A 114,602-nucleotide genomic window follows, 5' to 3' on the forward strand; every position below is an offset into this window, starting at 1 on the left:
GTCGGCTTTGTCGAGTATGATCTCGACCGCGATGCGGACCAGTCGCACATATTCGACCACGCATATTATGTCGTGCATGCCGCTTTCGATCATCTTGCCGGACGGTACCGTGGCGGCGAGGGGGACGACCCGTTAGGCTTCAATCGCCGCAACTTCGAGAATTCAGTTCGTTTGTTCGAGGGCGCCCGCCGCGCCGGCGTTCGGCGTTGCGTGTTTTTCTCCAGCCGGGCGGTGTATGACGGAATCGACAGCGGATCGCCGCTTGCGGAGAGCGTCCGCCTTTCTCCCGCAAGCCTCTACGGTCAGGTGAAACTATCGGCGGAGCGGGCCCTTGCGGAACTGGCTGCTCCAGGGTTCGTGGGAGCGAGCCTTCGTGTCACGGGGGTCTACGGGCACATGAGGCCCAACAAATGGGACGGGATCATTGATCGTTACCTGGCGGGTGAAACCGTCTCCTCGCGTGCAGGCTCAGAGGTGCACGGACAGGACGTTGCACTTGCCGTTCGGCTCATGCTTGAGAGCGATGCCGGAAAGGTGTCGCGACAAAGCTTCAACGTCTCCGATATCGTTACCGATACGCATGAGATCCTTTCTGTCGTCAGTCAAGTTGTCGGTTGTCCGCACCCGCTGCCAGCGCCGTCGGATCTCTCGCTCGTTGCCGAGATGGAAACGGTCAGATTGCGGTCCCTGGGTTGGCGCCCTGGGGGGCGCGCCTTGCTGGAGAAAACCGTCAGGACCCTGGTCGGGTAAGGTCCAAACGCGTCAGCGCATAAGCCAGTCTTCGTTCCAACCGAGGTCAAAGATCTCCGCCGCCCTTGCCGCGGCATCGTCGCCGACGATGAATTCATCGAGCTGTGGCGGCCTGATCGTCGTTCCCGCCATCATGGCATGCACCTGTCCGCGATGGTGGGTCTGGTGCTGGAACAAATGGCTCAGGATGTCGTCGCACCGGTCAAGCTGGATACGTGTGCCGCGGTGCACCTCGACCGGTGCTGCGAGCGAGCCGTCCGTCAGACCCTCACAAAGGGCGATCAACCGCTCGTCCACTAATCTCTGCGCGTCCTTGAGTTGACCGATCTCCTCGAAAGGCTCTTGGTTTTCCCAGGCCTTCGGCCCCAGCGTGCCGCCCTCCAAGGCATCGACATAGAACCAGTCGACGATCAGGATATGATTTAAGGTGGCGCGTATCGACGGGAAGAAGCTGGTCCGTTTGGCTTCCCATTCCCCCTGAAAGAGGTCACCGACGGCATTGTGCAGTCGAAGGTTGGCGAGCCGGTTGTTGTAAGCGAGCTTGCGAAAGACGCGGGTCGGGTCCGTCATTCGTCGAGGTCTCCATCGTGCCATACGATGTGGCGTGGACTTCCAGGCAGGTCTTCAATTTCGTCGGCAATGAAGTAAGGCGGGATGTCGAGTGCTTTCAGGGCTGCTTTCTCTGCCAGCGCCCATTTGAACTCCAGTTCGCTTTTTCCGTCGACGACGCGATGCACGATATTGTTGCGATGAAACGGGAAACTCTCCGGAATATCCATTTGATAGTAGAAACCGAGTTCGTGCCAGTCACGTCCTTCGTAGTGGAAGAAGTTCTCGACGATCCACAGAAGAGGTCCCACCTTCGCCTCGACGTCGAGTTCCTCTCGCATTTCCCGGACCAGGGTTTCCTGTGACGTTTCGCCAATTTCCGCTCTACCGCCGGGAAACGTCCAGAATGTCTCGTGCGTGGCGCGATGAACGAGAACGTGGCCGTTACGAAAGGCAAGCCCGGCAATGCGCATCTGGAAAAGGCGATCTTGCTTTTCCTTGATCCTGATCCGGGTGCGTTTCGTCATCGGTTCATTCGTCCTCGAGCGTCAGCCGGAACTGGGCGGCTTCCAGGTCCTTCGGCGGCTGCATGCCGAGGTGTTTCCATGCTGTACCGGTCAGGACGCGGCCGCGCGGCGTGCGCTGGATGAAACCCTGCTGGATCATGTAGGGCTCGATGATGTCCTCGATCGCATCGCGCGGTTCGGAAAGACCGGCGGCGATCGTCTCGATGCCGACCGGGCCACCGCCGAAGTTCATCGCGATCATCGAGAGGTAGCGGTTGTCCAGCTGGTCAAGGCCCATATTGTCGACGTTAAGCCGTGTCAGCGCCTCGTCGGCAATTTCCCGCGTCACCGCTTCTGCCCGGGCGACCTCGGCGAAGTCGCGAACGCGGCGCAGCAGGCGTCCGGCGATGCGGGGCGTGCCGCGAGCACGGCGGGCGATTTCCCGCGATCCTTCTTCCGTCATCGGCAGGCCCATCAGCCGTGCGCCGCGGCGGACGATCGATTCCAGTTCCTCGACCGTGTAGAAATTCAGGCGCACCGGGATGCCGAAACGGTCGCGCAGGGGCGTGGTCAGAAGGCCGAGGCGCGTGGTGGCCGCCACAAGGGTGAACTTCGACAGGTCTATTTTCACCGACCGGGCGGCAGGGCCTTCGCCGATGATCAGGTCGAGCTGAAAGTCTTCCATCGCGGGATAGAGAATTTCCTCCACTGCCGGATTAAGGCGATGGATTTCATCGATGAACAGAACATCGCGCTCTTCCAGGTTCGTCAACAACGCGGCAAGGTCGCCCGCCTTGGCGATGACAGGGCCGGAGGTCGAGCGGAAATTCACCCCGAGCTCCTTCGCCATGATCTGGGCAAGTGTGGTCTTGCCCAGCCCCGGCGGGCCGACGAACAGCACGTGATCCAGCGCCTCGCCGCGGTTCTTGGCCGCCTCGATGAAGATCTTGAGGTTCGCTCGCGCTTCCGCCTGGCCTGTAAATTCGTCGAGCGACTGCGGACGCAGCGCGGCGTCGAGGTCTTCGCCCTTCTTTTCCGGCGAGAGGATCGGATTGGTGGTATTCATACGAGAAGTTCCATACCCGGCACCCGGGAGGCGGCGCGTTTATCGAAGGTGAACGTCGTGAGGCAGCCTGCTCGCCGTGCCATATGGGCGACCAGGCAATCCGATAGATTGTTCACCGAAGCCTGCTCATCCTCAAAGAGACTGTCGAGAAAATCCTCATCCTCGAAAAGAAACTGTTCCGCCGGAAGGAGCCGCCGCAAGGCCGTAGCAATTGAGGTATTGGTGAAGCCGTAACGGCGCTTCAATACCCATGACGTTTCCGCGACAACGAATAGCGAGACAAAGGCAGGATCTTCAAGAGAACGAGCGGACACAAAATTCTTCACAGCTTCGAATTGCTGCGCATCGTCGGCGAGCAGGAATCTAAGAAGAACGTTGGTGTCGATCCCAATCATCGGCGATCCTCCGATCTTCGTCCGCGACCTGTTCGGCTATGGCTTGATCCATATCCTCGACCGTCAGCGGTTTGCGATTTGGATCGTGCAAGAACCCCGCCAACTCCAAAGCGTCCCGGTTCTTCACTCTCAAATAGACTCGATCACCCTGGAAAACGTATCGAATCTTGTCGCCCGGCTTGAGCTTCAGGCGGTCGCGAACTTCAACAGGTATTGTCGTCTGCCCTTTTGACGTCAGCGTGCTATCGAAATTGCCCATCGCGTCGCTCCTTACTTTTTGCATATTAGTAAGGAACCGGTCGCTCTTCAAGGACGTCATCGAGCCAATTCCTTCAGACCCAGCCGTATCAGTTTCGCACTGTCCGCACTGTCACCCGCGTTCTTTAAGGCCGCCGCAACCGCGTTGGCCGCCTGGTCGCGAGAGTAGCCGAGATTTGTCAGCGCCGAGACCGCATCGGCGACCGGGGCGGAGGCGACGCCTTCGCCAAGTTCCTGTTTCAAGCCGATATTGGCGCTAGCTTCCCCGGCGAAAGCGGGGGCCTTGTTCTTGAGTTCGGTGACGATGCGTACCGCGACCTTCGGGCCGACCCCAGGGGCACGGGAGACGGACGTCTTGTCCTGCAGCGCGATCGCATTTGCGAGCTCGGAAGGGGTGAGGGTGGACAGGACCGCAAGCGCGACCTTGGCGCCGACGCCTTGCACGCTCTGCAGCAGGTTGAACCACTCCCGTTCCAGGGCGGTGAGGAAGCCGAACAGCTTCAACTGGTCCTCCCGCACATAGGTCTCGATGAACAGTACGACCGCCTCTCCTGGGGAGCCAAGTTTTCCGAGAGTTCGGGACGAGCAGAAGGCCTCGTAACAGACACCATGCACGTCAACGAGAACATAGTCGTCGCCGATTTCCTCGATGGTGCCCTTCAGTTTTCCGATCATAGGATGTCCGAGCCTAAAGCGTTAGAGGGGATGAGTTTCGGGAGAGATAATCGAGAGAAGTGGGAAATAGGCGCGATACCTTGCGCTATCACGGGTCATCAGCCTGTGGCCTCTGACCATTGCGTGTGCCCCAATGTAGAAATCGGGTAGCGGAGACCGCTTGTCCCCGCCAGCGCGGCGATATTGCAAGAAAGCGTGACCTGCCGCGAATGCAGCCTCCCAGGGAAGAAATTCCCGTCGGAACAGGGTAGGCGCAAGAGCAGCCTCCAATTCATTGCTCGTCGCGTAACCTGCCGCCATTTCCGCATAGATCAACGGATTGATGACCAGAACGCCCTCCGTCCGCGCCTCGGCGAGCCGTGTTACGGACCAGTCGGTAAAGTCGTTAGGAGTGTGAAAGACATCAATGAGGACGTTCGTATCGACAAGGGTCGTCATTTTGTCAGTCTCTCAGCAAGCGATAGAATTCATCGCCGCTCATATCTCCGAGGGACATTGAGCCCTGATGACGCCGCAGGTGATCCACAAGAACCTGGACTTCCCGTTCGGCTTCGCCGCGCACAGGTTTGATAACGCGCAGTACCGCTTCTCCCTCGCGCAATACAAATTCCACATCAGTCCCGACCTCAATGCCCAGATTGACACGGACATTCTTCGGAATCGTAACCTGGCCTTTTTCGGTGATGCGCATAAGTAATACCTCCAGAGTATTACTTATCGCCTGTTCCGGAACAAGTCAAGAACAAATCAGGCGCTGGCGAGCACCTTGCGCATCCTGTCACCGCCCCGGTTGTGGGCATGACAGATGGCGATGGCAAGCGCGTCGGCCGCGTCATTTCCCTTGAATTCGGCCTTGGGCATCAGGATTTTCAGCATCATGTGGATCTGCTGTTTCTCGCCATGACCAACGCCGATGACCGACTTCTTAACCGCGTTAGGCGCGTATTCCGATACAGGCAGACCAGCGCGGGCAGGGACCAGCATGGCGATGCCGCGCGCCTGTCCGAGCTTCAGGGTGGCGACCGCGTCCTTGTTGACGAAAGTCTGCTCGACCGCCGCTTCATCGGGTTTGTAGGTGTGGATCACGTCAGCCAATCCGTCATGCAACTGGCAGAGACGGGATGCGAGATCCATGTCGCCGTCAGAGGTTACGGTGCCGGACGCAACGAAGCGCAGGGAATTGCCGAGCGTTTCGATGACGCCCCAGCCGCAACGGCGAAGGCCAGGGTCTATCCCGATGATGCGAATCGTCTGATGCATGCGCCAATCCTAGTCTGTCGGAGGCGGACCCTGCCAGCGGAATGTGAACAAAACAAAAACATTCTGAATCTATGCGGGACAGCAGTCCCTGTTTGCATCCGATCGACCGGCTTCCCATATATGTTGTACGATAGAACAATCTGAGCGCAGGCATTAGTCATGATTCCATTTTCGATACTCGACCTGTCCCCTATCTGCGAAGGCGAGACGGTATCCGACGCTCTGGACGCCAGCCGGCGGATGGCGATCCAGGCGGAGCGTTTTGGATATAACCGCTTTTGGCTGGCGGAGCATCATGGCATGCCCGGCATTGCGAGCGCGGCAACGGCGGTGGTGATCGGCCACGTCGGTGCTGCGACGAAGAAAATACGGATCGGATCTGGCGGTGTCATGCTTCCCAATCACTCACCGCTCGTCATTGCGGAGCAGTTTGGAACGCTGGAGGCGCTTTTCCCCGGCCGTGTCGATCTCGGCCTCGGTCGCGCGCCGGGAACCGACATGCGAACGGCCCGCGCGTTACGGCGGAACCTCGAGGCGGGGGCGGAAAGCTTTCCTCATGATATCCTGGAGCTGCAGCGCCTGCTGGGGGCTTCCGCCGGAGACGAAGCGATCCTTGCCTATCCCGGAACGGGCAGTGACGTGCCCATCTGGTTGTTGGGATCGAGCCTCTACAGTGCGCATCTCGCCGCCGCTCTCGGACTTCCCTACGCCTTCGCGTCGCATTTTGCGCCTGATCAGCTTCTCGAAGCCATCGCAATCTATCGCGAACGGTTCCAGCCCTCGAGCCACCTCAAGGCGCCCTACGTCATGGTCGGCGTGATGGGCGCCGTGGCCGATACCGACGCGGAAGCGCAAAAGCTGTTTACTTCGGCGCAGCAGCAGTTCATCAACCTCCGTCGCAATGTCCGCCGTCCGTTCCCGAAACCTGTCGATAGCATGGATGACATGTGGTCCGACATGGAGCGGATGGGCGTCGAGCATACATTGCGCTACGCCGTCGTCGGATCGCCTTCGACCGCAAGTGCTCAGCTTCGGGATTTCCTGTCGGAAACAGCCGCGGACGAGTTGATCGTCTCCATGCCGATCTACGATATCGGGGCCCGGCTGCATTCGGTGGAGCTCTTCGCGGGTCTCGGCGAGATGAGAGCGGCGGCATGAAGTATTTGATGCTGGGTCCCGGCAACAGGACATATCGTCTTTGTGCAATTTATAGTAAACATTCGTAGTTAATCGCACCTTAACCTTTTCGCTTCATTATCCATCGCAGATCATTGGATGGAGCCCGTCTGGGCCGCTGGAGATCAGCGTGGATATTGGAGTTCGAGCGATGAAGATGAGCCTTCTTGGTGCAGCAGCCGTATTGATGGCCAGCACCGCCGCATATGCTGCAGATGTGTACCAGCCCCAGCCCGAGCCGATTTACAGCGCTCCGGAAGTTCAGGTTTCGGAAGCCTCAGGCTGGTACCTGCGCGGTGACGTAGGTTACGCGATCAACAAGATGCGCGGCGCCGAATACTTTCAGGGCGACAACTCCAACATGGTGGATTTCGAAACCGCCAAGCTGAAGAACAGCTTCACGCTCGGCGTCGGTGTCGGCTACCAGGTCAATAACTACCTGCGCGGCGATCTGACCTTCGACCACATGTTCAAGAGCGATTTCAAGGGATCGACCGTCGGTTCCTGCGGCTTCCCGCTTGAGCCTTGCACTTCGTCGGATGTGTCGTCGATGCGAGCCTATACGCTCATGGCAAACGCCTATGTCGACATCGGCACCTACGGGATGATCACCCCCTACGTGGGCGGCGGTATCGGCGGCTCCTACGTCAAGTGGGATAAGCTGCGGAACACGGCCTGCCAGGACGACGGCGGCGGTTGCGATGACGAGTTCTCACACGGCGGTGCGGGCAAGTGGCGCTTCGCATATCAGTTGATGGCTGGCGCGACCATCAATGTCACCTGCAACTGGAAGGCTGACGTCGGCTACCGCTTCCGCCATACCCTTGCCGGCGATATGTTCGGCTATGCCGCAAGCGGCGGCCCCGGTTATGACAAGGGCTTCTACACGCATGAAGTCCGCGCCGGCGCCCGCTATGTCTTCGACGACTGCAGCCAGCCGATCGCTTACGATCCGCCGCCGGAGCCGATCGTCTACAAGTGATCTTTCATACCGGAACGCAGAAAGGCCGTCCTCAGGGGCGGCCTTTCTGCGTTCCGGGGACGGGAAGCCTGGGAGTTAGAGGCATCGTTCCGGAGCGCCAAAAATCTTTCTCCAAGCGACAAAGGCGTCTTGACCGGGGGGCGCAACAGGCATAATGACGACGGCGGGACACCTCTCCCCAACGAGAGGCTAATTACCTGGAAGGGTATACATATGGCTGATATCGTCGCCCCCGCCGCGCGTCCGGCGAACACGCATTTTTCTTCTGGCCCCTGCTCGAAGCGTCCCGGTTGGTCGCTTGAAGCTCTCTCCGATGCCCCGCTCGGTCGTTCGCACCGCGCCAGGGTCGGCAAGGAGAAACTGAAGCTGGCCATCGACCTCACCCGCGAAATTCTCAACGTTCCCGCTGACTACCGCATCGGCATCGTTCCGGCCTCCGACACGGGCGCCGTCGAAATGGCCATGTGGTCGCTGCTCGGCGAGCGCGGCGTGGACATGCTCTCCTGGGAAAGCTTCGGCGCCGGCTGGGTCACTGATGTGGTGAAGCAGCTGAAGCTCGCCGATGTCCGCAAGTTCAATGCCGACTACGGCCTTCTTCCGGACTTGGCGCAGGTCGATTTCGACCGCGACGTCGTCTTCACCTGGAACGGCACCACCTCGGGCGTCCGCGTTCCGAATGCCGATTTCATTCCGGCCGATCGCAAGGGTCTGACCATCTGCGACGCAACGTCTGCCGCCTTCGCGCAGGACCTCGACTTCTCCAAGCTCGATGTCACCACCTTCTCCTGGCAGAAGGTTCTGGGCGGCGAGGGCGGTCACGGCGTGATCATTCTTTCCCCGCGTGCCGTCGAGCGCCTGACCACCTATGTGCCGGCCTGGCCGCTGCCGAAGATCTTCCGCATGACCTCCGGCGGCAAGCTGATTGAGGGCATCTTCGTCGGTGAAACCATCAACACGCCGTCGATGCTCTGCGTCGAGGACTATGTCGATGCGCTGAAGTGGGCAAAGTCGATCGGTGGCCTCGAAGCCCTGATTGCGCGTGCCGATGCCAATGCCAAGGTGATCTTCGACTTTATCGAGAAGAACGACTGGATCGCCAATCTGGCGGTTGACGACGCGACGCGTTCGAACACCTCGGTCTGCGTCAAGATTGTCGATCCTGAAGTGACCGCACTCGATGCTGATGCCCAGGCGGCCTTCGCCAAGGGCATTGCCAGCCTTCTCGAAAAGCAGGGTGTCGCCTATGACATCGGCGCTTACCGCGATGCGCCGGCCGGTCTCCGCATCTGGGCTGGCGCCACGATCGAGACTGCCGACATGGAAGCGCTGATGCCGTGGCTCTCGTTTGCCTATGAGACGCAGAAGGCGTCTCTCGCCAAGGCTGCTGCCTGATCCTAGCCGATTTCGGCTCCGCCTGACCGGCGGAGCCACGCAATTCTCATCATCTCATTCAAACGAACTCTCTCAAGGAGGCCTCGTCATGGCACCTCGCGTTCTCGTATCCGACGAACTTTCGGAAACCGCCGTCCAGATCTTCCGTGATCGCGGCGTTGAAGTGGACTTCCAGCCGAAGCTCGGCAAGGACAAGGAAAAGCTCGCCGAGATCATCGGCAACTATGATGGGCTGGCCATCCGCTCGGCCACCAAGGCGACGGAAAAGCTGATCGCCGCTGCGACCAACCTCAAGGTCATCGGCCGCGCCGGCATCGGCGTCGACAATGTCGATATCCCGGCCGCTTCCAAGCGCGGCATCATCGTGATGAACACGCCCTTCGGCAATTCGATCACGACGGCCGAGCACGCCATTGCCCTGATGTTTGCCGTTGCCCGCCAGCTGCCGCAGGCCGATGCCTCGACCCAGGCCGGCAAGTGGGAGAAGTCGAAGTTCATGGGCGTCGAAATCACCGGCAAGACGCTCGGCGTCATCGGTGCCGGGAATATCGGTGGTATCGTCTGCAAGAAGGCGATCGGCCTCGGCATGTCTGTCATCGCCTATGACCCCTTCCTCTCGGCCGAACGGGCCCAGGAAATGGGCGTCGAGAAGGTCGAGCTGGACGAACTTTTGCCGCGCGCCGACTTTATAACCCTGCATGTGCCGATGACCGACAAGACCCGCGGCATTCTCGGCAAGGAAAACATCGCCAAGACCAAGCCGGGCGTCCGCATCATCAACTGCGCTCGTGGCGGCCTGGTCGACGAGGCAGCGCTTGCTGAAGCCATCAAGTCCGGCCATGTCGCCGGTGCCGGCTTCGACGTCTTCGAAGTCGAGCCCGCAACCGAAAGCCCGCTCTTCGGCCTGCCGAACGTGGTCTGCACGCCGCATCTCGGCGCGTCGACCACGGAAGCCCAGGAGAATGTCGCCCTGCAGGTCGCCGAGCAGATGTCGGACTACCTCATCAAGGGTGCCGTTTCCAACGCGATCAACATGCCTTCGATCACGGCCGAGGAAGCGCCGATCCTGAAGCCGTTCATCCGCCTCGCCGACGTGCTTGGTTCGTTTGCCGGTCAGATGACCGAGAACCCGATCAAGGAAATCGAGATCCTTTATGACGGCGTGACCGCCGGCATGAATACCAAGGCACTGACCTCGGCACTGCTCGCCGGTCTCATTCGCCCGCTGGTCGCCGATGTCAACATGGTGTCGGCTCCGATCATGGTCAAGGAAAAGGGCATCATCGTTTCGGAAGTGAAGCGCGACAAGACCGGCGTCTATGACGGTTACATCAAGCTCACCGTCGTCACGGAAAAGCAGACCCGTTCGGTCGCCGGCACCGTCTTCTCCGACGGCAAGCCGCGCTTCATCCAGATCAAGGGCATCAACATGGATGCCGATGTCGGTCCGAACATGATCTACATTTCGAACACCGACGTTCCCGGCATGATCGGCTTCATGGGCTCTACGCTCGGCAATGCAAAGGTCAATATCGCGAACTTCCAGCTCGGTCGCGACAAGGAAGGTGGCGACGCCATCGCGCTGCTCTACGTCGACGGTCCGGTCGATCAGGCCGTGCTCGACCAGTTGACTGCCAACCCGGCCATCAAGCAGGCCAAGCCGCTGGTCTTCAACGTCGATTGATCGACGGCCAGACATGAAATTTTGAACGGCGCGGGACCCAACCCGCGTCGTTTTGGTTTAAAGCCATAACTCGATTGGACTGCTTTTATATATAGAAAGTAATATGCGTTGAACTGACGCATGGCGGGTTGTCGCATTGCTTCCGGCCTGAGACACTATAGGTGATGCTTGTCACCTCGGGAGGAAGAAAGGGCTTCGAACGATGTTCGAGAATTTCGACGCAGAGCTGCTGGCGCGCATCCAGTTTGCGTTCACGGTTTCCTTCCACATCATATTTCCGGCGTTCTCGATCGGTCTTGCCAGCTATCTTTTCGTCCTCGAGGGCCTGTGGTTGTGGAAGAAGGATCGGGTCTACCTGGAACTCTTCGATTTCTGGAAGACGATTTTCGCCGTGGCGTTCGGCATGGGCGTCGTGTCGGGGATCGTAATGTCCTACCAGTTCGGCACGAACTGGAGCGTCTTCTCCGATAAGGCCGGGCCGGTCATCGGGCCGTTGATGGGCTATGAGGTGCTGACGGCTTTTTTCCTCGAAGCTGGCTTCCTGGGCGTCATGCTGTTCGGGCGGGAGAGGGTAGGGCCGGCGCTGCACTATCTGGCGACGTCGATGGTCGCCCTTGGCACGCTCATTTCGGCCACCTGGATCCTGGCGGTAAACTCGTGGATGCAAACACCGGCCGGCTTTGCGATGAATGATGTGGGGCAGTTCGTGCCGACGGACTGGTGGGCTGTCGTCTTCACTCCGTCCTTTCCTTACCGCCTCGTTCACATGGTTCTCGCTGCCTATCTGACGACGGCCTTCGTCGTCGGCGCCGTCGGAGCCTACCATCTCCTGAAGGGCACCGCGCACCGGCGCGCGGGCACGATGTTTTCCATGGCGATGTGGATGGCGGCCATTGTTACGCCACTCCAGATCGCCGCCGGTGACTTCCACGGTCTCAACACGCTGGAGCATCAGCCGGCAAAAGTGATGGCGATGGAGGGGCATTTCGACAGCCATCCCGAGGGCGCGCCGCTGATCCTGTTCGGCATTCCGGATCACGACGAGAAGCGGGTCCACTACGCTGTCGAGGTTCCCAAGCTTTCGAGCCTGATCCTTAAGCACGACCTGAATGCCCCGATGGACGGACTGGACACGATTCCGGACGAACTGGAGCCGCCGGTGGAGATCGTTTTCTGGTCGTTCCGGATCATGGTTGGCTTAGGCTTCCTGATGCTGGGGATTGGCCTCTGGAGCCTCTGGTGTCGATTCAGCGGGACGCTGCTGACATCGGACTGGCTGCATCGTGCTGCTCTGACAATGGGACCTGCGGGCTTCATTGCCGTGCTCGCCGGCTGGATTACAACCGAGGTCGGTCGCCAGCCGTATACGGTCTACGGTCATCTGCTGACGGCCGATTCGCTGTCGCCGATTTCCGCCGAGGCTGTCGGTAGTTCGCTGGTCGCATTTGTCCTCGTCTACTTCCTCGTCTTCGGCGCGGGCACTTTCTATATCCTGCGGCTTATGGCCCGCCTGCCGCGCGATCCCGAACCGGATCTCGGGCTGGGTCCGATACGTGCGTCCGGCACGACGCCCGCCGCGCAGACCGAGCATGGAGGCAAACATGGCCATTGACCTTGCATTTATCTGGGCGGGCCTCATCGCCTTCGCGGTGCTTGCCTACGTCATTCTCGACGGCTTCGATCTCGGCGTCGGTATCCTGTTTCCGTTGTTCCCGGAGAAGCCCGAGCGGGATCAGATGATGAACTCCGTTGCGCCTGTATGGGACGGCAACGAGACATGGCTGGTGCTCGGCGGCGGCGGCTTGCTGGCCGTCTTCCCGCTCGCCTATGCGACGATCCTGCCGGCCCTCTACGCGCCCCTGATCGCCATGTTGCTCGGCCTTATCTTTCGTGGTGTTGCCTTCGAATACCGCTGGCGGACGCGGCGGGCCGAGTTTCTCTGGGACTGGGCCTTCGCCGGCGGATCGATCGTTGCAACGTTTGCCCAGGGTGTGGCGCTTGGCGCTCTGGTGCAGGGCATACCTGTCGAGAACCGGGCCTATGCCGGCGGCTGGTGGGACTGGCTGACGCCGTTCAGCCTTGCCACAGGTGTGGCACTTGTGATCGGCTATGGGCTGCTCGGGGCAACATGGCTGGTGATGAAGACGGAGGGGGAGCTCGCCGGAACGGCGCGGCGCTACGCGCGTTTGCTGGCCTTCGCAACAGTGGGAGCTATGGCTGTTTTCAGCCTCTGGACCCCCTGGCTCAAGCCGCTCTACCTTGAGCGCTGGTTCAGCTTTCCGACGGTCATCTTTTCCTTCGTCGTTCCCGCGCTTGTGCTTTTCAGCCTGTCGCTCATCATCAAGGGGCTCAAGGATGGGCACGATTCACGACCCTTCGTCGCTTCGCTCGGTCTTTTCGTGCTGGGCTATGCGGGTATCGGGATCAGCTTTTATCCGTATATCGTTCCCACATCAGTGACGATCTGGGATGCCGCCGCGCCTCCCGAGAGCCTGGCTTTCCTTCTCATCGGGGCCGTGGTGTTGCTACCCATGATCCTCGGTTACACCGCTTATGCCTACTGGGTGTTTCGCGGCAAGATCAGACCGGGCGAGGGCTACCACTGATGGCGGCTGGTTCGACACTCACGCGGATTGCCTGGTTCATTGGCCTGTGGCTTGCCGGGGTCCTGACGGTTGGCGCGGTCGCGATGGTCATCAAGGTCTGGCTTGGCGCGTGACGGATGGCGCGATTGTGATCCGGTGACGCGTTTTCTCACTTCAATTCTGCGCGAGCCATCGCCATATGAGGCTTATCGCAACGTGCGGTAATAGTGGAGGAACAGGACTTTCGATGAGACGCTACGGAAAACTCTTTGCGGTCATGGCCATCGGATTCGCGACCATGCTGGTCGCTGTGGACTTTGCCGAAGCACGGCGGGCCGGTGGCTTCAGCGGCTTCGGTAGCCGTGGTACGCGTACCTATTCCGCACCGCCGACGACGCGGACGGCTCCGACAACGGCCGCTCCGATCGAGCGCAGCATGACGCCGCAGACCCAGGCCACGCGCCCGGCGGCAACGCAGAACCAAACCCAGGCCGGCCGCAACACTGGCGGCATGTTCGGGGGGCTGGCCGGCGGCTTGATGGGTGGGCTTCTGCTCGGCGGTCTCTTCGGCATGCTGATGGGCACCGGCTTCGGCGGCGGTTTCGGCTTCCTGGGCCTACTGCTTCAGGGCCTGCTGATCTTCTTCCTTATCCGCTGGGCGATGCGCGCGTTCGGCACTCGGCAACCGGCCTATGCCGGTCCGGGCGCTGGCATAGCGCGATCTTCGATGGCCGGTGGTGAAGGCAAACCCAGCTTCGAGATCCCGCGTCTCGGTGGCGGGCTCGGTCGGCCCCGCGCACCGGAAAACGCCGACGAGATCGGGGTGGGACAAGCCGATCTGGACAAGTTCGAGGGACTGCTGAAGCAGATGCAGACGGCCTATGCCGCTGAAGACTATGCGGCGCTGCGTCGGATTTCGACTCCGGAAGCCATGTCCTATCTCGCGGAGGAACTGGGTGACAATGCCACGCGCGGGCTGAAGAATGTGGTCCGAGACGTCCACCTCGTGCAGGGCGACATCGCCGAGGCCTGGGCCGAAGGCGCGGTCGAGTACGCGACGGTGGCGATGCGATACGAGAGCATCGACTATATGGTCGACCGTACCAGTGGCCATGTCGTCAGCGGCGATCCGGACGATGTCGGCGAGTCGGTGGAAATCTGGACCTTCGTTAGACGGCACGGGACCGACTGGCAGATCGCTGCGATACAGTCTGCCGACGACCAAGGATGACAAACAAAAAAGGCCACCTCCGGGTGGCCTTTTCACGCGCTTTTGCTTGCGGTTACGGACAATCCCGCAACTGTCTTGCATAGGTGTAGGTGATGTCGGTGAAGCGTTTTGCGCCCCTCAACGCTTCCGGTCGGCCGCGATAGGCGCCACGTGAATAGCCGACATGTCCCGAATGATAGGCCAGATAAAGATTGTACGGGTCGTTGTAGGCGATGCCGTTCTTGATGTGGCTCTGCTGGTGGTACCAGCCGATGAACTGCACCGCGTCCGCAAAATTGGTTCGCCGCGCTCCCCAGCGACCCGTCTGCTTCTGATAGGAATCCCAGGTGCCGTCGAGCGCTTGGGAGTAGCCGTAGGCGGTGGAGGCGCGCTTCCAGGGGATGAAGCCCAGCAGCTTCTTGCGCGGCGGCTTGGCGTTGTGGCGGAAACCTGATTCCGTATAGATCGTCGCCATGAGGATCGGCACCGGCACGCCGTATTCCCGTTCCGTCTTTTCAGCCGCTCGCCGCCAGTTGTTGAACAGCCCGTCACGCTGCTCGAAGATCGCGCACGCATTGCGGGTCTGTTTTGGCGGGGAGGCGCAACCTGCAACGCTGAGCAGGAGGGCTACGACAATTACGCTACGCATCGCAAAACCTTTCGTTAACGAGAAGTTTATTGCTTAAACTTTAACGGAAGGTTTTGAGACTTGGTTAACCAGGCGGCCTGCTAAGGTTAACGTGATGCTGCTCCAGGCGGTGCGTGGCTTCAGGGTTCGCGAAGAAGAAGAGGGGCCGGGGTCTCCCGTCCCCTCCGATCTTCAGATGTTCCGATATCGGATGCGTATCAGATAAACCAGTCGGTGCTGCCGGTCAGATTGACACCATCTACAAGGATTTTCTCGCCGACATGTGCGGCTATGCTGCCGTTGTACGTCAGCAGGGTGGCGCCCCCGAGGTTGGTGACCGTCCAGTCGCTGATCGTCCCGACAAGATCCAGCTTGTCCTCCGCGATATCGAAGCCCGTGATGGAATCGGTCACGAAAGACTTGGCCATGTCGCCGAGCTTGAAGACGAAGGTGTCGGCGCCGCTGCTTGCGAACATGGTATCGATGCCCTTGCCGCCGGTAACGACTGAGGACTTCAGATTAACCGCACTCAGATCGATCGTGTCGTTGCCGAGGCCGGCGTCGATCACGACGGTCGTCATGCTGCCGTCGACGATGCCGTTGCCACCGTTGACAGCGCCGGCGGCGACCACGCCCCCAATTGTGCTCAGCGCATTGCCCTGAAGCAGGGTGATCGTGTCATTGCCAGCGCCGGTGCTGATGTTGAACTTGTTGACCCAGCCGCTGTCATTCGACACGAGCGAAAGATTGACCGTGTCGTTGCCATCGCCGGTCTCGATGTTGCCACGCTTGGCGTTCAGTACGTTGACGGTCGAATTGCCGGTGCCGCCGAGATACACGTCGACATGGACGAAATCCTTGAAGACGACGTTATCCGAGCTTTCCGACACCGCGAGCACGTTTTTTACTGAATTCCAGGCAGTTGCCACATCGAAGTTGAATTCGTTGGCGCCGGAGTCGTAGACGATTTCAACGGTGCCGCCCGCTCCGGAACCGGACGTGCCGGCGGATGCAACGCTGACACTCTGCGAAGTCAGGAGGCCGCCGTCACTGGAGACGTTCTTTTCCTGCGTCGTGTCGCTATTGAGCAGCTTATAGGCTGCTTGATCCACAGTGTCCTGTAGATCGAGTACGGTCGATGCACCGCCGTTTCCGAACGTGACTGTCAAAGACATGAATGCCCCCTTGGGTTGCGTTAAAATCGCCCGCCGCGTTTCCCATGCGTACTGCGGAGGGCTATCAACGCTCAGCTTATATTTTTGAGTCTATGTTTAAGCAATGTTGAAACGAAATTTTTACTGACCAAAATTGGGATGAAACATTTATAGATTGTAAATGAAATGAACATCTATAATGCGATGTGCATGAAATACAGACATCAGTCTGTCATAAAGCGTTTATACAGGACGGGAACTCACCGTTCTTTCTCGCGGCTTGATAAAAACTTCGGCATCATTGCCTGGATAAGGTGCAATTGATGAAGTTTTCTGCAATGTTTCGTATTGAGGATAGATCTGCAACGCCTGGTAGTTTTTTCATTCGTCCATCGGTTTGACGATCGGGAGCGAGCGGACAATTGGCGTTGGGATGTCTCACGCATCGGCTGCCATCGGGTCGTACCGCACCAGTCTGTCGCCTGCCGTACCGGAACAAACCCCGGCAGGTCGCGTTTTTCCGGCACCTTCAACACGGAAAGAGGAGATAGAGATGTTGCACCATGAACCCGGCAAGAATCAGGATCCTTATGCCAAGGACACGGCGACCCTGATTGCCAGCGACAAGGTGGAAGGCACCGCGGTGTACGGCATCGATGGCAACCGGATCGGCTCTATCCAGCGCGTACTTTTGGAAAAGCGCGGCGGCCGTGTTGCCTTCGCGGTTTTGAGCTTCGGCGGCTTTCTCGGCATCGGCGATGATTATTATCCGCTGCCTTGGGCTAAGCTCAACTATGATGAGGAGCTAGACGGCTACCGGATCGACATGACCAAGGAAGAAATCGAGAAGGCGCCGCGCTACGCGGATGCCGACGACGAGAGCTGGTATCGCTCCGGCGAAGGTCGCGTCGAGCAATACTACGGCATCCCGCCCTACGTTATGTAAGTTGTATACCTGATTAGCGATCGGGGCCCCGCACGGCGGGGCCCCGTCTTTTATGCGCAGGTTCGCAGGCTTCGATCCATCACAGGATAAAGTCCGTTTTTGAGAGCGTAAGCAGCAGGTCTTTCAGAACCACTGCGAGGTCGGCCCGACCGTCGCCGTTCACATCCGCGAGAATGTGTGTGTCGCCGGAGATTTTCTGGAAGCGCAGTTCACCCGCTTTGCCGTGAAACCCATGGCTGCCGATGAACGTGAACGACTGATTTCCGCCCTTCGTCGTATTCGCATCGATGGCGGACAGATCGATTTTGTCGTGCTGCGCGCGGCTGAAATCGAGAATGGTATCGCGGCCGGCTGATGCGAACGTCGTTTCGGCCACTGATTTAAAGACGAACCTGTCCTGTCCGGTGCCGCCGCTGAGCCGATCCGCGCCATGTCCGCCCTGAATGACGTCATTGCCACTGCCGCCCCAGATTTTGTCGGCGCCGCCGCCGCCGAACAGCGTGTCGTTGCCCGTTCCTCCCTTGAGAGTGTCGTTACCATTGCGACCGGAAATCCGGTCATTGCCACCGAGGCCATCAATGGTGTCGGCCAAGTTGGAGCCGCGCAGGGTGTTGGCGCCGGAGGTCGGACGGATATAGGCCGGGTCGCCGTCATAAGTCCCGACCAGTTGGTCAAGCGCGCGATCCGGCGCGGCGAACGGAATGAAGCCGTCCTCGATCGCCAGCTTGTAGAATTTCTCAAGCCGCGAGCCGCCGTTGATGTAGTCGACGACGAAGACGGGGATGCCCTTGTCAAGGAAATCGCGTTTTAAAACCGCGATCGTCTCCTCGTCCGGATTAAGCGGGTTGTTTTCGTTGGCATCGCCGCGGAAATACAGATCCTCGACCGCGATGCCGCCGATGGCGTCGAGATAGGCGCGCTTGCGTGCCGTATCGCTTCCGAGGTCGTTGAGGATCCAGGCGCCGTTTTGCGGGATGACGAAGAAGTCCGGATTGGTCTCGCGGGCATGGTCGGTGAGCGCGACGATGAAGTCGACCATGCGCTGGGCAGCCTGCTTGACATTGGCGGGGTCGCCCGTCTCTTTCAGCTTGTCGGCGATCTCCTCGCCCCAGAAATAGTAGCCGTCGACGATGTCGAGATAGGCAGCGTCGAAGCCGGCCCGGACGATCGCATCGATCTCGCCGGTCTTGCTGTCGTTAAAGATGATGTCCTGCCAGTCCTTGTCCCAGTAGCGAACCTTGCGGCTCTCCGGCCAGTCCGGATTGACCGGGCCCAGCCAGTCTGGCGCTCGCGCGGTGAGTTTCCCGTCCGCCTCGCCTGTCGTCGTCCAGTTCTTGTGCCAGTAATCCCGAAACTCCGACGCTTCCCCGATCGAGACATAGGAGACGACGACCGAGCGCCCGCCCATGCCGTCCTTCATGCGGGCGATGTCGCCGGCGCTGAAGCGGTTGGCATTGGTGCCGTCGCGTGACTGGTCGATGACGAGAAGGTCATGGGTCGCGGAAGCCAGCAGCCCGACATTCACCGGGTTGCCATTGGAGCCCTGCAGTTCGTAGCCCCAATTGTCGACGGTCACCGTTCCGGACGACGTCTTGAACTTGACCATTTCGCTATTTCCTTGTCATCCGTCCGTGGCCGTCCTGATGATCTCAAAGGTCGCGGCCGTCTTCGACGTGCACGCTAGTGGGTAAGAATGTCGCGATGATTAAAACGCGAGCTAGAATTCAAATCGTTTGTGTCGTTCCGTCATGCTTGACGGTCAAGAAGCACGGTTCGGAGGGTCAAGGAAATCCGCCGCGTCCGGGCGAGCGGCGCACCGCCGATCGTGTCGCTGCGACGGGCGGGTATCTCGTGAGTCCAGTCGTAGCGCGCCTCGCCGCTCATGACGAGCGCCGAACGTGGCTCCAGAAGGATTGATCGCCGGTCACCATCCGCCTTTTTCCTGAAGATCATGACGCATGGCGAGAGCAGGCTTACCGACACGATGATCTCACCGAAACAGGGCACGCAGTCGACGTGGGCGCTGATCCCTTGTCCGGGACGGTACTCGTTAGCAATGACCTGGTCCGGCATCGCGGCCAGACATCCGGCTGCCCGCAGCCTCTCACCCAGGACGAGCAGCCAGTCGGGAAGGTCTCCGAGCCGTACGTCTGGCGTGACCATGCGGGCGCGATAATCGTAGCGATAGCCGAAGTGTTGGACGCGGCGTTTGAGCTCCTCGCTCCATGGCAGAGCGTCAAGGTTGGTGACGAGAGCAGCTTCGTCTTGCGACGAGAGGAAACCGGGCAGGTAGGCGGCGCCGAGGGGGAGGGTGTCGGGAGTAATCATATCGGACGGTCCTGCGCGAAAGATCAGTCTCTCACAGAGTGACGCCGAAAGCGGCAAAATTCCAGAACCGCCACTGCTTTGATCGGATGCTTGATTTTACGCGGCGTCAATGCGCCGCCCAAGTCCAGCAGCAGCCGCCAGACGTGTCAAGTTTGGTACTGAATTTGTTGAGGAGTTTTGGTAGCGGAGGAGGGATTCGAACCCCCGACACAAGGATTATGATTCCTCTGCTCTAACCTACTGAGCTACTCCGCCGGGTTCGGCGACCGGGATTTGATAGTGCTTTGAAAGCGTCCAGCCGTCAGGTTGAGCGGCTTATAGGTCGGGGCGGGGCGGACTGTCAAGCGCGGTCTCGCAAAAAGAAAAGCGCAGTGCGAAACCGGATTTTTGCCTTGCCGACGCAAGGCTTAGGGCGCCGCCGCGGTCAGGCGGCGACGGGACTTGCGAGCAGGGTCTTCAGCGCGGCTTCCGCGTCCGCAGCGCGCTCCGAGCGTTCGATGAAGCCGCCGCCATAGACGCGCGCGTCGGCGCCCGGGGCGGAATAGATGACGCAGGCCTGACCGGCGGCGACACCGGCTTCACCGATGGCGAGATCGACGTAGATACCCTTTTCGTCGGCATTCAGCGTCGCGGGGGTCGGCGGGCGGGTGGAACGTACCTTGGCGTAGCAGGCAAAGCCGTCGGCGGCTTCTTCGGCCACCGTCAGATCACCCAGCCAGTTGACGTCGCGCAGATAGATACGATGTGTTTCTAACGCTTCTTTGGGGCCGACGATGACGCGCTTGGAGCGGGCGTCGAGATAGACGACGTAGAGCGGTTCGCCCGTGGCGACGCCCAAGCCCTTCCGTTGGCCGATCGTGTAATGGAGGATGCCCTCGTGGTGGCCGAGCACGCGTCCGTCGAGATGCACGATATCGCCGCCGAGCGCTGATTCCGGCTTCAGCTTCGTGATGATGTCGGCATACTTGCCCTGCGGCACGAAACAGATGTCCTGGCTGTCGGCCTTCTGGGCGACGACGAGGCCCATCTCTTCGGCAAGGGCGCGCACCTCCGCCTTCGACATGCCGCCGAGCGGAAAGCGCAGATAGTCGATCTGTTCCTGCGTGGTGGCGAACAGGAAGTAGCTCTGGTCCCGCTCGCTGTCGATCGGGCGGAACAGGGCGCGGTGGCCGGGATCGTTGGCGAGCGGCACGGATTTCGAGCGGATGTAGTGGCCTGTCGCCAGCGCGTCGGCGCCGAGTTCCTTCGCCGTCGCCAGCAGATCGGCGAACTTGACCGTCTGGTTGCAGGCCACGCACGGGATCGGCGTTTCGCCGGCGATATAGCTTTCCATGAACGGGTTGATCACCGTGTCGCGGAAACGCTGTTCGTAGTCGAGCACGTAATGCGGGATGCCGAGCGTTTCGCAGACCCGGCGGGCGTCGTCGATATCCTGTCCGGCGCAGCAGGAGCCTGCGCGGTGAACGGCGGCGCCGTGGTCGTAGAGCTGTAGCGTGATGCCGAGAACGTCATAGCCTTCGCGCTTCAGCAACCCGGCCACGACGGATGAATCGACGCCGCCGGACATGGCGACGACAACGCGGGTATCCTCGGGTCTCTTGTCGAAATCCAGCGTGTTCACGGGCATCGTCTCTTCTGGGCGCGTTGCGGCCGTTCGGTCATCGACGGGAAGGCGGTCAAGCGCTGGGGCACTGTTCCGCCCCTTTGAATGTTGACGGATATAGAAAGGATTGGGCTTGCACGCAAGGGGAGGGGTGTTTGGAAGGGCCCGCAGCCAGTTGCGATGGTTGGCTTGAGGGCTGTTTCACCAAGCCGCTTCCTTCAACATCCGCCGCATGCGAGTTTGCGGATGATTCATGAGGAGAGCCGTCGATGTTCCTAATTCTATTCCGCGATCAAGAGGTTCCGCGATGACGCCGCTCGCGCTTACAGTCGCCGAGGAGCGCTTTCCCGTTGCCGGCGCTTTCACGATCTCCAGAGGCTCGCGTACAGAGATCAGGGTGGTGACGGTGACACTGTCTGACGGGGTGCTCAGTGGGCGCGGCGAGTGCGTGCCCTATGCGCGGTACGGTGAGACCGTGGAGGGTGTGGTGGAAACGATCGTCGGCCTCAAGGACGATCTCGCGCGGGGATTGGACCGGGCCGGATTGCAGTCACGCCTGCCGCCGGGGGCGGCGCGCAATGCTCTTGATTGCGCCTTTTGGGATCTCGAGGCGAAGAGGGCTAGCAAGCCGGTCTGGCAGATCGCTGGGCTTACGGAGCCGACGACGCTGGAAACCACCTACACACTTTCGCTCGGGACGCCGGAGACGATGCACGCGGCGGCGAAGGCGAATGCGCATCGGCCTTTGTTGAAAGTGAAACTCGGGCATGACGGCGATCTCGAGCGCATCGAGGCGGTGAGGGCCGGCGCCCCCGCATCGAAGATCATTGTCGATGCCAACGAGGGATGGAGCGTCGAGCAATACCAGGCGCTGGCGCCGGCCTTCCTGCGGCTCGGGGTGGCCTTGGTGGAACAACCGCTGCCGGCGGGTGAAGATGAGGCGCTGGCGACGATCGCGCGGCCCTTGCCGGTCTGCGCCGACGAGAGCTGCCACGACAAGGCGTCGCTCGCAAAGCTCAAGGGCCGCTACGACGCGGTCAACATCAAGCTCGACAAGACGGGTGGACTGACGGAGGCGCTGGAGCTCGTGAGCGCCGCGCGGGCCGAGGGCTTTTCGATCATGGTGGGCTGCATGCTCGGTACGTCGCTCGCCATGGCACCGGCTTTCTATGCCGCGCAGGGGGCGGATTACGTCGATCTCGACGGGCCGCTGCTGCTTGCCGCGGACCGGGACGACGCGATCCGCTATGATGGCGCGATCATGTATCCGCCATCTCCGCGTCTTTGGGGCTGATCAGAGTGCCGTCAGCTCGGCGCGGTGTTTCTGCATCAGCACGAACCGGGCGAAATCGATGTCATAGTGCCGACGCCGTTCCGGATCGGCCGGGCGCGTGCGGCCGCCCGCGATCATGGCGCTTCCGGCCGAGGCGAGATCCGGGTGCAGCCGTGCGGCGGTCGCGGCGTTGATCGCGGTTCCGACCAGTACGGCGTCGTCGGTTTCCGGAATCAGCAGGTCACAGCCCGTGACATCGCCATAGAGTTCGACGAGCAGCGGGTTTTTCACGTGCCCGCCCGTGACGAGCAATTGCTGAGGGTGGAAGTCTCTGTTGTGCATGTAGTCGAGGATCTGGCGCAGGCCGAGCGCGATCGCCACGCAGGCCCGCCAGTAGATGCTGCAAAGCCCGTCGAAGGAACTGTCGAGGGTGAGGCCGGAGATCACACCTGTCAGTGTTGGATCGGCGAAGGGCGAGCGGTTGCCGTGGAAATCCGGCAGGATGTTGATCTGCCCGGCAAAACCGTCTCCTTCGGTGGCGCGCAGTTCCTGGATGCGGGCGATCACCTGCTGGTGGCGCTCCGTGGTCGGCTCTCCGCCGGCGGAATGCACGCGGATCAGGTGGTTGAGAAGTCCGCCGGTCGCCGACTGTCCGGCTTCGACGAGCCACTGTCCGGCGAAGACCGTATCGCGGAACGGTCCCCACAGGCTGCGACCGAAATTCGGGACCGGTGAGAAGCAAATCAGGCAGCTCGATGTGCCGCCGATCAGCGCCGCCTGTCCGCGCAGCGTCTCCCGGCTGCGGGCGGAGGCGCCGAGCACGCCGAGCGCGCCGGCATAGGCGTCGATCATGCCGGGAGCCACCGCGATGCCGGCATCGAGGCCGAGCGCGGCGGCGGCGGTTTCGGACAGCTGGCCGAGCGGCTCCCCGACTAAGACACCCTCGGCCGGGAGGGAACCACGTGACGTCAGGTCTTCCAGGCCGATGCTTCTGAGGAAGCTTTTGCTCCAGCCTTCCTGTTCATGGGCGGCGAAGTTCCATTTCGAGGTCAGCGTGCAGAGCGAACGGGCCGTGCTGCCGGTGGACTTCCACGTCAGGAAGTCAGACAGGTCGAAGAAGTGGCCGGATTTTTTCCACAGATCGGGCCGGTTGCGCTTCAGCCACAACAGCTTCGGCATCTGCATCTCGGGCGACAGCATCTCTCCGGAATGGGCGAGCAGCGCATGGCCCGTGCCGTTGATGTCGTCCGCTTCCGCGACAGCGCGATGGTCGAGCCAGGCAATGGTATCGAAAACGAGGCCGTCATCCTCGTTCAGCTGAAGAGGGCTACCATCGGCAGAGCGAAGCACCAGCGAGCATGTTGCATCAAAGGCGATCGCCGCGATGCGGTCAGCCGTCAATTGCGCGGCCGACAGTGCGTCGCGAACCGCAAGCGCAGTGGCACTCCAAATCTGCTCGGAGGAGTATTCCGCCACGTGATCGCCATCGTGGCGCATGTGTATTGGATGTTCGCGCCGACTCAGCAGTCGTCCGCTCGCGCTGACGACGCCCGCGCGCGCACTGCCCGTTCCGACATCGACGGCAATCACGTGATCGCGCATTACGGCTTATTTCCATCCCTGCTCATATTTTTGGAGACAAGGTGGAGCAAATCACCCATGGCGTCAAACACGGCGTCGGCATGAAGCGCTTTGATCGCGTCGCCGAAGGCCGGATCTCTCGCGTGAGAGCCGCCGAGGAAGGCGAAAACCTTCATTCCCGCGGCCTTTGCCGCAGCGATTCCGGCCGGACTATCCTCGATCACGATGCAATCGGCCGGGTTGCGGTCCATCGACCGTGCGGCAAAAAGAAACAGGTCGGGTGCGGGTTTGCCATGATCGACCATGCTGGCAGAGAAAATCCGTGGGGCAAAGCGCGGCAGGATGCCCGTGACGGTCAGTGAAAGCTCGATCCGCTCCGGCTGCGAGGACGAGGCGACGCACCAGTCGATTCCGGCGGTGGTGAGCGCGCCCAGCGTATCGGCGATCCCCTCAATCGCCTGCAGTTCTTCCTGAAAGCGGTCGTAGAGTTTCAGGCGCATCGCACTCAGGAAAGCGTCGTCGATCGAAAGGCCATATTCGTCACGCGCCGTGGCGATCATCGAAGCGAGGCTTCGACCCAGAAAGAGCTCGCGGGCGCGCGTTTCGTCCATCGGCGCGCCGGCTTCGGCCAGGGCCTCGACGAGCACGGCGAGCGAAATCGGTTCGCTGTCAACGAGCACGCCGTCACAATCGAAGATGATCAGGGGGGTCTTCGATGTCGCTATCGTCATGCCGTCTCGTTCAGTCGAGTTTGCCTTCCAGATATCGGGTCAGGGTCTCGGCTGTTCCCACGTTGCGGAGCGAGGCGAGCGCCCCGGTGAAGCGGCGCTGGAATAGCGGATTCGTGCCGACGCTGCCGAAGATGTCGGAAAGTGCCAGGAATGCAAGCGGATCCTTGCGCGAGGCCACAGCGGTGGTGTGCAGCCGTTCGGCATTCGGGTCGTTGAAGACGATTTCCTTGCCGCTGTCCGACTTGCCTTCGAAATAGCGGCACCAGAGTGCAGAGACCAAAGCAAGCCCGACCACGTCCATTCCTTTTGCGAGGCGGTCTGCAGTGGAGGGGAGGATGAATTTCGGCTGGCGATTGGAGCCGTCCTGAGCAAGGCGGGGGATGGTGTCGCCGATCTTCGGGTTGGAGAAGCGACGTTCGATCAGGTCGAAGTAGTCGTCGAGGCTGGTGTTCGGGACCGGCGGAACGATCGGGATGATTTCTTCCTTCTCCAGCTTGGCGAGGAAGGCGCGGATCAGGTCGTTCTCCATCGCTTCATGGACAAAGTGAATGTCCATCAGCGCCGCCGGATAGGCGATCGCGGCATGGCCGCCGTTCAGAATGCGCAGCTTCATCAGTTCATAAGGTGCGACATCCGGAACGAATGTGACGCCGACCTTCTCCAGCGCAGGGCGGCCAAGCGGGAACTTGTCTTCCAGAACCCACTGCTTGAACTCCTCGCAGAATACCGGCCACGAATCCTCTATGCCGTAGGTCTCGCGCGTGATGTTGATTTCGCGCTCGCCGGTGGCGGGCGTGATGCGGTCGACCATGGCATTCGGAAAGGCGACGTTCTCGTGGATCCAATGTGCGAAGTCAGGATCGGAGAGTTTCGCGAGACCCGTGACCGTTGCCTCCGTTACCTCACCATTGCCGGGAATGTTGTCGCAGCACATGACGGTGAAGGGCGGCGCGCCAGCCGCGCGCCGGGTCTTGAGGCCGGCGATGATCAGGCCGAAGACGGACTTCGGACTTTCCGGATCGGCCGCATCGGCCACCATCGCGGGGTGCTTCGGGTCGAACTTTCCCGTGGCCGGATCAATGAAGTAGCCACCTTCGGTGATCGTCAGGGACACGATGCGGATTGCCGGATCGGCCAGCCTGGCGATGATTGCCTTGTAATCCGGGGCGGTGAGGATATCGACCATCGGGCCGGTGACCGTCGCGGACGAGCGGTTGTTGTCCTGCTCGACCACCGTGGTCAGAAAATCCTGCGCGGCGAGCTTGTCCTTCATGCGCTGATCGCTCGGCATCACCCCTGCGCCGATGATTGCCCAATCGTGGTCCAGCCCTTTTTCGAAGAGTTCGTGCAGGTAGATCGCCTGATGCGCGCGATGAAAATTGCCGACGCCGAAATGCAGGATGCCTGCCTTCAGCTGGTCGTGCCGGTAGGAGGGAACGGCGGCCAGCTTGGCGGCTTCTTTGAGGGTGGCGAGCGAAAGCTTGCAGGTCATGTCAGTGTCCTCGATCGGTAAGCTGGCTCCGAGGCTCAGCTCATCCAGTTGCCGCCGTCGACATTGTAGGTCTGGGCGACGATGTAGTCGGCCTCGCTGGAGGCCAGGAAAATTGCCATGCCCGTCAGATCCTCGGCACGGCCCATGCGGCCGAAGGGCACGGCTTCGCCGACGAGCTTCTTCTTCTCGCCCCGCGGTCGGTTCTCGTATTTCGCAAACAGCGCGTCGACGCCGTCCCAGTGCTCGCCATCGACGACCCCCGGTGCGATAGCGTTGACGTTGATACGATGCTTGATGAGGTCGAGCCCTGCAGACTGGGTGAGGGAGATGATGGCGGCCTTGGTGGCGCAATACACTGCCACCAAGGCCTCGCCCCGCCGCCCCGCCTGACTCGCCATGTTGATGATCTTTCCGCCCTTGCCGCGAGCGATCATCGACTTCGCCGCCGCCTGTAGCATAAAGAGCGAGCCGGCAACGTTGATAGAGAACAGCCGGTCATAGCTTTCGTGCGTGATGTCGACGATCGGTGCGAGGTCGAACAGCGCGGCATTGTTTATGAGTATGTCCAGACCGCCAGTTCTCTCCTCGACCGCCTTCACAGCGGCGTCGATCGAGGACTGATCGGTTACATCGAGGTGTATGGCATAGGCAGACGGGCCGATTCCGCTAGCCGTTTGTCCGGCGCGATCAATATCGATGTCGGCGATCGCGACGGTGGCGCCTTCGCGAACATAGGCTTCCGCAAAGGCACGGCCGATGCCTCGGGCCGAGCCCGTGATCAGCGCCGATTTGCCGGAAAGCCTGCCAGTCATTGCGCCATGCCCTTGTCGTCGAAGCGGTGGATGCGGGCATCATCCGGCGTGACGTAGACGGTATCGCCATGGCGGACCGGCATGTCGCCGCTGCAGCGCGCGGTGATCGTGCCGACGCCCTCCGTCTCGATGTGCAGGAAGGTATCGGAGCCGAGATGCTCGGCGATGATGACCCGGCCCTTCCATGCGCCCTCGGTGGTGGAGAGCGTCACATGCTCGGGGCGAATGCCGATCGTATGCGCGTTCTTCGCGGCCGCCGGGGCGCCGGTGATGAAGTTCATCTTCGGCGAGCCGATGAACCCCGCGACGAAGAGGTTGCGCGGGCTCTTATAGAGGTCGAGCGGCGAGCCGACCTGGTCGATACGGCCCTTGTTCAGGACGACAATCTTGTCGGCCATGGTCATCGCTTCGACCTGATCGTGGGTGACGTAGATCGAGGTCGCCTTGAGCTTCTGGTGAAGCTCGGAGATTTCGAGCCGCATGTTGACGCGCAGCGCGGCGTCGAGGTTCGACAGCGGTTCATCGAACAGGAAACATTCCGGCGAGCGGACGATAGCGCGGCCGATGGCGACACGCTGGCGCTGGCCACCGGAGAGGTTGCGGGGCTTGCGGTCGAGATAGTCGGTGAGATTGAGGATCTTGGCGGCCTCCTCGACCTTGCGGTCGATCTCGGCCTTGTCGACCTTGGCCATCTTCAGCGGGAAGCCAATGTTCGAACGCACACTCATATGCGGGTAGAGTGCGTAGGACTGGAACACCATCGCAAGGCCGCGCTGCGACGGCGCCTTGTCGGTGGCGTCCTTGCCGTCGATCAGGATTCGGCCCCCGGACACGTCTTCAAGGCCGGCGATCAATCGAAGCAGCGTGGACTTGCCGCAGCCGGACGGGCCGACGAAGACCGCGAACTCGCCATTGTTGATCTCAAGATCAATCGAGGGGATGACCGAGACCTCGCCAAAGGTCTTTGAGACGTTTTGAAGCGTGATGCTACCCATCTTCCTGTTCCTTACTTCACGGCGCCGAAGGTGAGGCCGCGGACGAGTTGTTTCTGGCTGAACCAGCCGAGGATGACGATCGGGGCTATGGCGAGCGTCGAGGCCGCCGAAAGCTTCGCCCAGAACAGGCCCTGCGGACTGGAGAAGGACGCAATGAACGCTGTCAGCGGCGCCGCGTTGGTCGTTGTCAGCCGGATGGTCCAGAAGGCCTCGTTCCACGCGAGAATGATGTTGAGCAGCATGGTGGAGGCGATGCCGGGAACCGCCATAGGTGTGAGCACATAGATGATCTCGTTCCACAACGAGGCGCCATCCATGCGCGCGGCTTCTAGGATTTCGCCGGGAATCTCGCGGAAATAGGTGTAGAGCATCCATACGACGATCGGCAGGTTGATGAGCATCAGCATAATCGTCAGGCCGATGCGGGTGTCGAGCAGGCCGAAATCCCGGAACATCAAGTAGATCGGCACGAGAACGGCGACCGCTGGCATCATCTTGGTCGAGAGCATCCACATCAGGATGTCCTTCGTGCGCTTGGTCGGAGAGAACGCCATGGCCCAGGCGGACGGGATCGCCACCAGCAGCGCGAGAATGGTCGAGCCGACGGAAATGATGACCGAGTTCATGAAGGGCTTGAAGTAGTCGCGCTGCGTCTGGACCGTCACATAGTTCTCGAGCGTGAAGGATGGGATCAGCCTGAAGCCCTGAATCGCCTCAGTCTCCGTCTTCAGCGAGGTGATGATCGTGTAGAGGATCGGGAAGAAGATCACGAGGGCCACGATCCATGCGAAGACGGTAAAGGCGATCTTTCTGCGGGTGCTGACGGCGCGTGCCATGATCGTTCTCCTTACCGGTCCAGGTTCTTGCCAACGGCGCGCATCAGGAAGAAGGCGACAATGTTGGCGAGGATGATGGCGATGATGCCGCCGGCCGATGCGCCGCCGACGTCGTAGCCGAGAAGCGCGGTGCGGTAGATCAGGAACACCAGGTTGGTGGAGGCGTAGCCGGGGCCGCCATTGGTGGTGACGAGGATTTCCGCGTAGACGCCGAGCAGGAAGATCGTCTGAATCAGAACGACGACCGTGATGGCGCGGGCGAGGTGCGGCAGCGTCAGGTAGATGAACTGATTGATGAAGCCGGCGCCATCCATTTCGGCCGCTTCCTTCTGTTCGCCGTCGAGCGACTGAAGCGCGGTGAGCAGAATGAGTGTCGCGAACGGCAACCATTGCCAAGCGACGATGACGATGATCGAGAAGAGCGGATATTGGGCGAACCAGTCCACCGGCTGCAAACCCACCCAGCGGTTGATATCGGCGAGCACGCCGTAACCCGGGTGCATGATCATGTTCTTCCACACCAGCGCCGCAACGGGTGGCATGACGAAGAACGGCGAGATGATCATGATGCGCACGATGCCCTGGCCGAACATCGGCTGATCAAGCAGCAGGGCGATGGCGATGCCGCCGACAACCGTGATCATGAGAACGCCGCCGACCAGAATGAGGGTGTTCCAGATGGACTGGAAGAAGGCGGGATCGGTGTAGAAAAACCGGTAATTGAACAGGCCGGCGAAGCTGACGTTTGCCGGATTGAGCAGATTGTAGTTCTGGAACGAGAACCACAGCGTCATCGACAGCGGCACGATCATCCAGATCAGCAGAAGGGCGACGGAAGGCGCCATCATAAGACGGGCAAGCGTCCGGGTGTTTTGCGTAGCCATGGGTAAAATCTCTTCCTAGAGGCCGGCGTCTTCCGTAATCGGGCGCTGCGGCTCGTCTTTCCAGGCGGGACTATATCCGGAATTGATCCGCGCGGGCCACCGATCCGCTTTATCTTGGGGCGCCGCCCGGGCCTAGGCCCGGACGGCTCTTTCGGGAGGAGAGCCTTACTTGATGTAACCGGCGCGGGTCATTTCGCGAACCGAGACCTGCTGGGCCTGGGCGAGCGCGTCATCAACCGACATCTGACCTGCAAGGGCTGCCGAGAAAAGCTGGCCGACCGTCGTGCCGAGACCCTGGAATTCCGGGATCGCCACGAACTGGACGCCGACATAGGGCACCGGCTTGACCGTCGGGTTCTTCGGGTCTGCGGCGTTGATCGAGTCGAGCGTCATCTTCGCGAAAGGTGCAGCCTTCTGGTATTCCGGGTTCTCGTAGAGCGAGGTGCGGGTGCCCGGAGGAACGTTCGCCCAACCTTCCTTGGAAGCGACCAGTTCGGCGTACTGTTTGCTGGTTGCCCAGGCGATGAACTTCTCGGCTGCTTCGACCTTCTGCGAGCCGGCCGGGATGGCGAGGTTCCAGGCCCAGAGCCAGTTGCCACGCTTGCCAAGACCGGTATCGGGAGCCAGAGCGAAGCCGACCTTGTCAGCAACGGTGGAGTCCTTCGGGTTCGTCACGAAGGAAGCCGCCACAGTGGCGTCGATCCACATGCCGCACTTGCCCTGCTGGAACAGCGCCAGGTTTTCATTGAAGCCGTTCGACGATGCACCCTGCGGGCCGGCGTCGTTCATCAGCTTGACGTAGAAGTCGAGCGTGTTCTTCCATTCCGGCTGGTCGAACTGGGGGTTCCAGTTTTCGTCGAACCAGCGGGCGCCGAAGGCGTTGGACGTGGCCGTCAGGAAGGCCATGTTCTCGCCCCAGCCGGCCTTGCCGCGAAGGCAGATGCCGTTGATGTCGTTGGCGCGGTCGGTCATCTTGCGGGCAGCGTCGGCCACGAATTCCCAGGTCGGGGCATCGGGCATGGTCAGGCCGGCCTTCTCCATCAGGTCCTTGCGGTACATGATGAACGAGGATTCGCCGTAGAACGGAGCGGCATAGAGCTTGCCGTCATCGCCGGTCAGACCCGAACGAATGGCCGGCAGCAGATCGTCGACATCATAGTCGGCGCCGAGGTTGTCGAGAGCGACAAGCCAGCCCTGCTTTGCCCAGATCGGAACTTCATAGGTACCGATGGTCATGATGTCGTACTGGCCACCCTTGGTGGCGATATCCGTCGTGACGCGTTCGCGCAGGACGTTTTCTTCCAGTGTGACCCATTCAACCTGGATGTCGGGGTTGGCCGACGTGAATTCCGACGTCAGACCCTGCATGCGGATCATGTCGCCGTTGTTCACGGTCGCGATGGTGAGAGTTTCGGCAGAGGCCATTCCAGCCAGTGCCAGTGCCGAGCAGGCGCCCAGCAGAATCGTCTTGAAAGTCATAACTTCCTCCCAGAAGAGAAATGAGCATTCGCTTTGCTCATGGGCAATTACTCACTTTTGCTGACGCGAAAGTCAATGCGGAATCAATGCTGCGCTGCCGAAATGGACAGTCAACCGATTGATTAACAAACGATAAATGTGTGTGGAACGGGGGTCAGTCCTGCAGCAGAAAGCGTGCCGCGTCCTCATCGGTGATGAGCGAGTTGATGTGCCGGCCCCTGAGAGCCGCCCTGATGGCGACATGCTTCCGGCGGCCTCGTGCCAGGCCGATGACACAGGAGGTCTCGATTGACGGCAGCGGCAAACTGGCGATCCGTTCGTTGACGGGATTGTCGACGAGCGCACCGTTTTCGTCGAACATCCAGCCGCAGATTTCGCCGATGACACCGGCGGCCATCAGGCTTTTCACCTCGTCCGGATTGAGAAATCCGTCGAGCAAGAGCGGTGCCTGCGGATCGACTTCGCCGACACCGACGAACGTTACGTCGGCCTTCGCGCCGAGTGCCAGCGTCGGTTTGACGAGCGCCTGCTGATGGAGCAGGTCACGTTCGGCCTTGGACGAGACAATAACCGGCAGCGGCATCGGAAAATGCCGCGCCTTGATGGCGTCAGCCATCGAGAAAATGACGTTGTAATAGGCAGCGGAGCCGTCCGGGCTGATGTTGCCGGTCAATGAGACGATCCGGTGCTGCGGACACTCCATCGGCGACAACTGGTCGACGGCGGCGCGCAGCGTTCGACCGGTACCGATGGCGATGATCAGTGGGTCGGTCTGTTTCAGCCAGCGCTCAAGTTCCGCAGCACCAGCTTCCGCGATACCGGCATGGCCGCCGTCAGAGCCCGGTGCGCTGGGCGTGACCTCGACTTGGCGCAGATCATATTTGTCCCTGAGGGCCTGGGCGAGCTCAATGCATTCGGCGATGGGATGGTCGAGGCGGACCTTGATCAGTTTCTCCGCGATGGCGAGCGAGACCAGTCGCTGGGCGCTCTGGCGGGATATGCTCATCGCGGCCGCGATCTCGTCCTGCGTCTTGCCGGCAACATAATAGAGCCAGCCCGCGCGTGCGGCGTCGTCAAGTCTTCCGGTGCTGCCTATGCGTCTTGCCATGATCTCCCCTCGGTGGAATTTGGTAGCGGCGGCGCCAAGGGGTGTCAATCAGAACCGGCGGTTTGCCCGTGTGACAATCAGCGTACCGAAATTCGGCTGGCCGGGGCTTGTCAAGTGGCAGGTCGGGTTGCATGACAACTTACTGAACCGCACGAATAAGGACACGGACAATGTCGGCACCCGTCAACCAGTTCAAACGCGACATCCAGGAGGGCAAGAGGCTTTTCGGCCTCTGGACGGCGCTGGCAAGTCCGCACGCGGCAGAGATCTGCGCAGGCTCGGGATTCGACTGGATCCTGATCGACGGAGAACACGGGCCGAACGATATTCCGCTTCTGGCTCAACAGCTTGCCGCCGCCGCGCGTCATCCCGCCCATGCGGTCGTTCGCCTGCCGGTGGGGGAGACCTGGATGATCAAGCAGGCGCTCGACATCGGCGCTCAGAGTATTTTGATTCCGATGGTCGACACGCCGGAACAGGCACTGGAGATGGCGCGCGCCTGCCGGTATCCGCCCGATGGCGTGCGCGGTCTTGGCGCGTCGCTCGGACGCGCGTCGAACTTCGGACGGCTGCCGGATTATGTCGAAACCGCAAACGAACAGATCGCTTGTCTTGTGCAGATCGAGAGCCGGCTGGCGATTTCCAACCTTGATGCAATCACCAAGACCGACGGCGTAGACGGCGTGTTCATTGGACCAGCGGATCTGTCCGCTGATATGGGGTTTGCCGGCAGTCCGCGTGCGCCGGACGTCGTGGGGACGGTTGTCCAGGCTATCCGCCGCATCCGTGAACTTGGTAAGCCGGCGGGGATCATGACGACGGATCAAAACCTGATCGACAAGGCAATCGAGGCTGGCGCCAATTTTGTGGCTATCGGTAGCGATGTCGGTTTGCTGGTCAAGGCTGCGGCCGATCTGGTGGCTCCGTACAAATCCACGGCGGCAACGCCTTCAAAACCCTCGCTCTACTGACGGTTATTTTTCATTTAGGAGAAACGCATGGCAAAGATGATCCATTCGATGATCCGTGTTCTGGAAGAGGCGCGCTCCGTTGAATTCTACCGGACGGCATTTGCACTAGACATCGCCGAGCGGCTCGACTTCGAAACCTTCACGCTGATCTATCTCAGCAATCCCGAGACGGAGTTCGAGCTCGAACTGACGGTCAACAAGGGGCGGGACGAGGCCTACGACCTGGGCACCGGCTATGGCCATCTCGCCGTCAGCGTCACCGATCTGGACGCGGAGCACCGGCGCATGGACGACGCGGGTTTCGCGCCCGGCAAGATCGTGGAGTTCAACCGGGACGGTTCGCTGTTTGCCCGCTTCTTCTTTGTCACCGACCCGGATGGCTACAAGATCGAGGTGCTGCAGCGTCACGGGCGCTTCAAGTAAACCATGTTCAGCGTTAGTGCCTAAAGGCGGCTATCGCCCGCGCCTTTTCCCGGGTTTTGTCCATGGCACGGCGTATGCGCGCTCTTGCAGGGCTGACCTCAACGGGATGCGCGACGCTCATGGCATTGCCGCGCCATTCGAAACCGTTGCCGAACCAAGCCGCGAACCAGAGTGCCGGCAAAGCGATGTCGCGGGCGAGCAGCGCCAATGGTGTCCAACGGTCGAGCGGCCAGCGATAGGCGCGGATCAGCGCCAGCTCTATACTGTACCAGGCAATAGCGTATGCGGCGGCTGTTACCGGCGACCATAGTCCCAGCGCTGCGGCCGTGCCGGCGGCGAGGATCGGCAGCAAGCCTCCGGCCAGCAATTCCGGCACGAAGAACAGCACGAAGGAATCGCGTCGCAGTCGGGCCCAGCGCAACTGCCGACGCCAGATGCCGCGCCAGTCGCGGTGACCGATCGGCTGCGGGAAGGGCTTCTCCACCAAGCGAACATTGAGACCTTCGCCCCTGACGATCTTTGTCGAAGCAGCATCCTCCGCCACTTCGGCGGCCAGACGTTCGATGCCGCCATGGCTGTCCAGCAGGCCGCGATGGAGCATCATGGTCTTGCCCTGCGCGAAACCCAGACCGATTTCGTCGGCGACCAGTTGCCACCGGGCCTGGTAGCTGTTGAGCCAAGCGCATTCGACCTCGGCCCAGAAGCCCTCCGGATCCGAGCCCACAGGCGGGGAGCAGACCATGCCGGTGCCGGGCAGCCAGCGCGCGAAAAGGCGTGCAAGGTAGTCGCGCGGCATCAGCACGTTGCTGTCGGCCATCACGATCCAGGGATAGCGGGCCGCCTTCCAGCCCTTGACGAGATTATTGAGCTTCGGGTTGACGCTGACCCGGTCGTCGCCGGTCAAAATCCGTGCGGGTATATGCGGGTTCCTCTCGATCACACGGCGCGCAACGGAGATCGCCGGGTCCGTTTCGGATGCTACGCAGAAGACGATCTCGTAGGGAGAAGGCCAATCCAGCGCGAATGCCGATTCGAGCGTGCGCTCCAGGTTGTTTTCGAGGCCGCAGATGGGGCGGAGGATACTGACCGGAGGCTGCCCCTGGATCGAGGGGCCAGCCTCGTGGCTCGTCGCCCACGCTCGTCGTATCGCCAATGCCGAACTCGTCAGTTGCACCGCGCCGGTCGCCAGGCAGAAGAGCGTCAGTCCATCCATGGTCATGTTCCCGATTCCGCGCCGTTTCGGGCGCGATAGAACGCATATTCGAAGACAGTTTTATGACAGACCGAACGCCTTTGTCGGGACTGTGTTCCCGCGTGCTCGCTTTCTGAAGGCTCTGCCGTTCGGGACTGTCCTGTCAGAGGATGCCAGGTGGAAAAGCCTCGCTTCGGGTTGACACTGTCGACGGGGCGCCTTCAATCGACAGCCCATTCATGAAACGGTGATCCGCATGACTGCCGACGTCAAACTGGAAGAAAGCTGGAAACGGGAACTCGGCGGCGAGTTCGCCAATCCGTACATGCAGCAGCTCAGGGCGTTCCTCGTCGAGGAGAAGGCGCATGGAAAGACGATTTTTCCCAAGGGTTCCGAGTATTTCAGGGCTCTCGATCTTACTCCCCTGGAAGAGGTCAAGGTGGTGATTCTCGGGCAGGATCCCTATCATGGTGCGGGCCAGGCCCATGGACTTTGCTTCAGCGTCCGTCCCGGCATCAGGATTCCGCCGTCACTCGTCAATATCTACAAGGAGTTGCAGTCCGATCTCGGCATCCCACCGGCCCGGCACGGGTACCTAGAGCACTGGGCGCGGCAAGGCGTGCTGCTGCTCAACAGTGTTCTGACGGTGGAGGAAGGTCGCGCCGCAGCGCATCAGGGCAGGGGATGGGAGCGCTTCACCGACGCGGTGATCCGGCTGGTCAACGAGCGTTGCGACAACGTGGTCTTCATGCTTTGGGGGTCCTACGCCCAGAAGAAGGCCTCCTTCGTGGATCGCTCACGCCATCTCGTCCTGAAGGCTCCGCACCCGTCACCGCTGTCCGCGCATAACGGCTTCTTCGGCTCTGCCCACTTTTCCAAGGCAAACGCGTATCTCGAACAGCACGGCAGGGCACCTGTAGATTGGCGTCTGCCGGAGACGCCAGAGATGTCCGAGGCCAAGTGAGGTCGCCTTCGCCTCTCACAGCTTTAGATATGCGCCTCGTCGAAAGCGGTGCTTTCTCCGACGTCCTGCCAGACGGGACGCTTGTGCCGCCTTTTGGCGAGCCAGTCCTCATAGGCGAGGAACATGTCCAGCCTGCGTTCGCCGAAACCCGGTAGAGAGCTCAACGAGAACGGAAGTGGAGAAAATGGATTGCCGCGATGATAGGCGTGCAGTTCCGCGCGGACTGTATGTTTCGGGCTCGTTGCTCTCGAATGAAACGCATAGGTGTCGGCTACTACAATGGTGTTTGCGGGTACGGTAACTTTCTGCGGCGTGAAATCACCCAGCGCTTGCAGTTCCTCCGGCGAGATACGGAACGACCCGGAAGCATGGTGCTGACGATCGTCGTGATGCGCAGCCAGACTTTGGCGGTGTTCCCACTCCAGACGCTCCGGGGTTAGACGGTGGGAACCGGGAACGAAGACGAAAGGTCCGTCATCCGGACCAACGTCCTGGAGGAAAAGCCACGCCTTTGCTGTCGAGTGAAATGTGTCAGCGTGAAGGCTTGTCTGTGGGTCAGCCTTTTTCAAGGCCGGCTCAGCGATCACTGTCTGGATGAAGTAAACGGGTTCACCGGGAAGGCCGGCGACGTAGCGGATCAGCGGTGCGAAGGTCTGCGGAGCGGTAAAAGCCTTTAGATCCGGTATTGTCGACAGAACGTTTGGTCCGAGCGGGATCATTCTGGTCACCGCCTGCCCCTGTCGCATTTCCCGTGCCGGAAGGGGGGTGGAGTGGAGGGTTTCGACCAGCCGTTCGAAAACTTCCCGCGGCAGCGCGTTTTCCCGGATGACATAACCGTCGCGATCGAATGCCTGACGCTCATCGTCACGGACGGAGGGCGCGAGCCATTTGCGTCTTCTTGCTGCCATGTCGGCTGCCAGTTTGACCCGTGCGCGGTGAAGGCCGCGTTCGTTGAGGCCCGGACTGCCTATCACCGGGTTGGTTCTGAACGATTTGCTGCTTCCCAAAACAGCCATGGTCCAAAGCGGATAACGCCACCACTGGCTCGCAATAGACGTTTTCGACATTTCCCCTCCAATGGTGATGTGCAAGGCAACTTACAACGCCTGCTGTGACAGCATAGTTGCACTATTGCGAAAGAAAAGGGCAGGGTTGCGCACCATGAGAGAGGCTTTGCAAAAGCGATGACGGTTGCAGTCGAGAGCTTGAAATTCCCGACGCCGCCAGCCAATCTGTTTTTCCCGATGATAAAAGCCGGATTTTTCAGTGAAAAGCGTTTTCAACCCGCCATCCGTCCGAAAGCCGTTCGGTCACTACAATCACGGCGTTATGGTTCCCCCAGGTGCGAGCCTTCTTGTGACATCCGGGCAGCTGGGCATCCGGCCAGACGACAGCATTCCGGCGGATGTCAGCGGCCAGGCTGAACTTTGCTTCGAGGCGATCAAGGCTATTCTGGATGAGGCGGGAATGTCGTTTGCCGACGTCATCCGTATCTCGGCGTTCGTCACCAAACGCGAGGATTTTGGTCCGTACATGGCCGTGCGCGACCGTTACACTATGGATCCAAAGCCAGTTTCCACACTGATTGTCGTCGGCGGGTTCACCCGGCCCGAGTTTCTGGTCGAGGTGGAGGTCACGGCGGCTAAAGTTTTCTGACGGCTAGCGCGCAACGCTAGTCGTTTACCCAGACATGGTGTGTTCCACCCCTGTCGTTCGCGACCTCTCCGGATTTGATGACGGAACAAAAAAGAGGCGCCGCTGTTTTCCTGCCATCCAAACGAGGAGAAAAGGAAACAGCCATGAAGACCAGGATAATCGCGCTCGCTGCACTTGCAGCCAGTTCGCTTGCAGGGGTGGCCCTTGCGCAGGATTCTACAGTGACTGGTGCGGCCGGTGGTGCAGTAACGGGTGCCATCGTCGGTGGTCCGATCGGAGCGGCCGTGGGTGGTATCGTTGGTGCCGCTGCCGGCACGGCAATCGATCCGCCGCCGGAACGGGTGGTCACCTACGTGCAGCAGGCACCGATGCCGGCCGAAACCGTTGTGATCCAGGAGCGCGTGGCTGTGGGACAGCCTCTTCCTCAGACCGTCGTGCTGACTCCCGTTCCGGAAAATCCGGTCTACGCCTACGCTGTGGTCAACAACCAGCGCGTCATCGTTGATCCCCAGACCCATGTGGTCGTGGGAGTCTACTGAGACAAACAAGCGGCAGGTGCACAGCGCCTGCCGCTTTGGTTCCGAGATATCGCCATGCGCACAATCATCTTTCCTATCATCGTCGCGCTCTCAGTCGTGACAATCAGTTTGCAGACTTCGGCCGTCGCACAGCAGAAGGCGTCGGTGCAGTCCGAGACTCAGGTTGCTGCAAACGTTCAGGCTGTTCAGGACTTTCTGCCTGCAACTCCGGTAGAAATCGGTGTGACCCCTGTTCCTATTCCGGAAAATCGAATGAATGTGCGACGTGTCGGTCCGCGCTTCTATCCCGATCCTGGTGGTGCTTTGGATCTGCGCCGGGACTTATAGTCCCGGACGATGATGATCAAAAAGCCTCCATTTCCTTGCGAACCTTCGCCATGAAGGCGGACCGTGTCTCCTCCGTGCAGTTGTTCATATCGTAATGGGCAAGAAAGCGGACAGGAGCACCGAGCTTCACTTGAGCTCGAATTACACGTGTAATGATCTTTTTCGGCGGATTGCCGACGAGAAAGGCTCTCATCCGCGTGCCGCCGTAGGTCATCACCGAAGCAACTTTCTGGATGTGCCGGAGGGTTGGGGTCAGCTTGCCATCCGTGAGGTCGAAGGAAACACCCATGGTCCACACCCGATCGAAATAGCCCTTCAGCATGGCGGGAAAGCCAAAGTTCCAGACCGGAGTGACAAAGACCAACGCCTCGGCAGCCAGCAGACGGTCGACATGAGGCTGCACCAACTGCGTGTTTTCCGGATAGTCATGATAGACCCGCCGGTCATGGGCAGACATGACGGGATCGAACCCTTCCGCGTAAAGGTCACAGGCATCCACCTCATGGCCCGCTCTGGCAAGGCTGTCGCAGACCAGCCGGAACAGGGCTTTGTTAAAACTTTCCTCGACCGGATGGGAATGAATAACGAGTACGCGCATTTCGAAAAGCTCCAGTTTCCGCCGGAGGCAATCGCTTCCGGCTTCGATTGAAATTTTTCCGCGCCGTTTGTCCCAATGAGGGTGGCCCGCCCGCCTATGCCGGGCCGGCCCTCACCATGATACCATGCGCCGGGTAATGCCGGCCGGGAGTACCTTCGGAAGTTCTGTAGTCGTGTGGGCGGTCTCAAGCCTCCTGGAATGCCTGGAGGCCGGGGAAGAGGTAGTTCTTGCCAGCGGCGAAATCGAAGTCCGGATTGTCCCAGGCAATCATCTTGCCGGGGTTTAGAAGTCCCTTGGGATCGGTCTCCTTCTTGAAGGCGAGCTGGACGGTATCCGTCTGCTTCATGCCGCCTTCCTCGAGCGTATAGCGGTGTGGGTTGAAGATCGGGCAGCCGTGTTCCTCGTGGATACGGATGATCTCTTCGAGCCGTTCCTCGGTGGTATAGCGCACCAGCGGCAGACCGGAGCACTGTATCTGGCCGTCGAACTTGATGAATTCGAGGTGGCCGTAGACCTCGTCCGGGAATAATTCGACCATTTTCGCGACCTTCGCCACATGGTCAGGGCCGGGGTATTGGACCTGCAGATAGGTGAAACCCGTGTCGAGCTTCAGCGCACGCAGCGTCGTGTGGTTCCAGGCGAGTTCGTAGGCATGCGGGATGCCCTTCATGCTCTCGACCGTGTCGGAACGGAAGCGGATATCGCCCTTCATCTTTTCGGCGTAGGCGACGAAGGGTTCCATGGAGTGTGGCGCGACCATCAGCACGACGACCGACTGGCCTTCCTTGAGCCACGGCTTGTGGCGGGTGAAATAGTCGTAGGGGATCGGGGCGGCAATCGGCGCGACTTCCTTGAGCAGGATGCCGTTGCGGTGGGTGAGGGCATCGGCGAACTTCACCGCATCCATGAAATCGTCATAGCCAACGATGACATCGACCCAGTCATAGGCGGGAGCGAGCGGCATCTCGACTTCTGTGATAATGCCGTTGGTGCCGTAGGCATGGCTGACCTTCTGAAGGTCCCAGGCGGAGAGCTCCAGCACGCGCGGCTCTGCTTCCATGGTGACAACGCGCAGGCGCAGGATGTTGCCGAGATCGCGCAGGCCGCCCCAGGTGATCGAGCCGACGCCGCCGGACCCTCCGGCGATGAAACCGGCGATCGTCGCGGTCTGGGCGGTCGAGGGATGGAAACGCAGTTCCTGGCCGGAGTGAGCCTTTGTCTGCTTGTCCAGTTCGGAGATGATCACCCCGGGCTCACAGATGACACGACCGGGGTGGATTTCCTTCACTGCGTTCATGTTCATCAGGTTCAGCACGATGCCGCCGGAGAGCGGCATGGCCTGGCCGTAGTTGCCTGTGCCGCCGCCGCGCGGGGTGACGGGCACGCCGTGGGCGTAGGCAACCTTCAGCGTCCGGATCACCTCTTCCTCGCTCTTCGGTGAGACGACGAGGTCGGCAGTTACGTTGTCGAGCTGCGCCTTCAGGATCGGCGAGTACCAGTAGAAATCCCGACTCTTCTGCTTCACGAGCGCGGGATTGTCCTCGACGGAGATCCCTTCCAGTTCCTTCTTGATCTGCTGGTAGTCGGCCATGGTCGTCAGTCTTTCATCAGCGGGTCAAGTTCACGATAGTCCGGCAGGCTGCGGTCGATGCCCATGCCATTCCGCATCACGATGCGGTCGGCCTGCGGACGGGAGAGGAATTCGCTCCAGCGACGGGCGCTGAAGATCACGAGATCGGCCGGCAGCCCAGCTGCGATACGGCCGACATCTGGGCGACCGAGGATGTCGGCCGGTGAGCGGGTGACCACGCGGGCGGCGTCGTCGAGGGGGTGGTCGAGGTGAATGATGCGGACCGCCTCGCGGAAGACCTCGACGGCATCGAGATCGCCATAGGCATAGAACGGGTCGCGGGTGTTGTCGGAGGACACGGCGGTCGGCACGCCGGCGGCCGCCAGTTCCTTGAACATGGTGACGCCGCGGTAGTGCGGCGTGCGGCCCGGCTGGCGGTCCTGCAGGTACATGTTGCACATCGGCAGCGATACGACGGAGATGCGGGCTTCGGCCACCTTGTCGATCGTGTATTTCGCCACGTCGGCGTCCTGTCGGGTTAGCGAACAGCAGTGGCCGACGGTGACAGCGCCTTCGAAACGGTTGCGCAGCTTGGCTTCAGCGATCGACTTCAGCGTCAGGACTTCTTTTTCCTGCGTTTCATCGACATGAAGATCAATGTCGAGTCCATTATCGGCGGCTGTGCGAAACAGCAGGTCGAGGCCGGCATCGAGGTTTCCCTCCATGCGGGTGACGCCGCCGAGCAGGCCTTTGTGAGCGACGATCACCTCGATCAGGTCTTTGAAGAAGGCCTCGTCGCCGATCTGGTCGAAGGGAAAAAGCGCGACGGCCTGCAGATCGATCTTGCCAGCCCAGGCGTCGCGCACTTCGGAAAACGCCTCGAACGATATGCGGTGCTGCGGCGCGAGGCTGTCGAGATGGGTGCGGATCAGCTTCGTGCCATGGGCATAGGCGGTCCTGAGCGCGAATTCCATCCGGGCGCGTACGTCGCCCGCGTTCCAGCGGGCCTCGCGATCGGCCTTGACCGTTTCCAAGGCGCCCTGGAAGTCACCGGTCGGGTTTGGACTCCGTGGCCAGATATGTCCCTTGTCCAGATGCGTATGCATGTCGACGAAGCAGGGCCAGACCATGCCCTCGTCGAGATCGGTGGACGGAAGGTCCGCAGGTGCCGATCCGACCGGCAGCAGCGCCTCTACCTTGCCTCCGCTGATCACGATGTCGGCGCTTAGCAGACCTTCGCATGTGGGTGCTTGGAAACCATCGACGGTGACGGAGGGCAGGGTCGCGTTGCGCAGCGCGAAGCGGTCGGCTTTTGGCAGAGTTGGAGCAAATGCAGGCATCAGTTTTCCCGTTTCAGGCTGCTTTCATGCCAGCGGTGGAGCGCAAGCCAGGAGATGAACGAGGTGATCGCGAAGATCACGACGCCGAGGCAGGAGAGCAGGAATAGCGCGGCGAACAGGCGGGGAATATTCAGCCGGTATTGCGATTCCAGCAGGCGGAAAGCCAGCCCCGAACCAGCGCCGGCGGAACCCGCGGCGAACTCCGCGACCACGGCCGCAATCAGCGCCAGACCCCCACCGATCCTGAGACCCGTCATGAAATAGGGCAGCGAAGCGGGAAGCTTCAGATAAAGCAAGGTTTGCCAGCGCGAGGCGCCGTAGAGATCAAAGAGGTTCAGCAGATTGTGGTCGACGCTCTTGAGCCCCTGTACCATGTTGGAGAGGATCGGGAAAAAGGCGACCAGGAAGGCGCATATCAGAAGGGCGATCTGGGTCGACGGTGCGTAGATCAGGATCAGCGGCGCGATCGCCACGATCGGGGTTACCTGCAGGATGACGGTGATTGGGTAGAATGCGACCTCGATCCAGCGGGACTGCACGAGGAAGACGGCGATGCCGACGCCGCCGATCAACGCAAGCGCCAGCGAAGCGATGGTGATCTTCGTTGTGACCCACAAAGCTGGCGAGAGCGTGCCCCAATCGTTGAAAAGAGATTTGGCGACGGCCACGGGACCGGGAAGGATGTATTGCGGTACGCCTGAGACGACGACGCCGATATGCCAGAGCAGGATGAGGAAGGCGATGACGCCGACGGGGACGACAACCCGGAGAATCGTTTCGGAATGACGGCCCAGCGCGGATTGTTTTGGTACGGAAAGAATCGCGTTCGCGTCCGCCATCAGTGTTCCTCCCCGCCGATCGCTTCGAGCAGCATGTTGGAGACGTTTTCGCAGGCCTGCCGATACTCTTCCGACGTGCGGTAATGCGCGTCGCGATCGAGGCTGGTGGTCAGCGGGAAATCGGCATGGACCCGACCGGGACGGGCCTTCATGACAACGATACGATTTGAGAGGTAAGCGCTTTCGAAGACGGAATGGGTTACGAAGATGACCGTGATGCCGGTGTCCTTCCACAGGCGCAGGACGTCATCGTTGAGCTTCTGGCGGGTGATCTCGTCGAGTGCTGCAAAAGGTTCGTCCATCAGCAGCAGCTTCGGCTTGGTGACCAACGCGCGGGCGATGGAGACGCGCATCTTCATGCCGCCTGAGAGTTCGCGCGGGTAGGCATCCGCGAAATCCCGGAGACCGACGGTCGCGAGAGTCGCCATGATGTCGTTGCGCGCCGACGCCTTGGAGATGCCACGCAGTTTGAGCGGCAGGTAGACGTTCCCGAACACCGTCTGCCACGGCATCAATGTCGGTTCCTGGAACACGAAAGAGATGTCGCCTTCCGGCAGCCCCTTCGAGTTGATCCGGGAGCTCGGCCAGTCGATTGTGCCGGACGAGGTGTCGCCGAGGCCGGCGATGATGCGCAGCGCCGTCGACTTGCCGCAACCTGAGGGTCCGAGAAGGCTGACGAACTCGCCGCCATTGACGGTGAGCGTCATGTTCGACAGCGCCAGCGTGCCACTGGAAAACATCTTCGACACGCTGTCCATGACGACAAGCGGGCGCCGTGTCTGCGGAGATGCGGCGGACGCGATGGTGGCTGTTGTCGTCTGAACCTGGGAAGCAGTCATTACCGGCCTTGCATTCCATCTGATGGGTTGCCCTCCGCTGATGCCGTGCAACGCGGAGGACAGTTCCCGACTTACTTCTTCAATGCGAGGCCAACGCCCTTGCACACGTATTGCGTGGTATAGGCCTTCTTGTAATCGAGGTCGGCCGGCTGCACACCGATCTGGACCATGGCATCGAAGAAGGCCTTGTACTTGTCGTCGGTCATGCAGCCGATGCCCTTGTCGAGCGCCTCGGCCGATTCGACGATGCCGTACTCCTTCATCTTGGCGATCGAATACTCGATCTGGCCGTCGGTCATCTCGGGATTGTCCTTTTTGATGAGGTCGTTGGCCGCCTTGTTGTCACCATAGAGGTAGTTGTACCAACCCTCGATCGAGGCATCGACGAAACGCTGAACAACGTCGGACTTTGTCTCGACCATCGTGGCGGTCGTCGTGATCATCGTCGAATACGGATTGTAGCCGTTGTCGGCGAGAAGGAAGACCTTTGGCGCCCAGCCGGCCTGCTTCTCAATTTCATAGGGTTCGGAGGTCAGGTAGCCCTGCTGCGCGGACTTGGGATCGGCAATGAAGGGCGCGGGGTTGAAGGTGTAGGGCTTGTACTGTGCGTCGGTGAAGCCTTCGAAGTTCTTCTTCATCCACTCGAAGTAGGTAACGTAGCCGTCCTTGCCCATGAAGATGGACTCGAGCTTGGCGAGATCGGCGAAGGTCTCGATGCCCTGATCGGGGTGGGCGAGCAGGACCTGCGGGTCCTTCTGGAAGATCGCCGCGACATCGATCAACGGGATGCCTTCCTTTACGGCATCCATCTCGCCGAGCGGGCTGCCCATGTAGAAATCGACCTTGCCGGCGATTAGAAGCGAGCGGTTGGCAGCCTGCGGTCCACCCTGAACGATGGTGACCTTCAAGCCGTACTTTTCATAGGTGCCGTCGGCGACGGCCTGGTAGAAGCCGCCATGTTCTGCCTGCGCGAGCCAGTTGGTGCCATATGTTACCTCGTCGAGGGCATAGGCGGGCATGGAGACCGCTGCCGCGCCGGTCAGGCTGAGCGCGGCGACAAAAGACTTGAATATCCGTGCATTGGTCATGGTTTTGAGTTCCCCTGTTAAACCTTGCGGCATCGTGAGACGTGTTCTTCTACGCTCATTTGAGCGGTTGCCATGCGCGATGAAAAGCATCAAAATTCGCGCGCATTGATGCCTTTGCGGCATCGCTTGCGCCTTTGTTTCCTGATTGTGCGGGATGATAAAAAAATAGGCAATGGTGGCCATGCTGCATTCGAGAAAACTGCTCTATATCGACGAGATCGCCCGGTGCGGATCGATCCGCAAAGCCGCCGCCCGGTTGAATGTCGCCTCGTCTGCGGTCAACCGCCAGATCCTGGCCATCGAGGAGGAGTTTGGAGCGCCTATTTTCGAACGCCTGCCGCGCGGACTACGGTTGACGGCGGCCGGCGAGTTATGCGTGGAGCACATCCGCGATGTGCTGAAGAACTACGAAAGGCTCGAGAGCCGTATCCGCAGCCTCAAGATGCCGCAGGCCGGGAAAGTGTCTATCGTCGTGACGACCGGGCTCGCCGCCGGCCCCCTGCCTGTCATCCTCGCCGGCTTCATAGAGAAGAACCCGCGCGTGCGCATTCTGCTGAGGGATGACGGCAATACATCCACTATCAATCCGGTGCTCACGGGGGAGGTCGATCTCGGCCTCGGCTTCAACATTCCGGCGACGCCCGGGATCCGCACTCTGGCAAATTTCGATATCCCGATCGGTGTCGTTTTGCCTCCGTCTCACCCTCTTGCGCAAGAGGCGGGGCCCGTAGATCTGGTCAGTGTGGTGCAGGAGCCGCTGGTGCTTGCCCAGCCGGGGACTAGCCTTCGCAATGTCATCAATCTGGCGCTTGCGCCGCTCCCAATCCCAGTGGAGCCCCTGCTGGAGACGAATTCGTCTTTGATGCTCAAGCAGCTCGTCAAGCGGGGCACGGCCCTCAGCCTGCTGAACCCGCTTGATGTGAGCGCCGAGTGCCGCAGCGGAGAACTGGTGTTCCGGCCGATTGCCGATCCGCACACGCGGCACCAGCCGATGAAGCTCTTTGCCCGGGCGCGGGCGCCGCTCGATGCCGCAACCAGCGTCTTTGCCGAATATCTGATGCAGGAACTCGTGGCGCTGGTGCGCGAATTGCAGGCCAAGGGGCATCTGCCGGCATCTGCGGCGCCAATGGGCGGAACGTCGGCTCCCGTCCTCTCCGACGCCGATCAGGGCTTGTAGAGGTTGGACAGAGGGTAGGCTTCGACATCGCGCAACAGGTCCACGAACCCGGCGACTTGATGTTTGCAAATCGCTTCGCCCTTCGCCGCGGTTCCCGCCGCCGCATTTCCAACGACGCCGTGCGGATTGAGGTCGTGCGCGATCCAGGCGAGCGAATGCGGCGGGAGTGGTGTCAGGTATTTCGATCCGGCCCGGATCTCTTCAGCCTTGGAGACGAAGTTCTGCGCCTTGTCCATTCGCACCAGGTCCGGACGGAAGTAGAGCATCAGCGAGGTCTCGACTTCGCCGCCGTGAATGCCGTAGCGGTTCTCGTGTTCGGAGATCATGCCGACGGGATTGCCGAAGCGACCCCATTGGGTTGAGACGACCACCATCTGGTGACGGACGCGCAGTTCGCGTGCCACGATGCTCATGATATCGACATTGCCGCCGTGGGAATTGACGATCACGAGTTTTTTCACGCCAGCTTCCGCCACCTTGGTGCCGATCGCCGTCCAGGCGGGGATCAGGATTTCGGGGCCGAAGGAGAGTGTGCCAGGACCATAGATATGTTCATTCGCCTTGCCGATTTCCTGGGTTGGCAGCACGAGAATGTCGAGGTCGGCGGGGAGCTGGTTACGGAGTTCGGCGATCATGCCGTTGGCTATCGCCACGTCGGTCGCTATCGGAAGGTGCGGGCCATGCTGTTCCGTCGATGCGATCGGCAATACCGCTATCGTCTTATCGACCGAGAGTCCCGCGAAGTCCGAGGTATTGAGTTCGTTCCAGTAGAATGGCTTGGACATAGCGGCTTCCTCGGTTTGGCTTCAGCTATGGCTTAGGAAATCCGGCTGGCGTCGAAAAGCATCAATTTGCGGGCAGCGTGCTGCCTTTTCGGTAGCGGACGCGGCCACCGTATCGATGTCAGCACATCACGTCTTTTCTTTCGGCTTTCCCCATTCGGCGATTGCAATGCCGCCGAGCACGAGCACCATGGCGACAACGTGGAAGAGCTGCAGGCTCTCGCCGACGACCAGAATGGACAAAAGCGTGCCGAATACCGGCACCAGGTTGACGAAGAGGCCAGCCCGGTTGGCGCCTATGACCTCGACACCTTTGACATAGAGAATTTGCGAGACGAGCGACGGCAGCAAGGCGGCGTAGGCTATGATCGCCAGCCCCAGCGTGTCTGGCAGTATGAGGTTGCCGGTTTCGGCCTCCCAAAAGACGAGGGGAAGTGCTGCGAGCGTCGCGCCGAACGCGGAGCCTGCCATCAGGCTGCGCCAGTGGATCTGCGGCCGCCAACGCAAGGCTACCGTGTAAAGGGAGTAGGCGAGTACTGCCAGCAGAAGGAGGGCGTCGCCGTAGTTCAGCGTCAGCGTCAGAAGCGTGGCCAGATCGCCATGGCTGGCGGTCAAGGCAACGCCGACGAAACTGATCAGGAAGCCCAGTATCTGGATTGCTGACACCGGGATCCGGAAGAAAATGAAGTTGATGATGAAAATCAGAACCGGGATCCCGCCCTGCTCGATCGCGCCGTTGACGGCACTCGTATATTTGAGAGCGGAGTAGAGGAAGCCATTGAAGGCAGTATAGCCGATGGCGCCGTAAGCGAGCAGAAGCAGCCAGTTACGCCGGATCTCCGGCCAGTCCCTGCGCAACTGCGGAACGGATATCGCGGTGATCAGCATGAAGGCGATGCCCCAGCGCGACAGGTTCAGCATCATGGGGCTAACATGGCCGACCGCCATTTTCCCGAAGGCGGTGTTGCCGCCCCACAGGAACGTCGTCACGACCAGATACAAATATGCTTTCGCGGACAAGTTCCACCACCTTACCGGTATTGACGTTGACCGGAATGCGGTCGAGACGTGTGCGACGGAATAGGCCAGGGGCATGGAATTGTCACGCAAAAAGCCGAATCTGCAGCGACAAACGGGTCGCTTTCCGCAAAACAACGCAGTATAGATGCGCCGGTTTGCATAGGGCGCAGGCATGCGCGATTGACAGGATTATGAAATGACCAATGTCGTGGTGATCGGTTCGCAGTGGGGCGACGAAGGCAAGGGCAAGATCGTCGACTGGCTGTCGGAGCGTGCCGATATCGTCGTCCGTTTCCAGGGCGGCCACAACGCCGGTCATACGCTCGTCATCGACGGCGTCAGCTACAAGCTCTCGCTTCTTCCGTCCGGCGTCGTGCGCCCCGGCAAGATGGCCGTCATCGGCAACGGTGTCGTTGTCGATCCGCATGCACTTATCGCCGAAATCGGCAGGTTGAAGGATCAGGGTGTCGAAGTGACGCCGGCCAATCTGCGAATCGCGGAAAATGCCACGCTCATTCTGTCGCTCCACCGCGAGCTCGACGGCATGCGTGAGGATGCCGCTTCCAACAGCGGTACGAAGATTGGAACCACCCGTCGCGGCATCGGCCCAGCCTACGAGGACAAGGTCGGTCGCCGTGCCATTCGCGTCATGGATCTTGCCGACCTCGATGCGCTCGAAGGCAAGGTCGAGCGCATTCTCACCCACCACAACGCTCTGCGTCGCGGCTTCGGCGCTGCCGAGGTCGAGCACAAGACGATTATGCAGGAACTCACCTCCATCGCCGAGCGTGTCCTGCCGTTCATGGATTCGGTCTGGAACATGCTCGACAAGGAGCGTCGCAAGGGTTCGCGCATCCTTTTTGAAGGCGCGCAAGGCTCGCTGCTCGACATCGACCACGGTACCTATCCTTTCGTCACATCGTCGAACACGGTTGCCGGTCAGGCCGCTGCCGGTTCTGGCATGGGTCCGGGTTCGCTTGGCTATATCCTCGGCATCACAAAGGCCTACACCACGCGCGTCGGCGAAGGTCCGTTCCCGACGGAGCTGCATGACGAGATCGGTCAGTTCCTCGGTGAAAAGGGCCATGAATTCGGTACGGTGACGGGTCGCAAGCGTCGCTGCGGCTGGTTTGACGCAGCGCTGGTGCGCCAGTCGGTTGCCACCAACGGAATCACCGGTATCGCGCTCACCAAACTCGACGTTCTTGACGGTCTTGAAGAGCTGAAGATTTGCGTCGGCTACAAGCTGGACGGTCAGGAAATCGACTATCTGCCGGCAGCCCAAGCGGCGCAGGCGCGTGTCGAGCCGATCTATGTGACGCTCGAAGGATGGAAGGAATCGACCGTTGGTGCCCGCAAATGGGCGGATTTGCCTGCTCAGGCAATCAAGTATGTGCGCCAGGTCGAGGAACTCATCGGCGCTCCTGTCGCGCTTTTGTCCACAAGCCCGGAGCGGGACGACACGATACTTGTGACCGATCCCTTTGAGGACTAATGTTGGCGACCTTTAAGGAAATGTTAATCACCGGTGGACCGGTGACCATGAGAAAGTACTGATGGCAGATTTTATCGCAGTAATTCGTCGCGCGGTGACCGGACTGCCGAACAATACGCCGGAGATGCGCACCAAGGTCTACGACAAGGCGCGCGCCGCTGTCCGCCGTCAGCTCGAGACGATGAACCCGCGTCCCTCCGAGGAGATGCTGAAGCGTCAGCTCGACAAGCTGGAAGCCGCCATCATCGAGGTGGATTCGGAATATGCCGAGGCGCTTCCGGCGGTCGAAGACGATGGGGTCGAAGCGCTCGCGTATGCCGATGAACCTTCAGAGGCGGAAGCCTATGATCCTCCGGCAGCTGCTTCTGACGCGGTCGAGCCGGCTCCGTCCTGGGACGCTCCTGCCGAGGAGCAGCGTCCTTCGGAATACAATGCCCATCCCTACCAGCACGAACAGACGATCGAGCGGCCCGAGAGCTATGGCGAGGTTGAGTCTGACGGGGATCGGAACGGTTCAGTTGACGAGCGGTCGGCAGGGGAGCCGGAGCCTGTCGCGGGCGAGATACCCTATTCGGAGCAGGACGACGAGCCGGTCCTAACGGTCGAACCTGCCGAGCCTGAAGACACGTCCGTGGTTTACGGATGGCAGCCGCAGACCGAGATCCATCCGGAACCGTCCGAGCCTCTCGAAGTCGAGGCGATGGAGCCTGTCTCCGCCGGAGAGGCGGACAACTGGCCAGTCAGCGAACCTGCGGCATGGACTGAGAGCCCTGCCGAGAGCCAGCAGGCGGAAGAGCCAGAGGACTTGCCTGAAGAGGAACCGGTGAGCGAGGAGCCGACACCGGTCGTGGCGGCGTCCGAGAGCTCCCCTTTCGATGAATGGGAACGGTCGCTCGAAGCTTCGCGTGCCGCGGCTGTCGAGGCGGCGGAGCGGCCATCCGAGGAGCCCGTAGCTCCGGCTCCCTACGATCCGTACGAACTTCATCCTGCGCAAGTGGGCGAAGACGTCCAAGAGCAAGAACAGGCCGAGGTGGTCCCGCAGTCTGCGGAGCCTCCACGCGCCGTGGAGATGCCGACCGCCGGTCTCGATCTTCTCGACTGGGAGCCGCCGGCAACGACAAGTTCTGTGAACAAGGGCGAGCCATTACCGGTCGATGATTTCGCGGACTGGCTGACGCCTGCGGCTGTCACGGCCGGTACCGCGGCGACGTCGTCACGCATGACGGAGGCTCTCGATGAACTCGAGTTGGAGCCGACGACGGGCAAACCGGCCGCGTCGCGCGCCGCAACCGACGGTGATTTCGACGAGTTGATGGCGGCTACCGAGGCTAAGGCTTACAAGGCTCCGCCAACCCGCAAACGAAGTCTCGTACCATTGCTTTTGGGACTGGCCGGTCTCGTGGTCATCGCTGGCGGCGGGTATGCGGTGTGGATGAACAAAGATGCGATGGGCGAATTCGTGACCGGGCTTGTGAGCTCGGCATCGAATGGTACCGGCGATGAGGCCGGGGACGTTGCGACGACCGAGGGCCAGACGCCGCCCACGCCGGTCGACACGGCGACCGGTACCGAGGCTCCGCAGGCACAGGCGCCCGCCGAAGGCGAAGTCGCCGGCCGTAAATTCACCCAGCGGCTTCTTGCCAACGGGACCGAGGTGGATGAGGGAGACGGCAGCGTCGGCACCGGCGAGGAAGGCCGTTCCGTTTCTGAGCAGACGCTTGCCGCTGCCGACACGCCGGCAGCACAGGCTCCGGCCGGGGCGACAAACACCCCTCCAGCAGTGCCTCCTGTCGAAGCCGGAGCCTCCACAGCTGCGGGCGAACGGGCGATCGTGTATGAAGAGCGCATCGGTCAAGCGACACCGACGGCGGTCAACGGGCGGATCGAGTGGAGCGTTTCGCGCGAGATCGGCCCGTCCGGCAAACCGGAACCGGCCGTACAGGGCAAGCTTATCGTGCCGGAAAACGGCTTGAGTGCGCTCATCACCTTCAAGCTCAATACCGACAGCTCCTTGCCTGCCAGCCATCTCATCGAGGTCGTCTTTTCAGTCCCGCCTACCTTTGAGGGTGGTGCGATCGAAGACGTTCAACGCGTTGCCATGAAACGCACTGAGCAGGATCGGGGCGATCCGCTGGTGGCGGTCGCCGCCAAGATCACCGACGATACCTTCCTGATCGCACTGAACGACTTTCAGGATGTCGTGGCGCGCAATCTCGAGCTGCTGCGCACCCGCAATTGGATCGACATACCGGTCACCTATCGCAACGGCCGTCGTGCGCTCCTGACGATCGACAAGGGTGCGACCGGGGCGGCCGCTTTTGAGAACGTCATCAAGGAGTGGGCGGCGCTTGGAACGACAAACGGCGGCTGATGAGCCGCCGTTTGATTTCTCGTGGCACCTGCTGGCGCTGTTAGCAGAGGCAATCTGGCTCAGGCGTCGACCAGCCGGAGTGCCTGTGCCCGTTCGCGGGCTTCCTTCTGCACCGCGTCCTGTACCTTCTCGAAGGCACGGACCTCGATCTGGCGGACGCGTTCGCGGCTGATGTCGAACTCGGCCGATAGTTCTTCCAGCGTCACCGGCTCATCCGCCAGACGCCGAGCCTCGAAAATCCGCCGTTCACGGTCGTTCAAAACGCCCATGGCCTTCGCCAGCATGCGGCGGCGCGTCTCAAGCTCGTCCTGCTCGATCAGAGTGTCTTCCTGGCTTTCGTGGTCGTCGACGAGCCAATCCTGCCACTGGCCGGACTCACCTTCCGTTGCACGAATGGGCGCATTCAGGGAGGCATCGCCGGAGAGGCGGCGGTTCATCGAGATGACTTCTTCCTCGGAAACCTTGAGCTTGGTGGCGATCTCGGTCACCTGGTCGGGCCGCAGGTCGCCTTCCTCGATCGCCTGAATCTTACCCTTCATGCGACGCAGATTGAAGAACAGACGCTTTTGGTTGGCGGTGGTGCCCATTTTGACGAGAGACCACGAGCGGAGGATGTATTCCTGGATAGAGGCCTTGATCCACCACATCGCATAGGTCGCCAGGCGGAAGCCCCGCTCGGGATCGAACTTCTTGACGGCCTGCATCAGGCCGACATTGCCTTCGGAAACGACTTCGCCGATAGGCAGCCCATAACCGCGATAACCCATGGCGATCTTCGCCACGAGGCGCAAATGGCTGGTCACCAGTTGATGAGCGGCGTCACGATCCCCATGTTCCTGATAACGCTTGGCGAGCATGTATTCCTGCTGCGGCTCCAGCATCGGGAACTTGCGGATTTCGTCGAGATAACGGTTCAAACCGCCTTCGCCGGCGGTAATGGTAGGCAATGAACTGCGGGCCATAGAGCACCCCCTTTTCTGGTGGCTCCCCTCCATCTCGGGGCGAGCGTGATCTCCGTGGATTTCCAAAACCCCACAGAAACCCGATTGAGAGATAAGTGCGGCATATTGGTGATTCAAGCGATCACCAGCATGTAACAGCATTACAAATCGGTAAGCTTCGCGGGCGAACGCGACCTCGTTTGACAGGGTCAACGTTCGTTGATGAACGTCTTATACGCTGGAACGCCGGGAATTACTTCCCCGACACATTTCAACACACTGTTCCAAAAACGCGAAAAATAGCAGCTCGTTCCCGCTTCAACCGTATTATACCGCACAATCGAGCGCAGGCCACCGTTCAACTGTTCCGCAGGGCCTCGACAATCGCCTGCATGTCTGCCGGCAGAGGCGCTTCAAAGCTCATGATCTCCCCGGTGGAGGGGTGTTCGAAGACGAGGAGGTAGGCATGCAGGGCCTGACGGTGAAAGCGGTTGACGAGGCGCTTTGCCGGCTCGGGCAGCAGGTTGGCCTTGGTCTTGAACGCCGCGCCATAATCCGGGTCGCCGACGACGGGATGGCCTATGTGAGCCATGTGGACGCGGATCTGGTGCGTCCGACCCGTCTCCAAGCGGCACTCCACCAACGAGGCGAGGCAGGTTGCATCAGGCTTTTCGCCGAAACGTTCAAGCACCTCGTAATGCGTGATCGCCTCGCGAGCATCGATGCTGTCTTCGCGCTTGACGGCCCGTTTGGTACGATCACCGGCGCGTCCCAGAGGCGCGTCTATCGTTCCCTGCAACGCGCGCGGTCTGCCCCAGACGACGGCAAGGTAGGCACGCTCCAGCGGACCGGTGCGGCCATGGTCAGCGAACTGGTCGGCAAGATGACGATGCGCGGCATCGTTCTTTGCAACGACCATGACGCCGGACGTGTCCTTGTCGAGACGGTGGACGATTCCCGGACGCTTCACGCCGCCAATGCCTGAGAGGCTGTCGCCGCAATGGTAGATCAGGGCGTTCACGAGCGTGCCCGTCCAGTTGCCGGCGGCTGGATGGACGACCAGACCGGGTGGCTTGACGACAACGATCAGATCGGAGTCCTCGTAAAGCACCTCGATCGGTATGTTTTCGCCCTTCGGTTCCGGATCCTGCGGTTCGGGCATGAGCAACTCGACGCGGTCGCCCGGCCGTACCTTCTTATTGGGTTCGGTGATGGCCGTTCCGTTGATGAAGACCGCGCCCTGCTCGATCAGCGCCTTGACGCGATTGCGAGACATCTCTCCGCCCAGTTCGGCCGCGATCCACGCATCGACCCGGCCTTCCGCCGTCTCGTCGGCGATCAGGGCTTTCCTTGTGGTCTCGCCTTCTTTAAAGGGGTCGTTCATTCCGTCATCCCGTGTGCGACGTTGCCGGTGAGGGCAGGGCTGCGGTGCAATTGGCACAGACGGCCGCCTTCGACAATCGCAAGACGCGCCGGATGACCGTTTTTCTTCGCACAACGCCTTGTTCGCGAGAAAAAGCAAAAAGATCACGAGTCACAGGAGCAGCGACGAACGCCATGGCGAATTACGAGCCCGAAGAGCAGGAAGACGAAAAGCCGCTTGATCCGGCGATGGAAAACGTTCGCCGCAAGATGGTGAAGCTGCAGCTCGTTTCGGGTGGCATCATGTTTCTGATGTTCCTCGCCGTACTGGCCGCCATCGTCTACAAGGTGACCCAGTCCGACGAACCTCGGTCGCAGGTCGCCACTCAGGGCCTGGCAATCCCCTCGGACCAGCCGATTGCTGCGGCTGCCCTGTTGCCGGCCGGCTTTACCGTCCTCTCAGCCGATCTGTCCGGCAGCCAGATCCTCTTTTACGGCACCACGGCTGACGGCATCCGGAAAGCCCTTGTCTTCGACCTCACCGTCGGCCGTATCATTGCCGACGTGACCGTGACCGGCAACTGAGAGCCACAATGCTCGAACGCAGGCTCGTGACGATCGAGAGCCCCGACGACCCGAGGATCGCGGAGTTCCGGGACATCCGGGAACGCGACCTGACGGGGCGCCAAGGCCGTTTCATCGCCGAGGGCACGGTCGTCCTGCGCGTACTGGCGCGCGCCCATTCGGCGGGTTCGGGCGTGCGAGCGGAAAAGCTGCTTCTGCTTCGTAGTCGTGTCGGCGGGCTTGAAGACCTGATCGCCGCATTTCCGGAGGACATTCCGGTCTATGTGGCAGAACCGGAAGTGCTGGATGCCGTTGCCGGTTTCCATCTGCATCGGGGGGTTCTGGCCGTCGGATCGCGCGGGGCCGTGCCGAGCGTCACCGAGTTCATTGCCGGCCTTTCCGCGTCATCATTGATCGTGGCAGCCTGCGGCATCTCCAACCATGACAATATCGGCGCAATCTTTCGCAATGCCGCCGCTTTCGGCGCTGAAGGTGTGCTGCTCGACGAAACCTGCTGCGATCCGCTCTATCGCAAGGCCCTCAGGGTGTCTGTGGGATCGGTGCTGTCGGTCCCTTATTGTCGTGGGGGAACGGCCGAGGCCACTCTTGATGCCTTGGCCGATGGCGGTTTTGACATATGGGCCCTTTCTCCCTCCGGGCAGGTGGAGATCAGGCAGATAGAGCGATCGCAACGGATCGCGCTGGTGCTTGGAACAGAAGGGGAGGGGTTGCCGGAGAGAATTCTGTCCCGCTTCCGCACGGCGCGCATCTCACAGTCGCCGTCGCTGGACAGTCTCAACGTCGGAACGTCGAGCGGGATCGCTCTCTATACGATCGCCGCCAAGCTGGGACAGATCTAACGCGTCAGCGTTTCTCCTCAATCCCATTTCTGAGCACCCGGGCTCGTTCCCCAAGATTGGTGCGCTTGCCACTGTCTTTCAAACTTGCACCTCCGGGAAGGATGTCGGCGATTGGCGAGGTGCGGCCTTCCTTCAGCGATGTCAGAACGATCATACGGGCGGCGAGATCGGAAATTTCCTCGCGTAACGCATCATCATTTTCCGAGCCCTTCGACTTCAGCAGCCGGTCCGTCAGCGCCTCCTGGCGCAAGGTCAGTTCTTCGGCCATCCGGTCAAGATCGATGGTTGGCGCGGCAGGGGGCTGGCGGCGGCTGGCAATATCGATGCGCGGTTCCTCCGGAGGATCGCTGAAATCACCCTCAGCAGCCGTGGGAATAAGGATCTTCGCGCTTCGCAGCGCTCGGGTGGCCGCGCGTGCCGCAGCGTTGGCGGCTTTGAGCTTCTCACGCATGCTCGAGAGTTCGTTGGCGCGGCGCTCCAGCTGGGCATCCTTGTCGGCGTTTTCGGCGATCTGCCGGGTGAGCCGGTCGTCGATGCGCAACCGCGTGTGCTCTTCCTGGATCAGCCGTTGTTCGGCTTCCTTCGCACGCTGGCCGGCAAGTTTTGCTTCGCGACGAAGGTCTTCCCGCTCGTCGCGCAGCGACTGGACGCGCTGTTTGAGGTTTTCGATCTCCGCTTCGCGTGCGGCGCTTTCTATCTTGAGGGTATCGATCTCGTAGGCGAGCTTTTGGAGGCGGCCAAGCATCTGCTCGATCTCGATATCCTTCGCAGCCGAGGCCTCCTCCAGTCGGCGGACCATTTCCGACAGGCTCAGGGCATCGTTTTCATAGCGACGGGCGTCCGAGCGTAGCTGTCCCGCCGTGACCTCCATCTCTTCGAGCGAAATCCGCATCTCCTCATGATCGGCAAGAAGCCGGCTCGCTTCCTTGGCCAGTTCGTCGTTCTGAACCTGAAGGGCCATTGCCTTTTCGCGCTCGCGGACCAGCTCCTGCATCGTCTTGGCGTTTTCGGCCGCATAGACCGCACGCGCCATATCCTTCTGCGCCCGGATTTCCTGCGGACTCAACGGCACGGTCGCGCGCAGGCGATTTTCGGTGAAGCGGACGATGCGGCGGTGCACGGCCGGCGCGACCAGCATGACGATAAGGGCCGTCGTCAGGACACCCAGACCAAACAAGAGAGCGTATTCAATCACGTTTCGTGGTTCCTCAGCGAGCCGTTGCGACACGCATCATTAACCACGAGGCTTGCGCGGAACAAGGTTTGCGCGTTCGACGCGCAAATCGTTCAGAATGGGTTCCAAGTCGGCGCCTGGGTGAGCTTCAGATAACCAACGTTGACGCCAAGGCGCGCGCCGATACCGGTGCGGATCGGAACGAGAACGACGTTGCCGTTCTTCAGCGCTGTCATCCCGACGCCGGCGACGACGTAAGCGGAGCCGCTGACGCCGCCGAACCTGGTATAGAGGCTGTCAACGCTCGGCAGGTTGTAGACCAGCATCATAGCGCGAGTGCCGTTGCCGCCATAGTCTATGCCGAGCGACGGGCCTTGCCAGAAGACTTCGTGCTGGCCGGCGTTCTTGGTGTAGAGATTGCCTTCGCCATAGGTTAGGCCGGCGATGAAGGCGCCGGAGCCCTCTTGTCCGAGAATATAGCCATTCGGCAGGCCATACTGGCCGAAGGCCTGCTCGATTACCTTGGCCAAAGCGCCACTGGTCGAGCCGAAGAAGCCGTGACCGGCATCAACGATCTCCTGCATGGTATACTGGCTACTGTCGGCCGAAGCGGGACGCGTTGCGCCGAGTGACAGCGCGATGGTCATGACGGTCAGCGCGATCGCCCGCACGAATGCGGTCACAGGACGTCTGGCGGGGCTCATCGTTTCCTCCGTAATTGTGCATGCTCGGGCGGAACCCGTTACCCTTGGCGCATTTTGCGTCGAGGGTCTTAACAATCGGTTTACCAAATATGGTGTCATTATGGCCGCAGAGGAATCGGATGTCCGAGCGGCCACCGTGTGCCGCTCCGCCTTGCGTGCGGCGATTCCGCTTCTTAGGAGAACCCGATGCCAAAGAACCCTATTCTCACGCTTGCCGGTCCTGACCTCGCAGCGCTTCTGTGCAGCCGGGTATGCCATGACGTCATCTCGCCTGTTGGAGCGATCAACAACGGTCTCGAGCTGCTCGACGAGGGCGGTGCTGATGCCGATGCAATGGAATTGATTCGGGCAAGCGCGCTCAATGCGTCGGTCCGGTTGAAGTTTGCGCGGCTGGCCTTCGGCGCGTCCGGTTCAGTCGGCGCCTCGATCGATACGGGCGAGGCAGAAAAGGCGGCGCGCGATTTCGTCGAGGCCGAGAAGAAGGCACAGATTTCCTGGAATGGACCCCGCGCCATCATCGCCAAGAACCGGGTGAAGTTGCTGCTCAACCTCTTCCTCGTGGCATACAGCGCCATTCCGCGCGGCGGCGAGATGGAGATTACGCTCGAGAACCCGGAATACGACGCCAGGTTCACGATCGCGGTGAAGGGGCGCCTGATGCGTGTGCCGCAAAAGTTTGCGGAAATCCTTTCAGGCCGTGCCGAGGAAGCGATCGACGCCCACTCTATACAGCCCTACTACACGGTATTGCTGGCGGAAGAATGCGGGATGGAGATCAAGTATGTCTCGTCCGACGAGCAAATCGCCTTCATTGCAGAAATGGCGGCCTGACACGCCTGGTCCCGTTAGGCGAACTTCCCGAAACGGGACGGTCCACGGTAACCGTTTCTTAGCCGCACCACGTTAGATTGTCTCTCTGGTCGCCCCCGACTTGGTGGACGAGAGGAGTTTTCCATGCAGCGTTTGATGATCGCGGACAGTTCGGACATCGTCCGCAAGGTCGGCAAGAGAATCCTGTCGGAAATCGGCTTTCTCATTTCCGAAGCTGCGACGGCGCGCGAAGCGTTGCGCCTTTGCGAACGAGAACTCCCGAACTTTCTGATCGTCGATGCAGGGCTTGAAGGCGCGCTTGATCTGATCACGAATATCCGCGCCCTGCCGGACGGCAAGAGCGTGACGATCTATTACTGCGTGATCGAGGCCGACCTCAAGACGATGATGCTGGGCAAGCGGGCGGGGGCCAACGAGTTCCTGCTGAAGCCTTTCGATCGCAAGATCCTCACGAAGATATTCACCGACAAGGCCATCGCCGCCTGACAATCCTGAGCTGGTCGCGGCGCAGCGGCCTTTCCATCCATTCGAGCGCTGAACACAAAAAAACCTGCCGCGAGGCAGGTTTTTTGATGGTCTATCGAGCAAGGCTCAAGCGGTTTCCATGTACTCCGAGCCATCCGGCTCGCGCAGCACATAGCCACGACCCCAGACGGTTTCGATGTAGTTGGCGCCGCCGGCAGCGTTGGCAAGTTTCTTCCGCAGCTTGCAGATGAAGACGTCGATGATCTTCAATTCAGGCTCGTCCATACCGCCATAGAGGTGGTTCAGGAACATTTCCTTGGTAAGCGTGGTACCCTTGCGGAGCGAGAGAAGCTCCAGCATCTGGTATTCCTTACCAGTCAGGTGAACGCGCTGGCCCCCGACTTCAACCGTCTTCGCATCGAGGTTCACAATGAGTTCACCGGTGATGATGATCGATTGTGCGTGGCCCTTGGAGCGGCGGACGATCGCGTGAATGCGGGCGACGAGCTCGTCCTTGTGGAAGGGTTTGGTCATGTAGTCATCGGCGCCGAAGCCAAGACCGCGTACCTTGTCCTCGATGCCTGCCATGCCCGAAAGGATCAGGATGGGCGTCTTAACCTTGGACAGACGCAGCGTACGAAGCACTTCGTAGCCGGACATGTCGGGCAGGTTCAGGTCGAGCAGGATGATGTCGTAGTCGTACAGTTTGCCGAGGTCGACACCTTCTTCACCCAAGTCGGTGGTGTAGACGTTAAAGCTTTCCGATTTGAGCATCAGTTCGATGCTCTGCGCCGTGGCGCTGTCGTCCTCAATGAGAAGAACCCGCATAATTATCCCCTTAACCGCCGCCGAAAGGTCGAGATGGTCCCCACGCGCTTCGGATCCAGTCGTTGCCTGATTTGAAGGCTGCCACCAAATGGTTAACAAATTCTGATTCCCTCTGGCAAGGTGTACGGAATTTATTAAGCAAGGTTTGCAGACTCCTGATTTTTCGCGTCTTTCCGGCATCGCCAAGTTTGAATCAGTTTGTGAGAAACTCCCGCTAACCGATTCATTCGACTCGTCATTGTCGAGGCACCCTTTTTGGGATGCGGCATTTACTGACCCTTAAAAGATCACCGTTATCATTAACGATGCCCGTAAACGAAAGGTTACCAGCGGTAGCTTTTTATTAACGTCGCCGAACTTTTTTAGGATTCGATTCGCAAACGACAGCGTCTCGGCGGGCAGTAAACGAGTTGGCGGGGGTCTCGCATCAACGGAGTATTGCGTATGAAGTCGCGTGAGAGCCTAGTGCGCCTGAAAGGTTTTCAGGTCACCGAGAAACGTCGCCAGTTGCAGCAATTGCAATTGATGATGTCTGAATTCGATCGGATGTCGAAGGAACTGGAAAGCCAGATCTCCATCGAGGAGAAGAAGTCGGGCATTTCCGATCCCGGTCATTTTGCCTATCCAACCTTCGCAAAGGCTGCCCGGCAGCGTGCCGATAATCTCCAGAACTCGATCCGGGAACTGAAGGTTCAGCAGGAAGCTGCGGAACTGGCGCTGGAAGAGGCCGAAGCGGAATATGCGAAGGCAACCGCTCTGGAGGAGCGGGACGGTCAGCAGCGCGCACGCGCCTGACCGGGAAAGGCTAGAGCGGAATGAAGAGGGAAGCTGCGCTGCAAGAGGCGCGGCTTCCCTCTTCATGTTTGCGCGTTACGCTGAAATGACGTCGCGCCATTCGGGATGCCGCTCCACCTGGCTTCGGAAGAATGGACATAGCGGCACGATCTTCCAGCCGCCAAGTCGGGCGGCCTCGACCGCGTGGGCCGCCAGCTTCTGACCGATCCCCTGTCCGCGCATCGCATCCGGAACCTCGGTGTGGTCGACGATGATCAGGCTCGGGGAAGCCCTGGAATAGGTAAGTTTCGCCGTCTCATCGCCAACTATCATGGTGTAGGCGCCACCGCTGTGGCCTTCCTGGTGCGTGATCGTCATCGTATCCTCTCAATTTGACCTTGGTCTCTTCCTGACACGCTCATATAGGCTAAAAGGGCATTCAACCCCAGGGATGAAGCGCGGGAGGACACTTGCGATGATCTGGCTACGCGCGACATTGCTGGTGGCGGCACCGTTCTGTCTTGCTCTTGGCTTCACCTTGCCACTTCTTCGCCTGGAGACGTTCTATGTCGTCAGCCGCACGCCGTCGCTCGTCGAAATCGTCGGGTCGCTGTGGTCGGGAGGAGATTACGTACTTGCGTCTCTCGTGGCCGTCCTCTCCATGGTCCTGCCCACATTGAAGCTGATGTTGCTGGCTGCGGAGGCCATCGGGCAACGCGCCTCGCCGGACAAGTCAGGGCACTGGCAGCGCCTCCTGCCTCATCTCGCCCGCTGGTCCATGATGGATGTGATGCTCGTCGCGATCGTGATCTTCGCCGCAAAAAGCAGCGGCCTGGCGAGTGCTTTCACTCAGCCAGGCCTCTGGTTTTTCGCGGTCTCTGCAATGATCGCGGGCGTGTTGCCCGCAGTTCTTAAAAGCGGAATGAATAAAGCAGATGTTTAATGGCGATACTGCTGAATTCTTGTGGTGCGCAGGCCGGGAAGGCCATGATCGTTGATGGAGCTCTGCCAGGAGAGGAATTCCTCGACCGTAAGCGTATAGCGTTCGCACGCTTCCTCAAGGCTGAGCAGGCCGCCTCTGACGGCGGCGACGACTTCCGCCTTGCGGCGAATGACCCAACGGCGCGTATCCGGCGGCGGCAGGTCGGCGATTGTGAGCGGGCTGCCATCGGGGCCGATGACATACTTCACTCGGGGGCGTATCATTTCGGTCATTGGACTCTCTACACATACTCAAGACCACAGGCGCTCATCCTAACCATGCACCTTTAAAATTTGGCTAAGCAGCCTGTAACGATTTGATAAGTATTTAAGCAAAGTGATTCACCGGATCTTGAGGGGAATGATTCACGTCGATCTGCTGCCGTTGCGTAAACTTGCGGCAGTTGCATAGGAGTTATGCCTAATTTGAATTATTTTAATGTATGATTTCGTGTAGAAGGCACACCAACGTTACGGTGCATGCCATGCGTGCATACGAGCCGACCTCCAACCCGCTGACCTGTCGACACGGTTCCGTCATCCGGAACGCTCGCCGTCGTAAAACCGTTAGCAAGGTCGAGACTAGAAGCAGCCTGCACACTCAGTCCAATGTCGGAATCGTTCCGACGATGAGGAATTTATGTACCGAGCCGTAGACACAGGTCATGCAGACCATGCAGTGGATGCCAGTTCCGATTTACGGGACGACGCCGGAAATGATGCAGTTGCGCGCCGTCTGATGGCACTGGGCAAGGCGCATGGTATGCCGTTTTTTCTGGTGGCGAGCTTTCCCAAGGCGGATAAGCCCGAATTCCTCGCCAATCTGATCAGCTGCAACTGGCCTGCATCGCTGCGCGATATCTATCATTCGACCGATGCCTTCGGTTTCAGCAAGCTGGTGGGTCGCCTGCGGCAAGGTGTGAGACCGTTCTTCACCCGCGAATGCCTTTTTTCGACGGCATTGAACTCGGAATCGGATGCAGACCAGAAGCTTCTGTTCGAGAGCCAGGGCCTGGTCTCCAGCATCGCGTTCTCGTTACACGACGCTCATCTCAATCACTACATCTTCGTGTTCTCGGGGACGCGAGACGCTCTTCCGCAGGAAGACGTCGCTAAGCTCTATTTCGGAGCACTGGAACTGCTGGATCTCGACCTCACACGCTCGCCGCAGGACGGTCCGCGGGAGAAGTTGTCCGCACGCGAACTGGAGTGCCTTCGCTGGTCGGCCGCGGGCAAAAGCAGCGAGGAGATCGCCGTTATCCTGAACATCTCTGGACATACGGTCATCAGCTATCTGAAGAGCGCGATGCGAAAGCTTGACTCGGTCAACAGGATGCAGGCGGTCGCTCGAGCTTGCCGATTCCGCCTGTTGTGATCCGATTAGTCGTCGATGGAGTCTAGGCTCAGAAGCCGCTGCCGCCGCGGATTTCCGACATCACGGTGCCGACAAGGATTTTGATGTCCAGCCAAATCGAGAAGTTCTCGATGTAATAGAGATCGCAGGCGATACGGGCACGGGCTTTGGCCGGACGATCCGTTGGGCCACGCAAACCGCGCATCTGCGCCAGTCCCGTTATGCCGGGCCGCATGGCGTGACGGCGGTGATATTCCGGAACAAGGCTTTCATAGGGCATGCCCGCAGCAAGCATGCCGATAGCATGGCAGCGCGGGCCGACCAGCGACATATCGCCCATCAGCACATTGAACAGTTGCGGCAGTTCGTCGATGTTGGTCTTGCGCAGGATAGCGCCCATTCGCGTTACGCGCGGATCGTTTTTCACCGTCTGCGCGACCCCGGTCGTGTCGCAGAGGTCGGTTCGCATGGAGCGGAACTTGTACACCCTGATTGTCTTGCATCCCTTGCCCCAGCGGTGCTGCCTGAACAGAACCGGACCGGGACTGTCGAGCTTGATCAAAAGCGCGACCGTCAGGAAAAACGGCAGCAACAGCAGAAGAGCGAGACCTGACACGAAGATGTCGAGCGATCGCTTCAAGGCGTAATGCACCGCCACCTGGCGATTGTCATCGCGACCGTTGAACGAGGCCGCTTCGATGTACGCCATGGGAGCAGACATTGCTGCGGGGCGTGCGGTATCCGAATCCTGGATTTGCGCAATACTCACGGTTTTCGCCTCGTTCATTCATGATGGTTGCGCCAAGACACCCTGGTTGAATAAATCACCTTTTCGGCAAAGTCATTCGCAAAATTAACGGTTGGTTAACTTAACCAAGTCCCGTTGCAAGACGGTCACGGCATTTTTGGCCGTCCTGCAAAGTTTGTCCTATTTGTGGCGGTGAATATTTCTCGACTGATCGTATTTTAATCTATTGAAGACTAAAAACGATGCATTTGTCGAAAATTTAACAATTGTGTGACGGTTTTTTGGGCTTTGGATTTAACCGTCTTTTCTGTCCGCTATTCATATTAGGTAAACCTCAAGGTCTAGGTTTTCCGGGGAAAAATCGATCGTCGATGCGCCCGAAAATCCGATGGTGAGACTGTCTCCGGTGACCAGTTGCGCCAGGCAGTTGACGCAATTTTGGTCGTTTGCCTGTCCTGTCAGCGAGGCTAGCGCGATCGACTCGTTTCGCAGAACCGTAACGTGATGACCAGAGGACGCGCTCGTCCGGAGCCGCAGATTTATCGCATAGAAGCCGTCGGCAGGGACAATGAGTCGATTGCCGATACCGCTCCCCGGCGCTGCTGAACCGAGCGTGAAGCCACCTTGGCTAAACAAAATCGTGTCGAAGCCGATCTGCGAATCGTTTGGTGGAACATAGGCGCCGATAGACAGTGTTGCCGATACCAACGGGCGGTTCGGCTGGTCGACCACCCCTGCCAGTGAGACGTCCAGAGCGGTAAACCAGTTGGTGCCGTCCGGACTGACCTTGAGGGCAAGTCGGCTGCTTCCAGCCAGACCGATCTCCGCATGGCCGAGCCAATCCGTCTGGAAAACGACAGCCGCCGTGTCTGCCGACGCCTGCCTGTTGATTGTCAGTCGATGATCAGAGCCTGCGTGGTTGAAGAGCGTCGCCGGTGCCGAGACACAAAGCCGGTTCGTGTTGTCCGCCGTCGCATTGATCCCGAGCGTGCCGACGCTTGCGTGCGACGGCAGGACAATCGATTGCCACTGGCCCTCCGCAAAGATTTTCATGTCGTGGTCGCCGGGGAAGTATGCCCTCCAGCCTTCCCTGGGGGAGAGAAAAAGCCACGCGCCGTCCTGCCGGACGGCAATCTTTCCGTCCTTGCCGGACCAGGCTCCGCCGGCCCCTGCGGAGACGATAAAGCAGTCGCCATCGGCTGCGTCTTCCGGTGTGTCGACGAGATCGTCGACCAGAACGAGCTGAGTTATGGCGTCCAGACGCGTCAGCGCGTCGTTATGAGTGATATGTTTCTGCGCCTGTGCTTGCCTGAGGTAGGGCAGGTCGAGGTTCGGTGTGGTCTCGCGCATCGTTGGTCTCCTTCTAACGGCCGGACATTTCCGGATCACGCGCCGATGATTGTCGCTTGCCGACGGAGAAGGGGGATGCGGAGGACGAGGAAAAAATGTGGTTCTTTGATAATTAAGGGAGTATCTCCCCGCCTCTTTGTGGTGCTTGAATATCGACTTTAGGTCTGTGTCGCGTGTGCTTTCCCGGCATCTCGCCCGATGTCCCAAAATGCACGATTGACGTCCCGCATGGACTTGCTCTTTGGCGCGGCTGTGCGAATGTGGCCGCCACATATCCACAGGACCAACAGATGCGTTACTCCGCCCTCTCCATCGTCAGGGAAGCGTTCTCAGGCAACAGGAACTGGAAGCCGGCTTGGCGTGAGCCCGAGCCGAAGCCGCATTACGACGTTATCATTGTCGGCGGCGGCGGCCATGGGCTTGCCACCGCCTACTACCTCGCCAAGGAATTCGGCGTCACGAATGTCGCGGTGATCGAGAAGGGATATCTCGGTTCCGGCAATATCGGCCGCAACACCACGATCATCCGCTCTAACTACATGCTGGAAGGCAACGAGCCGTTCTACGAGCTGTCGATGACGCTGTGGGAAGGGCTGGAGCAGGACTTCAACTTCAACGCCATGGTCAGCCAGCGCGGCATCGTCAACCTGTTCCACTCCGACGGCCAGCGCGATTCGTATGCGCGGCGCGGCAATGCGATGAAGATCCACGGCGTCGACGCGGAACTGCTCGACCGCGAGCAGGTTCGCAAGATGATGCCGTATCTGAATTTCGAGCATGCGCGCTTCCCGATCCTGGGTGGCCTCCACCAGAAGCGCGCCGGCACCGCCCGGCACGACGCTGTCGCCTGGGGTTATGCGCGCGGCGCGGACAGTCGCGGCGTCGATCTTATCCAGCATTGCGAGGTGACAGGCATTCGCCGGGACGCCGATGGTCACGTGCTCGGCGTGGAGACGACCAAAGGCTTCATCGGCTGCGGCAAGCTGGCGCTGGCAACCGCTGGCAATACCTCGTTGACCGGACGGATGGCAGGCCTCGAACTACCGATCGAGTCGCATGTCCTGCAGGCTTTCGTCTCGGAAGGCGTCAAGCCGGTTATCGATAACGTTATCACCTATGGTGCCGGACACTTCTATATCTCGCAGTCGGACAAGGGTGGTTTGGTGTTCGGTGCGGACATCGATTATTATTCCTCCTATGCCCAGCGCGGCAATCTTGCGACCGTCGAGCATACGATTGAGGAAGGCGTGTCGTTGATCCCGGGCCTTTCCCGGCTGCGCGTTCTGCGCGCCTGGGGCGGGGTCATGGACATGTCGATGGACGGCTCGCCGATTATCGACAAGACACCGATCGACAATCTCTACCTGAACTGCGGCTGGTGTTACGGCGGCTTCAAGGCGACGCCCGCTTCGGGCTTCTGCTTTGCGCACCTGATTGCCCGCAACGAGCCACATCATGTCGCACGCCTCCTGCGCCTTGATCGCTTCCGTCGCGGTTTTGCTGTCGACGAGGGCGGCAAGGGCCCGCAACCCAATCTTCATTGAGACATCCGATGGCCAGCCTGATTCATTGCCCGCATTGCGGGGTTCGACCGAAAGAAGAGTTCTCCATCAGGGGAGATGCGGTGCCGCAGCGTCCGTCGCCTTCGGCCGATGACGATGCGTGGTACCGGTATGTATTTGTTAGAGACAATCCCAAGGGGCGCATCCGGGAATACTGGCACCACACCGGTGGCTGCCGCCGCTGGCTCGTCGTGGAGCGCGACAATGCCATGAGCCACGAGGTCTTTTCCGTACGGGATGCCGCCGATGTGGCGCGGGAGGCGGGCCGATGACCAGCCATCGTTTAAACAGTGGCGGCCTTGTCAATCGCGGGCGCAGCTTCACCTTCACCTTCGATGGTCGGGAAATGAAGGGCCTTGAAGGCGACACGCTTGCCTCGGCATTGCTCGCCAACGATCAGATGCTGGTCGGCCGGTCCTTCAAATATCATCGTCCGCGCGGCATCGTGACGGCTGGGTCGGCAGAGCCGAATGCTCTGGTCGCCATCGGGGAGGGCGCGCGCACCGAGCCCAATACGCGGGCGACGGTGGTGGAGCTTTATCACGGCCTTGTCGCCCGCAGCCAGAACCGGTGGCCGTCGTTGAAATACGATATCGGCTCCGTCAATGGTTTGCTGTCGCCGTTTCTGAGCGCCGGCTTCTACTACAAGACATTCATGTGGCCGGCCTCGTTCTGGGAGAAGGTCTATGAACCGCTGATCCGCAAGGCGGCGGGTCTCGGCAAGGCTGTGATGGAAGCGGACCCGGACCGCTACGAGAAGAGCTGGGCGCATTGCGACCTGCTCGTCATTGGCGCCGGACCGACCGGGTTGATGGCAGCGCTCGCCGCCGGTCGGGCCGGCCTTCGCGTGATCCTCGCCGACGAGGGGTTCCGGCCTGGCGGGTCGCTGCTCAACGAGCGCGTCGCGATCGGTGGAAAGCCTGCGGCTGACTATGTCGGCGATGTCGTGGCCGAGCTTTCCGCCCTGCCGAATGTAACGATTATGCCGCGCACCACGGTGTTCGGCTGGTACGACGACAACGTGTTCGGCGCGCTTGAGAAAGTGCAGAAGCACCTCGCCAAACCATCGCCGGATCTTCCGGTGGAGCGGTTGTGGCGGATCGTTGCCAAGCGGGCCGTGCTTGCGACCGGTGCCGAGGAAAGGCCGCTGGTATTCGGCGGAAACGATCGGCCCGGTGTGATGATCGCTGGCGCGGCGCGAACCTATCTCAACCGGTATGGCGTCGCCGTCGGCCAGAAGGTCGCAATCTTCTCGAACGGCGGTTCGGGTTACAAGGTGGCTGCCGACATGGCAGCGGCCGGCATCGAAGTAGCCGCCGTCATCGACAGCCGTACCGCCTCGAGTGATACGGCGCCCGCCGGCGTGCGGGTGATCAACGGCGCTGGCGTTGTCAAAACCAAAGGTCGACACCGCATCTCCGGCCTGATCCTCGAACGGTCCGGCTATGACGAGGCTCTCGATTGCGATGCGCTCCTGATGTCGGGAGGGTACAGCCCGGTGATCCATCTCGCCTGCCAGCGCGGTGCTCGCCCGGTATGGTCCGATACGCTTAGCGCATTTCTTGCGCCAGACGTAGGGCAGGGCTTGCTGGTGGCCGGCAGCGCTGCCGGTCTTTCCTCGATAACCGATTGTCTGCGTGATGGTGCCGACAAGGGGCATGCCGCAATCGAAGCCTTGGGGCGTATGGTCGGTTCGTTGCCGATACCACAAGTCGAGGGAGACTATGACCTCGCCTTCGCGCCGCTCTGGTATGTTCCGGGCGCCCGCGACAAGGCTTTTGTCGATTTCCAGAACGACGTTGACACCAAGGATCTGGGGCTCGCCCAACGTGAGGCCTACAGCCATGTGGAGCACTCCAAGCGTTATACGACAGGCGGCATGGCGACCGACCAGGGCAAGCTTGGCAACGTCAACATGGCCGGGATCATCGCCGGCATGCGCGGCGTGTCGCCGGCCGAGGTCGGGACCCCGACGTTCCGTCCCTTTTATACGCCGGTGTCGTTCGGCGCGATGGCCGGCACGAGCCGCGGCGAACACTCGCGACCTGTCCGTCAGTCGCCGCTGCATGGCTGGGCCAAAAAGAACGGCGCGATCTTCGTCGAGGCCGGGCTCTGGTATCGTTCATCCTGGTTCCCGCGAGCGGGGGAGAAGGGGTGGCGCGAAAGCGTTGACCGCGAGGTTCTGAACGTCCGTGCCAATGTGGGCCTCTGTGACGTCTCGACACTCGGCAAGATCGAGGTGTTCGGGCCGGATGCGGCGGAATTCCTGAACCGGCTCTATTCCAATGCATTCCTCAAACTGCCGGTCGGAAAGGCACGCTATGGGCTGATGCTGCGCGAGGACGGCATGGTCTATGACGACGGCACCACCAGCCGTTTGGCGGAGAACCATTTCCTCGTCACCACAACGACGGCCTATGCGGCTGAAGTGATGACTCATATGGAGTTCGCATCCCAGGTTCATTGGCCGAACCTTGACGTGCGCTTCGTATCGGTTTCGGACCAATGGGCACAGATGTCGCTCGTCGGCCCGAAGGCACGGCTGGTTCTGGAGAAGATCGTCGAGGACGACATTTCCAATGAGGCCTTCCCATTCCTTGCCGCCCGCGAGGTCGGGCTGAAGGGTGGTCTTCGCGCGCGGCTGTTCCGTATATCGTTCTCCGGCGAGCTTGCCTATGAGTTGGCCGTGCCGGCGGGCTACGGCGAAGCCGTGGCCGATGCCCTGATGGACGCCGGTAAGGAGCATTCGATCTGCGTCTATGGCGTCGAGGCGCTCAACGTGATGCGGATCGAGAAGGGACATGTCACGCACAACGAGATCGACGGCCGCACGACGCCGGACGATCTCGGTCTCGGACGGATGTTCTCCGAGCAGAAACCCGATTTCATCGGCAAGCGGCTTTCCAGCCGTTTCGGGCTGACGGCGGCTGATCGGCCGCAGCTTGTTGGAGTAAAGCCCGTCGAGCGCGACAAGGAAATCAAGGCGGGTGCCCATCTTCTCAAGGAGGGTGCCAATCCTTCGATGGCAAACGACCAGGGTTGGGTTTCGTCCGTCTGCTATTCCCCAGTCCTGGGCCAGCATATCGGGCTTGCTTTCCTCAAGTCCGGACGCGAGCGCATGGGTGAGAAGATCATCGTCTGGGATGGCCTGCGAGGATCCGAGGTGCTGGCCGAGGTCTGCGCCCCGGCCTTTGTCGATCCCGATAACAAAAGACTCTATATCTAAGGAGCGCGACCATGACCTTCCCGCATCGCCATGTGCTCGAGGACTACATTGTCGGCTTCGAAGGCACGCCCAACCCGCATCACCTTGCTGTCGTGAAAAGACCGGCCGTTCTCTCCGTTTTGGCGCGAAGCGGGCGGGAAGGGGACGCACTTTCGGTGCTTGGCCGGATAGAGACTGGTTCCGCCCGGTTTGCCGGCCCCGGCGAATGGTTGCTCGTGTCAGAGGATGCTTCTGCTTCCTCGATTGCACGGGAACTGACGGCGGCGGGAGACGACGTGCTTCATTTTACCGATCAGAGTGATGGACGCGTGGTCTTGCGTCTTGCGGGCCCGAGCGTCCGCAAGATCCTCGCCAAGTGCCTGGCGGTCGACGTCCATCCCGATGAATTTGTTGTCGGGGCTTCCACCCCCACGCAGTGCTGCCATGTCGTTGCCAATCTGGCGCGAACAGGGGAGAACACGTTTGAACTGATCCTTCCCCGCTCGTTTGCGGGCCATGTGTTTGAAGAAATCATGGAGATGGGACGCGAATATGCCATGACTGCGGGGTTTGCCTGACACGCTTTTTAGGAACACTTGCTCTGCCACACAGATATTGTTTGCCGGCGGAACAAACTTGGAGGTCGTGCGTTGCTCGCGTGGGTATGTTGCTCCGATTGACGTTGGGGCACTAATGGGTGGCACGCATTTTATGTCCTTTACTGAACCTGACACAGAAGACGCTTTTCGCTTCCTCGGTCATGGCGGAGAGATGGCATATCTCATCCGTTCGTTCGATTGGTCGTCAACGCCGGTTGGACCCGTTGAGCGCTGGCCAGCGTCGCTGAAAACGTCCACGTCTCTGATCCTTCAATCGCCCATTCCCATGGTCATGCTGTGGGGTGAAGAGGGTGTGATGATTTATAACGACGGGTATTCGGTGATTGGCGGTCACAGGCATCCGGCGCTGCTTGGATCGAACGTGCGAGACGCTTGGCCCGAGGCCAGGGATTTCAATGACCATGTGATGCGAACGGGACTGGCGGGTAAAACGCTCGCCTATCGTGACCAGGAGTTCGTCCTGCATCGAAAGGGTTATCCCGAGAGAGTGTGGCTGGACCTAGATTATTCTCCGGTTCTGGACGAAACGGGCACGCCTGCGGGTGTCATCGCCATCGTCATCGAGACCACAGAGCGTGTCATTGCCGAGCGACGCAATCGCGAGGAGTTCCAGCGCCTGCAGAACCTTTTTTCCCAGGCTCCGACGTTCATGGTGATGCTGAGCGGACCGGAGCATCGGTTCGAACTGGTCAATCCGGAGTATCGGAAACTGATCGGTCCGCGTGATGTGCTGGGTCTGCCGGTCGCCGATGCTCTGCCGGAAGTTGCCGAGCAGGGGTTCGTCGAACTCCTTGACCACGTCTTCCAGTCGGGCGAGGCAGTCAACCGGACATCGCAGAGAGTACTCCTGCGTCGAACGGAGGGAGGAGTTCTCGAAGAACGCTTTGTCGATTTCGTCTATCAGCCAATACGAGAAGATGGGGGCACCGTTACCCAGATTTTCGTTCAGGGGTCCGACGTCACCGATCGCGTTCGGGCGGAGATACACCAGAAGCTGCTGATCAACGAACTCAATCATCGCGTTAAAAACACGCTTGCCTCTATACAGTCGATCGTCACGCAGACCCTTCGCGGTGTTGAGACCAAGGAGGAGGCGGCAAAGGCCATATCCTTGCGGATCATGGCACTTTCACGAGCGCACGACGTTCTGACCCGGGAAAACTGGGAGGGAGCCGATCTGCGCGCGGTTGTCGAGAGTTCGCTCGAAGCATTTCAGGTAGCCGGACGGGATGCGATCCGAATAGGTGGACCTGATCTGCGCGTCGGACCGCATGCGGCCATCTCGCTCGCACTTGCTCTCCACGAGCTTGCGACCAATGCGACCAAATACGGTGCATTATCCAGCCCGAGCGGCAATGTTGACGTGTCCTGGTCCGTGGGTCCCCATTCCGAATTCCGGATGTCCTGGACCGAGACAGGCGGCCCGCCGGTTACGCCCAGCGATCGTCGGGGTTTCGGCTCGCGTCTTATCCTCAAGGTTCTGCCGCTTGAACTTAGGGGCGTCGCACATATCGAGTACGCGCCATCAGGGGTGGTCTTTACGCTGGACACGAGTCTGGAGGCCGTCAGCGACAAGGCCAGCGGAGCAGCTTCGTGATGGCAAGAGTTCTGATTGTCGAAGATGAAATGCTGGTCGCAATGCTGATCGAGGATGTCGTTGTCGACCTCGGCCATACGGTCGTGGGGCCTGCGATGCGACTGGAAACGGCGCTCGACATCGTCGAGGCGCAGGACGTCGATTTCGCCATTCTCGACATCAACCTGGCTGGCAAACAATCCTTTCCTGTGGCCGACAGGCTGCGTGAAAGGGGTATCCCGTTCATGTTCGCCAGCGGCTACGGCAAGGCGGGACTCATCGAGCCGTACCTGGATGCCATGGTCGTGCAGAAGCCGTTCGAACCCGACCAGATCGCGAATGCGTTGACCGGGCTTGAGCGCTGACGCCGCGAGCCGGATATCCGATCCCGCCCCACCGCAGCAAACGTCTAGCCTGCGCCGCACCCTGAACAATTCTTTTTCCGCACGCGACATGTTGCGTCGCAGCCATGGGCTTCTCGTCCTTTGCGTGCCACTCTAGCTTTCGGCACAATGCCTGTAGCGCTAAGGGGAATCCATTCATGAAAAGTCATGCGCGTGTCGTCGTCATCGGTGGTGGTGTCGTCGGATGTTCGGTGCTGTATCACCTGACCAAGTTCGGCTGGACCGATGTCGTGCTGCTCGAGCGGTCGGAGCTCACCTCCGGATCGACCTGGCATGCGGCGGGCGGCATGCATACGATCAACGGTGATCCGAACGTCGCCAAGCTGCAGAAGTACACCGTCGATCTCTACAAGGAAATCCAGGAGTATTCCGGCCAAGACATCGGGCTGCATATGACGTCCGGCCTGATGCTGGCGGCCACGCATGAGCGCTTCGACTGGTTCAAGTCGCTGCTCGCCAAAGGCAAGTATGCAGGCGGCGAGGCGCGGCTCGTCTCGGTCGAGGAGGCGCATTCGATGATGCCGTTGCTCGATCCAACCCAGTTCGTCGGCGCCGTCTTCGATCCGCACGAAGGTCATCTCGATCCCTATGGCACCACGCACGCCTACGCCAAGTCGGCGAAGAAGAACGGCGCCGAGATCTATCTCCACACCAAGGTCGAGGAACTGATGCAGTTGCCCGACGGAACGTGGCGGGTGATCACGGACAAGGGAGAGATTCAGGCCGAACACGTGGTCAACGCCGCCGGCCTCTGGGCGCGCGAAGTGGGTCGCATGGTCGGGCTGGAACTGCCGGTGCTTGCCATGGAGCACATGTACCTGATCACCGAGGACATGCCGGAGGTGATCGAGTTCAACCAGAAGGCCGGTCGAGAACTGATGCACTGCGTCGACTTCGACGGCGAAATCTATATTCGCCAGGAGCGCAACGGCATGCTCATGGGCACCTACGAGAAGGATTGCCGCCCATGGTCGCCGATAGAGACGCCCTGGACCTTCGGGCACGAGCTGCTGGCCGAAGACCTTGAACGGATCACCAACGAACTCGAGATCGGCTTCCGTCATTTTCCGGCTTTCAACAATGCCGGCATCCGCAAGATCATCAACGGGCCGTTCACATTCTCCCCCGACGGCAACCCGCTGGTCGGTCCGGTGCGCGGCATGACGAATTTCTGGTCGGCCTGCGCGGTCATGGCCGGCTTCAGCCAGGGCGGCGGCGTTGGACTTGCGCTCGCCCAGTGGATCATCAACGGCGATCCGGGCTTCGATGTCTTTGCCATGGATGTCTGCCGTTACGGCGACTACGCGACGCTCGCCTATACCAATGCCAAGGTGCGCGAGAACTATTCCCGCCGGTTCTCGATCCGCTATCCGAACGAGGAACTTCCGGGTGCGCGGCCACTGCTTACTACGCCGGTCTACGACAAGCTTAAGAGCGCCGGCGCCGTCTTCGGAGCCTATTACGGCCTTGAGACTCCGCTTTGGTTCGCGCCTGAAGGCGTCGAGGACAAGTTCTCCTGGCGCCGTTCGACCGATTTCGACTATGTCGCGGCCGAAGCAAAGACGGTGCGGGCCGGCGTCGGGATCATGGAGACCTCGGGCTTTGCGAAATATACCGTGTCGGGTCCTGGCGCGCGCGACTGGATCGACCGGATGCTGACCTGCCGCATCCCGCCGGCCGGTCGCATGACGCTTGCGCCGATGCTGAACGAAGCCGGCAAGCTGATCGGCGATTTCACGCTTGCGACGCTCGACGACGAAGACTTCCTGCTGATCGGCTCTGGTCTTGCAGAGGACTACCACATGCGCTGGTTCGAACAGCATTTGCCGGATGATGGTTCCGTCGAGATCGAGTCGCTCAATCTGGGTCTGACCGGCCTTGCGATCGCGGGACCGAAATCGCGCGAGGTGCTGGCAAAGCTGACGCATCTCGATGTCTCGAACGAAGCGTTTCCGTTCATGGACATTCGTGAAATGGATATCGGCATGGCGCCTGTCGTCGTAGGGCGCGTCAGCTACACCGGCGATCTCGGCTACGAAATCTGGGTCCGGCCTGAGTACCAGCGTTATCTCTACGACTTGATCATGGAGGCAGGGGCCGAGTTCGGTATCAAGCCGTTCGGTCTGCGGGCTCTCAACGCGCTTCGTCTCGAAAAGTCCTACGGCAGCTGGTCGCGCGAATACCGGCCCCTCTATGGTCCGCTCGAAGCCGGTCTTTCCCGCTTCGTGGCGCTCAAGAAGGAGGCGGACTTCATCGGCAAGAAAGCGGCGATGGAGGAAAAGCTGTCGGGGGGAAAGCTGCGCCTGCGCACCTTCATCATCGACGCGAAGGATGCCGATGTCATCGGGGACGAGCCGATCTTCTACAAGGGCGAGCCGCTCGGCTGGGTGACTTCGGGAGGTTATGCGCATGCGGCGGGTGTGTCGGTAGCGGTCGGATACGTGCCGAAGGACATCGCTGATGAGGCGGACGGATGGTCGATCGAAATTCTCGGAGACGTTCTTCCGGCCCGTCTGCAGCCTCATCCTCTTTTCGATGCGAACGGTTCCGTCATGCGCGGCTGACTCGGCGAACACGACTCGCGCGGTAGTAGTGCCGTCATTTGCAACCGTACCGTTTTTTCGAAAGCGGTACGCTGCCCAAAATTGCTGCACATCATGCCGCAAATTTGATGCCTCAGGCCGTTTTGGCGTCAATTTGTGCGGAAATGCGTCGAAAATGCGGGAAGTCGAGCTTTTAGACTTCCCTTTTTTATCCGAGACGCTATGGAATTGCTCCAGTTGGTGACCCGCAAGGGTAGACAAAAAAGAGACGCGGCGATGAAGATCGCGTCCGGGGGTAGTAAATGGAGTACTTTGTCCAGCAGCTCATCAACGGGCTGACTCTTGGATCCATCTATGGTCTGGTGGCGATCGGCTATACGATGGTTTACGGCATCATCGGCATGATCAATTTCGCCCATGGCGATATCTTCATGCTTGGCGGCTTCGCAGCCCTGATCGTTTTTCTCATCCTGACGTCGTTCTTTGCCGGCATACCGGTCGCGCTGGCCCTGCTGGTCATGTTGATCGTGGCCATGCTGATGACGGGTCTGTGGAACTGGGTGATCGAACGCGTTGCCTACCGGCCTCTGCGCGGTTCGTTCCGCCTGGCGCCGCTGATCACTGCCATCGGCATGTCGATCGTGCTGTCGAACTTCATCCAGGTCACGCAGGGCCCGCGCAACAAGCCGATCCCGCCGCTGGTCAATGACGTCTATCATTTCGGCGACATCACGATTTCGCTGAAGCAGCTGATCATCGTTGCCGTCACTGTCGTTCTGCTGGCTGCGTTCTGGTACATCGTCAACAAGACGCCGCTCGGGCGTGCTCAACGTGCGACGGAGCAGGACCGTAAGATGGCCGCACTGCTCGGCGTCGACGTCGACCGGACCATATCGATCACCTTCGTTATGGGTGCTGCGCTGGCCGCGGTCGCTGGCACGATGTATCTGATGTATTACGGCGTTGCCTCGTTCAACGACGGCTTCATTCCGGGTGTCAAGGCGTTCACCGCCGCGGTTCTCGGCGGTATCGGATCGTTGCCGGGTGCGGTTCTCGGCGGGCTGCTGATCGGCCTCATCGAATCTCTTTGGTCTGCTTACTTCACGATCGCCTACAAGGACGTGGCCACCTTCGGTATCCTCGCCTTCGTGCTGATCTTCAAGCCGACCGGTATCCTTGGTCGACCCGAAGTCGAGAAGGTTTGACATCATGACAAGCACTGTATCCACTACAGCCCAGGTCGAGCAGAGCACGCTCGGCCGGGCGGTGAAGGAGGCTATCTTTGCCGGCGTTCTTGCCTTCGGCATGTTCCTCCTGTTCGTCGGCATCGAAACCTACCAGGACATGAACAACGCGTTGGTGTGGCGGACACGCTGGGGTCTTCTGGCCAGCTTTGTCCTCATCGCTGCCGCCGGACGCTTCTTCGTGGTCGCCGTCTTCCAGCCCTGGAAGGCGTCGCGCACCAGCCGCCGCGCCCAGGTACCGGTGCATGAGGTCGATGCAAAGCCATCCTTCTTCCACCAGCATTTCCTGAAGTTGGCGCTCGCCGCCGTGCTGATCTATCCGGCCGTTGCCGTCTGGGCTGCGGGCATTCAGGGCTCGCTGAAGTTCGTCGACAACTTCGGCATCCAGATCCTTATCTACGTGATGCTGGCCTGGGGCCTCAACATCGTCGTCGGCCTCGCGGGTCTTCTCGACCTCGGCTACGTGGCCTTCTATGCGGTCGGCGCCTACTCTTATGCGCTGCTGTCGCAGCAGTTCGGCCTGTCGTTCTGGGTTCTGCTTCCGCTGTCGGGCATCCTGGCTGCGTTCTGGGGCATCATTCTCGGCTTCCCGGTTCTGCGGCTCAGAGGCGACTATCTCGCGATCGTGACGCTCGCCTTCGGCGAAATCATCCGCCTTGTGCTGATCAACTGGACGGACGTCACCAAGGGTACGTTCGGCATTTCCGGCATCCCGAAGGCCACGCTGTTCGGCATGTCGTTCGATGCCTCGCCGGACGGTTTTGCCAAGACCTTCGGCCTGCCGATGTCGTCGGCCTACTACAAGATCTTCCTGTTCTATGTGATCGTGGCGCTCTGCCTGCTCACTGCCTACGTGACGATCCGCCTGCGCCGGATGCCGATCGGACGTGCGTGGGAAGCTTTGCGCGAAGATGAAATCGCCTGCCGTTCGCTCGGCATCAACACGGTCGCGACCAAGCTGACGGCGTTCTCGATCGGTGCGATGTTCGGCGGCTTCGCCGGCTCGTTCTTCGCCGCCCGCCAGGGCTTCGTCTCGCCGGAAAGCTTCGTCTTCCTGGAATCCGCTGTCATTCTCGCCATCGTGGTTCTGGGCGGCATGGGTTCGCTGACGGGTATCGCGATTGCAGCGATCGTCATGGTCGGCGGCACGGAAGCGCTGCGCGAGATGGAGTTCCTGAAGCATATCTTCGGCGACGATTTTACGCCGGAACTCTACCGCATGCTGCTCTTCGGCCTGGCTATGATCATCGTGATGCTGTTCAAGCCGCGCGGCTTCGTGGGGTCGCGCCAGCCAACCGCCTTCCTCAAGGAAAGCAAGGCTGTGTCTGGTAGCTTTACCAAGGAAGGTCACGGTTGATGACGTCCGGGACGACTGCAATGACTGATACGATCCTCAAGGTCGAACACCTGTCGATGAAGTTCGGTGGTCTGATGGCCATCAACGACTTCTCGTTCGAGGCCAAGCGCGGGGAAATTACCGCGCTGATCGGCCCGAACGGCGCGGGCAAGACCACAGTGTTCAACTGCATCACCGGTTTCTACAAGCCGACGATGGGCATGATCACGCTGACGCAGAAGAGTGGCGAGCAGTTTCTGCTCGAACGTCTCGCCGACTTCGAGATCACCAAGAAGGCGAAGGTCGCGCGCACCTTCCAGAATATCCGGCTGTTCTCGGGTCTGACGGTTCTGGAAAACCTGCTCGTCGCCCAGCACAACATGCTCATGAAGGCCTCGGGCTACACCGTTCTCGGTCTGCTTGGCCTGCCGGCCTACAAGGCGGCGGAAAAAGCCTCGATCGACAGGGCGAAGTTCTGGCTGGAGAAGGCCGATCTTGTCGAGCGCGCCGACGATCCGGCCGGTGATCTGCCCTATGGTGCACAGCGTCGCCTCGAGATCGCACGAGCCATGTGCACCGGCCCCGAACTGTTGTGCCTCGATGAGCCGGCCGCCGGTCTCAATCCGAAGGAGTCGCTGGCGCTCAACGCGCTTTTGCGCAGCATTCGCGACGAGGGTACCTCGCTGCTGCTCATCGAGCACGACATGTCGGTGGTTATGGAAATCTCCGACCATGTGGTGGTTCTGGAATACGGCCAGAAGATTTCCGACGGCAGTCCGGATCACGTCAAAAACGATCCGAAGGTGATCGCTGCCTATCTCGGTGTCGAGGACGAAGAATTGGAAGACGCGATACATGAAGTCGACGCCGTTTCGGGAGGGCAGAACTGATGTCTGCTGAAGGCCTGCTCAAGGTAGAAGGTGTCGAAACCTACTACGGAAACATCCGCGCGCTGGCCGGTGTCACCGTGCACGTCAATCGCGGCGAGATCGTCAGCCTGATCGGCGCGAACGGCGCCGGCAAGTCGACGCTGATGATGACGATCTGCGGCGCGCCGCAGGCCCGCACGGGTACGATCACGTTCGACGGCACCGATATTACCAAGATGCCGACGCACCTGATCGCGCGCCGCCGCATCGCCCAGTCGCCCGAGGGACGTCGCATCTTCCCGCGCATGACGGTGCTCGAAAACCTGCAGATGGGTGCCGGCCTCGATAACCTCAAATACTTCAACGAGGACGTCGAGAAGATCTTCACGCTCTTCCCGCGCTTGAAGGAGCGCCAGAGCCAGCGCGGCGGAACCTTGTCTGGTGGTGAGCAGCAGATGCTGTCGATCGGCCGCGCCTTGATGGCCCGCCCGAAGCTCCTCCTGCTGGACGAGCCGTCACTCGGTCTTGCGCCGCTGATCGTCAAGGGAATCTTCGAAGCGATCCGCAAGCTTAACAAGGAAGAGGGGCTGACCGTGTTCCTCGTCGAACAGAACGCATTCGCGGCGCTGAAGCTGTCGGACCGCGCCTATGTAATGGTCAACGGACAGGTCACGATGAGCGGTACCGGCAAGGAACTGCTCGCCGATCCGTCGGTCCGCGCGGCCTACCTCGAAGGCGGCCACCACTAAGGCGCCGATAGGAGTATTCGATATGCAGGGTTTGTTTTTCGAGAGCGATACCGGCGTCCGCTATGTGCTGCGCTTCCTGGTCGTCCTCCTCGGGTTCTGGACCGCGTGGCGTACCGGCAAGGCGGTCGCCGAAGGGTGGCAGGATTATCCGACGGTCATCGTTTACACGCTTCTTCTCGGCGTCGTGATGCGTTTCCTGCATTACGCGCTGTTCCAGGGGCCCTTCATCAGCCCTTCGTTCTACGTCATTGACGTGGTGCTTCTGATGATCCTTTCGATCAGTGGTTTCCGGACACGGCGCACCACGCAAATGGTTGAAAACTATTACTGGATGTACGAAAAAACCTCGCCTTTTTCCTGGAAGAAGAAAGATTGACAGCGTCGGTTTTCTCGTCTCACATAACAACAGAGTGGAACAGTTTTCCCGCGCAGTGATGGTGGGTATTGCGCAGGGTTCTCGTAACCAAAGCCACCTTAAAAATTGGGAGTAACATAATGAAGAAGTCGCTTCTCTCCGCCGTTGCGCTGACGGCAGTGGTAGCCTTCGGCGGCAACGCCTGGGCAGACCTGCTGGTTGGCGTCGCCGGCCCGCTGACCGGTCCGAACGCCGCTTTCGGCGCTCAGCTGCAGAAGGGTGCCGAGCAGGCAGCTGCCGACATCAACGCAGCTGGCGGCATCAACGGTGAAATGATCAAGATCGTGCTCGGCGACGACGTTTCGGACGCCAAGCAGGGCGTTTCCGTTGCCAACAAGTTCGTTGCTGACGGCGTCAAGTTCGTCGTCGGTCACTTCAACTCGGGCGTTTCGATCCCGGCTTCGGAAGTCTACGCCGAAAACGGCATCATGCAGATCACGCCTGCTTCGACCAACCCGACCTACACCGAGCGCGGCCTGTGGAACACCTTCCGTACCTGCGGCCGTGACGACCAGCAGGGCCTCGTCGCCGGCAGCTACATCGCCGAAAAGTTCAAGGACGCCAAGGTCGCCGTCATTCACGACAAGACCCCCTACGGTCAGGGTCTGGCTGACGAAACCAAGAAGGCCATGAACGCCGCTGGCGTCACCGAAGTGATCTACGAAGGCGTCACGACCGGCGACAAGGACTTCTCGGCTCTGATCGCCAAGATGAAGGAAGCCGGCGTTACCGTCGTCTACTTCGGCGGTCTGCACACCGAGTTCGGCCTGATCGAGCGCCAGGCTGCCGACCAAGGCATGAAGGCAACCTTCATGTCGGGCGACGGTATCGTTTCGAACGAACTGGCTTCGATCGCCGGCGACGCCGTCATCGGTACCCTGATGACCTTCGCTCCGGATCCGCGCAAGAACCCGGCCGCACAGGACGTCGTCAAGAAGTTCCGTGACGCCAACTTCGAGCCGGAAGCCTACACCCTGTACTCGTATGCTGCCCTGCAGGTCATCGCAGAGGCTGCAAAGGCCGCCGGCTCGAACGATCCGGAAGCCGTTGCCACCGCAACGAAGGAAAAGGGTCCGTTCCCGACCGTTATCGGCGAACTCGGCTTCGACGAGAAGGGCGACATCACCCGTCCGGACTACGTCATGTACGAGTGGAAGAAGGGCGAAGACGGCAACATCAGCTACTTCGAAATGTAATCATCAGGCCTTACGGCCGGTGTCATGGAAGCCCGGTCGCAAGACCGGGCTCAGACTGCTGACAAACCCCTGGCTACATCCGGGGGTTTATGATTCACTGGGACATGTTGAAGAAACCTGCTCCCGAACAGACGGCTCTCGAGATGGTGACGCTGACCGTCTGCGTATCATTCACAGAGAAGCCTAAACCTCTCCACGCAACGCCGCCGTCCACGTTTCTCTTTCTTCCATTCTTCAATTGTCAAATAACTGACGATCGTAACCGTCACGAAAGCCTCAGGCCAAGCTTCAAGAGCCCGGCATTTAATTAGCGTTTCAGCCAATTTCAAGAGGTTTTCTCAGAGACAAGAACCAGCGTCGCCAGCAGCGCCGCCGCCCTCGTCAGTGATCGGGGTTATAGATTCGCTTTCCGGACCAGTCAACAATCGTTTTGCAGTTTTGTGAAAATTTCTTTGAAGCCATTGTTTTAACGAGTATATTCCGCACTTCTCGATTCGCGAGGCGCTTTTGCGCTCCTTTCCGGAGAGCGAACGCCTGCTGCTATCGGCAGGTCCATAAGAGACTTTGTCGGCTCCCTTAGTTTTTTCACATTCCTCTGCGCATAAGCGACCTTGTGCGAGGCGCGCACGATTTGACTCGCGATGTCCTGTCATGCAGAACTTCGAGCCGGGTCGCCAATAACCAGAACACATTGCGCTTCAGCGGGGATGACGGAATAAGTGACGATCGACCGGACCATGTTGATGTCGCTGGGCAGCGAGGCGCCGATCCTGGCCGAGGGCCACCGAGCGCCTGATCGTCGTGAAATATCGCTTCGCTGGCTCTCGGGCACATTTCTCACGGGCATCACATCATGCGTCTTGATGGGCGTTGCGCTGTTTGCAGCACTGGACGGTCGGCAGCAACTGGCCATTCCGGCCGAGGCCTATGCACTCAGTGACGCAAGTCCGGAAGTCGACGAGGATGTGAAACGAGGGGCGCGGATAACGGGACCGAAGATCGCAGCCCGCCCGACTGACAAAGCCATCCTGGAAGTGCCGACCGTCATCAAGGATGGGGAACGGGAAGTGGTGCGCAAGCAGCCCTTTTCTCATGTCAAGATGACGCTGGCCGCAAACTACGCGCCGCAGGAGACTTATCCGCCATTCGATCCCCTGGCCATTTTTGCCGCATCCGAAAATGCCGTATCCGCGCTTCGCGCCGGGGCTCTCTATGATTCCGACGTAGAGTCAGAGGTCAGCCTCAAGACTGTTCCCTTCCCCACGCAAGGCAATACCGTTCCCTTCGCGAGCGCCATGAGTTTCGACGAGGTAGAGGAGAATGTGCGGTCGAACGGCTCCGTTCTTACCGACGGTAGCACTCAGGTAGCGGCTCTCTATTACATCGATCCGCGCCGTTTTTCCTCGGATGAAGAAGACGGCCTCGATATTACGGCCGGGCTTACGGCGCGGGTTCTCGAACAGAACATGTCGGTATCGACGGCGGAGATGCCTGATCCCAAGGAGCCGGAATTCGCGGACGACATCATTCCGGCGCGCCGGGCGCAAACCATCACCGCCGCGCTCATGGCATCTGGCTATCCCGAAGATGGAGCAGCGAACGTCGAGCGGGCCGTTGCCGAGCGAGTAGGTTCTGGTGATCTCGACGAAGGCGATGTCCTGAGAGTCGGAATTCTGCAGGCTGGCGATCTCGCGCGTATCGTGCGGATCAGCGTTTATCGACGCGGCAACCACGCCCTGACACTTGCGGTAAACGACAAGAACAAGCTCGTCATCGGTGCCGAGCCACCGATGCTCGATGCCATTCACACCGTTTTCGAAGAAGGCGCTGCCCCGATTACGGCGTCGCGCGACCTTCCGCGGATTTATGACGGCATCTACCGGGCTGCCCTTTCCTACGGAATGAGCCAGGACATGACGGCGCTGGTGATCAAGCTGCTCGCCTCGAACGTCGATTTCCAGGCACAATTGAAACCGACCGACACCATAGAAGCCTTCTTTTCGGTCGCGGACTCGTCCGGCAAGGCTACCGAGGAATCCGAACTGCTCTATGTGCGCGCCCGGTTCGGCGACAACATCACCACCTTCTACAGGTTCCGCAATCCTGAGGATGGCTCGATCGATTACTACGATGAGGACGGCAAGAGCATCCGGCAGTTCCTGTTGCGTAACCCAGTCCCGAACGGACGTCTGACGTCGGGCTTCGGCATGCGGCGCCATCCGATCCTCGGTTACTCCCGCATGCATACCGGGACGGACTGGGCTGCCCCGCGCGGCACGCCGATCATCGCATCGGGCAACGGGGTCGTTGAAAAGGCGGGCTGGGCTTCGGGCTACGGCAACCAGACTATAATCCGCCATGCGAATGGCTACGAAACCTCCTACAATCACCAGAGCGCCATCGCCAAGGGCGTCCGACCCGGAGCCAAGGTCAATCAGGGTCAGGTGATCGGCTATGTCGGATCGACGGGATCTTCGACCGGCTCACACCTGCACTACGAGTTGATCGTGAACGGTACTAAGGTGGACGCCATGAAAGTGCGCCTGCCCGGCGGCAAAAGCCTCTCGGGCCAGATGCTGGCGCAGTTCGAGGAAGAGCGGAGCCGCATCGACACGCTGTTGGGCCGAGCTGATTCACAGCAAGTGGCTAGCAACTGACAAAAAGGAGGGTTGCGAAACCACCCTCCCCCACATTCATCCGAAAATCATTCAGATAGCGTCGCATGGAAGCGTCCGCATCCAAGCCAAAATCTGACGCTTACACGTCCGCGGCAGGCCGTGGCGGTGTTGCGCGGAGCGCCTTATCCGACAACTCGATGATGGGCTTCGGAGCCTCGTCTTCAGGCACCCACTCCTCGAACGTGGCCTTCGGCATCGGCGGCGCTGGCGGCGCAATCTGCACCTGTCCGCTCCGTTCGTTCCGAACGACCTCAAGCTGGCCGGTCAGGATCGCGATCTCTGCCTTCAACTGGCGAATTTCGGCTTTCGAGACTTCGGCGCTTGCCCGCAGCTGACGGATTTCCTCCTGGTCGGACTGCGCCCGGTGATCGAGATCGCGACGCATGGTCTCCATGTCGCGCTCGCGCTTGTTGCGCTGGTTCTCGGTCTCGCGAAGACGCATCGTCAGCTCGCTGACCTGAAGGCTGAGGTCGCGGCGAACGGACTCGTTCTCCGTGTTGCCGGCGCGCGCAGCCGACAGTTCCTGCGCCAGACGATCGGCGCGAAGCGTGGTCGTCGCGAGATCGGACTTCATTTCCTTGAGTTCGCCCCGGACGGCAGACAGTTCGTCCTCGGCAAGTTTGGCGCGGCCCCGCGCGGTAATCAGCAGTTTCTCCACCAATTCGGCCTTGGAGTTGACGGCCTCATATTTGGTGGACAATTGCGCCATCTCGACGGTCGTCGAACTCTGATGGTTTTCGAGTTCCGCCTGCAGGCGCTTTGCCTTTTCCTCGGCGAACACCAGTTCCTGCCGCAAGCCGGCGGCCTCTGTCGACAGGTTCCGGGCCTGCGTGTCCTGGTGCGAGAGGCTGCGCTTCAACTGGGAGCGCTCTTCGTTCAGCCGGTCTATTTCCCGTGCCTGGGCATCGGCCTCCCGTCGGGACGTCTCGACAAGCACCTGATGCGCCGTCTTCTCGTTTTCGTATTTCTCGCGGAGCTGTGCGAACTCCCGGTTACGCTGATCGAGGTCGTGATGCGCACGTCGAAGGAGCGATGCGGTTTCGTCGTACTGCGCGATCCGCTCGTCCAGCTCGCGGGAAACATCCCGCAGGCGGGCATGCACGACCTCCAGATCGTTGGAATTCGCGTCGAATTGCGCCTGTAGCTTGATCAGCTTTTCCCGGTTCTGGTCCAGCTCCAGCCGCATCTGGCTGTTTTCGCTGCGCAGTTCTTTGTTTTCGGCGGAAATTTGCTGGTTTTCGATATCAAGACGGCGACGCGCCGTCGTTTCATAATCGAGAAGAGACGCGATCCGGGCACGTTCGGTCCGCAATTCGGACAGTTCCGCCAGCGCCTCGCCGTGCGCCTTCAGCAAAGAGGACACTCGATTCTGCAGACTTCCAAGCCCTGATAGCAGATCTTCGGAAGACAATTCGCTCTCGGCGACAACGGCGCCAAAGCTCATCAGATCCTGGAGTTCGCCCCGCTCCGCCTGCTGCCCGGCAGAGGCCGACGCAATTTTTCCTTGCTCTTCAACGCGACGAAAAAAACCCATGACCATTGCGCCCCACTCCCGGCCCAGTGTTAAATTTCAACTAACAATAATCAAATTCCGCATGTCCCGCCTTTAAGTCCGTCCAAGGACCTAGGTTAACGTAGGATGAACGCGCTCCTCGCCGCCGTCAAAGGGAAGTTGCAGACAAAGCGCTGTGTTCACAGAAAAGAATGAAGCGACCCGCCTCTAGCGATGGTTGCACAGGATGCTGGACTGGGGAGCGATAGCATGTCCGCGTTCCGCATCTGCAATATTGCGGTCGTTCTGATGGTCGTTCGGAACCGGATGATGCGGCATGATTATTCTGCTTCCGCTATGACAAGATCGACGGTTCCGACACCATCAATACCCCCGTGAAGCCGATCTCCGGCTACCACGGCACCGACACCAGAGGGGGTGCCGGTATAGATGAGGTCACCGGGCGCGAGATGATAGAAATGCGACAGGTGGCTGATGATCTCCGGCACCGACCAGACCATGTCGGAAATCAGCCCCTCCTGCCTGAGTGCATCGTTCACGGTCAGCCAGACCCTCGGTTTCTCGATGTTACCCACATCCTCGGCAGCGGCAATTTCCGAGATGATCGCCGACTGCTCGAACGCCTTCGAAAGATCCCACGGCTGGCGCTTTTCCTTCGCCTTGTTCTGCAGGTCGCGCCGTGTCATGTCGAGCCCGACTGCGAAACCGAACACCGCGTAGGCCGCCTCTTCGACCTTCACCCTGAACGCCGGTTGCCCGATCGCGACGACCAGTTCCACCTCGTGATGGAGGTCACGGGTCCCCGGCGGGTAAGCGATCGAAGCGCCTGAAAGGGTCAGCGCCGTCGCTGGCTTGGTGAAATAGAACGGCTCCTCACGGTCAACCTCATTGCCCATCTCCGCCGCATGAGCGGCGTAGTTTCGGCCGACGCAGAAGATCCGGTGAACCGGATAGCCGTCCTCCCTGCCTTTGATCGGCACGAGCGGGGCAACGGGAACGGAAAACATCGGCTTCATAGACGGCCCTCCAGCCAAACAGTCTGCAAATTGTCCGACAGGACTTCTCTTCATCCCTGACCGTACGTCCATAAACCGAGCTCTCCCGCGCGCCAAGCCATCTGTTCTGGTAAAGGAGACCTTCGGCTTTCGTAGGGGGCTCCTTTTTATTGGCGTCAATTGCGGGTAGAAATGGCTGCTGGGGAGCAGTGGGGAGGCTAGGCGCAGATGCTTGAGATCTATGAGATGCCGGGACACTTGGTGCGACGACTGCATCAAGCCGCGGTGTCGCTGTTCATGGATGAGACGGGGAAGCGCGGCTTTGACCTGACGCCTGTGCAATATGCGGCACTCGCCGCGATCCAGACGCGACCCGGCCTCGATCAGGCGACGCTGGCGAGCCACATAGCCTACGACCGTGTAACAATCGGCGGGGTCGTGGATCGCCTGGTTCAGAAGGATCTCGTCCGCCGCGAGATCAGCAGCACAGACAGGCGGGCACGCGAACTCTACATGACCGACAAGGGCTTGAAGACCCTGGAAGAGATAAGACCGCTCGTCCGTCAGATGCAGGAGACGCTGCTTGAAGGCCTCGATGCCGACGAGAAAGAGCGGTTTGTCGCGCTGTTGCGCAAGGCTGCGGATGCTGTGAACGACCGTAGCCGTGCACCTCTGAAGATGAGCTGAGCTCGTCCCTACCCCGTAGTTCTCGGTATTGAGGTGCACCTCGATCAGCAGTTGAGGGCGGCGCGGCACAAGGGATCGGCCCAGATGCCCGCCCGTTGAAGAATTGCCTTTTGCTGCAGCGTTTTTAGTTCGGCGCTGGATATGGCACGCGCAAACCCCGAGCCGACCAGTTGTTCAGCGACACTGTTCGTGCCGACCCGACAACTCACCAGTGTCACGTATTTGCTGAGAACCTCGGTGTCACATTCGAGATAGCGCCCGAATATCGTGCTTCTCAGCAGAGCCCTTGCCTGGGCTCCACACACGAAGCGCCGTCCGTCGTCGGCCTTGCAAAGCCGTTTGGGATCGGGAGCAATGACATCCCGGATGAGATAGACGCTACCATCCATCGTGAAGGACATGCCGTCGAAAAAGCTCGTGCGCGGCTTAACCCGAAACCCGGAGAGATAGTGGTCGGCTGGACCGGGTATACGTTCGTAATCCTGGGTCGCTCGGTCGATCCGAACAGGTTTGTCCGTCCATATTGTTGCGTCGTCGCCTGAATACGGAAGCAAGGGAGCAGCCCAAACCGGCGACGCAGAAAGCGCCGACGCCAAAAAGCGCAGAGCAATACTTTTCTTTGACAACATCCGTGGCTACGATCCCGGCGGTTTCTCTATCGCTTTCTGTTCGGGATGTTAACTGACCAATGCTTTCGCTTTCACGAAGACCACGGGATCTCGCCTTTGCCGACAGAATCTATTTTCGTCCCGCCCCTCTCTTCCACGGAACTCTCGCCGGCATTTGATGTTTGTCGATTGTCACCTCGCCGCCTCACAAGGAGACGTCCACTCCAGCCCCTCCCAAGGACGATGGATCTCCGGAAGCGGTACGAAACGCTGGTGCCGCACCAGCAATCAAAAACAGGAAAGGTACTAGCCCAATGACCAGAAAGATCGTTCCCGTGATCATGGCCGGCGGCAAGGGAACACGGTTGTGGCCGCTCTCGCGCGTTGCCGCAGCCAAGCAGTTCATTCGTTTTCTGGGTGAGGAAACCTTGTTCCAGAAGACTCTTGCCCGCGTCGCGGACCCGTCACGCTACGAACCCGCCGTCGTGATTACGAACGACGAATTTCGCTTTCTCGTCGCGGAGCAGGCACGCGAGGCCGGTTACGACCTTTCGGCGATCGTTCTCGAGCCGGTGGCGCGCAACACAGCCGCCGCTGTAGCGGTGGCGGGACTGGTCGTCGCCCAGAAATTCGGCGATGACGCCCTGATCCAGATACTGCCCTCCGACCATGAGATTAAGGTCGACGACACCTACAAGGAATGCGTGGCGACCGCTCTTGAAGCAGCGGAAGCAGGCAATCTGGTGACGTTCGGCATAAGCCCGACGGAGCCGGCAACCGGCTACGGCTACATCGAGCGCGGGGAGGCATTGCCGTCAGGTGCTTACAAGGTGGCGCGTTTCGTTGAGAAACCGCCGCTCGACAAGGCTGAAAAGATGCTGGAGGCCGGCAAGTTCTATTGGAACTCCGGGATGTTCCTGTTCACCGCCGGCAACATCATCGACGAATTGCAGGCGCATGCACCGAACGTGCTGGAATCCGCCCGACAGTCAGTCGAGCTGGCCAAGGAGGACCTCGATTTCATCCGCCTCGATCCCGATGCATTTGCACAGAGCCCCAGCATCTCTGTCGACTATGCGGTTATGGAAAAGACCCGGAATGCGGCGGTTGTCCCCGCTGCGATCACCTGGTCCGATCTCGGCAGCTGGGACGCCATCTGGAAACTGGGCGATCAGGACGGAAGCGGCAATGTGGTGGTCGGCAACGCGACGGTGGTCAACAGCCGCGACTCCCTGGTCATGTCGCGTAACACACATCTGGCGGTGCAAGGCATGGAAGGTATCGCTGTTATCGCCAGCGAAGACGCCGTCTATGTCGGTCGGCTCGACGAGAGCCAGGAGGTCGGCAATCTCGTCAAGAAGCTGGCATCGGAGAAGAAAACCGAATACCTGACCGAAACCCATCCGACATCGTTGCGGCCCTGGGGTGGCTACACGTCATTCCTGCAGGGCGATCGTTTCCAGGTGAAGCGGATTTTCGTCCAGCCGGGGAAGAAACTGTCGCTCCAGAAGCATCACCACCGCGCCGAACACTGGATCTGCGTCAAGGGTACGGCCGAGGTCACCATTGATGGCAAGACCACCGTTCTCCACGAAAACCAGTCAACCTACATTCCTCAGGGCGCCGTTCACAGACTCGGAAATCCCGGCAAGATTTTGCTGGAGATGATCGAAATCCAGACCGGCTCCTATCTGGGCGAGGACGACATCGTCCGCATCGACGACGAGTTTGGCCGCACCTGATAGGGCGAGTTCGGTTTTTTCTTGCGGGGCGGCGTCTACCCGGGACACCGCCCTTTTTGTCCTATTTGCGCAAGAGCCTTCTTGAGCGAGAGGCGTTTTTCTGATAATGACTGTCCGGTCAGTCACAGGAATACGCGATGTCCAAAACCTCCCGTAGACGCCGGGATCCCGACGAACGAAAAGCTGAGATTCTCGCAGCCGCCTTCGCGCTTTTCTCCGAAAAGGGATTTGCTGCGACACGTATCGAGGATGTGGCCGCCCGCGCCGGTATCGCAAAAGGCACGGTTTACCTGCACTTCCCAGACAAGGAAGCACTCTTCACCTCGCTGACTGCCGGAATGGCTTCTCCGATCCTCGCAAGCATGGCGGATCTGGCCGGCAGTGAAGACGCCCCGTCCAAGATCATCGTGGCGCGCCTTTATGATCTTGCTCGGAAGGAAATCCTTGGCACGGACAGAAGACACATGCTGCGGCTGCTGATTTCCGAGGGACCGCTCTTTCCAAGCGTTGCCGAATTCTACCATCGAAACGTCCTGAGCGTCGGCCTGGGATTCCTCCGCCGGGTCCTTGAACGGGCCGCCAGTCGCGGAGAACTGCGCAATCCTGGCGTAGCCTCCATGCCCCAGATCGTGTTCGCGCCTATCCTGATGACAGTCATCTGGAGCTCGCTCTTCGAACCTTATGAAAAACTAGACGCCGAGGCGCTGTTCAAAACCTTCCTCGACACGCTGTTTCTTCCCGACACAGGAGAGGCATAATGAGACGTGCAGTCATTCTGGCCGGCGTCGTTGTCACCGCTTTTGCCCTGATGCCGATGGTTCTGCCGAGCAAAGGCCCCAAAGCCTATCAGGGCTGGATCGAAGCCGATCTGCGTTTCATCGGCGCCGAAGGGGCCGGCAGGCTGACGCAGGTCGCGGTCGCCGAGGGAGAGCCGGTCGAACCGGGCACCCGACTCTTCAGCCTCGATGATGAATCTGCCCAAGCGCTGGTTGCCGCCAGGCGTGCCAGTCTGGAAACGCTGGCGGCACAATATGAACTGGCTCTCTCGGCCCAGAAGCGCCCCGAGGAAATCGAAATCCTGAAGGCGTCGCGACGACAGGCAGAGGCTCAATTGTCGCTATCGCGGCAGGAACTGACCCGAGTAAAGGCGTTGGCCTCGACCGGCACCGCGACACGCGCCAGTCTGGACGCGGCGATCGCCGCCGAGGCAGCCAACCAGGCAGCGCTCGACAACGTCCGGGGACAGATAACGCTGGCAGGACTGTCGGCCAGGAACGAGGCGGTCCGTCAGGCGAAGGGAGCGATGGATGCTGCAGCCGCCGAACTCGCTGCAGCGCAAGTTGCGCTGGAGCGGCTTTCCATCGATACACCCGCCGCTGGCATCGTTCAGACGCTCTATTATCACGTCGGCGAGGTCGTACCGGCGGGTCGCCCCGTCGTCTCGCTGCTGGTGCCGGAAGACATGCGTGTGCGATTTTTCGTCAGCGAAACCGAGATTGCCGGCATCGCGCCTGGACAGACGGTCCACGTGACCTGCGATGGCTGTCAGCCGATGGATGCCCGCATAAGCTTCGTATCGGAACAGGCCGAATACACGCCGCCCGAAATCTATAGCATGGAGGAACGCGCGAAACTCGTTTATCGGGTCGACGCAACCCCGAACGATCCGAGGCAGTTGCGCGCCGGAATCCCGGTCGATGTCTCGCTCGGCCAGATGGATCAACAGCGATGACCCCGGAGACACAGGAGCGCCCGGTTATCGAGGTGTCGAACCTCACCAAGCGCTTCGGTGATCGCACCGTGGTGGACAACCTCTCGCTCACAGTCCGCAAGGGAAGCATTCACGGGTTTCTCGGGCCGAACGGCTCCGGCAAGACAACCACCATCAGAATGCTATGCGGCCTGCTGACGCCGGACGGCGGCAGCGGCACATGCCTCGGCCACGACATCCGCACCGAAGCCGACCAGATTCGGCGCCGGGTCGGCTACATGACGCAGAAATTTTCGCTCTACCAGGATCTGTCAATCCGGGAAAATCTGGAGTTCGTCGCCCGCGTCTACAATCTCGACGCTCCGAAGCAAAAGGCACGCGATGCGATCCAGCGTCTTGGCCTGTCGGGTCGCGAAAACCAGTTGGCCGGCAATCTCTCCGGCGGTTGGAAACAACGTCTTGCGCTTGGAGCCTGTATCCTGCCAGGGCCCGACCTGCTGCTTCTCGACGAGCCCACCGCCGGCGTGGACCCGAAGGCGCGGCGTGAGTTCTGGAGCGAAATTCATGCCCTCGCAGCCGAGGGGCTCTCGGTTCTCGTGTCGACGCATTACATGGACGAAGCGGAACGTTGCCACGAGATCGCCTACATGGCCTATGGCAAGCTCCTCGTTCACGGCACCGTCGAGGAGGTAATCGCATCGACGGGCCTTCATACCTGGAGCGTCTCCGGCCCCGACCTTCATCGGCTTCAACAACAGCTTGAAGCACAAGCCGGCATCGATATGGTCGCACCGTTCGGAACCAGTCTCCACGTTTGCGGACGCGACGAAAGCGCGCTCAATGCCGCAATCGCACCCTATCGCCGGCAGGATGGTCTTCATTGGGAGCCCGGCAAGCCGACGCTCGAGGACACCTTCATCGAACTGATGAACCGCTCCAAGGATAACTTCCAATGAGTTCCGAGCGTTCAAACAACGGTTTCGTCCGCCGTTTCTGGGCCATGACGGTCAAGGAGTTCATTCAGATGACCCGCGATCGCGTCACGCTTGCGACGATGATCATGATCCCCGTGCTGCAGCTCTTCCTCTTCGGCTTCGCCATCAACACCACGCCGCATCATCTTCCGACCGCAATTCTGATGCGGGAGAACACAGACGTAGGCCGCTCCCTCGTCGCCGCACTCGAAAACACAGACTTCTTCGATATACGCGGCGTATTGACCCGGGCCGAAGACATGGACCGACTTCTTGCCTCCGGCGCGGTGCTCTTCGTGGTCGAAATTCCGGACGGCTTCGAACGCTCGGTTCGCCGGGGAGACAATCCCGCGCTGCTGGTCGCTGCCGATGCCACCGATCCCGTCGCGTCGAGTTCGGCGCTGGGCGCGCTTTCCGGCGTTGTCGCCAGCGCGCTTGAGGGCAATCGCCACATCGCCCTCGCCGAACCGAGTAAGCCGCCTTTCACGATCATCCAGCACCGCCGCTACAATCCGGCGGGTTCCTCGACACTGAACATCGTCCCCGGTCTGCTCGGCACGATCCTGACAATGACACTGCTGATCTTCACGGCGCTCTCCGTCACGAGGGAAGTCGAGCGTGGCACTATGGAAAACCTCCTGTCGATGCCAATCAAGCCGATCGAGATCATGCTGGGAAAGATCGCGCCTTATGTGATCATCGGCCTCATCCAGGCACTCATCATCATCGGCGCCGGCTATTTCGTCTTCGCCGTTCCCATTCTCGGCAACCCGCTTACGCTCGCCTGCGTCACCGGCCTTTTCGTGATATCGAACCTGTCGATCGGCTACACCTTCTCCACGATCGCCACCAACCAGTTGCAGGCCGTGCAGATGGCAATGATGTTCTTTTTGCCGAATATTCTTCTGTCCGGTTTCATGTTCCCGTTCGCAGGCATGCCCCAATGGGGCCAATGGATTGGCGAGGCACTGCCGCTGACGCATTACATCCGGATAGTACGCGCCATCATGCTCAAAGGCGCCTCCATCGACGTCCTTGCCTATGATGCCGGAGCACTGGCGCTTCTGACGCTGATCGCCATGACGATTGCAGTTCGCCGTTTCCGCCGCACGCTGGATTAACGTCGGTGAGGACTGCAAGGAGCGTCGTGCGCCTTGCTTTATGTCGCTGCATTGCACAAGATCACTCCCAGCCCGGCGGCTTCAAGATCGGGCGCAGAGGGCGAACGGCAATATGGCGATCAAGGCGAGCATCTATCATCTCACGCATTACAAATATGACAAACCCGTCCGGCTCGGGCCGCAAATCATCAGGTTGAAACCAGCCGCCCATTCCCGGACCAAGGTCATCAGCCACTCTTTAAAGGTCTCCCCGCCAAACCACTTCGTGAATCTGCAGCAGGATCCGTACGGCAATTATCTTGCCCGCTACGTTTTTCCGGATCCGGTTACTGAACTGAAGATCGAGGTCGACCTGGTCGCCGACATGTCGGTCTACAACCCCTTCGACTTCTTCACCGAGGAAGAGGCGGTGAAATGGCCCTTCGATTATCCGCAGGACCTGCGCGACGACCTCCATATCTACCAAAAACCGGAGGCCGACACGCCGGCAATCCTGGCCTTCATGGACACGCTGGACAAGAGCCCGGGCCAGGGCACCGTGGACATGGTCGTTGGCCTCAACGCCCGCCTCCAGAGCGAAATTCAGTACGTCATCCGCATGGAGCCCGGTGTTCAGTCTCCGGACGAAACCCTGACGTCCGGCCGCGGATCATGCCGCGATACCAGCTGGCTTCTTGTGCAGGTCCTCAGGCGCCTGGGCTTGGCCGCCCGCTTCGTCTCCGGCTATCTGATCCAGCTGAAACCCGATCTGGAGGCGCTGGACGGCCCGTCCGGAACGAAGGTCGATTTCACGGACCTGCATGCTTGGGCGGAAGTCTACATCCCCGGCGCCGGCTGGATCGGCCTCGATCCGACATCCGGCCTGCTCACCGGCGAGAGCCATATCCCCTTGGCCGCAGCGCCCCATTATCGGAATGCCGCGCCCATTTCGGGAGGCTATTTCGGCGAGGCCAATACCGACTTCGTCTTCGACATGCAGGTGCGTCGCGTCGCCGAACATCCGCGTATTACCAAACCCTTCTCCGACGAGGCGTGGGATCAACTGAACGACCTCGGGCGCAAGGTCGACGCAGAACTTCAGGCGCGGGACGTCCGCCTGACCATGGGAGGCGAACCGACATTCGTTTCCATCGACGACTTCCAGTCGGATGAGTGGAATACCGGCGCGGTTGGACCGACAAAGCGAGCCCTTGCGGACACACTGATCCGTCGACTACGCGACAGGTTCGCGCCGGGCGGTTTCCTCCATTATGGCCAGGGAAAGTGGTACCCCGGCGAAAGCCTGCCCCGCTGGACCTTCTCGCTCTACTGGCGACGCGACGGAAAGCCGATCTGGTCGGACGAAAACCTGGTCGCGGTCGAAGGAAAGTCCTACTCCGTCGTCCAGGATGATGCCGGACGATTGCTGGACGCAATCGCTAGCGAACTCGATATCGCGCCCGAGATGGTCGTACCCGCCTTCGAGGACCCTGGCGAATGGCTGCTGAAGGAAGGGAACCTTCCGGACAACGTCGACCCGTCCAATTCAAAGCTTGAGGATCCGGAAGAGCGGAACCGCATCGCCCGCGTTTTCGAGCGCGGCCTGACGAAGCCTGCAGGTTATGTGCTCCCGGTTCAGGCCTGGAACGCAAAGGCAGGCGGGCACCGATGGGTGAGCGAGAAGTGGCGAACCCGCAGAGGGCGCATTTTCCTCGTTCCGGGCGATAGTCCGGTGGGGTATCGCCTCCCGTTGGGCTCCCTGCCATGGGTTCCGCCCTCGGCCTTTCCCTACATCCATCCGGTCGATCCGACCGTCCCTCGCGGCCCTCTTCCGGACCCCAGGGCGGACGAAGGAAAGGCGCTTCAGGCCGCCCACTTCGAAGCCTTTTCGGACAAGGGACAACCCCAGCAGCGCGCACCGGAAGAGATCGACGGCCACGTTCGAACCGCCATCTCCGTCGAGGTCCGCGACGGCCGCCTCTGCGTCTTCATGCCGCCAACGGAGAAGGTCGAGGATTATCTCGATCTCATCGCCTCGACGGAGCGCGCGGCTAAAGGCCTGGGTCTCCCGGTTCACATCGAAGGCTACGCTCCACCGCACGATGAACGGCTGAACGTGATCCGTGTCGCGCCGGATCCCGGGGTGATCGAAGTTAACATACATCCTGCATCCAATTGGTCGGAATGCGTTGCGACGACCGAAGCGATCTACGAAGAGGCGCGCCAGTCCCGTCTTGGAGCGGACAAGTTCATGATCGACGGTCGCCACACCGGCACCGGCGGCGGCAATCACGTCGTCGTGGGCGGCGCCAATCCCAACGACAGCCCGTTTCTGCGACGGCCGGATCTGTTGAAAAGTCTTGTGCTTCACTGGCAGCGCCATCCGTCCCTGTCCTATCTGTTCTCGGGCCTCTTCATCGGACCGACAAGTCAGGCGCCGCGCATCGATGAGGCACGCCACGACAGCCTCTACGAACTCGAGATCGCGCTTGCGCAGGTGCCTACACCCGGGATGGGCCAGCCGCCCCTGCCCTGGCTGGTGGATCGTCTCTTCCGCAATCTGCTGGTCGACGTGACGGGGAACACCCACCGCTCAGAGATATGCATCGACAAGCTGTTCTCTCCCGATGGCCCCACCGGACGACTGGGTTTGGTCGAGTTTCGCGGTTTCGAGATGCCGCCGAACGCCCGCATGAGTCTCGCGCAGCAACTGATGATCCGCGCCCTGATCGCGCGATTCTGGAAAAACCCGACCAGCGGTCGTTTCGTCCGCTGGGGCACCTCGCTCCACGACCGATTCATGCTGCCCCACTATATCTGGCAGGACTTTCTCGAGGTGCTGGCCGATCTCAAGGATAACGGGTTCGATGTGCGACCCGAGTGGTTCACGGCGCAGCTTGAGTTTCGTTTTCCCTTCTACGGAGAGGTCGAGTACGAGGGCTCTAAGCTGGAACTGCGGCAGGCGCTTGAACCATGGCATGTCATGGGCGAACAGGGTGCGATCGGCGGCACCGTCCGATTTGTCGACTCCTCCGTGGAGCGGTTGCAGGTGCGGCTGGAAACCGCCAATCCGGACCGCTACCGGGTCGCCTGCAACGGCCGCATGGTTCCGCTGATGCAGACGGACATGAATGGCGTCGCCGTGGGAGGCGTTCGCTACAAGGCCTGGCAGCCTGCATCGGGACTTCACCCGGTGCTGCCTGTCAACTCGCCGTTGACTTTCGACATCTATGATACGTGGTCGGCACGGTCGATTGGCGGCTGTGTCTATCATGTTGCCCATCCCGGCGGACGCAACTATGAGACATTCCCTGTGAATGGCAATGAGGCCCAGGCGAGACGCCTTGCACGCTTCGAAGCCTGGGGACATACCGCCGGAAATTACGTGCTGTCGCCGGAACCGGTCTCGCCGGAATTTCCGCACACCCTGGATCTCCGGCGGCATCAAGGATTGTAAATGGCGATAGAGGCTGCGGCGGAACACGGATCGCAACGACAGAAAGGCAATGGCGTGCGGGCACGGGACTACCGCCCGTTGACGGGCATTGCCGACGAAATGGTGGACGCCGAGGGCCGCATTCGGCCGGTCTGGCAGAAATTCGTGTCGGCCGTGGAAGCGATGTCGGAGCAGGAACTGCACGAGCGCTTCGCCCGCGCCGATCGCTATCTTCGCGACGCCGGCGTGTTCTACCGAGCCTACGATTCCAGCCAGAACACCGAACGGGCCTGGCCCTTTTCCCACATTCCGGTCCTGATCGCCGAAAAGGAATGGGAAGCGCTGTCGGCGGGGCTCGTTCAGCGCGCCAATCTTCTCGAAGCCGTGGTAGCGGACATCTACAACGGTAACCGACTTGTGGAGGAAGGCTTTCTTCCACCCGCTCTTATCGCGTCCAACCCGGAATATCTGCGTCCTCTGGCCGGCATAACGCCGTCTGGAGGGCATTACCTGCACTTCTGTTCCTTCGAGATCGGTCGCGGTCCGGATGGAAATTGGTGGGTACTCGCCGATCGCACCCAGGCGCCATCAGGCGCCGGCTTCGCGCTTGAAAACCGGGTCGCCACGACGCGCGCCTTCTCGGATATCTACGCCGACACCCACGTTCACCGGCTCGCCTCGTTCTTCGGAGCCTTCCGAAACGCCTTGCAGGGTCACAAGCAGAATGCCGATGACCGCATTGCGGTTCTGACACCGGGTACAGCCAACGAGACCTATTACGAACACGCCTATATCGCCCGCTACCTCGGGATAATGCTGCTCGAAGGTGAGGATCTCGCCGTCGTCGATGGCCGGGTGATGGTACGGACCGTGGCGGGACTGAAGCCGATCAGCGTCCTGTGGAGACGCCTCGACGCCGCCTATGCCGACCCGCTGGAACTCAACCACAATTCCCATATCGGCACACCGGGCATCACCCAGGCAATGCGGACCGGGAAGGTGACCTTCGTGAATGCGCTGGGATCCGGTATCCTTGAGACGCGGGCGCTGCTCGCCTTCATGCCGACGATCTGTCGGCATCTGCTTGGCGAGGATCTGATGCTGCCCTCGGTCGCCACCTGGTGGTGCGGCCAAAAGTCGGAACGCGAGCATGTGTCGCGCAATATCGACCGCATGGTGATCGGACCGGCCTATTCCTGCATGCCCTTCTTCGACGACAACGGCCGGTCCGTACTCGGATCGTCCTTGCGCAGCTCCGCACAGGATTCCATTGCCCGCTGGCTGGAGACGGATGGCAGCAAGCTGGTTGGCCAGGAGGTCGTGACACTGTCGACGACCCCGGCGCTGGTCGATGGAAACCTGAAGCCCCGGCCGATGAGCCTGCGTGTCTACGCGGCCCGCACGAAAGATGGCTGGCAGATCATGCCCGGAGGGTTCGCCCGCATCGGCAACGATGTCGATGCAACGGCAATCGCCATGCAGCAGGGTGGAAGCGCAGCCGACGTTTGGATCGTCTCGGACAAGCCGGTCGAGCACGCCTCCCTCCTCCCAAAGAGCGATACGTTCACCCGCAACATGCCGGGAAGTCTTCCCAGTCGCGCGGCCGACAACCTGTTCTGGCTCGGGCGCTACATCGAGCGGGCGGAAGGGACCCTGCGCATCCTTCGCGCCTGGCACAGCCGCTTCGCCGAGGCCGCCGACCCGTCCCAGCCTCTGCTCGCGGACGTGACACGTTATCTGGAAGCCCTCGATGTCGATCTTTCCGAGGAAAAGGGCGTCCCTCAAAGCCTTCTTCGCGACATCGACAGCGCGGTCTATTCTGCCAGCAATATCCGCGACCGTTTTTCTCCGGACGGCTGGCTTGCCCTGAAGGATCTCGCCAAGACGGCAAGGCGCTTCCACGAGCGCGTCAAGCCCGGCGACGATGCCGCCCACGCGATGACGGTGCTATTGCGCAAACTGGCGGGCTTCGCCGGTCTGGTGCACGAAAACATGTACCGGTTTACCGGATGGCGGTTCCTGACGATCGGCCGTTATCTGGAGCGGGGCCTCCATATGACCCGGCTGCTCGGGCATCTCACCCGAGACGACGTGCCCGACGGTGCGCTCGATATGCTGCTGGAAATCGGCGACAACGTCATGACCCACAGAAGACGCTACAATGTCAGCACCGCGCATCTCACGGTGACAGACCTTCTGGCGCTTGATCCGCTCAATCCGCGATCGATCCTGTTTCAGCTGAATGAAATCCGGACCGAGGTCGAGCAATTGCCGAATGCCACCGTGAACGGCCAAATGTCTCCCTTCTTCCGGGAAGCCATGCGCCTGCACTCCGGCCTCGCCGTCATGGTCCCTGAGAACATGACGGCGGAGGTCTATGGCAGGCTGGAAATGGAAATGGAAAAACTGTCGGACATACTCGCTCAAACCTATCTGAGATAAGGCGCCATGCTCTACGATATCTCGCTACGGATGAGTTATGTTTACGATGTCGCGGCCTCCGGCTCGCATCACGTTCTGCGCCTTTTGCCACTGACCCTTTCCGATCGCCAGCGGCTCGTAGCCGGCAGTGTCCATATCGATCCCAAACCCGATGAATCGGCGACATTCATCGACTTCTTCCAGCACCCGGCAACCTACATGCAACTGCGTGCTCCACACGAGCGCCTGGACATCAGGATGCAGGCCCGTGTTTCCGTTCAGGCTCCTTTGCCGACAGCAGACCTCTCTCCCCTTCTCGCAAGACTTCCGGACGAACTTGCGGATCATTGGGCGCTCGATCCCGACTCGCCACATCATTTCGTCGGCCCAAGCCCGAAACTGGAGGAGGTCGGCGAAATAACAGACTACGCCAGGGAGAGCGTGACCTCAGGGCAGACCGTCAGGCAGATCGCTGAAGCGCTGTGCGCCCGGATACACAGGGATTTTCGGTACGATGCAAAGGCTACGACAGTCGACACACCGGCCAAGGAGGCTTTTGCGCTGAAGCGCGGAGTGTGTCAGGACTTTTCCCACATCATGATCCTCGCACTTCGCGCTTTGGGCATTCCGTCCGGTTACGTCAGTGGATTTCTCCGCACGCTTCCACCGCCAGGGAAGGAGCGCCTGGAAGGCGCCGATGCCATGCACGCATGGGTCAGGATATGGTGCGGCAGGACGACGGGATGGATCGAACTCGACCCGACGAACAATATCGTCGCGGGGACGGACCACGTCGTTGTCGCTTACGGTCGGGACTACGCCGATGTCGCGCCGGTCATCGGCGTAGTCAAGAGTTATGGCCACCACAAGACCGTACAGGCCGTGGATGTCGTACCCGTTCCATGAGCCGGACGAAGCATCTTTCTTAAATTTTTACGCTACCGCTTAAACAGACTGAGAGGTTTGCACTGTAAAAGCGCGTCAGTGATTTCTGTTCGTGGAAGAACATGATGCTCGACGCTCGCAACAGCAAAAACCCGTTTAAGAAGCTTGTCGCCGACCGTAGCGGCAACTTTGGTATCATGACCGCATTCCTGCTGCCGGTGGTTCTGGCCACAGGCGGCATAGCGATAGACCTGACGCGCATGGTTCAGGTCCGGTCGGAACTGCAGAACGCCGCCGATGCCGCATCGCTTGCAGCCGCCACCGCCATGGCCAGCAAGGGCATCAGCGAGGAAGAAGCCGTCGAACTGGCAAGAGAGTTCCTCGGCGCACAGATGGCCAACCTGGTCGGCTCATCCTCAGGCCCGGAAGGGGACGGCGTCAACGAGGAGCTTGAACGTCTGAAGCAGGAAGCGGTGATCAACGCCGTTTCCACCTCCACCTCGAAGTCCGCGAACTCGTTCGACGTGACCGTAAACGCCAATTACACCCTGGGACTGAACGGCCTGACCGCATTGCTGGGCTTCAAGCAGGTGACGCTGGCGGCAACCAGCACATCCCAGAGCGCGACAGAGAGCAAGAATGCGTTGTCGATGTTCCTGGTCGTGGACCGTTCAGGCTCGATGGGAGAAAATACGAATACCGTTAACCCGGCTCAACCGACAAAACAGGAAGCGTATGGTTGCGGATGGAGCACGTGCTATCGAACCGTGACCAATTACATCATCAAGATCGATGCGCTGAAGGCCGCGGTCGCGGACTTGGCGGCACAACTCGATGAGGCGGATCCCGACACCCAATATGTCCGGACCGGTACCGTATCGTACAATTCGTCGACCCAGACCGAGACGAAGCTCGCCTGGGGTACCGCCAAATCGCTGTCCTATGTAAACGCGCTGTCGGCCACTGGCGGCACCGCATCGACGGGCGCGGTCAAGCTAGCCTATCAATCGCTGATCAAAACGAGCGAGAACACGGCGCATAAGAACAAGAACGGTCAGGTTCCCAGCAAGTACATTGTCTTCCTGACGGACGGGGACAACAACAACACCAGTGATGACACCGCGACAAAGTCCTGGTGCGACAAGGCCAAGGCTGACGGAATTGAAATATACAGCGTGGCCTTCATGGCTCCGTCGCGAGGACAGGCACTGCTCAGCTACTGCGCGAGCACAAGTTCCCACTACTTCGATGCCAACGACGCGGAAGAACTGGTTGCCTCGTTCAGGCGCATCGGTGAGGAAGCCTCCCAGGCAGGTACCCGTCTTACGAACTGATCCCTCGCCAAGTTTGGAATCTCGCAGCCGCAGGTGGACAGCACCTGCGGCGCTTCGCGTTTGAAAACAGTTATTTGTCGGCTTCGACGACCCCGATCCGGATTTACCCGGCTCGCCAAATCCCATGTTGCATGTGTCCCGCAACGGTGCATAAACTGCTTCGAGAACGTTCGCCCGGTCAATTGAATCGGCCACGTTCATGCAGGGCGAAAACACAAGCGGGGTGTCGAGATGGCGATGAAGACGGAACACAAGACCGATCTGCCGCTTCCCAAACCGCGAGAGACCAATCCGGAGATAATCGCCGCCGAAATCATCGAGCGTCTGACATATGGCATCGGCAAGGATGCAAAGGTCGCCACGCCGCACGATTGGCTCACGGCGACCATCCTGGTGGTGCGCGATCGCATCATCGACCGCTGGATGGAATCCACCCGAGGAACCTACAAGTCGAATTCCAAGCGCGTCTATTATCTGTCGCTCGAATTCCTCATCGGCCGGTTGATGCGCGACGCGATGTCGAACCTGGGGCTGGTCGAGGATATTCGCGCCGCACTCGTGACGCTTGGTGTCGATATCGACGTCATTGCCGGCCTCGAGCCGGATGCCGCCCTCGGTAACGGCGGCCTCGGCCGGCTGGCGGCCTGCTTCATGGAATCCATGGCGACCGTCAACATTCCGGCCTATGGCTATGGCATCCGTTACGTCCACGGCCTCTTCCGCCAGCAGATGGCCGACGGATGGCAGGTGGAACTGCCGGAGACGTGGCTGGCCCACGGCAATCCGTGGGAGTTCGAAAGACGGGAATCGTCATACGAGGTCGGCTTTGGCGGGACGGTTGAAACCGTGGTCAACGGCTCAGAGGATGCCCGCTATCTCTGGAAGCCGAGCGAGCGCGTCATTGCGACCGCCTACGACACGCCGATCGTCGGCTGGCGCGGCGAACGCGTCAATACGCTGCGCCTTTGGTCTGCCCAGCCGATCGACCCGATCCTGCTCGATGCTTTCAACGCCGGCGACCATATCGGCGCTCTGCGAGAAAGTAACAAGGCCGAAAGCCTGACGAGGGTTCTGTACCCGGCGGATGCGACCTCTGCAGGCCAGGAACTGCGCCTGAGACAGGAGTATTTCTTCTGTTCGGCCTCGCTTCAGGACATTCTGAGACGCCATATCCAGCAGGGCAACACCCTCGCGATGTTGCCCGACAAGGTCGCCATCCAGCTAAACGATACCCACCCGGCCGTTTCCGTGGTCGAGCTGATGCGATTGCTGTGCGACGTGCACGGCGTGGACTTCGACGAAGCGTGGGAGATCACCCGCAAGACCTTCTCCTACACCAATCACACGCTGTTGCCGGAGGCGCTGGAAAGCTGGCCGGTTCCGTTGTTCGAGCGCCTGCTGCCACGCCATATGCAGTTGGCTTACGCGATCAACGCAAAGATACTTCTCTACGCCCGCAAGGACCGTCAGCTTCAGGACGCTGCCATCAGGCACATCTCGCTCATCGACGAAAATGGCGGTCGGCGCGTGCGGATGGGGAACCTCGCCTTCGTCGGCTCGCATTCCATCAATGGCGTCTCCGCTCTGCATACCGAGCTTATGAAAGAGACTGTTTTTGCCGATCTTCACAAGCTCTATCCGGATCGCATCAACAACAAGACAAATGGCATCACTCCGCGTAGGTGGCTGATGCAATGTAACCCGCAACTTACTGGCTTGATCCGCGATGCCATCGGGGACGCCTTCCTCGACGACACCGAACAGTTGCGGTCGCTTGATGCGCTTGCGGACGACAGGTCCTTCCAAGAGAAGTTCGCGGCAATAAAGCGCGAGAACAAGGAGCGTCTTTCCAATCTCGTCATGAGCCGGATGGGAATCCGCCTCGATCCCTCCGCCCTGTTCGACATCCAGATCAAGCGCATTCACGAGTACAAGCGACAACTCCTCAACATAATCGAGACCGTTGCGCTGTATGACGAGATGCGCTCGCATCCTGAGCGTGACTGGGTGCCGCGGGTGAAGCTTTTCGCAGGCAAGGCAGCGCCGAGCTATCACAATGCCAAACTGATCATCAAACTCGCCAATGATGTCGCCCGCGTCATCAACAACGATCCGTCCGTCCGCGGCCTGCTGAAAGTGGTCTTCATTCCCAACTACAACGTTTCGTTGGCCGAAACGATGGTGCCAGCCGCCGACCTTTCCGAGCAGATTTCCACCGCCGGCATGGAAGCGTCGGGAACCGGGAACATGAAACTTGCGTTGAATGGAGCATTGACGATCGGAACGCTGGACGGCGCGAACGTCGAAATGCGTGATCATGTGGGCGAGGACAATATCGTGATATTCGGATTGACAGCGGACGAAGTCGCCAAGGTTCGGTCCGACGGACACAATCCGCGCGCAGTGATCGAGGAATCGCGGGAATTGTCGCAGGCGCTCTCCGCAATCGGTTCGGGTGTGTTTTCTCCCGACGACCGTAGTCGTTTCTCTGAACTGATCGAGGGCATCTACGAGCACGACTGGTTCATGGTGGCGGCGGACTTCGACGCATACGCGCGTGCCCAACGGCAGGTGGATGCGATTTGGAGCGACCCGGTCAGCTGGTATTCGAAGACCATCCGCAACACGGCAAGAATGAGCTGGTTCTCATCCGATCGTACGATCCGTCAGTACGCATCAGAAATCTGGGGCGCCTGATGGCCAAATCGCCGAAGAGAGCCGTACAGCCAGACCAGCAAGCACGGCCCTCGCCGGAGGAGATCGAAGCGATCATCAACGGCACGCACGGCGACCCCTTCGCGGTGCTGGGAGTCCATCAGACGTCAAGCGGATACGAAGCCCGCTGTTTTATCCCCGGCGCCGAGAAGGTGACGGCTCTTCTTCTTGACGGAACCGTCGTTGGCGAACTCTCGTGTCGCCATCCCGCCGGTTTCTTTGCGGGACCGGTCAATGTCGACGGCGTCTTTCCGGTTCGCTACCGGGCGGTGCGCGTCGATGCAGAATGGACGGTCACCGACCCTTACAGCTTTTGGCCCGTTCTCGGACCGATGGACGACTATTTCGTCAGGGAAGGCTCCCACCTGCGCCTGTTCGATAAATTGGGCGCTCATCCGATGCGTCATCAGGGTGTCGACGGTTTCCACTTCGCCGTTTGGGCTCCAAATGCCCGCCGGGTATCGGTCGTCGGAGACTTCAACAACTGGGATGGCCGTCGGCATGTCATGCGCTTGCGGCGCGATACGGGCATTTGGGAAATCTTTGCGCCGGACGTTCACGCCGGCGCCGCCTACAAGTTTGAGATCATAGGCAAGAACGGCGAACTGCTGCCGCTGAAGGCTGACCCTTACGCACGCCGCGCCGAGCTGCGACCCAAGAATGCTTCGGTGACCGCCGACGAACTGTCGGTCAAATGGGAAGATCAGTCTCACCGGCAGCACTGGTCTTCAGTGGACCAGAGACACCAACCGATATCGATTTACGAGGTTCATGCTGGCTCCTGGCAACGGCGTAATGACGGTTCGATGCTGTCGTGGGACGAGATGGCGGATCGCCTCATTCCCTATTGCGTCGATATGGGCTTCACCCATATCGAGTTCCTCCCGGTTACCGAACACCCCTATGATCCATCCTGGGGCTATCAGACCACCGGGCTTTATGCCCCGACGGCACGTTTTGGTGAGCCCGAAGGATTTGCCCGTTTCGTCAATGGCTGCCACAAGGTCGGCCTAAGCGTCATCCTTGACTGGGTACCGGCCCACTTCCCCACCGATGCTCATGGCCTGCGCTGGTTCGACGGCACGGCGCTCTACGAGCATGAAGATCCGAGACAGGGCTTTCATCCGGACTGGAACACGGCGATCTACAATTTCGGCCGCACCGAAGTTGTCTCCTATCTGGTCAACAATGCCCTCTACTGGACCGAGAAATTCCACCTCGACGGCCTGCGTGTCGATGCGGTGGCGTCGATGCTGTACCTCGACTATTCCCGAAAAGAAGGCGAATGGGTTCCCAACGAGTATGGCGGACGCGAAAATCTCGAGGCCGTGCGTTTCCTCCAGCAGATGAACCGCCATGTCTATGGAACGCATCCCGGCGTGATGACGATCGCGGAGGAGTCCACGTCGTGGCCGAAGGTCTCGCAACCGGTTCATGAAGGCGGTTTGGGCTTCGGCTTCAAGTGGAACATGGGCTTCATGCACGACACGCTGAGCTATTTCCAGCGCGATCCCATTCATCGCAAGTACCACCACCAGGAGATCACCTTCGGCCTGATATACGCCTTCAGCGAAAACTTCGTTTTGCCGATCTCCCATGACGAGGTGGTCCACGGCAAGGGATCGATGATCGCCAAGATGCCGGGCGACGACTGGCAGAAGTTCGCCAATCTGCGGGCCTACTATGCCTTCATGTGGGGCTATCCCGGCAAGAAGCTGCTGTTCATGGGTCAGGAGTTCGCGCAGTGGAGCGAATGGAGCGAAAGCCAGTCACTGGACTGGACGCTCCTGCAATATCACCTCCACGAGGGAATGCGGCGTCTGGTCAGAGACCTGAACTTCACCTACCGCTCCAAACCCGCGCTCCACGCGCGCGATTGCGAGGGCGAAGGGTTCGAATGGCTGGTCGCGGATGATGAGGACAATTCGATCTTTGCATGGCAGCGCAAGGCGCCCGGAGAAAAGCCCGTCGTCGTGATCTGCAATCTCACCCCGACCTATCGCGAACGTCACGGCATCCCGCTTCCGGCGGAGGGGAGATGGCGTGAAATCCTGAACACGGATGCCGAAATTTATGGCGGCAGCGGCAAGGGCAATGGCGGACGCGTGGACGCGAAGCGGGACGGAGACGGCGCCATACGCGCGCACTTGACGCTGCCTCCTTTGGCGATTGTCATGCTGGAACAAGAATAGCTTTAGTACGGGAGGGTACCATGTCGGAAAAGAGGATCCAGCCACTGGCACGTGACGCGATGGCCTATGTTCTGGCTGGCGGACGAGGGAGCCGGCTTAAGGAACTGACCGATCGCCGGGCAAAACCGGCCGTTTATTTCGGCGGCAAGGCCCGCATCATCGATTTCGCGCTATCCAACGCACTGAATTCCGGCATTCGCCGCATCGGCGTCGCGACCCAGTACAAGGCCCATTCGCTGATACGTCATCTGCAGCACGGCTGGAACTTCTTCCGCCCGGAGCGAAACGAAAGCTTCGACGTGCTGCCCGCCTCCCAGCGCGTATCGGAGACACAATGGTATGAAGGCACTGCAGATGCCGTGTACCAGAACATCGACATCATCGAGCCGTACGGTCCGGAATACATGGTCATCCTGGCGGGCGACCATATCTACAAGATGGACTATGAGCTCATGCTCCAGCAGCATGTCGACTCCGGTGCGGACGTGACCATCGGCTGCATGGAAGTGCCTCGCATGGAGGCCACCGGCTTCGGCGTGATGCATGTCAACGAGAAGGACGACATCATCGCCTTCGTGGAAAAGCCCGCCGACCCGCCGGGCATCCCCGGCAACGAGGATTTCGCGCTCGCCTCGATGGGTATCTATGTCTTCCACACCCGTTTCCTGATGGACATCTTGAGGCGGGACGCGGCGGACCCGAACTCCAGCCGCGACTTCGGCAAGGACATCATCCCTTATATCGTCCAGAACGGCAGGGCTGTGGCACACCGTTTTGCCCAGTCGTGCGTGCGCTCGGATTTCGAACGCACGCCGTATTGGCGTGACGTCGGAACGATCGACGCATACTGGCAGGCAAACATCGACCTGACGGACATCGTTCCCGAACTCGACATCTACGACAAGTCCTGGCCGATCTGGACCTATGCGGAAATCAACCCGCCGGCGAAGTTCGTCCATGACGACGAAGGCCGCCGTGGTTCGGCGATTTCGTCGCTGGTCTCCGGTGATTGCATCATTTCCGGCTCGGCGCTCTACAAAAGCCTGCTCTTTACCGGCGTGAGGGCGAATTCCTATTCCCGTCTCGAAGGTGCGGTCATCCTCCCGAAGGTGCAGATCGGCCGGTATGCTCGACTGACGAACGTCGTGATCGACCACGGCGTGGTGATCCCGGAGGGTCTCGTTGTGGGCGAAGATCCGGAAATGGACGCCAAGCGCTTCCGCCGAAGCGAGAACGGCATATGCCTGATCACCCAGGCGATGATCGACAAGCTGGAGTAACGTGGGCTGATGAAAATCCTCTCCGTCGCCTCGGAACTGTTCCCGCTGGTGAAGACCGGTGGTCTCGCCGATGTCACCGGTGCGCTGCCACTGGCACTCAACGACCATGGCGTCGAAGTCCGCACCCTGCTTCCGGCCTATCCCTCGGTACTGTCAGCGGTTGGAACGACCCGAAAGCTTGTGGATTTGGGCGAGGTGCTAGGCGAACGGGCGACCCTTCTGTCCGTTTCGTTCATGGGGCTGGACCTTCTCCTGCTGCACGCCCCGGGCTTCTTCAATCGCAAGGGTGGCCCCTATCTCGATCAGGCCGGAAAGGACTATCCGGACAACTGGAAGCGTTTTGCAGCACTCGCCCAGACCGGAGCGGAGATCGCAGCCGGCCTCCTGCCCGACTGGCGCCCCGACCTCGTGCATGCCCACGACTGGCAAGCTGCACTCACGCCGGTTTACATGCGCTATGCCGAGGCACCCGAAATACCGAGCCTTCTGACGATCCATAACATCGCGTTCCAGGGCCAGTTTCCCGCCGAGCATTTCGCGGGGCTGCAGCTTCCGCCTCATGCGTTCATGGAAGCGCTGGAATACTATGGCACGATGAGCTTCATGAAGGCCGGCCTGCTGACCGCGCATGCGATCAGCACCGTCAGCCCATCCTATGCCGAAGAGATTCTTACGCCGGAATTCGGGATGGGTCTTGAAGGGGTTATCGGAAGCCGCGCGCAGGATCTCCATGGTATCGTCAACGGTATCGATGCCACAATCTGGAATCCGGCGAGAGACCCGTCGATCGACAGCGGTTACACGTCCGCCTCGCTGAAAAAGCGAAAAGCAAACCGGACCGCATTGGCGCAGGCCTTTTCGATCGACGATGACGACGGCCCACTGTTTTGCGTCATCTCCCGGCTGACCTGGCAGAAGGGAATGGACCTTCTGCCGGACGTGGTCGATCAGATCGTTGCCGATGGCGGGAGACTGGTGGTGCTCGGTTCCGGCGAATTTGGCATCGAGGGCGCTCTGGTCCATGCAGCGTCGCGCCATGCGTCACGCGTCGGCGTTAAGATCGGGTATGATGAACCCCTTTCGCACCTGATGCAGGCCGGCAGCGACGCGATCCTGATCCCGTCCCGCTTCGAACCGTGTGGCCTGACGCAGCTTTATGGACTGCGCTACGGCTGCGTGCCCGTCGTCGCAAGGACGGGTGGCCTCAACGACACGGTTATCGACGCCAATGAGGCGGCCCTCGCGTCGCAAGCGGCGACAGGCATCCAGTTCTGGCCGGTGACAGTCGAAGGTCTTCGCCAGGCCCTGCGCCGCACGTTCAGGCTCTACCGAGATGACAAGACGTGGGGGCAGATGCAGAAGGCCGGGATGAAATCCGATGTTTCCTGGGGCCGCAGCGCCGCCCGATATGCAGACCTTTATAAAAGCCTCACCTCGAAAGGCCAATGAAAGATGATCCTGACGATCACCACCAAACCTTATTCGGATCAGAAGCCGGGAACGTCCGGACTGCGGAAGAAGGTGCCCGTTTTCCAGCAGGAGAACTACGCGGAGAACTTCATCCAGTCGATCTTCAACAGTCTCGAGGGCTTCGCCGGCAAGACGCTCGTCATCGGTGGTGATGGCCGGTACTACAACCGGGAAGTCATCCAGAAGGCGATCCGGATGGCCGCCGCCAATGGCTTCGGCAAGGTTCTCGTCGGCCAGGGTGGTATCTTGTCCACACCGGCTGCCTCTCATGTCATCCGTAAGTACCAGGCCTTCGGCGGCATCGTGCTTTCCGCCAGCCATAATCCCGGCGGCCCGACTGAAGATTTCGGGATCAAGTACAATATCGGCAATGGCGGCCCGGCTCCCGAACGCATCACCGACGCGATCTTCGAGCGCTCCAAGTCTATCGAAACCTACAAGATCGTGGAGGCTGCAGACATCGATCTCGACCGGATCGGCACGGCCGATGTGGCCGGCATGACCGTCGAGGTCATCGATTCCGTCGCCGACTATGTCGAGTTGATGGAGAGCCTGTTCGACTTCGACGCGATACGCTCCCTGATCAAGTCAGGTTTCCGCGTCGTGATCGATTCCATGAGTGCCGTCACCGGACCCTATGCGACAGAAATCCTCGAGAAACGGTTGGGCGCTCCTGCGGGCTCGGTCAGGAATGCAATCCCGCTCCCCGATTTCGGCCACCACCATCCGGACCCGAACCTGGTTCACGCCAAGGAACTCTACGACGACGTCATGAGCCCTTCCGGTCCGGATTTCGGCGCGGCCTCGGACGGGGATGGCGACCGCAACATGGTCGTCGGCAAGGGCATGTTCGTCACACCCTCCGACAGCCTGGCAATCATCGCCGCGAACGCGAAACTAGCCCCCGGCTACGCTGACGGCATCGCCGGCATCGCCCGCTCCATGCCCACTAGCGCCGCAGCCGACAGGGTTGCGGAGAAGCTGGGGCTCGGCATCTACGAAACCCCCACCGGCTGGAAGTATTTCGGCAACCTGCTCGATGCTGGCAAGGTCACCGTCTGCGGCGAGGAGAGCTTCGGCACCGGATCGAACCACGTGCGCGAAAAGGACGGGCTTTGGGCCGTTCTGTTCTGGCTGAACATCATCGCCGCCCGACGCGAAAGCGCCAGGGACATTGTCGTCAAGCACTGGGCGGAATTTGGCCGGAACTACTATTCGCGTCACGACTACGAAGGTATCGACACCGAGCGCGCAAACACCCTGATGACAGAACTGCGGGCAAAGCTCGACACCCTTCCGGGCACGCGGATCGGCGACCTGACCGTCGAGGCGGCCGATGACTTTGCCTATCATGATCCGGTCGATCAGTCTGTCTCGAAGAACCAGGGCATTCGTATTCTCTTCAAAGGCGGCAGCCGTGTCGTTTTCCGACTGTCGGGAACGGGAACGTCGGGAGCGACTCTTCGCGTCTATGTCGAGCGTTATGAGCCCGATCCGTCCCGCCACGACATCGAGACGCAGACAGCACTTGCCGATCTTATCGCGGCGGCCGAAGCGATAGCCAAAATCCGCAGCCATACGGGCATGGATACTCCCACCGTCATAACCTGAGGCGAACATCGTGACACAGGCGGAGCCGAGACAGGGTGGCGTCTCGCTGACGAAGACGGGAGCGGATTTCCTCGTCTGGTCGCACCATGCGGAAAATATCGACCTCTGCCTTTTCGACCACACCGGCGAAGACGAGATCGCCCGTCTGCCGATGCAAAGGACAGGCGGCGATCTCTACCAACTGCATGTCGAAGGCGTGCGTGAGGGTGCGCGCTACGGTTACCGCGCCCATGGGCGGTATCAGCCCGATCACGGCTTCTGGTTCGACCCGTCGAAACTGCTGGTCGATCCCTACGCGAAGGAGCTCGACCGGCCGTTCGCGCACGACCGGCGGCTGAGCGTCTTCGGTGAGGATACCGCCAGTATTGTGCCGAAGGCGATCGTGACGCAGGATCGGCCGGCGAAGGTAGTCATGCCCTTCTTCGGGCCGGGTTCGTTTATCTACGAAGTTGGGGTAAAGTCCTTCACCCGCCTCCACCCCGACGTTCCCGAAGCGCAGCGCGGCACGGTCGCCGCCCTCGCCCATCCTGCCGTACTTGCCCACCTGAAACGGATCGGTGTCGACGCTGTCGAGCTTATGCCGATCGTGGCCTGGATCGACGAACGCCATCTGCCGCCGCTTGGCCTGACAAATGGCTGGGGCTACAATCCGATCGCCCTGATGGCGATCGATCCCCGGCTTGCACCCGGCGGAGTGAAAGAACTTCGAGACACCGTCGCCGCCCTTCACGCCGAGGGCATCGGCGTGATCCTGGATCTGGTTTTCAATCACACTGGTGAAAGCGATCGTCATGGCGCAACGCTGTCGCTGCGCGGCCTCGACAACCTGTCCTGTTATCGGCACTTGTCCGATAATCCCGGCGTGCTGGTCAATGACACCGGCTGCGGCAATACGCTGGCCTGCGACCACCTCTATATCCGCCGCCTCATCGTCGACTCCTTGCGCCATTTTGTCCTGAACACAGGCGTCGACGGCTTCCGCTTCGACCTCGGCCCGATCCTGGGTAGGACAGCGACCGGCTTCCACACGTCGTCCCGTACACTTCATGCCATCAGCAGCGACGAGGTTCTCAGCGACCGTATCCTGATCGCGGAGCCTTGGGATGTCGGTCCCGGCGGGTACCAGCTCGGCAATTTCCCGAAACCCTTCCTGGAGTGGAACGACCGCGCCCGCGACACGGTGCGACGCTACTGGCGGGGAGACGCTCACATGACGGGCCAGATCGCCACCGCGCTCGCGGGTTCATCCGACATCTTCGGCAAAGACGAGCACACAGCCAGCAGGACCGTGAACTTCGTGGCCGCCCACGACGGCTTCACGCTTCTGGATCTTGTCTCCCACAGCCACAAGCGCAACGGCAAGAACGGCGAGGACAACAGGGACGGCCATGACGAAAACTTCTCATGGAACAACGGCGTCGAAGGGGAAACACAGGACAGGGCCGTACGCAACAACAGGATCAGGGACGTAGCCGCTCTACTGTCGACGCTGTTCGCCAGCCGAGGCACGATCATGCTGACCGCCGGCGACGAATTCGGCCGCACTCAGCACGGCAACAACAATGCCTATTGCCAGGATAACGAGATGACTTGGCTGGATTGGCAACATGCCGATCAGAGCCTGATTGACCACACGGCTTTTCTTTCCGCACTCCGCAAACGCTTTGACGTCTTCGCGGGTACGGACTTTTTTTCAGGCAACGCGGATGTCGAATGGCTGACGGCAGAGGGTACCGCGATGAGTGTGGCGGATTGGGAAGCGGCGGAGGGTTCGCTCCTGACCATGATACTCGCCACCGGTGACACGGAGAGGTCGAAGCCGGCACGCCTGGCGGTCGTTTTCAATCGCAGCCACGATACCCTCGACGTCCAGCTGCCATCGTCGGCGACGACGAAAAAGTGGCGAAAGCTCCCGTCCGAACGGGCATCCGCCGCATTCCGAATCAAACCTCGAAGCGTCGAATTCTTCGTCGAGCAGTAACGATTTCATGACCTTGCCGCCAGCGCGTGATATTCCTCCGCGTTGATGTCTCCTATAAGCTTTCAGTGTGTTTGGTTCGCAAGTGAGGTGAGATGGCGCGCGAAATTTCCTTGGTCGAGGTCGAATCCCTCGTCGGACAGGAGATCGGCCTGTCGAAATGGATCACCGTCGACCAGACCATGATCGATGCTTTCGCGGCCGCGACGGACGATCACCAGTTCATTCACGTCAACCCGGAAAGGGCACTGGCCGAATCTCCATTTGGTGGAACCATCGCGCACGGTTTCCTATCGCTCTCGCTTTTGTCGGCGATGAACTACGATGCCCTGCCGAAAATCCGCGAACAGACAATGGGGATAAACTACGGCTTCGATCGCGTCCGCTTCATGTCACCGGTCAAGAGCGGCAAACGCATCCGGGGGCACTTCGTGCTGGCCGACGCCCGCTTCCGCGGAGCCGGAATGCTGATGACCACCTACGAGGTATCCGTCGAGATCGAGGGCGAGCGAAAGCCGGCTTTGACGGCAACATGGATCACCATCGTTCAATTCGATCCCAAGGATCGGCCTCTGTAGAGGACAGTATGACGAACGAAGCTGATATCCGGGTGTCTTTTGTCCGCCAGGCCGAAGCCTGCGAAACACTTGGTTCGGCCTTTACCGGCCGCTTGTGTCGGATTGCCGCGCATCGGATGGGTCAGGATAGCGCGGTGGAGCGGGTCATCCTCGAATGGCAGGGCAATCCGACCGGCACCGGCGACGCTCTTGCCCTTCGCCTCGCGGGAGCGCTGCATGCGCTGGTGCTATCAGAATCTGATGACGGTCTTGCAGCCGTCTATCCGCCGGAAACATCTTCCGACGAGGCATTGTGGCAAGCTTGTCGAAACGCCTTCGTTCTGCATGAAAGCTTTATCCTGGACCGGTTGAAATCCGCTCCCCAGACAAACGAGGTTCGCAGGTCATCGGCCCTGTTGCCAGCGTTTCTCACGATCGCGGACCGCTGCGACAAACCGCTCGTGCTGTCCGAGGTCGGCGCAAGTGCAGGCCTCAATCTCCGCTGGGATCGCTATGCCTACCGGCTCGGGGATTTTGCCTGGGGGAATGACAGCAGCGTCGTTCTCGCCCCGGACTGGGAGGGGAAACCGCCACCTCGAGCGCAGGTATCGGTTGCGGGGAGAGCCGGCTGCGACCTCAACCCACTCGACCCGGCCTCGCCCGACGATTGCCTTCGCCTCACCTCGTACATCTGGGCGGACCAGCAGGACCGGCTGGATCGCACCCGCGCGGCATTGGCGATCGCCCGGCAGGATGGGCTGAAAGTGGAACGCGCCGACGCAGTCGACTGGCTGGAATCCAGGCTGCGAAGAGATCACGCTGGCCAATGCCACGTCGTCTACCACACGATCGCATGGCAATACCTGCCGGCGGAACTCAAGCAGAAAGGCGAGGCATTGATCGCCGCCGCCGGCGCAAGGGCGACGGAACGCGCGCCGCTGGCCCGCCTGCAGGTCGAGGCTGACGGAGAGCCGGATGGCGCATCGATCAGCCTTCAACTCTGGCCAACCGGCGAGAAACACGAAATCGGCCGTGCCGATTTCCACGGGCGATGGATCAAATGGAAAGGCTGGCCGACCTGATCGGCTAGCCTCATTTTCAATGTGCCTCTTCGGCAGCCTCGTTCAGAAGGCCGAATGCATAATCGGCAAAGGACCGCCAGCACTCGACGCGGAACGTCTCCTCATCGACACGGTAGAGCACGATTTCGATCTTGCCGAAAATCGTGCGCGACACGGCACCGACCGGAAAGGCCGCGAGCGACAGGTCCTGCGGGCAGCCCGCGTTGAGAACTGCTTCGGCTGACGGGCCGGACACCAGGATCGCGGAGTTGCGATGGGAGACGTCGGTCGCCGAATGAACGACGCCCGACGCCGTACAGGCGCCCATCAGATCGCCACCCGTCTCGTCGATCAAAAGCCATTCGTCGGGACCCAGCCAGAAAGCCAGCCGGCCCTTGGCTGCCGCGGACGTCTTCGGCTTCACTGGCAGCTTCACGCCGATCGACTTGGAAAGAGCCGCCACCTCGCCGTCGCGGGCGCGCAGCGACACGCGGGAAGCGGGTTCCGCCGGCGTGATACGCACCGTAGCCGAGCCGCCGCGACGGCCCTGCAGGACGGGTTTCCGGACTGCGATCTGGTCAGCCATGGATGCGGCCTCCTTCCTTGTCGTAGAAGACGGTATCGGTCACCTCGACGGCAACCGTCTTGTCTTTCATCGGCACGAATAGTGTTTCGCCCATCCGTGCGCGACCACCCGCGATCATCGCGATCGCGATCGGCTGGCCAAGTACCTCCGACCAATAGGAGGAGGTTACGTGGCCGAGCATGGTCATTGGCTTCGGCTGGTTCGGATCGGCGACGATCTGCGCACCCTCGATGAGCACAGACTTGCCGTCCTTGCTCCTGAGGCCAACCAGTTGCTTGCGACCCTCGCGAACGAGGTCGGGACGCTTCAGTCCGCGAATACCGACGAAATCGGCCTTTTTCTTGGAGACCGCCCAGCCGTAGCCGGCATCGTCAGGCGTCAGCGTACCGTCTGTATCCTGGCCGACGATGATATAGCCTTTCTCGGCGCGCAGCACGTGCATGGTTTCCGTGCCATATTGGCAAGCACCCAGGCTTTCGGCCCGCGTCCACACCTGTTCGTAGACCGAAGCTCCAAAATCGGCCGGCACGTTGATTTCGTAGCCGAGTTCGCCGGTGAACGAGACGCGGAAGAGTCGTGTCGGGACGCCGCAGAATTTGCCCTCGGCCACGCTCATGTGCGGGAAGGCTTCGTTGGAGATATCGATGCCTTCGACGAACGGCGCGATGATGTCGCGCGCCTTCGGCCCCTGCACGGCAATCACTGCCCATTGCTCGGTCGTGGACGTGAGCCAGACCTTGAGTTCCGGGAACTCGGTCTGGAGATAGTCCTCCATGTGATGCAGCACGCGCGGCGCGCCGCCGGTCGTGGTCGTCACGTGGAAGCGGTCCTCGGCCAGACGCCCGACAACGCCGTCGTCATAGACGAAGCCATCTTCGCGGGTC

Annotated in this window: 105 protein-coding genes and 1 tRNA gene (2 of these 106 running past the window's edge); 58 read left to right on the forward strand and 48 right to left on the reverse strand. The window is 60.3% G+C overall.

The genetic code is table 11. The features are described 5' to 3' along the window. Nucleotides 1-750: the 3' portion of an NAD(P)-dependent oxidoreductase gene (locus J5J09_RS19335; RefSeq protein ID WP_208553864.1), read on the forward strand. Its footprint begins 129 nt before the window's first position; 750 of the gene's 879 nt are visible here — the last part of the coding sequence; the start codon falls outside the window, past its left edge; its stop codon occupies nt 748-750. Nucleotides 751-762: 12 nt separating this feature from the next. Here J5J09_RS19335 and J5J09_RS19340 read toward each other — a convergent pair whose 3' ends face one another. Genes J5J09_RS19340 through ruvC form a run of 9 tightly spaced genes read right to left on the reverse strand, consistent with a single transcriptional unit; the run spans nt 763 to nt 5,459 of the window. Beyond that, complete coding sequence (locus J5J09_RS19340; RefSeq protein WP_208553865.1) at nt 763-1,320, reverse strand: DinB family protein; 558 nt, start codon at nt 1,318-1,320, stop codon at nt 763-765. After that, the gene (locus tag J5J09_RS19345; protein ID WP_208553866.1) at nt 1,317-1,826 is read right to left on the reverse strand and encodes an NUDIX hydrolase; all 510 of its coding nucleotides are present in this window, start codon (nt 1,824-1,826) and stop codon (nt 1,317-1,319) included. The genes J5J09_RS19340 and J5J09_RS19345 overlap by 4 nt, the downstream gene beginning before the upstream one ends. A gap of 4 nt (nt 1,827-1,830) precedes the next feature. Beyond that, nucleotides 1,831-2,871, reverse strand: a complete 1,041-nt coding sequence (gene ruvB, locus J5J09_RS19350; protein WP_208553867.1) for a Holliday junction branch migration DNA helicase RuvB — start codon at nt 2,869-2,871, stop codon at nt 1,831-1,833. Next, nucleotides 2,868-3,266, reverse strand: a complete 399-nt coding sequence (locus J5J09_RS19355; RefSeq protein ID WP_208553868.1) for a type II toxin-antitoxin system VapC family toxin — start codon at nt 3,264-3,266, stop codon at nt 2,868-2,870. Before J5J09_RS19355 ends, ruvB begins: the two co-directional genes overlap by 4 nt. Beyond that, complete coding sequence (locus J5J09_RS19360) at nt 3,235-3,525, reverse strand: AbrB/MazE/SpoVT family DNA-binding domain-containing protein (protein WP_208553869.1); 291 nt, start codon at nt 3,523-3,525, stop codon at nt 3,235-3,237. The genes J5J09_RS19355 and J5J09_RS19360 overlap by 32 nt, the downstream gene beginning before the upstream one ends. Before the next feature lie 56 nt (nt 3,526-3,581). Then, nucleotides 3,582-4,199, reverse strand: coding sequence for a Holliday junction branch migration protein RuvA (gene ruvA, locus J5J09_RS19365; RefSeq protein ID WP_208553870.1), 618 nt, complete (start codon nt 4,197-4,199; stop codon nt 3,582-3,584). 21 nt (nt 4,200-4,220) lie between these two features. Further along, on the reverse strand, nt 4,221-4,637 hold the full coding sequence (locus J5J09_RS19370) for a type II toxin-antitoxin system VapC family toxin (protein ID WP_208553871.1): 417 nt from the start codon (nt 4,635-4,637) through the stop codon (nt 4,221-4,223). Between the two features lie 4 nt (nt 4,638-4,641). Then, nucleotides 4,642-4,890, reverse strand: a complete 249-nt coding sequence (locus J5J09_RS19375) for an AbrB/MazE/SpoVT family DNA-binding domain-containing protein (protein WP_208553872.1) — start codon at nt 4,888-4,890, stop codon at nt 4,642-4,644. A 56-nt stretch (nt 4,891-4,946) separates the two neighbouring features. Continuing rightward, nucleotides 4,947-5,459 (reverse strand): crossover junction endodeoxyribonuclease RuvC, encoded by a 513-nt coding sequence (ruvC, locus tag J5J09_RS19380; RefSeq protein WP_208553873.1) that lies wholly within the window; start codon nt 5,457-5,459, stop codon nt 4,947-4,949. A 159-nt stretch (nt 5,460-5,618) separates the two neighbouring features. Here ruvC and J5J09_RS19385 point away from each other — a divergent pair, with 159 nt between their 5' ends. The 7 genes from J5J09_RS19385 (at nt 5,619) to J5J09_RS19415 (ending at nt 14,509) form a co-directional block, all read left to right on the forward strand. Further along, the gene (locus J5J09_RS19385) at nt 5,619-6,617 is read left to right on the forward strand and encodes an LLM class flavin-dependent oxidoreductase (protein WP_208553874.1); all 999 of its coding nucleotides are present in this window, start codon (nt 5,619-5,621) and stop codon (nt 6,615-6,617) included. A gap of 169 nt (nt 6,618-6,786) precedes the next feature. After that, nucleotides 6,787-7,617 carry an outer membrane protein gene (locus tag J5J09_RS19390; protein ID WP_208553875.1) on the forward strand — a complete coding sequence of 277 codons (831 nt, stop codon included), beginning with the start codon at nt 6,787-6,789 and terminating at the stop codon, nt 7,615-7,617. 213 nt (nt 7,618-7,830) lie between these two features. Then, nucleotides 7,831-9,009: a phosphoserine transaminase gene (locus tag J5J09_RS19395; protein ID WP_208553876.1), complete on the forward strand. Its 1,179-nt coding sequence runs from the start codon at nt 7,831-7,833 to the stop codon at nt 9,007-9,009. Nucleotides 9,010-9,097: 88 nt separating this feature from the next. Next, nucleotides 9,098-10,693, forward strand: a complete 1,596-nt coding sequence (serA, locus tag J5J09_RS19400) for a phosphoglycerate dehydrogenase (protein ID WP_208553877.1) — start codon at nt 9,098-9,100, stop codon at nt 10,691-10,693. 202 nt (nt 10,694-10,895) lie between these two features. Next, a complete protein-coding gene (locus J5J09_RS19405) occupies nt 10,896-12,305 on the forward strand; it encodes a cytochrome ubiquinol oxidase subunit I (protein WP_208553878.1) in 1,410 nt (469 codons plus the stop codon). Next, nucleotides 12,295-13,299: a cytochrome d ubiquinol oxidase subunit II gene (gene cydB, locus J5J09_RS19410; RefSeq protein ID WP_208553879.1), complete on the forward strand. Its 1,005-nt coding sequence runs from the start codon at nt 12,295-12,297 to the stop codon at nt 13,297-13,299. Before J5J09_RS19405 ends, cydB begins: the two co-directional genes overlap by 11 nt. A 226-nt stretch (nt 13,300-13,525) precedes the next feature. Beyond that, the gene (locus J5J09_RS19415; protein WP_208553880.1) at nt 13,526-14,509 is read left to right on the forward strand and encodes a Tim44 domain-containing protein; all 984 of its coding nucleotides are present in this window, start codon (nt 13,526-13,528) and stop codon (nt 14,507-14,509) included. A gap of 52 nt (nt 14,510-14,561) precedes the next feature. Here J5J09_RS19415 and J5J09_RS19420 read toward each other — a convergent pair whose 3' ends face one another. After that, nucleotides 14,562-15,137: a transglycosylase SLT domain-containing protein gene (locus J5J09_RS19420; RefSeq protein ID WP_208553881.1), complete on the reverse strand. Its 576-nt coding sequence runs from the start codon at nt 15,135-15,137 to the stop codon at nt 14,562-14,564. A 197-nt stretch (nt 15,138-15,334) separates the two neighbouring features. Beyond that, nucleotides 15,335-16,291 carry a rhizobiocin gene (locus J5J09_RS19425; RefSeq protein WP_208553882.1) on the reverse strand — a complete coding sequence of 319 codons (957 nt, stop codon included), beginning with the start codon at nt 16,289-16,291 and terminating at the stop codon, nt 15,335-15,337. Between the two features lie 532 nt (nt 16,292-16,823). On the opposite strand from J5J09_RS19425, the gene J5J09_RS19430 reads away from it, so the two are divergent. Then, nucleotides 16,824-17,216 (forward strand): PRC-barrel domain-containing protein, encoded by a 393-nt coding sequence (locus J5J09_RS19430; protein ID WP_208553883.1) that lies wholly within the window; start codon nt 16,824-16,826, stop codon nt 17,214-17,216. 79 nt (nt 17,217-17,295) lie between these two features. Here the strand turns inward: J5J09_RS19430 and J5J09_RS19435 are convergent, their stop codons facing one another. The 4 genes from J5J09_RS19435 to mnmA all read right to left on the reverse strand — a co-directional run bounded on the left by J5J09_RS19435 (nt 17,296) and on the right by mnmA (nt 21,165). Beyond that, on the reverse strand, nt 17,296-18,822 hold the full coding sequence (locus J5J09_RS19435) for an endo alpha-1,4 polygalactosaminidase (RefSeq protein WP_208553884.1): 1,527 nt from the start codon (nt 18,820-18,822) through the stop codon (nt 17,296-17,298). Nucleotides 18,823-18,962: 140 nt separating this feature from the next. Continuing rightward, nucleotides 18,963-19,544, reverse strand: coding sequence for an alpha-ketoglutarate-dependent dioxygenase AlkB (locus J5J09_RS19440; RefSeq protein WP_208553885.1), 582 nt, complete (start codon nt 19,542-19,544; stop codon nt 18,963-18,965). A 178-nt stretch (nt 19,545-19,722) separates the two neighbouring features. Beyond that, nucleotides 19,723-19,799, reverse strand: a tRNA-Met gene (locus tag J5J09_RS19445). Between the two features lie 169 nt (nt 19,800-19,968). Further along, complete coding sequence (gene mnmA / locus J5J09_RS19450) at nt 19,969-21,165, reverse strand: tRNA 2-thiouridine(34) synthase MnmA (protein WP_208554449.1); 1,197 nt, start codon at nt 21,163-21,165, stop codon at nt 19,969-19,971. A gap of 289 nt (nt 21,166-21,454) precedes the next feature. Between mnmA and dgcA the strand changes: the two genes are divergently transcribed. Continuing rightward, complete coding sequence (dgcA, locus tag J5J09_RS19455) at nt 21,455-22,441, forward strand: N-acetyl-D-Glu racemase DgcA (protein WP_208553886.1); 987 nt, start codon at nt 21,455-21,457, stop codon at nt 22,439-22,441. Here dgcA and J5J09_RS19460 read toward each other — a convergent pair whose 3' ends face one another. The 9 genes from J5J09_RS19460 to J5J09_RS19500 all read right to left on the reverse strand — a co-directional run bounded on the left by J5J09_RS19460 (nt 22,442) and on the right by J5J09_RS19500 (nt 32,338). Next, nucleotides 22,442-24,022 (reverse strand): FGGY-family carbohydrate kinase, encoded by a 1,581-nt coding sequence (locus tag J5J09_RS19460; protein ID WP_208553887.1) that lies wholly within the window; start codon nt 24,020-24,022, stop codon nt 22,442-22,444. Then, the gene (locus J5J09_RS19465) at nt 24,022-24,732 is read right to left on the reverse strand and encodes an HAD family hydrolase (RefSeq protein ID WP_208553888.1); all 711 of its coding nucleotides are present in this window, start codon (nt 24,730-24,732) and stop codon (nt 24,022-24,024) included. The genes J5J09_RS19460 and J5J09_RS19465 overlap by 1 nt, the downstream gene beginning before the upstream one ends. A gap of 10 nt (nt 24,733-24,742) precedes the next feature. Next, entirely contained in the window at nt 24,743-26,224 is a 1,482-nt protein-coding gene (locus J5J09_RS19470; protein WP_208553889.1) for a mannitol dehydrogenase family protein, read from the reverse strand. Nucleotides 26,225-26,259: 35 nt separating this feature from the next. After that, the gene (locus J5J09_RS19475; RefSeq protein ID WP_208553890.1) at nt 26,260-27,036 is read right to left on the reverse strand and encodes an L-iditol 2-dehydrogenase; all 777 of its coding nucleotides are present in this window, start codon (nt 27,034-27,036) and stop codon (nt 26,260-26,262) included. Further along, complete coding sequence (locus J5J09_RS19480) at nt 27,033-28,031, reverse strand: ABC transporter ATP-binding protein (protein ID WP_208553891.1); 999 nt, start codon at nt 28,029-28,031, stop codon at nt 27,033-27,035. Before J5J09_RS19480 ends, J5J09_RS19475 begins: the two co-directional genes overlap by 4 nt. A gap of 11 nt (nt 28,032-28,042) precedes the next feature. Next, nucleotides 28,043-28,867, reverse strand: a complete 825-nt coding sequence (locus tag J5J09_RS19485) for a carbohydrate ABC transporter permease (RefSeq protein ID WP_208553892.1) — start codon at nt 28,865-28,867, stop codon at nt 28,043-28,045. Nucleotides 28,868-28,878: 11 nt separating this feature from the next. After that, nucleotides 28,879-29,751 carry a sugar ABC transporter permease gene (locus J5J09_RS19490; protein ID WP_208553893.1) on the reverse strand — a complete coding sequence of 291 codons (873 nt, stop codon included), beginning with the start codon at nt 29,749-29,751 and terminating at the stop codon, nt 28,879-28,881. Between the two features lie 165 nt (nt 29,752-29,916). After that, a complete protein-coding gene (locus J5J09_RS19495; protein WP_208553894.1) occupies nt 29,917-31,230 on the reverse strand; it encodes a sugar ABC transporter substrate-binding protein in 1,314 nt (437 codons plus the stop codon). Nucleotides 31,231-31,384: 154 nt separating this feature from the next. Next, nucleotides 31,385-32,338, reverse strand: coding sequence for a sugar-binding transcriptional regulator (locus J5J09_RS19500; protein ID WP_208553895.1), 954 nt, complete (start codon nt 32,336-32,338; stop codon nt 31,385-31,387). Between the two features lie 170 nt (nt 32,339-32,508). Between J5J09_RS19500 and J5J09_RS19505 the strand changes: the two genes are divergently transcribed. After that, nucleotides 32,509-33,309 (forward strand): HpcH/HpaI aldolase/citrate lyase family protein, encoded by an 801-nt coding sequence (locus tag J5J09_RS19505; RefSeq protein WP_208553896.1) that lies wholly within the window; start codon nt 32,509-32,511, stop codon nt 33,307-33,309. A gap of 27 nt (nt 33,310-33,336) precedes the next feature. Then, complete coding sequence (locus J5J09_RS19510) at nt 33,337-33,732, forward strand: VOC family protein (protein ID WP_208553897.1); 396 nt, start codon at nt 33,337-33,339, stop codon at nt 33,730-33,732. Between the two features lie 13 nt (nt 33,733-33,745). Here J5J09_RS19510 and J5J09_RS19515 read toward each other — a convergent pair whose 3' ends face one another. After that, on the reverse strand, nt 33,746-34,951 hold the full coding sequence (locus tag J5J09_RS19515; protein ID WP_208553898.1) for a ceramide glucosyltransferase: 1,206 nt from the start codon (nt 34,949-34,951) through the stop codon (nt 33,746-33,748). Nucleotides 34,952-35,180: 229 nt separating this feature from the next. On the opposite strand from J5J09_RS19515, the gene ung reads away from it, so the two are divergent. Continuing rightward, complete coding sequence (ung, locus tag J5J09_RS19520; protein WP_208553899.1) at nt 35,181-35,888, forward strand: uracil-DNA glycosylase; 708 nt, start codon at nt 35,181-35,183, stop codon at nt 35,886-35,888. Between the two features lie 23 nt (nt 35,889-35,911). On the opposite strand, the gene J5J09_RS19525 is transcribed toward ung, so the two are convergent. Beyond that, nucleotides 35,912-36,955, reverse strand: coding sequence for a phytanoyl-CoA dioxygenase family protein (locus tag J5J09_RS19525; protein WP_208553900.1), 1,044 nt, complete (start codon nt 36,953-36,955; stop codon nt 35,912-35,914). A 199-nt stretch (nt 36,956-37,154) separates the two neighbouring features. Between J5J09_RS19525 and J5J09_RS19530 the strand changes: the two genes are divergently transcribed. From J5J09_RS19530 to J5J09_RS19540, 3 genes are all read left to right on the forward strand, one after another. Beyond that, nucleotides 37,155-37,544 carry a Rid family hydrolase gene (locus J5J09_RS19530; RefSeq protein ID WP_208553901.1) on the forward strand — a complete coding sequence of 130 codons (390 nt, stop codon included), beginning with the start codon at nt 37,155-37,157 and terminating at the stop codon, nt 37,542-37,544. 143 nt (nt 37,545-37,687) lie between these two features. Then, the gene (locus tag J5J09_RS19535; protein ID WP_208553902.1) at nt 37,688-38,083 is read left to right on the forward strand and encodes a DUF1236 domain-containing protein; all 396 of its coding nucleotides are present in this window, start codon (nt 37,688-37,690) and stop codon (nt 38,081-38,083) included. A 54-nt stretch (nt 38,084-38,137) separates the two neighbouring features. Then, the gene (locus J5J09_RS19540) at nt 38,138-38,410 is read left to right on the forward strand and encodes a hypothetical protein (protein ID WP_208553903.1); all 273 of its coding nucleotides are present in this window, start codon (nt 38,138-38,140) and stop codon (nt 38,408-38,410) included. A 16-nt stretch (nt 38,411-38,426) separates the two neighbouring features. Here the strand turns inward: J5J09_RS19540 and J5J09_RS19545 are convergent, their stop codons facing one another. The 6 genes from J5J09_RS19545 to J5J09_RS19570 form a co-directional block, all read right to left on the reverse strand. Next, nucleotides 38,427-39,008: an NAD(P)H-dependent oxidoreductase gene (locus tag J5J09_RS19545; RefSeq protein WP_208553904.1), complete on the reverse strand. Its 582-nt coding sequence runs from the start codon at nt 39,006-39,008 to the stop codon at nt 38,427-38,429. Between the two features lie 184 nt (nt 39,009-39,192). Continuing rightward, nucleotides 39,193-40,599: an FAD-binding oxidoreductase gene (locus tag J5J09_RS19550; protein WP_208553905.1), complete on the reverse strand. Its 1,407-nt coding sequence runs from the start codon at nt 40,597-40,599 to the stop codon at nt 39,193-39,195. 5 nt (nt 40,600-40,604) lie between these two features. Continuing rightward, a complete protein-coding gene (locus J5J09_RS19555; RefSeq protein ID WP_208553906.1) occupies nt 40,605-41,918 on the reverse strand; it encodes a cytosine deaminase in 1,314 nt (437 codons plus the stop codon). Next, complete coding sequence (locus J5J09_RS19560) at nt 41,918-42,757, reverse strand: ABC transporter permease (RefSeq protein WP_208553907.1); 840 nt, start codon at nt 42,755-42,757, stop codon at nt 41,918-41,920. The genes J5J09_RS19555 and J5J09_RS19560 overlap by 1 nt, the downstream gene beginning before the upstream one ends. After that, complete coding sequence (locus J5J09_RS19565) at nt 42,757-43,515, reverse strand: ABC transporter ATP-binding protein (protein ID WP_246746051.1); 759 nt, start codon at nt 43,513-43,515, stop codon at nt 42,757-42,759. Before J5J09_RS19565 ends, J5J09_RS19560 begins: the two co-directional genes overlap by 1 nt. Before the next feature lie 152 nt (nt 43,516-43,667). Continuing rightward, complete coding sequence (locus tag J5J09_RS19570; protein ID WP_246746022.1) at nt 43,668-44,684, reverse strand: ABC transporter substrate-binding protein; 1,017 nt, start codon at nt 44,682-44,684, stop codon at nt 43,668-43,670. A 181-nt stretch (nt 44,685-44,865) separates the two neighbouring features. Between J5J09_RS19570 and J5J09_RS19575 the strand changes: the two genes are divergently transcribed. Beyond that, nucleotides 44,866-45,861 carry a LysR family transcriptional regulator gene (locus tag J5J09_RS19575; RefSeq protein WP_208553910.1) on the forward strand — a complete coding sequence of 332 codons (996 nt, stop codon included), beginning with the start codon at nt 44,866-44,868 and terminating at the stop codon, nt 45,859-45,861. Here the strand turns inward: J5J09_RS19575 and J5J09_RS19580 are convergent. Together J5J09_RS19580 and J5J09_RS19585 are read right to left on the reverse strand one after the other, a co-directional pair. Beyond that, a complete protein-coding gene (locus tag J5J09_RS19580) occupies nt 45,849-46,646 on the reverse strand; it encodes a creatininase family protein (RefSeq protein WP_208553911.1) in 798 nt (265 codons plus the stop codon). The two genes, J5J09_RS19575 and J5J09_RS19580, sit on opposite strands and share 13 nt — an antisense overlap. Before the next feature lie 126 nt (nt 46,647-46,772). Continuing rightward, entirely contained in the window at nt 46,773-47,663 is an 891-nt protein-coding gene (locus J5J09_RS19585) for a DMT family transporter (protein WP_208553912.1), read from the reverse strand. A gap of 196 nt (nt 47,664-47,859) precedes the next feature. On the opposite strand from J5J09_RS19585, the gene J5J09_RS19590 reads away from it, so the two are divergent. Next, nucleotides 47,860-49,158, forward strand: a complete 1,299-nt coding sequence (locus J5J09_RS19590; protein WP_208553913.1) for an adenylosuccinate synthase — start codon at nt 47,860-47,862, stop codon at nt 49,156-49,158. Between the two features lie 61 nt (nt 49,159-49,219). After that, nucleotides 49,220-51,529, forward strand: a complete 2,310-nt coding sequence (locus J5J09_RS19595; protein ID WP_208553914.1) for a hypothetical protein — start codon at nt 49,220-49,222, stop codon at nt 51,527-51,529. Nucleotides 51,530-51,588: 59 nt separating this feature from the next. Here the strand turns inward: J5J09_RS19595 and rpoH are convergent, their stop codons facing one another. After that, nucleotides 51,589-52,491: an RNA polymerase sigma factor RpoH gene (rpoH, locus tag J5J09_RS19600; protein ID WP_208553915.1), complete on the reverse strand. Its 903-nt coding sequence runs from the start codon at nt 52,489-52,491 to the stop codon at nt 51,589-51,591. A gap of 337 nt (nt 52,492-52,828) precedes the next feature. Beyond that, entirely contained in the window at nt 52,829-53,854 is a 1,026-nt protein-coding gene (locus J5J09_RS19605) for an RluA family pseudouridine synthase (RefSeq protein ID WP_208553916.1), read from the reverse strand. A gap of 173 nt (nt 53,855-54,027) precedes the next feature. On the opposite strand from J5J09_RS19605, the gene J5J09_RS19610 reads away from it, so the two are divergent. Then, entirely contained in the window at nt 54,028-54,417 is a 390-nt protein-coding gene (locus J5J09_RS19610) for a hypothetical protein (RefSeq protein WP_208553917.1), read from the forward strand. Nucleotides 54,418-54,425: 8 nt separating this feature from the next. After that, nucleotides 54,426-55,256, forward strand: a complete 831-nt coding sequence (locus J5J09_RS19615) for an RNA methyltransferase (RefSeq protein ID WP_208553918.1) — start codon at nt 54,426-54,428, stop codon at nt 55,254-55,256. A gap of 4 nt (nt 55,257-55,260) precedes the next feature. On the opposite strand, the gene J5J09_RS19620 is transcribed toward J5J09_RS19615, so the two are convergent. Next, nucleotides 55,261-56,451 carry a hypothetical protein gene (locus J5J09_RS19620; protein ID WP_208553919.1) on the reverse strand — a complete coding sequence of 397 codons (1,191 nt, stop codon included), beginning with the start codon at nt 56,449-56,451 and terminating at the stop codon, nt 55,261-55,263. A gap of 92 nt (nt 56,452-56,543) precedes the next feature. Continuing rightward, entirely contained in the window at nt 56,544-57,077 is a 534-nt protein-coding gene (locus tag J5J09_RS19625) for an EipA family protein (protein ID WP_246746052.1), read from the reverse strand. Nucleotides 57,078-57,320: 243 nt separating this feature from the next. On the opposite strand from J5J09_RS19625, the gene J5J09_RS19630 reads away from it, so the two are divergent. Together J5J09_RS19630 and J5J09_RS19635 are read left to right on the forward strand one after the other, a co-directional pair. Beyond that, entirely contained in the window at nt 57,321-57,965 is a 645-nt protein-coding gene (locus J5J09_RS19630) for a histidine phosphotransferase family protein (RefSeq protein WP_208553921.1), read from the forward strand. 123 nt (nt 57,966-58,088) lie between these two features. Continuing rightward, the gene (locus tag J5J09_RS19635; RefSeq protein WP_208553922.1) at nt 58,089-58,451 is read left to right on the forward strand and encodes a response regulator; all 363 of its coding nucleotides are present in this window, start codon (nt 58,089-58,091) and stop codon (nt 58,449-58,451) included. 105 nt (nt 58,452-58,556) lie between these two features. Here the strand turns inward: J5J09_RS19635 and ctrA are convergent, their stop codons facing one another. Continuing rightward, a complete protein-coding gene (ctrA, locus tag J5J09_RS19640) occupies nt 58,557-59,258 on the reverse strand; it encodes a cell cycle two-component system response regulator CtrA (RefSeq protein WP_099058674.1) in 702 nt (233 codons plus the stop codon). 444 nt (nt 59,259-59,702) lie between these two features. Between ctrA and J5J09_RS19645 the strand changes: the two genes are divergently transcribed. Next, nucleotides 59,703-60,053 (forward strand): flagellar export protein FliJ, encoded by a 351-nt coding sequence (locus J5J09_RS19645; protein ID WP_208553923.1) that lies wholly within the window; start codon nt 59,703-59,705, stop codon nt 60,051-60,053. 75 nt (nt 60,054-60,128) lie between these two features. Here the strand turns inward: J5J09_RS19645 and J5J09_RS19650 are convergent, their stop codons facing one another. After that, nucleotides 60,129-60,410, reverse strand: a complete 282-nt coding sequence (locus J5J09_RS19650) for a GNAT family N-acetyltransferase (RefSeq protein WP_208553924.1) — start codon at nt 60,408-60,410, stop codon at nt 60,129-60,131. Between the two features lie 97 nt (nt 60,411-60,507). Here J5J09_RS19650 and J5J09_RS19655 point away from each other — a divergent pair, with 97 nt between their 5' ends. After that, entirely contained in the window at nt 60,508-60,975 is a 468-nt protein-coding gene (locus tag J5J09_RS19655) for a paraquat-inducible protein A (RefSeq protein ID WP_246746023.1), read from the forward strand. On the opposite strand, the gene J5J09_RS19660 is transcribed toward J5J09_RS19655, so the two are convergent. Then, entirely contained in the window at nt 60,972-61,247 is a 276-nt protein-coding gene (locus tag J5J09_RS19660) for a DUF1153 domain-containing protein (RefSeq protein ID WP_208553925.1), read from the reverse strand. The two genes, J5J09_RS19655 and J5J09_RS19660, sit on opposite strands and share 4 nt — an antisense overlap. 505 nt (nt 61,248-61,752) lie before the next feature. On the opposite strand from J5J09_RS19660, the gene J5J09_RS19665 reads away from it, so the two are divergent. Beyond that, nucleotides 61,753-62,388, forward strand: a complete 636-nt coding sequence (locus J5J09_RS19665; RefSeq protein WP_281436299.1) for a helix-turn-helix transcriptional regulator — start codon at nt 61,753-61,755, stop codon at nt 62,386-62,388. Nucleotides 62,389-62,416: 28 nt separating this feature from the next. On the opposite strand, the gene J5J09_RS19670 is transcribed toward J5J09_RS19665, so the two are convergent. Together J5J09_RS19670 and J5J09_RS19675 are read right to left on the reverse strand one after the other, a co-directional pair. Continuing rightward, entirely contained in the window at nt 62,417-63,136 is a 720-nt protein-coding gene (locus J5J09_RS19670) for a sugar transferase (RefSeq protein WP_348646496.1), read from the reverse strand. Nucleotides 63,137-63,433: 297 nt separating this feature from the next. Then, complete coding sequence (locus J5J09_RS19675) at nt 63,434-64,465, reverse strand: DUF2793 domain-containing protein (RefSeq protein ID WP_208553927.1); 1,032 nt, start codon at nt 64,463-64,465, stop codon at nt 63,434-63,436. Between the two features lie 290 nt (nt 64,466-64,755). Between J5J09_RS19675 and J5J09_RS19680 the strand changes: the two genes are divergently transcribed. From J5J09_RS19680 to J5J09_RS19745, 14 genes are all read left to right on the forward strand, one after another. Next, nucleotides 64,756-66,009: a sarcosine oxidase subunit beta family protein gene (locus J5J09_RS19680; protein WP_208553928.1), complete on the forward strand. Its 1,254-nt coding sequence runs from the start codon at nt 64,756-64,758 to the stop codon at nt 66,007-66,009. A gap of 8 nt (nt 66,010-66,017) precedes the next feature. Further along, on the forward strand, nt 66,018-66,299 hold the full coding sequence (locus tag J5J09_RS19685) for a sarcosine oxidase subunit delta (protein ID WP_208553929.1): 282 nt from the start codon (nt 66,018-66,020) through the stop codon (nt 66,297-66,299). After that, nucleotides 66,296-69,253 carry a sarcosine oxidase subunit alpha family protein gene (locus tag J5J09_RS19690; protein WP_208553930.1) on the forward strand — a complete coding sequence of 986 codons (2,958 nt, stop codon included), beginning with the start codon at nt 66,296-66,298 and terminating at the stop codon, nt 69,251-69,253. The genes J5J09_RS19685 and J5J09_RS19690 overlap by 4 nt, the downstream gene beginning before the upstream one ends. Before the next feature lie 11 nt (nt 69,254-69,264). Then, complete coding sequence (locus J5J09_RS19695) at nt 69,265-69,810, forward strand: sarcosine oxidase subunit gamma family protein (RefSeq protein WP_208553931.1); 546 nt, start codon at nt 69,265-69,267, stop codon at nt 69,808-69,810. Between the two features lie 193 nt (nt 69,811-70,003). Then, nucleotides 70,004-71,449: an HWE histidine kinase domain-containing protein gene (locus J5J09_RS19700; protein ID WP_208553932.1), complete on the forward strand. Its 1,446-nt coding sequence runs from the start codon at nt 70,004-70,006 to the stop codon at nt 71,447-71,449. After that, nucleotides 71,449-71,793 (forward strand): response regulator, encoded by a 345-nt coding sequence (locus tag J5J09_RS19705; protein ID WP_208553933.1) that lies wholly within the window; start codon nt 71,449-71,451, stop codon nt 71,791-71,793. The genes J5J09_RS19700 and J5J09_RS19705 overlap by 1 nt, the downstream gene beginning before the upstream one ends. 176 nt (nt 71,794-71,969) lie before the next feature. Next, on the forward strand, nt 71,970-74,396 hold the full coding sequence (locus J5J09_RS19710) for an FAD-dependent oxidoreductase (protein WP_208553934.1): 2,427 nt from the start codon (nt 71,970-71,972) through the stop codon (nt 74,394-74,396). Nucleotides 74,397-74,677: 281 nt separating this feature from the next. After that, a complete protein-coding gene (locus tag J5J09_RS19715) occupies nt 74,678-75,580 on the forward strand; it encodes a branched-chain amino acid ABC transporter permease (protein WP_208553935.1) in 903 nt (300 codons plus the stop codon). Between the two features lie 4 nt (nt 75,581-75,584). Continuing rightward, nucleotides 75,585-76,976 carry a high-affinity branched-chain amino acid ABC transporter permease LivM gene (gene livM / locus J5J09_RS19720; RefSeq protein ID WP_208553936.1) on the forward strand — a complete coding sequence of 464 codons (1,392 nt, stop codon included), beginning with the start codon at nt 75,585-75,587 and terminating at the stop codon, nt 76,974-76,976. Further along, nucleotides 76,976-77,845 (forward strand): ABC transporter ATP-binding protein, encoded by an 870-nt coding sequence (locus J5J09_RS19725; RefSeq protein WP_281436289.1) that lies wholly within the window; start codon nt 76,976-76,978, stop codon nt 77,843-77,845. Before livM ends, J5J09_RS19725 begins: the two co-directional genes overlap by 1 nt. Further along, nucleotides 77,845-78,573, forward strand: coding sequence for an ABC transporter ATP-binding protein (locus tag J5J09_RS19730; protein ID WP_208553938.1), 729 nt, complete (start codon nt 77,845-77,847; stop codon nt 78,571-78,573). The genes J5J09_RS19725 and J5J09_RS19730 overlap by 1 nt, the downstream gene beginning before the upstream one ends. 22 nt (nt 78,574-78,595) lie before the next feature. After that, nucleotides 78,596-78,949 carry a DUF6867 family protein gene (locus J5J09_RS19735; RefSeq protein ID WP_208553939.1) on the forward strand — a complete coding sequence of 118 codons (354 nt, stop codon included), beginning with the start codon at nt 78,596-78,598 and terminating at the stop codon, nt 78,947-78,949. Between the two features lie 119 nt (nt 78,950-79,068). After that, on the forward strand, nt 79,069-80,184 hold the full coding sequence (locus J5J09_RS19740) for a branched-chain amino acid ABC transporter substrate-binding protein (RefSeq protein WP_208553940.1): 1,116 nt from the start codon (nt 79,069-79,071) through the stop codon (nt 80,182-80,184). Between the two features lie 719 nt (nt 80,185-80,903). Continuing rightward, nucleotides 80,904-82,841 carry a peptidoglycan DD-metalloendopeptidase family protein gene (locus J5J09_RS19745; RefSeq protein ID WP_208553941.1) on the forward strand — a complete coding sequence of 646 codons (1,938 nt, stop codon included), beginning with the start codon at nt 80,904-80,906 and terminating at the stop codon, nt 82,839-82,841. A 100-nt stretch (nt 82,842-82,941) separates the two neighbouring features. Here the strand turns inward: J5J09_RS19745 and J5J09_RS19750 are convergent, their stop codons facing one another. Both J5J09_RS19750 and J5J09_RS19755 read right to left on the reverse strand, forming a co-directional pair. Then, nucleotides 82,942-84,396: a hypothetical protein gene (locus J5J09_RS19750; RefSeq protein WP_246746024.1), complete on the reverse strand. Its 1,455-nt coding sequence runs from the start codon at nt 84,394-84,396 to the stop codon at nt 82,942-82,944. Nucleotides 84,397-84,695: 299 nt separating this feature from the next. Continuing rightward, nucleotides 84,696-85,391 carry a fumarylacetoacetate hydrolase family protein gene (locus J5J09_RS19755; RefSeq protein WP_208553943.1) on the reverse strand — a complete coding sequence of 232 codons (696 nt, stop codon included), beginning with the start codon at nt 85,389-85,391 and terminating at the stop codon, nt 84,696-84,698. A 207-nt stretch (nt 85,392-85,598) separates the two neighbouring features. Between J5J09_RS19755 and J5J09_RS19760 the strand changes: the two genes are divergently transcribed. Next, a complete protein-coding gene (locus J5J09_RS19760; RefSeq protein ID WP_208553944.1) occupies nt 85,599-86,057 on the forward strand; it encodes a MarR family transcriptional regulator in 459 nt (152 codons plus the stop codon). A gap of 44 nt (nt 86,058-86,101) precedes the next feature. Here J5J09_RS19760 and J5J09_RS19765 read toward each other — a convergent pair whose 3' ends face one another. Continuing rightward, nucleotides 86,102-86,686, reverse strand: a complete 585-nt coding sequence (locus J5J09_RS19765) for a hypothetical protein (RefSeq protein WP_208553945.1) — start codon at nt 86,684-86,686, stop codon at nt 86,102-86,104. A 293-nt stretch (nt 86,687-86,979) separates the two neighbouring features. On the opposite strand from J5J09_RS19765, the gene J5J09_RS19770 reads away from it, so the two are divergent. The 17 genes from J5J09_RS19770 (at nt 86,980) to J5J09_RS19850 (ending at nt 113,153) form a co-directional block, all read left to right on the forward strand. Next, the gene (locus J5J09_RS19770) at nt 86,980-88,407 is read left to right on the forward strand and encodes a mannose-1-phosphate guanylyltransferase/mannose-6-phosphate isomerase (protein WP_208553946.1); all 1,428 of its coding nucleotides are present in this window, start codon (nt 86,980-86,982) and stop codon (nt 88,405-88,407) included. 137 nt (nt 88,408-88,544) lie between these two features. Further along, the gene (locus J5J09_RS19775; RefSeq protein ID WP_208553947.1) at nt 88,545-89,165 is read left to right on the forward strand and encodes a TetR/AcrR family transcriptional regulator; all 621 of its coding nucleotides are present in this window, start codon (nt 88,545-88,547) and stop codon (nt 89,163-89,165) included. Continuing rightward, nucleotides 89,165-90,139, forward strand: a complete 975-nt coding sequence (locus J5J09_RS19780; protein WP_208553948.1) for an HlyD family efflux transporter periplasmic adaptor subunit — start codon at nt 89,165-89,167, stop codon at nt 90,137-90,139. Before J5J09_RS19775 ends, J5J09_RS19780 begins: the two co-directional genes overlap by 1 nt. Next, nucleotides 90,136-91,074, forward strand: coding sequence for an ABC transporter ATP-binding protein (locus J5J09_RS19785; protein ID WP_208553949.1), 939 nt, complete (start codon nt 90,136-90,138; stop codon nt 91,072-91,074). Before J5J09_RS19780 ends, J5J09_RS19785 begins: the two co-directional genes overlap by 4 nt. Further along, complete coding sequence (locus J5J09_RS19790) at nt 91,071-92,213, forward strand: ABC transporter permease (protein WP_208553950.1); 1,143 nt, start codon at nt 91,071-91,073, stop codon at nt 92,211-92,213. The genes J5J09_RS19785 and J5J09_RS19790 overlap by 4 nt, the downstream gene beginning before the upstream one ends. Nucleotides 92,214-92,325: 112 nt before the next feature. Beyond that, the gene (locus tag J5J09_RS19795; RefSeq protein ID WP_208553951.1) at nt 92,326-95,649 is read left to right on the forward strand and encodes a transglutaminase family protein; all 3,324 of its coding nucleotides are present in this window, start codon (nt 92,326-92,328) and stop codon (nt 95,647-95,649) included. Further along, the gene (locus J5J09_RS19800) at nt 95,650-98,070 is read left to right on the forward strand and encodes a circularly permuted type 2 ATP-grasp protein (RefSeq protein WP_208553952.1); all 2,421 of its coding nucleotides are present in this window, start codon (nt 95,650-95,652) and stop codon (nt 98,068-98,070) included. It abuts the gene before it with no gap. A gap of 6 nt (nt 98,071-98,076) precedes the next feature. Continuing rightward, a complete protein-coding gene (locus tag J5J09_RS19805; protein ID WP_208553953.1) occupies nt 98,077-98,955 on the forward strand; it encodes a transglutaminase family protein in 879 nt (292 codons plus the stop codon). A 104-nt stretch (nt 98,956-99,059) separates the two neighbouring features. Continuing rightward, complete coding sequence (locus J5J09_RS19810; protein WP_208553954.1) at nt 99,060-100,268, forward strand: TadE/TadG family type IV pilus assembly protein; 1,209 nt, start codon at nt 99,060-99,062, stop codon at nt 100,266-100,268. A 237-nt stretch (nt 100,269-100,505) separates the two neighbouring features. Next, entirely contained in the window at nt 100,506-102,965 is a 2,460-nt protein-coding gene (locus J5J09_RS19815) for a glycogen/starch/alpha-glucan phosphorylase (protein WP_208554452.1), read from the forward strand. Further along, nucleotides 102,965-105,175, forward strand: a complete 2,211-nt coding sequence (gene glgB / locus J5J09_RS19820; RefSeq protein WP_208553955.1) for a 1,4-alpha-glucan branching protein GlgB — start codon at nt 102,965-102,967, stop codon at nt 105,173-105,175. Before J5J09_RS19815 ends, glgB begins: the two co-directional genes overlap by 1 nt. 20 nt (nt 105,176-105,195) lie before the next feature. Further along, nucleotides 105,196-106,455: a glucose-1-phosphate adenylyltransferase gene (gene glgC, locus J5J09_RS19825; protein WP_208553956.1), complete on the forward strand. Its 1,260-nt coding sequence runs from the start codon at nt 105,196-105,198 to the stop codon at nt 106,453-106,455. Between the two features lie 9 nt (nt 106,456-106,464). Beyond that, nucleotides 106,465-107,904 (forward strand): glycogen synthase GlgA, encoded by a 1,440-nt coding sequence (glgA, locus tag J5J09_RS19830; RefSeq protein WP_208553957.1) that lies wholly within the window; start codon nt 106,465-106,467, stop codon nt 107,902-107,904. A gap of 3 nt (nt 107,905-107,907) precedes the next feature. Continuing rightward, the gene (locus J5J09_RS19835) at nt 107,908-109,536 is read left to right on the forward strand and encodes an alpha-D-glucose phosphate-specific phosphoglucomutase (RefSeq protein WP_208553958.1); all 1,629 of its coding nucleotides are present in this window, start codon (nt 107,908-107,910) and stop codon (nt 109,534-109,536) included. A gap of 10 nt (nt 109,537-109,546) precedes the next feature. Beyond that, nucleotides 109,547-111,517 (forward strand): glycogen debranching protein GlgX, encoded by a 1,971-nt coding sequence (gene glgX, locus J5J09_RS19840; RefSeq protein ID WP_208553959.1) that lies wholly within the window; start codon nt 109,547-109,549, stop codon nt 111,515-111,517. 92 nt (nt 111,518-111,609) lie between these two features. Beyond that, entirely contained in the window at nt 111,610-112,092 is a 483-nt protein-coding gene (locus tag J5J09_RS19845) for a MaoC family dehydratase (protein ID WP_208553960.1), read from the forward strand. A gap of 8 nt (nt 112,093-112,100) precedes the next feature. After that, on the forward strand, nt 112,101-113,153 hold the full coding sequence (locus tag J5J09_RS19850; protein WP_208553961.1) for a DUF2332 family protein: 1,053 nt from the start codon (nt 112,101-112,103) through the stop codon (nt 113,151-113,153). Between the two features lie 16 nt (nt 113,154-113,169). Here J5J09_RS19850 and J5J09_RS19855 read toward each other — a convergent pair whose 3' ends face one another. Together J5J09_RS19855 and J5J09_RS19860 are read right to left on the reverse strand one after the other, a co-directional pair. Next, nucleotides 113,170-113,718, reverse strand: a complete 549-nt coding sequence (locus tag J5J09_RS19855) for a sarcosine oxidase subunit gamma (protein WP_208553962.1) — start codon at nt 113,716-113,718, stop codon at nt 113,170-113,172. Further along, nucleotides 113,711-114,602, reverse strand: the final stretch of a protein-coding gene (locus J5J09_RS19860; RefSeq protein WP_208553963.1) for a sarcosine oxidase subunit alpha. It continues 2,102 nt past the right edge of the window; 892 of the gene's 2,994 nt are visible here — the last part of the coding sequence; the start codon falls outside the window, past its right edge — the gene reads right to left on this strand; its stop codon occupies nt 113,711-113,713. Before J5J09_RS19860 ends, J5J09_RS19855 begins: the two co-directional genes overlap by 8 nt.

The sequence above is a fragment of the Ciceribacter sp. L1K22 genome, from assembly GCF_017599385.1.
In the GTDB taxonomy this organism is placed as follows: domain Bacteria; phylum Pseudomonadota; class Alphaproteobacteria; order Rhizobiales; family Rhizobiaceae; genus Allorhizobium.

Coding starts and splice junctions, on each gene's coding strand:
- J5J09_RS19340 (WP_208553865.1), bottom strand. CDS start 1,320: ATGACGGACCCGACCCGCGTCTTTCGCAAGCTCGCTTACAACAACCGG.
- J5J09_RS19345 (WP_208553866.1), bottom strand. CDS start 1,826: ATGACGAAACGCACCCGGATCAGGATCAAGGAAAAGCAAGATCGCCTT.
- ruvB (WP_208553867.1), bottom strand. CDS start 2,871: ATGAATACCACCAATCCGATCCTCTCGCCGGAAAAGAAGGGCGAAGAC.
- J5J09_RS19355 (WP_208553868.1), bottom strand. CDS start 3,266: ATGATTGGGATCGACACCAACGTTCTTCTTAGATTCCTGCTCGCCGAC.
- J5J09_RS19360 (WP_208553869.1), bottom strand. CDS start 3,525: ATGGGCAATTTCGATAGCACGCTGACGTCAAAAGGGCAGACGACAATA.
- ruvA (WP_208553870.1), bottom strand. CDS start 4,199: ATGATCGGAAAACTGAAGGGCACCATCGAGGAAATCGGCGACGACTAT.
- J5J09_RS19370 (WP_208553871.1), bottom strand. CDS start 4,637: ATGACGACCCTTGTCGATACGAACGTCCTCATTGATGTCTTTCACACT.
- J5J09_RS19375 (WP_208553872.1), bottom strand. CDS start 4,890: ATGCGCATCACCGAAAAAGGCCAGGTTACGATTCCGAAGAATGTCCGT.
- ruvC (WP_208553873.1), bottom strand. CDS start 5,459: ATGCATCAGACGATTCGCATCATCGGGATAGACCCTGGCCTTCGCCGT.
- J5J09_RS19385 (WP_208553874.1), top strand. CDS start 5,619: ATGATTCCATTTTCGATACTCGACCTGTCCCCTATCTGCGAAGGCGAG.
- J5J09_RS19390 (WP_208553875.1), top strand. CDS start 6,787: ATGAAGATGAGCCTTCTTGGTGCAGCAGCCGTATTGATGGCCAGCACC.
- J5J09_RS19395 (WP_208553876.1), top strand. CDS start 7,831: ATGGCTGATATCGTCGCCCCCGCCGCGCGTCCGGCGAACACGCATTTT.
- serA (WP_208553877.1), top strand. CDS start 9,098: ATGGCACCTCGCGTTCTCGTATCCGACGAACTTTCGGAAACCGCCGTC.
- J5J09_RS19405 (WP_208553878.1), top strand. CDS start 10,896: ATGTTCGAGAATTTCGACGCAGAGCTGCTGGCGCGCATCCAGTTTGCG.
- cydB (WP_208553879.1), top strand. CDS start 12,295: ATGGCCATTGACCTTGCATTTATCTGGGCGGGCCTCATCGCCTTCGCG.
- J5J09_RS19415 (WP_208553880.1), top strand. CDS start 13,526: ATGAGACGCTACGGAAAACTCTTTGCGGTCATGGCCATCGGATTCGCG.
- J5J09_RS19420 (WP_208553881.1), bottom strand. CDS start 15,137: ATGCGTAGCGTAATTGTCGTAGCCCTCCTGCTCAGCGTTGCAGGTTGC.
- J5J09_RS19425 (WP_208553882.1), bottom strand. CDS start 16,291: ATGTCTTTGACAGTCACGTTCGGAAACGGCGGTGCATCGACCGTACTC.
- J5J09_RS19430 (WP_208553883.1), top strand. CDS start 16,824: ATGTTGCACCATGAACCCGGCAAGAATCAGGATCCTTATGCCAAGGAC.
- J5J09_RS19435 (WP_208553884.1), bottom strand. CDS start 18,822: ATGGTCAAGTTCAAGACGTCGTCCGGAACGGTGACCGTCGACAATTGG.
- J5J09_RS19440 (WP_208553885.1), bottom strand. CDS start 19,544: ATGATTACTCCCGACACCCTCCCCCTCGGCGCCGCCTACCTGCCCGGT.
- dgcA (WP_208553886.1), top strand. CDS start 21,455: ATGACGCCGCTCGCGCTTACAGTCGCCGAGGAGCGCTTTCCCGTTGCC.
- J5J09_RS19460 (WP_208553887.1), bottom strand. CDS start 24,022: ATGCGCGATCACGTGATTGCCGTCGATGTCGGAACGGGCAGTGCGCGC.
- J5J09_RS19465 (WP_208553888.1), bottom strand. CDS start 24,732: ATGACGATAGCGACATCGAAGACCCCCCTGATCATCTTCGATTGTGAC.
- J5J09_RS19470 (WP_208553889.1), bottom strand. CDS start 26,224: ATGACCTGCAAGCTTTCGCTCGCCACCCTCAAAGAAGCCGCCAAGCTG.
- J5J09_RS19475 (WP_208553890.1), bottom strand. CDS start 27,036: ATGACTGGCAGGCTTTCCGGCAAATCGGCGCTGATCACGGGCTCGGCC.
- J5J09_RS19480 (WP_208553891.1), bottom strand. CDS start 28,031: ATGGGTAGCATCACGCTTCAAAACGTCTCAAAGACCTTTGGCGAGGTC.
- J5J09_RS19485 (WP_208553892.1), bottom strand. CDS start 28,867: ATGGCACGCGCCGTCAGCACCCGCAGAAAGATCGCCTTTACCGTCTTC.
- J5J09_RS19490 (WP_208553893.1), bottom strand. CDS start 29,751: ATGGCTACGCAAAACACCCGGACGCTTGCCCGTCTTATGATGGCGCCT.
- J5J09_RS19495 (WP_208553894.1), bottom strand. CDS start 31,230: ATGACTTTCAAGACGATTCTGCTGGGCGCCTGCTCGGCACTGGCACTG.
- J5J09_RS19500 (WP_208553895.1), bottom strand. CDS start 32,338: ATGGCAAGACGCATAGGCAGCACCGGAAGACTTGACGACGCCGCACGC.
- J5J09_RS19505 (WP_208553896.1), top strand. CDS start 32,509: ATGTCGGCACCCGTCAACCAGTTCAAACGCGACATCCAGGAGGGCAAG.
- J5J09_RS19510 (WP_208553897.1), top strand. CDS start 33,337: ATGGCAAAGATGATCCATTCGATGATCCGTGTTCTGGAAGAGGCGCGC.
- J5J09_RS19515 (WP_208553898.1), bottom strand. CDS start 34,951: ATGACCATGGATGGACTGACGCTCTTCTGCCTGGCGACCGGCGCGGTG.
- ung (WP_208553899.1), top strand. CDS start 35,181: ATGACTGCCGACGTCAAACTGGAAGAAAGCTGGAAACGGGAACTCGGC.
- J5J09_RS19525 (WP_208553900.1), bottom strand. CDS start 36,955: ATGTCGAAAACGTCTATTGCGAGCCAGTGGTGGCGTTATCCGCTTTGG.
- J5J09_RS19535 (WP_208553902.1), top strand. CDS start 37,688: ATGAAGACCAGGATAATCGCGCTCGCTGCACTTGCAGCCAGTTCGCTT.
- J5J09_RS19540 (WP_208553903.1), top strand. CDS start 38,138: ATGCGCACAATCATCTTTCCTATCATCGTCGCGCTCTCAGTCGTGACA.
- J5J09_RS19545 (WP_208553904.1), bottom strand. CDS start 39,008: ATGCGCGTACTCGTTATTCATTCCCATCCGGTCGAGGAAAGTTTTAAC.
- J5J09_RS19550 (WP_208553905.1), bottom strand. CDS start 40,599: ATGGCCGACTACCAGCAGATCAAGAAGGAACTGGAAGGGATCTCCGTC.
- J5J09_RS19555 (WP_208553906.1), bottom strand. CDS start 41,918: ATGCCTGCATTTGCTCCAACTCTGCCAAAAGCCGACCGCTTCGCGCTG.
- J5J09_RS19560 (WP_208553907.1), bottom strand. CDS start 42,757: ATGGCGGACGCGAACGCGATTCTTTCCGTACCAAAACAATCCGCGCTG.
- J5J09_RS19565 (WP_246746051.1), bottom strand. CDS start 43,515: ATGGACAGCGTGTCGAAGATGTTTTCCAGTGGCACGCTGGCGCTGTCG.
- J5J09_RS19570 (WP_246746022.1), bottom strand. CDS start 44,684: ATGACCAATGCACGGATATTCAAGTCTTTTGTCGCCGCGCTCAGCCTG.
- J5J09_RS19575 (WP_208553910.1), top strand. CDS start 44,866: ATGCTGCATTCGAGAAAACTGCTCTATATCGACGAGATCGCCCGGTGC.
- J5J09_RS19580 (WP_208553911.1), bottom strand. CDS start 46,646: ATGTCCAAGCCATTCTACTGGAACGAACTCAATACCTCGGACTTCGCG.
- J5J09_RS19590 (WP_208553913.1), top strand. CDS start 47,860: ATGACCAATGTCGTGGTGATCGGTTCGCAGTGGGGCGACGAAGGCAAG.
- J5J09_RS19595 (WP_208553914.1), top strand. CDS start 49,220: ATGGCAGATTTTATCGCAGTAATTCGTCGCGCGGTGACCGGACTGCCG.
- rpoH (WP_208553915.1), bottom strand. CDS start 52,491: ATGGCCCGCAGTTCATTGCCTACCATTACCGCCGGCGAAGGCGGTTTG.
- J5J09_RS19605 (WP_208553916.1), bottom strand. CDS start 53,854: ATGAACGACCCCTTTAAAGAAGGCGAGACCACAAGGAAAGCCCTGATC.
- J5J09_RS19610 (WP_208553917.1), top strand. CDS start 54,028: ATGGCGAATTACGAGCCCGAAGAGCAGGAAGACGAAAAGCCGCTTGAT.
- J5J09_RS19615 (WP_208553918.1), top strand. CDS start 54,426: ATGCTCGAACGCAGGCTCGTGACGATCGAGAGCCCCGACGACCCGAGG.
- J5J09_RS19625 (WP_246746052.1), bottom strand. CDS start 57,077: ATGACCATCGCGCTGTCACTCGGCGCAACGCGTCCCGCTTCGGCCGAC.
- J5J09_RS19630 (WP_208553921.1), top strand. CDS start 57,321: ATGCCAAAGAACCCTATTCTCACGCTTGCCGGTCCTGACCTCGCAGCG.
- J5J09_RS19635 (WP_208553922.1), top strand. CDS start 58,089: ATGCAGCGTTTGATGATCGCGGACAGTTCGGACATCGTCCGCAAGGTC.
- ctrA (WP_099058674.1), bottom strand. CDS start 59,258: ATGCGGGTTCTTCTCATTGAGGACGACAGCGCCACGGCGCAGAGCATC.
- J5J09_RS19645 (WP_208553923.1), top strand. CDS start 59,703: ATGAAGTCGCGTGAGAGCCTAGTGCGCCTGAAAGGTTTTCAGGTCACC.
- J5J09_RS19650 (WP_208553924.1), bottom strand. CDS start 60,410: ATGACGATCACGCACCAGGAAGGCCACAGCGGTGGCGCCTACACCATG.
- J5J09_RS19655 (WP_246746023.1), top strand. CDS start 60,508: ATGATCTGGCTACGCGCGACATTGCTGGTGGCGGCACCGTTCTGTCTT.
- J5J09_RS19660 (WP_208553925.1), bottom strand. CDS start 61,247: ATGACCGAAATGATACGCCCCCGAGTGAAGTATGTCATCGGCCCCGAT.
- J5J09_RS19665 (WP_281436299.1), top strand. CDS start 61,753: ATGGCACTGGGCAAGGCGCATGGTATGCCGTTTTTTCTGGTGGCGAGC.
- J5J09_RS19675 (WP_208553927.1), bottom strand. CDS start 64,465: ATGCGCGAGACCACACCGAACCTCGACCTGCCCTACCTCAGGCAAGCA.
- J5J09_RS19680 (WP_208553928.1), top strand. CDS start 64,756: ATGCGTTACTCCGCCCTCTCCATCGTCAGGGAAGCGTTCTCAGGCAAC.
- J5J09_RS19685 (WP_208553929.1), top strand. CDS start 66,018: ATGGCCAGCCTGATTCATTGCCCGCATTGCGGGGTTCGACCGAAAGAA.
- J5J09_RS19690 (WP_208553930.1), top strand. CDS start 66,296: ATGACCAGCCATCGTTTAAACAGTGGCGGCCTTGTCAATCGCGGGCGC.
- J5J09_RS19695 (WP_208553931.1), top strand. CDS start 69,265: ATGACCTTCCCGCATCGCCATGTGCTCGAGGACTACATTGTCGGCTTC.
- J5J09_RS19700 (WP_208553932.1), top strand. CDS start 70,004: ATGGCATATCTCATCCGTTCGTTCGATTGGTCGTCAACGCCGGTTGGA.
- J5J09_RS19705 (WP_208553933.1), top strand. CDS start 71,449: ATGGCAAGAGTTCTGATTGTCGAAGATGAAATGCTGGTCGCAATGCTG.
- J5J09_RS19710 (WP_208553934.1), top strand. CDS start 71,970: ATGAAAAGTCATGCGCGTGTCGTCGTCATCGGTGGTGGTGTCGTCGGA.
- J5J09_RS19715 (WP_208553935.1), top strand. CDS start 74,678: ATGGAGTACTTTGTCCAGCAGCTCATCAACGGGCTGACTCTTGGATCC.
- livM (WP_208553936.1), top strand. CDS start 75,585: ATGACAAGCACTGTATCCACTACAGCCCAGGTCGAGCAGAGCACGCTC.
- J5J09_RS19725 (WP_281436289.1), top strand. CDS start 76,976: ATGACGTCCGGGACGACTGCAATGACTGATACGATCCTCAAGGTCGAA.
- J5J09_RS19730 (WP_208553938.1), top strand. CDS start 77,845: ATGTCTGCTGAAGGCCTGCTCAAGGTAGAAGGTGTCGAAACCTACTAC.
- J5J09_RS19735 (WP_208553939.1), top strand. CDS start 78,596: ATGCAGGGTTTGTTTTTCGAGAGCGATACCGGCGTCCGCTATGTGCTG.
- J5J09_RS19740 (WP_208553940.1), top strand. CDS start 79,069: ATGAAGAAGTCGCTTCTCTCCGCCGTTGCGCTGACGGCAGTGGTAGCC.
- J5J09_RS19750 (WP_246746024.1), bottom strand. CDS start 84,396: ATGGGTTTTTTTCGTCGCGTTGAAGAGCAAGGAAAAATTGCGTCGGCC.
- J5J09_RS19755 (WP_208553943.1), bottom strand. CDS start 85,391: ATGAAGCCGATGTTTTCCGTTCCCGTTGCCCCGCTCGTGCCGATCAAA.
- J5J09_RS19760 (WP_208553944.1), top strand. CDS start 85,599: ATGCTTGAGATCTATGAGATGCCGGGACACTTGGTGCGACGACTGCAT.
- J5J09_RS19765 (WP_208553945.1), bottom strand. CDS start 86,686: ATGTTGTCAAAGAAAAGTATTGCTCTGCGCTTTTTGGCGTCGGCGCTT.
- J5J09_RS19770 (WP_208553946.1), top strand. CDS start 86,980: ATGACCAGAAAGATCGTTCCCGTGATCATGGCCGGCGGCAAGGGAACA.
- J5J09_RS19775 (WP_208553947.1), top strand. CDS start 88,545: ATGTCCAAAACCTCCCGTAGACGCCGGGATCCCGACGAACGAAAAGCT.
- J5J09_RS19780 (WP_208553948.1), top strand. CDS start 89,165: ATGAGACGTGCAGTCATTCTGGCCGGCGTCGTTGTCACCGCTTTTGCC.
- J5J09_RS19785 (WP_208553949.1), top strand. CDS start 90,136: ATGACCCCGGAGACACAGGAGCGCCCGGTTATCGAGGTGTCGAACCTC.
- J5J09_RS19790 (WP_208553950.1), top strand. CDS start 91,071: ATGAGTTCCGAGCGTTCAAACAACGGTTTCGTCCGCCGTTTCTGGGCC.
- J5J09_RS19795 (WP_208553951.1), top strand. CDS start 92,326: ATGGCGATCAAGGCGAGCATCTATCATCTCACGCATTACAAATATGAC.
- J5J09_RS19800 (WP_208553952.1), top strand. CDS start 95,650: ATGGCGATAGAGGCTGCGGCGGAACACGGATCGCAACGACAGAAAGGC.
- J5J09_RS19805 (WP_208553953.1), top strand. CDS start 98,077: ATGCTCTACGATATCTCGCTACGGATGAGTTATGTTTACGATGTCGCG.
- J5J09_RS19810 (WP_208553954.1), top strand. CDS start 99,060: ATGCTCGACGCTCGCAACAGCAAAAACCCGTTTAAGAAGCTTGTCGCC.
- J5J09_RS19815 (WP_208554452.1), top strand. CDS start 100,506: ATGAAGACGGAACACAAGACCGATCTGCCGCTTCCCAAACCGCGAGAG.
- glgB (WP_208553955.1), top strand. CDS start 102,965: ATGGCCAAATCGCCGAAGAGAGCCGTACAGCCAGACCAGCAAGCACGG.
- glgC (WP_208553956.1), top strand. CDS start 105,196: ATGTCGGAAAAGAGGATCCAGCCACTGGCACGTGACGCGATGGCCTAT.
- glgA (WP_208553957.1), top strand. CDS start 106,465: ATGAAAATCCTCTCCGTCGCCTCGGAACTGTTCCCGCTGGTGAAGACC.
- J5J09_RS19835 (WP_208553958.1), top strand. CDS start 107,908: ATGATCCTGACGATCACCACCAAACCTTATTCGGATCAGAAGCCGGGA.
- J5J09_RS19845 (WP_208553960.1), top strand. CDS start 111,610: ATGGCGCGCGAAATTTCCTTGGTCGAGGTCGAATCCCTCGTCGGACAG.
- J5J09_RS19850 (WP_208553961.1), top strand. CDS start 112,101: ATGACGAACGAAGCTGATATCCGGGTGTCTTTTGTCCGCCAGGCCGAA.
- J5J09_RS19855 (WP_208553962.1), bottom strand. CDS start 113,718: ATGGCTGACCAGATCGCAGTCCGGAAACCCGTCCTGCAGGGCCGTCGC.